Here is a 115343-nt window from a genome sequence, read left to right on the forward strand (position 1 = left end):
GATCGGTGGCCTGGATGCAGCGGCGAACGAGCCGGGCAAGGTGTTCCATGCGGGCACCGCGCTCAAGGATGGCCAAGTCGTCACGGCAGGCGGCCGCGTGTTGTGCGCCACGGCACTGGGTGAGAGCGTCGGCGCCGCCCAACGGCAGGCCTATGCGCTGGCAGCCAAGATCGACTGGTCGGGCTGCTTCTATCGTCGTGACATCGGCTACCGGGCCATTGCTCGCGAAAACGGCGAGTAAACGGTGAACGTCGAGGGCGTGACGCCCTCGACACACGTTTCACGGCGCACACGGCTATAATCAGGCATTCATCTACGAAGGGATTTCGCCTTGCGCTGGCTCAGGACTGCCATAGGATTCACCGCGGGCCTGCTGGCCCTGCTCTGTATGCTCGGTGCTCACGCAGAGTCGGCGGGCGGCTGGTCGATGCTGATGGACGAGGATGGCCGGCTGCAGTTGGGCGACGTGCGCTCCGAACGCTTCCAGAACCAGTTCTCCCCCGTGCAACTGCGCCAGGTCAACGCCGCCGGACCTAACGGCGCGCTGTGGCTGCACTACCGCCTGCCGCCGAGCGACCAGGAATTGTTGCTGCGGATTTTCTGCCCCGATCTCAAGGCGCTGGATTTCTACGTGCTCGATGCCGACGCGCTCATCAGACGCGCCTCCTCGGACACCGATGTCAATACTGAAGCCCCGCTGGCCAGCAGTGATCATCTGCTGACCCTGCCGGTGAGCCAGAAGCCTCTGGACGTCTATCTGCGCATCGCTTCGGAACACCAGATTCGTCCCAGCATCGTGCTGCAATCGTCTTCCGCGGCTGCCGCCGACCAACGTGAGCCATTGCTGTTCGGTCTGCTGTTGGGCTGTGTCGCCATGCTCATCCTGCACAACCTGATGTGCTTCGCCCATCGGCGCTCCAGCAGCAGCCTGTGGCTGGCCTGCTCCCAGGCATGCCTGCTGGCATCGGCGCTGATCCTGTTCAACTTCACCGGACCCTGGGTTTCGCTCTGGCCGGGGGCGCGCACGCCGGCTGCCTACAGTGCGCTGCTGCTGGCATCGGTGACCGGGCTGCTGTTCTGCCTGCGCTTCTTTGCCGTGCGCCAACACCAGCGCTCCAACACCATCATCAAGGCCGAAGTGGCGCTGATTGCCCTTTGCGGGTTGCTGCTGCTGTTCGTCGACGGCCTGCCATTCAACTTCTTCGCCTACGGCCTGCTGGCTCTGACCAGCCTGACCATGCTGATGATCGGCGCCTGGCACTGGCTGCAAGGCTACCGCCCGGCACGCACGTTCTGCCTGGGTCTGCTGGTGTGCAACCTGGGCTGCCTGGTGGTCCTGCCAGCGCTTCTCGGCCTGACCCGCACACCTTCGCAATGGCTGATCTTTACCTTGCTCGGATTCGCCATGGTCGGCGGAGTGATCCTCAATGCCGCCCTGACCCAGCGTCTGCGCAGCATCAGTGAGGATCGCTACAGCGCCAGCCGGCAACTGGCGGCCAGCACAGCCGAGATCAACGCCAAGGCAGAATTTCTGGCCAAGCTCAGCCACGAGATTCGTACACCCATGAACGGCGTACTGGGCATGACCGAGCTGTTGCTGGGCACGCCGCTGTCGGTCAAGCAACGCGACTATGTACAGACTATCCACAGTGCCGGCAACGAGCTGCTCGGTCTGATCAACGAGATCCTGGATATTTCCAAGATCGAATCCGGACAGATCGAGCTCGACGATGTGCAGTTCGACCTGCACGCGTTGATCGAAGACTGCCTGAACATCTTCCGCGCCAAGGCTGAGCAGCAGAACATCGAACTGATCAGCTTCACCCAGCCGCAGGTGCCGCGGGTCATCAGCGGTGACCCTACCCGCCTGCGCCAAGCGCTGCTGAGCCTGTTGGACAACGCCCTGAAGAAGACCGACCAGGGTGAGATCCTGCTGGTAGTGGCGCTCGACCAGCGCAGTGCCACACCCCGCCTGCGCATCGCCGTACAGGACAGCGGCGAACCGATGCCGAGCGCCGAACGCGAAGCGCTGCTGCACACCGAGCTGCGCAGCACCAACCTGCTCGACGGCAACCGCCTGAGCGGGCATCTGGGGCTGGTGATCGCCCGTCAACTGGTGCTGTTGATGAAGGGGGATTTCGGCATCAAGAGCGGCAGCGAGCATGGCAGTACCCTGTGGCTGACCCTGCCGCTGGATCCGCAGCGACTCGAACAGCCCTGCTCGGACCTCGATCTGCCGCTCAAGAACGCACGGGTGCTGGTGGTCGACGACAACGAAACCTGCCGTAAGGTGCTCGTGCAGCAGTGCAGCGCCTGGGGCCTGAACGTCAGCTCGGTGCCGTCAGGCAAGGAAGCCTTGGCCCTGCTGCGCACCAAGGCGCATTTGCGTGACTATTTCGATGTGGTCCTGCTGGACCAGAATATGCCTGGCATGACCGGCATGCAGCTGGCCGCGAAGATCAAGGAAGATCCAAGCCTGAACCACGATATTCTGCTAATCATGCTCACTGGCATCAGCAACGCGCCGAGCAAGATCGTCGCGCGCAATGCCGGGATCAAACGCATCCTGGCCAAGCCCGTGGCCGGCTATACGCTCAAGACCACCCTGGCCGACGAGCTCAGCCATCGCGGTGACATCGAGGCACCGCCGCCTGCCGCCGCTCACCTGCCGCCGATCGACCTGCCCAGCGACTTTCGCATCCTGGTCGCCGAGGACAACAACATTTCCACCAAGGTGATCCGCGGCATGCTCGGCAAGCTCAACCTGCATCCGGACACCGCCAGCAATGGCGAGGAAGCCTTGCGAGCGATGAAGGCCCAGCGCTACGACCTGGTGCTGATGGACTGTGAAATGCCGATCCTCGATGGCTTTTCTGCCACCCGTCAGCTGCGTGCGTGGGAAATGGGCAACCAGCGCGTGCGTACGCCGGTGGTGGCGCTGACCGCACACATCCTCAGCGAGCACAAGGATCAGGCGCGCCAGGCCGGCATGGACGGACATATGGCCAAGCCGATCGAAATGTCGCAGCTGCGCGAATTGGTCGAGCACTGGGCGGCCCAGCGCGAGGCCATCGTGCCGCCTTTGAAAACCCTCTGATCCTGCACCTGCCCCTGTAGCAGCGGCGCGAGCCGCGTCAGCTGTATACGCGGTGTGTCAGGCAGTGCGCGGTATGGCCGGACGCGGCTTGCGCCGCTGCTACAGGGGTGGGTCGTTCGGCGGCAGTGTGCGCGGTGTGTCAGGGAATGCGCAGGGTGGCAGCGGTTGATGTTCGTTTGCAGATCAGGGTTTGCTGCCGTACCAGCGTGGGGTGTAGACCCAGGTGCCGCCTGCGGCCTTGGCGAAGGTGCAGGTGGTGGAGGAACCCACCAGGACCATGGTGCGCATGTCCACCTGCTCGGGGGTCAACTCGCCCAGGGTGATGACGCGCAGGGTCTGGCCGGGCCGGCCGATGTCTCGCCCCAGAACGATGGGGGTAGTAGGGGCGCGATGCTGGCGAACGATGTCCAGGGCCTTGCCCAATTGCCATGGGCGCGAGCGGGAAATCGGGTTGTAGAACGCCAGGGCCAAGTCGGCCTCGCAGGCCAGGTCCAGACGCTTCTCGATGATGGCCCACGGCTTGAGGTTGTCGGACAGCGACAGCACGCAGAAATCGTGGCCCAGCGGCGCGCCGGCCTGTGCTGCGGTGGCCAGGGAGGCCGAAACGCCCGGCAGCATCTCCAGTTCCACTGCATGCCAGCGCGGATCGGTGGATTCGTGCAGCGCCTCCAGCACGGCGGCCGCCATGGCGAACACGCCAGGGTCACCGGACGAGACCACCACCACCGAGCGGCCCTGGGCCGCCAACTCGAACGCATGGCGGGCACGTTGCATTTCTTCGCGGTTGTCGGTGCAGTGCAGCACCTGATCGGCGCGGAACGGACCGGCCATGCGCACGTAGGTCTCGTACCCCAGCACGTCATTGGCACGCGCCAGCTCCGCTTTGACCGCCGGGACCATGAGGTCGGCAGCGCCGGGGCCCAGGCCGATCACCGCCAGACGTCCGCGCGGCAGGCCGATGCTGGCAATGTCCAACGGCTGATCGGCCACGGCGATCGCCACGTGCTTGCCGATCGCGATGGGGGACGACTGCGGCACTGCTTGGAGGGCCAGTTGTGCCAGCGAGCCTTGCGCCGCGGCAAAGCGCAGCGGCACGGCCAACGCTACCGCGGCTTCATGCAGTACCGGATCAGCCATGTCGCGCTCGTTCGCCAACAGGCACGCCAGCGATGGCAGGGCAATGCCGCTGCGCTGCAGCGCGTCACGCACGGACTCGGCCAGTTCGGGCTGCGCCGCACTCACCGCGACCAGCACGTTACGTGGATGGATGAGCAGCTCGTTGGCCGAGGGCTGCCGCGCCTCGCTGCCGACATGGATGGTCAGCCGCGCCTGGGCATCCTCGGGCAGGCGCGCATCGGCCAGCCACGGCGCTGCGCCTTCGACACGCACGGCTTCACCGGCCAGCAGGTCGGAAACGAAGCGCTTGCCCAGCTCCAGATCGGCCAGGGCGTAGCCACTGGGCGGATTGAGCAGGCAGGTGCCGAAGCGCAATTCGCCGCTGGTGGTGATCGCGGCGGCGATGCCCAGCCCTGCCGCGATTTCACGGGCCAACACATTGACCCCGGCCAGGCCTCCCAACAGCGGCACGACGGCGCTGCCGTCCTCGGCCACGGCCAGCACCGGAGGCTCGGCGCCCTTCTCCAGCAGGACCGGCGCCAGGCTGCGGATGACGATACCTGCCGCGCACAGGGCGATGATCGGCGTGTCTTGCTGATACAGCTGACGCAAGGTGGCACCGAAGTCCTGGTAGCTGCGGTCGACATCGGTCACGCGCTCGGCCAGGCCGTGGATCAGCGCCTGTGGATAGCATTGCTGCAGGCGCCGCGCGGTGGCCAGTGCGCCACTGCCGAGAATCACGATTGCTGGAGCGTTCATCAGCCTTGCCACCTCTCACCCGGAACGATGATCAAGGAAAAATACGGCGACGAGGTCGGATCGACTTCGGCCAGGGGGACGATCTTCTGATTGGCCATGGTCGCGCGCTCGACGTACAGCGCGCGCTCGGCCAAGCCGAGTTCGGCCAGCACCTGGCGAACCTTGGGAAAGTTGCGGCCCAGCTTCATGATGACTGCGGCGTCGGCGTCGGCCAGACGACGCTTGAGGTCATCCGCCGGGAGCACGCCCGACAGCACCGAAAGGCTCTGATTGCGGTACACCAGCGGCGCACCCAGCACCGAGGCGCCGCCGAGCATCGAGCAGACGCCGGGAATCACCTGGGCTTCATAGCGCTCGGCGAGCCGATCGTGCAGGTACATGTAGGAGCCGTAGAAGAACGGATCGCCTTCGCAGATTACTGCCACGTCGCGGCCGGCATCCAGGTGCGCGGCGACGTCCAGGCTGGCGGCGTCGTAGAAATCGCTGATCACCTGTTCATAGGACAGGGGCGCGGGCAATGCCTCGGTGGTGACCGGGTAGACCAGCGGCAGCAAGGTCTGCTGCGCCTGCAGATGGCCTTCGATGATGCCGAAGGCGTTGCCCTTCTTGCCCTTGGCGACGAAATAGGCCACCACGGGCGCCTCGCGCAACAGGCGCAGCGCTTTCACGGTGATCAGTTCGGGATCGCCCGGGCCTACGCCCAGTCCCAGCAGACGGCCACGCGGTTGCATCACTCCACCTCCGTGGCCAATGCATTGACCGCTGCGGCCGCCATGGCGCTACCGCCCTTGCGACCTTCGACGATGACGAACGGCACGCCACGGCTGTCGGCCGCGAGCATGGCCTTGGACTCGGCAGCGCCGACGAAGCCGACCGGAAAGCCCAGGATCAGAGCGGGCTTGGGCGCGCCGGCATCAATCATGTCAAGCAGGTGGAACAGCGCGGTCGGCGCGTTGCCGATGACCACCACCGAGCCGGCCAGATGGGGCCGCCACAGCTCCAGCGCTGCCGCCGAACGGGTATTGCCCAGGGCCTGGGCCAGGGCGGGCACGCTGTCGTCCTTGAGGGTGCAGATCACTGGGTTGTTGGCGGGCAGGCGGGCGCGGGTGATGCCTTCGGCGACCATGCGCGCGTCGCACAGGATGGGTGCACCGGCGGCCAGAGCATCGCGTCCGGCCTTGCCGGCACCGGGGGAGAAACGCAGGTCCTGGACGACATCGACCATGCCGCAGGCGTGAATGACCCGCACGGCGAGTTTTTCCAGGTCGGCGGGGATCTGGTCCAGCTTCGCTTCGGCACGAATGATGGCGAAGGAGTTGCGATAGATCTCCTGACCATCGCGGATGTAGTCAATCATGGGTGTCGCTCCGTGAGCGGTCGCGCAGCAGGGCAGCGGCCGCATCCAGTGAAAGATGGCGCGCGAGCAGGGTCCCGAATCCGGGTACCCCGGCTGCGCGTAGATACAGGTCGTAGTGGCCGGCGCTACTGGCCAGCAGGGTCGCCGGAGCGACATGGGCGGCGGCGCATGAGCGAGAACAGCCACTCAGATGGACGCTCAGCGGCGCTTGATCGGGCAACAGGGCGGCCAGGCGAACGGCGTCAGCCTTGGTGTCGGCCAGGCCCTTGGCACAGCCGCTGGCGCCCGTGCAGGCGATCATGGCGGCGAGGGGCTGCTGCGGACCGGTGATGAAACCCAACTCGGTCAAGGCTCGGAGCACTGGCTCGGGCTCGCGTAGACCCGGCAACAGCAGGCCTTGCCAGGGGGTCACGCGCAGGGTGCCGTTGCCGTGGTCGCGAGCGAGCTGGGCGGCGCCGCGCAGCATGGCTGGGGTCAGACGTCCCAGGGGGGCCAGGGTGCTGATGAAGCTCAGGCCCGATTGGCGCTGTGGCTGGATGCCCAGTTTGAAGGTGGCCAGCGGCTTGTCCAGTGATGCAGGGCAAACAGGCAGACCCAGGGTGCTGAGGAATGCTTGAGTGGTGTCAGTAGTGGCCTCTTCGCGGGCAGAGCCCGCTCCCACAAGATCCGCGGCGCTGCTGCTGATGCCGCTGTGTTGATGACGGGGCGGGTGGCTGAGCCCTTTGCCTGCGAAAAAGGCATCCTCATCGGCGAGCAGATCACGCATGCGCGTGTGCTCCGGTCGCGCCCGTTCGAGGAACTGCTCCAGTACTGCCACCACCAGGGTATGGCCCTGGTCGAAGGGCACCGCGCCCACGGCAGCGTCGCTCCCGGGGCAGCCGGCCAGGCCGAACGCCCACAGGCACTGCCCGTCTCGCTCGAAGGCCGACAGCCACAGGTCATGGTGGTGATCGAGCATCGCCAGGCGCTCGCCGCCCTGCAGTTGCACGGCGAACTTGGCCGACAACGCATGAAAGCGCGGCTCGGTTTCCAGGCTGTGGATGATCTTCGCGGCTAGAGGGCGTGTATCCGCCACCTGTTGAGGGTCGATGCCTGCCGTGGGGCTGAGCATGACGTTGCGCACATCGTCACCGGCCGCCTCTCGCGGGCCCAGACCGGCCTGCAGCAGATGCTCGATCAGGGCCTGCCGCTGCTCACCGATGCCACGGATCTGCAGGTTGGCGCGGTTGGTCGCCTCGATCGTGCCATGAGCATGGCGCTCGGCCGCTTCGGCTACGGCATCGGCCTGGTCGGCGCGCAACTCGCCACCGGCCAGCTTGATGCGGCAGATGCCCCCGTCCAACGCCTGAACGATACGCAGCAACCCCGGACACGCCGAGGGGCGGACAACGTTCGAGGTCTTGTTCAAAGGGGCACCGGGCACGCGCGAAAAACCACTGGAAAGGGTAAGGCGCGGTATTATGCCTGCTTTGGCCGAAGGCATGAAAAGTCTGCCCGTCGGAATAGTTTTGTATGAGGGATATTCATGTCGGCCTGGCTGACCCTGGTAGGTATCGGTGAAGACGGTTTTGCGGGCCTGGGCAAACAGGCACGGCGCGCGCTGTTGAGCGCCCGGCGCATCGTCGGCAGCCCGCGCCAGCTCGAATTACTGCCGCGCTGCATCGTCGGCATCCGGGTTGCCTGGCCTAGCCCGTTCAGCCTCGACGCCGTGCTGGCCGAACCCGGCGAGGCGGTCTGCGTACTGGCCAGTGGTGACCCGATGCTCTACGGCGTGGGCGCCAGTCTGGCGCGACAGATTCCAGCCGAGCAGATGCACGTGCTGCCCTCGCCGTCTTCCTATTCGCTGGCCGCCGCGCGCCTGGGCTGGGCGCTGCAGGACGTGGTCACCCTCTCGGTAGTGGCGCGCCCGGTAGCGGCGGTGGCTGCGCACCTGTACAGCGGCCAGCGCCTACTGGTCCTGAGCAACGATGGCAAGAGCCCGCAGGCCGTGGCCCAGCTGCTGCGCGAGCGCGGCTTCGGCCTCAGCCGCGTAACCGTGCTGGAACACCTGGGGGGGCCCAAGGAACGGCGCATCGACGGTAGTGCCGCCGATGATTTTCCCGAGATCGCCGCGCTGAACCTCATCGCCATCGACTGCCAGGCCAGCCCGGACGCCCCGCGTCTGTCCCCGCTGGCCGGCCTGCCCGACACTGCCTTTCGCCACGACGGCCAACTGACCAAGCGCGACGTTCGCGCGGTGACCCTGGCGCGCCTGGCGCCCCGACCGGGAGAGCTGCTGTGGGACGTGGGCGCCGGCTGTGGCTCGATCGGCATCGAATGGATGCGCGCGCACCCCAGCTGCCGCGCCATCGCGGTCGAGTCCGACGAAGGCCGACAGGCCTTTATCGAACACAACCGCGATGCCTTGGGTGTGCCCGGCCTGCAACTGGTGCGCGGGCGGGCGCCGGGCGCGCTGGCCGGTTTGCCCGCACCCGACGCGATCTTCGTCGGCGGCGGCGTGACCCGCGAGAACGTGCTGGCCGATTGCTGGGCAGCGCTCAAACCCGGCGGTCGTCTGGTGGCCAACGCGGTCACCCTGCAGAGTGAGCTGGCCCTGGTGCAATGGCGCGAGCGCTACGGTGGCGACCTGACCCGGCTGCACATTGCCCAGGCGGCCCCGCTGGGCGAGTTCGACACCTGGCGCCAGGCATTGCCGATCACCCTGCTCGACACGGTCAAGCCCCTCGATGCGTGAAGAAACGGCGGAGCAACCGGCCCCGTTGCGCAGCGGCCTGACCACCGGCAGCTGCGCCACGGCGACCAGTCTGGCGGCTGCGCGGCTGTTGCTGGGCGGTGGCGCCAGCGATGCGGTGCATATCATGCTGCCCAAGGGCAAGCAGGTATCGATGCGCCTGGAGTTCTGTCGGCTGAATGCCGACGGTGCCGAAGCCGGTACCCTCAAGGACGGCGGCGACGATCCGGATGTCACCCACGGCGCGCTGCTGTACACCCAGGTGCGTTTGCTTGATGCGCCCGGCATCCACTTCGTGGCGGGCGAGGGCGTGGGGACCGTCACCCGGCCAGGCCTGGTGCTGGCCGTGGGTGAACCGGCGATCAATCCGGTTCCACGGCGAATGATCGACGAACACCTGACGCGCCTGGCCGAAGAGCACGGGTACGGCGGTGGCTTCGAGGTCACCGTCAACGTCGAGAACGGCGCTAGCCTGGCGCTCAAGACCATGAACCCACGCTTGGGCATCCTCGGCGGGCTGTCGATCCTGGGCACCAGCGGTATCGTGCGGCCATTTTCGTGCGCGGCCTATATCGCCTCCATCCATCAGGGCATCGATGTGGCGACCACCAACGGCTATCGGCACATTGCCGCCTGCACCGGCAATGCCAGCGAGGACACCATGCGCCAGGTCTACGCGCTGCCCGAGATTGCCTTGATCGAGATGGGCGACTTCGTCGGCGCAGTGCTCAAACACGTACGCAAGGTACCCTTGGAAAAACTCAGCCTGTGCGGCGGCTTTGGCAAGATCAGCAAGCTGGCGGCCGGGCACATGGACCTGCACAGTCGCCATTCGAGCATCGACCTGCCGCAACTGGCGGGCTGGGCCAACGACATCGGCGCCGATGCGGATCTGCAGGCGCGTATCCGCGCGGCCAATACCAGCCAGCAAGCCTTGGCCCTGGCCCATGCCGAAGGTGTGAAGCTGGGCGATGAAGTCTGTCGTCATGCCTGGCGGTTCGCCCGCAGCGTGGTGCAGGATCGCGTTCAGGTAGAGGTGTTCGCCATCGACCGTCAGGGCGGGATCGTCGGGCAGGCGGGGGTCGCTCCATGAAGCGCATTCTGCTGCTAGGTGGCGTGACCGAAGCCTTGGCGATCGCTCGGACCTTGAGCCCGGAGCACGTCTACAGCCTGGCCGGCGTGGGTCGCGTGCCCACCGACCTGCGCTGTCAGGTGCGCGTCGGCGGGTATGGCGGGGCCGAAGGGCTGACGACGTATATCCGCAGCGAAGGTATTACGCTGCTGGTTGACGCGACTCACCCCTATGCAGCCCAGATCAGCGCCAATGCGGCCAAGGCGGCCGGCCTAGCGGGCATCGAGTGCTGGGCGTTGCGACGTCCGGCCTGGCAGCCTCAGACGGGTGACGACTGGAGAGAAGTGACCGACTGGGCTGAACTGGTGCAAGCGCTGGCGCCGTTCCAGCGACCGCTGTTCACCCTGGGTCGCGAGCCGCTGGAACACCTGCAGGAGATTCCACCCCATCAGCATTGGACCTTGCGAGCGCTGGACCCCTATCCCGGCACGGCACGTTGCGAGGTGATCGGCGCCCGCGGCCCCTTCCGCCTGGAAGACGAACGCGCCTTGTTCGCCCAGCGCCGTATCGATGTGCTGATCAGCAAGAACAGCGGCAGCGGTGCGACCGAGCCCAAGCTGCAGGTGGCAAGAGAGTTGGAGCTTCCGGTGCTGGTGCTCAAGCGCCCGCCCCTGCCGCAGGTGGATCGCACCTTCACGGATGCAGCAACGCTGCTGGCGCAGATGAATCAATACGCCCAGTAACGCACCAGATTTACTGCGTTGGCCGCCGACGCGGCTTGCACCGCTGCTACAATGGCGGCTTTCGTACCGGGGTGTCTGCGATGAAAAGGTTCTGGTCTGCCTGTGTGCTCATGCTGCTCGCTGCCGCCGCGCAGGGCGACGCCCGCCAATACAAGGCCGGTGACCTGCTGATCGTCGAACCCTGGGCACAGGAACTGCCGCCCAACGCGCCCACCGTCGCGGTGTATTTCGAATTGCGCAACCGCGGACTGGACGACGACACCCTGACCAGCGTCGACACGCCGATCGCCGGTGACGCGCAACTGCATCAGCACATCAACCAGGACGGTATGATGAAGATGCAGCAGGTTCAGGGCGTGACCATTCCGGCCAGCGGCCACGCAGTGTTCGCGCCCATGGCATTTCACGTGATGCTGCTGGACCTCAAGCTGAGCAGTCCCTTGCAGGCGGGCCAGCATTTCCCGCTGACCCTGCATTTCGCCAAGGCGGGGGATTTCGTGGTCGAGGTGCAGGTGCTCACCCAGGCGCCGGTGCAGGACGATGCCGACGAGCATGCGCATTGAGCCGATGAGCGACCTGAGCGCCAGGCGCTCTTCTTCCCGGCCTTCTGCCCAGGCCCGCGCCAGCTGGATCAGCCTCTTTGCAGTGCTGATGATGTTCATCGGGCCGTTGATTTCCCAGTCGATGCCGATGGACCACCAGCGGTCCGCCATGGCCATGGACGGCGCCATGTCTGCCATGCAGCACGAGGCCCATGGCGAGCACCACGGTAGCGCCACGGCTGGGGGTGAACTGCATGCCCTAATGGAGAAATGCGGTTATTGCAGCCTGTTCTTCCATTGCCCGGCGCTGCCACAGACGCTGGGTATCGCGGGTGCAACTTCGCAGCGCCCGCAGAGTGTCTTCGTTGCCCGGCCTCGCCAGGGGCATGCGACCCATGCGGTGTTCCCCGGCGCACGTACGCGTGCGCCGCCCTCAATGGTGTGATCGTCGAATCCCAATGACTGTGAACTGATGCGGTGTCTGCGCAGACCTATTCGCGGGTAGAGGACTTGCCGTCCGCCCCGCTCCCACAGGTCGGCATTGGCAGTGCATTGGTCAACGTTGAGCACAACGATACCGTTGGAACACCTTTCACCTATGAAAACCTCCTTCTACAACCTTGCCTGGCGCTGGCATTTCTACGCCGGGCTGTTCGTCGCACCGTTCATGATCCTGCTGGCGCTGACCGGGATCATCTACCTGTTCAAGCCGCAACTGGACCCGTGGATGTACCGCGATCTGCTGGTGGTGCCGGTGGCCGAACAGCGCCTGAGTGCCGACGAACTGCTGTTGCGCACGCACAATGCTTACCCGCGGGGCATCATCGGCCAGTACCTGCCGCCCAGCGCCGCCGAACGCAGCGCCCAGTTCGTAGTGCATACCGATGGCCATGAGCTGAACGTATTCCTCAATCCCTACACCGGCGAGCTGCTGGGCGAGCAGGACGCCAAGTGGAACCTGCAGGCCGTGGCGAGGACCCTGCATGGCGAACTGATGATCGGCACCGTGGGTGACCGGCTGATCGAGCTGGCTGCCGGCTGGGGCATCCTGCTGGTGATCTCCGGCCTGTACCTGTGGTGGCCGCGCGGCCATGCCGCCAGCGGTGTGCTCTGGCCACGCTGGCGCAGCCGGGGCCGGGCGCTGTGGCGCGACCTCCACGCGGCGGTCGGTTTCTGGGGCGCAGCGTTGTTGCTGATCATGTTGCTCAGCGGCATGACCTGGACCGGGTTCTGGGGCAAGCAGTACGCCCAGGTGTGGAACCGCTTCCCTGACGCCATGTGGAACGCCATGCCCAAGTCCGACGAGCAGGCCGGCCAGCTCAACCAGGCCCACCGCCAGACCGTGCCCTGGGCCATGGAAAACACGCCCATGCCCGAGTCCACCGGGGCACATGCCGAGCACATGGGCCATGGCGGGCACATGCACGCCCCGGCAGCGCCGTTGGTCAGCCTGCAGAGCGTGGTCGACACGGCCGCGCGGTTGCAGGTGGAGTCCGGCTACAGCATCACCCTGCCGAGCACGGCGAGCGGCGTGTTCACTGTGGCGGTCTTCGCTGACGATCCGCGCAACGACGCGACCCTGCACATCGATCAGTACAGCGGCGAGGTGCTGGCCGACGTGCGCTGGGAGCACTACGGTTTGGTCGCGCGCGCCACTGAAACCGGGGTGATGCTGCACGAGGGCAAGATGTTCGGGCCGGTCAATCAGATCATCGTGCTGCTGGTTTGCCTGATGATCCTGCTCAGTTCGGTCAGTGGCCTGGTGATCTGGTGGAAGCGCCGGCCCCAGGGCAAGCTCGGTGTACCGCCGCTGCGCCACGATCTGCCGCGATGGAAGGTGGGGGTCGGGGTGATGATCGCGATTGGCGTGGCGTTTCCGTTGGTGGGTGTGTCGCTGTTGCTGATCTGGGCGGTGGATCGGATGGTGGTCCGGCTGCGGCCGCCGATCGAAGCGATCTGAGTCATCCTGCTGTATCAGCGGTGCTGCCGGACGCGGCTTGCACCGCTGCTACAGGGAATCGAAGTGCACCTGCAACGGCAGCGCAAGCCGCGTCAGCGATGCACACGGTTTCTGTAGCAGCGGGGCAAGCCGCGTCAGCGGGCAACGCGGTTCGTGGTTCGGCTGAGATGAAATCCGGCGCACCAATACCATCCACTGAAACGCACCACCGTTCGGATCGAGCACCAATGCGGTGCGGCCGATATTCGTCTCAGCCCTCCCTCGCCCCCTATCCCGCACCGGCGCGCGCTTCGGCACACCCCTTGCAAAGCTCCGCTGAGAAGTCCCCATCTGCCTCACTAAAAAAACATTCGTACATGGAGATTGCACAATGAAGCGTCGCAGCTTGATCAAGGCGTTCACCCTTTCCGCATCGATCGCTGCCATGGGCTTGTCCTGGACGATTCAGGCTGCCGAGACCATCAAGGTCGGCATCCTGCATTCGCTGTCTGGCACCATGGCGATCTCGGAGACTTCTTTGAAAGACATGGCCCTGATGACCATCGACCAGATCAACGCCAAGGGCGGCGTGAATGGCAAGATGCTCGAGGCCGTGGTGGTGGACCCGGCGTCCAACTGGCCGTTGTTCGCCGAGAAGGCACGCCAGCTGATCACCCAGGACAAGGTGGCGGTGGTGTTCGGCTGCTGGACGTCGGTGTCGCGCAAGTCGGTGCTGCCGGTCTTCGAAGAGCTCAATGGCCTGCTGTTCTACCCCGTGCAGTACGAGGGTGAAGAGATGTCGCCGAACGTCTTCTACACCGGCGCGGCGCCCAACCAGCAGGCGATCCCGGCGGTCGAGTACCTGATGAGCGAAGACGGCGGCGCGGCCAAGCGCTACTTCCTGCTGGGCACCGACTACGTCTACCCACGCACCACCAACAAGATTCTGCGCGCCTTCCTGCACTCCAAGGGCGTGGCCGACAAGGACATCGAAGAGGTCTACACCCCGTTCGGTCACTCGGACTACCAGACCATCGTTGCCAACATCAAGAAATTCTCGGCCGGTGGCAAGACTGCCGTCATCTCCACCGTCAACGGCGACTCCAACGTGCCGTTCTACAAGGAACTGGCCAACCAGGGCCTGAAGGCCACCGACGTCCCGGTCGTGGCGTTCTCGGTCGGCGAAGAAGAACTGCGCGGCATCGATACCAAGCCGCTGGTGGGCAACCTGGCAGCGTGGAACTACTTCCAGTCGGTAGAGAACAAGGAGAACACCCAGTTCGTCGCCGACTGGAAAGCCTACGCCAAGGCCAAGAACCTGCCGAACGCCGCCACCGTGGTCACCAACGATCCGATGGAAGCGACCTACGTGGGCATCAACATGTGGGCCCAGGCCGCCAACCAGGCCAAGTCCACCGACGTGGACAAGGTACGTGAAGCCATGGCCGGGCAGACCTTCGCCGCGCCGTCAGGCTACACCCTGACCATGGACAAGACCAACCACCACCTGCACAAACCGGTAATGATCGGCGAGATCGAGGACAACGGTCAGTTCAACGTGGTGTGGCAGACCAAGGAGCCGATCCGTGCCCAGCCGTGGAGCCCTTACATTCCGGGTAACGACAAGAAGCCGGATCACGCCGTGAAGAGCAACTGATCCAACCAGCCTCCCAAAGCCGTCGTGTAAGCGGACTGCTGTAGGAGCGGTCATCGGCCGCGAAGGGGCACCGTGGTGTGCATGACAGACCTTGGTGGCCCTTCGCGGCCGATGACCGCTCCTACAAAGGGCCGCAAGGTTTCTGTGGGGCGGTCTGCGGCCGCCATTGCCGTCAATTCAAAGGACTTGCCATGTCCCTCATCAAATTCCTCGTCACTGTCGTCCTGCTGCTGCCACTGATGGCCAGCGCCAACGACGCCAGTGATTTCACCGGCGCCTCGTCTGCCGAGCAGGTCCGCCTGCTGGAAGCCTGGGCCGCACAGCCGGACCCGGCACGGCTCGAACTGCTCGACGCCTTGCAGGAAGGCCGGGTTGCCGCCGACGCCGAGAAAAAACCGTTCATCGAAACCAATGGCCAGATGACTCCCGCCGACGGCACCGCCGCGGCCGTGGAACCGGTGCGCAAGCTGCGCCTGAACAACCGCCTGCGCGGCCTGGTGGAAACCGCCCTCGCCAGCCACCAACTGCTGAGCGGAAACGCCCAGGTTCGCCTCGCCGCTGCGCAGCAACTGCAACGCTCGGCACAGCCCAACCAATTGGCCTTGCTCGATCGCCAAACCACTGGGGAACAGGACGAAACGGTGAAGACCGCCCTGACCCTGGCCCTGGCCAACCTGCAACTGGTCGCTCCCGAGCCCGCCGTGCGATTGGCTGCGGTGCGTCTGCTGGGCGAAACCGGTGAGCCCCTGGCGCGCACCCGTCTGGAAAACCTGCTGGCGCCGGGCGTGGAAGCCGACCCGGGCGTGCGCACCGCCGCCGAGACCAGCCTGGCTCAGGTGAAGCGCAAGCTGATGATCGGCGACATCCTTGGCCAGGCCTTCAGCGGCATGTCCCTGGGCTCGATCCTGCTGCTGGCCGCTCTGGGCCTGGCAATCACCTTCGGCCTGCTCGGTGTGATCAACATGGCCCACGGCGAAATGCTGATGCTCGGCGCCTACTCGACCTACGTGGTGCAGATGCTGATCCAGCGCATCGCCCCCGGCGCCATCGAGTACTACCCGTTGATCGCCCTGCCCGTGGCGTTCTTCGTCACCGCAGGCGTCGGCATGATTCTGGAACGCACGGTGATTCGTCATTTGTACGGTCGCCCGCTGGAAACCCTGCTGGCGACCTGGGGCATCAGCCTGATGCTGATCCAGACGATTCGCCTGATCTTCGGCGCGCAGAACGTGGAAGTGGCCAACCCCGCCTGGCTCTCGGGCGGCTGGCAGGTGCTGCCCAACCTGGTGCTGCCGTACAACCGCATCGTCATCATCGCCTTCGCGCTGTTCGTGGTGGTCCTGACCTGGCTGCTGCTGAACAAGACCCGCCTGGGCCTGAACGTGCGCGCCGTCACTCAGAACCGCAACATGGCCGCCTGCTGCGGGGTGCCCACCGGTCGTGTCGACATGCTCGCCTTCGGTCTGGGCTCGGGCATCGCCGGCCTGGGTGGCGTAGCCCTGAGCCAGATCGGCAACGTCGGCCCGGACCTGGGCCAGAGCTACATCATCGACTCGTTTCTGGTGGTGGTACTGGGCGGCGTCGGCCAACTGGCCGGTAGCGTGTCCGCCGCGTTCGGCCTGGGCATCGCCAACAAGATCCTGGAACCGCAGATCGGTGCGGTGCTGGGCAAGATCCTCATCCTCGCGCTGATCATTCTGTTCATCCAGAAACGTCCGCAAGGCCTCTTCGCACTGAAAGGACGGGTGATCGACTGATGAATCAGCCATTGATGCTCACTGCCGCGCAGAAAGCCGGCCCGAAAGTGACCCTCGCCATCGGCGTCGTGGTCCTGGCGATCCTCATCGCCCTGCCGCTGCTGTCGCTGCTGCCGGCCAGCAACGGCTTGCAGGTCTCGGCCTACACCCTGACCCTGGTCGGCAAGATTCTCTGCTACGCCATCGTCGCTCTGGCCCTGGACCTGGTCTGGGGCTACGCCGGCCTGTTGTCCCTGGGCCACGGCCTGTTCTTCGCCCTGGGCGGCTACGCCATGGGCATGTACCTGATGCGCGAGGCGGCCGGGGATGGCCTGCCGGCCTTCATGACGTTTCTGTCGTGGACCGAGCTGCCCTGGTTCTGGGTCGGTACCGAACACTTCCTCTGGGCCCTGTGCCTGGCGGTACTGGCGCCGGGCGTGCTGGCCCTGGTGTTCGGTTTCTTCGCCTTCCGCTCGCGGATCAAGGGCGTCTATTTTTCGATCATGACCCAGGCCCTGACCTTCGCCGGCATGCTGCTATTCTTTCGCAACGAAACCGGCTTCGGCGGCAACAACGGCTTCACCAACTTCCGCAGCATCCTGGGCTTCAGCATCACCTCGCAAGGCACTCGCGCCGTGCTGTTCCTGCTCACCGTGGCGTTGCTGGTGCTGAGCCTGTACCTGGGCTGGCGCCTGGCCCGCAGCAAGTTCGGCCGGGTGCTGACCGCGCTGCGCGACGCCGAAAACCGGCTGATGTTCTGCGGTTACGATCCACGCGGATTCAAGCTGTTCGTCTGGGTGCTCAGCGCCGTGCTCTGCGGTCTGGCCGGCGCGCTGTACGTGCCGCAGGTGGGGATCATCAACCCCAGCGAGATGTCGCCGACCAACTCCATCGAAGCCGCCGTGTGGGTGGCTCTGGGCGGGCGCGGCACGCTGATCGGACCGCTGCTGGGCGCCGGCATCGTCAATGGCATGAAGAGCTGGTTCACCGTGGCGTTTCCCGAATACTGGCTGTTCTTCCTCGGCGCATTGTTCATCATCGTCACCTTGTACCTGCCCAAGGGTGTGATCGGCCTGTTGAAGAAGAGAGGTGAACAATGAGAATCACCGCTACCGGCGAGTTCATGCTCGAACCGATCCTCGACCCCAACAGCGACGCCGGCACCAGCCGCGATGCGATCGGCCTGGGCCAGGCCAGCGGTCCGGGGCTGAACACCCGACACGGGACGATTCTGACCCTGGAAGACATCAGCGTCAGCTTCGACGGGTTCAAGGCGCTCAACGATCTCAACCTGTACATCGGCGTCGGCGAGCTGCGCTGCATCATCGGCCCCAACGGTGCCGGCAAGACCACCCTGATGGACGTGATCACCGGCAAGACCCGACCCACAACGGGCAAGGCCTGGTTCGGCGAAACCCTGGACCTGACCCACATGAGCGAGGTGCAGATCGCCCAGGCCGGCATCGGTCGCAAGTTCCAGAAGCCGACGGTGTTCGAAGCCTTGAGCGTGTTCGAAAACCTGGAGCTGGCGCAGAAGACCGACAAGTCGGTCTGGGCCAGCCTGCGCGCGCGGCTGACCGGCGAGCAGCGCGACCGCATCGCCGAAGTGCTGGAAACCATTCGCCTGAGCGCGTCGGTCGATCGCCCGGCCGGTCTGTTGTCCCACGGCCAGAAGCAGTTTCTGGAGATCGGCATGCTGCTGGTGCAAGACCCGCAATTACTGCTGCTCGACGAACCGGTGGCAGGGATGACCGACGCCGAAACCGAGTTCACCGCCGAGCTGTTCAAGACCCTGGCCGGCAAGCATTCATTGATGGTGGTGGAGCATGACATGGGGTTCGTCGGCTCGATTGCCGACCATGTCACCGTGCTGCATCAGGGCAGCGTGTTGGCTGAAGGTTCGCTCGAGGCGGTGCAGGCCGATGAGCGAGTGATCGAGGTTTATCTGGGGCGTTGAGGTCCGTTCGCGGCCGCTGACCGCTCCTACGATAATCGACTGTAGGAGCGGTCAGCGGCCGCGAAGAGGCCCACTCAGACACTGCAACAACAAGGACAAGACCCATGCTCCAAGTCGACCAGCTTCACCAATACTACGGCGGCAGCCATATCCTGCGCGGCCTGTCGTTCGATGTGAACATAGGCGAAGTGACCTGTCTGCTCGGGCGCAACGGCGTGGGCAAGACCACCTTGCTCAAGTGCCTGATGGGCCTGATCCCGGCCAAGCAAGGCAGCGTGGCCTGGGAAGGCAAGCCGATCACCGCGTTCAAGCCACATCAACGGGTACACGCAGGCATCGCCTATGTACCCCAGGGCCGCGAGATCTTCGGCCGCCTGACGGTCGAGGAAAACCTGCTGATGGGGCTTTCGCGCTTTCCCGGCAGCGAAGCGCGCGAGGTGCCGGCGTTCATCTACGAACTGTTTCCGGTGCTGCTGCAGATGAAGCATCGCCGTGGTGGCGACCTGTCCGGTGGTCAACAGCAACAGTTGGCAATCGGCCGCGCCTTGGCGAGCCGACCGCGCCTGCTGATTCTCGACGAGCCCACCGAAGGCATCCAGCCTTCGGTGATCAAGGAGATCGGCGCCGTGATCAAGCAGCTCGCTGCGCGTGGGGACATGGCCATATTGCTGGTCGAACAGTTCTATGACTTCGCCGCCGAGCTGGCCGATCAGTACCTAGTCATGTCGCGCGGTGAGATCGTCCAGCAGGGTCGTGGTGAAAACATGGAAACCGAGGGTGTGCGTGGCCTGGTAACCATTTAATCTTTGCCGCGACCCGAAAAAGAATGAAGGCCATGAATCTACCTGTCACTTCCCTGCCTTACACGCCCAGCTGGCACGCCCGGCTGGAGTTGGGCTACGCACGGTTCGGCGACAGCACGCGACCGACCCTGCGCCGCCACCTGGGTCCGTTGCGGGTGCAGAAGCATCTGTACGCCGAAGGGCCCGAGGTGTGCCAGCACATCATCGTGCATCCGCCGGGGGGTATCGCCGGCGGCGATCGGCTGGACATCAGCGCACAGGTTCACGCTAACGCCTGGGCGCAATTGACCACGCCGGGCGCGGCAAAGTGGTACCGAGCGCTCAGTCCGGCCTATCAAAGCACCGAGCTGCAGGTGGCCGCTGGCGCTACCCTTGAATGGCTGCCTCAGGAAACCATCGTCTACAGTGCCGCCCAGGCCGAACTGGATACCCGTATCCATCTGCAGGGCGATGCCCGGCTGTTCTATTGGGATATCGTGGCCGTGGGTCGTCCGGCGGCCGCCGAGCGCTTCGACCAGGGGCATTTCCAGTCACGCCTGGAGATCCGCCGCGACGGCGAGCTGATCTGGCACGAGCGCCAGCGCATCGTCGGCGACGACGGCCTGCTCGAATCGGCCGTGGGCCTGGGCGGCAAACCGGTGTTCGCCACCTTGCTGGTGACCGGCGAGATCGACCCGGCCCTGCTCGAACGCTGCCGTGCGCTGGCGACCCGCGTGCGCGGCGACCTGAGCCAGTTGCCGGGGCTGCTGGTTGCGCGCTGCCTGGCCGACGAGGCGCTGCATGCGCGCGACTGGCTGATCCAGCTGTGGACGCTGCTGCGCCCGGCCCTGCTGGGCCGCGAAGCCCTGGCGCCACGGATCTGGAGCACTTGAATGATGTTGCCGGCCCTTTCGCGGCCGCTGACCGCTCCTACAGGCGATGCGCCGGGCACCTGTTCACAGCACCCGTCCGCGCCCACAGACGATCTGCCGGGCACTTCCTGTAGGAGCGGCCAGTGGCCGCGAAGAGTCCCTCACTGCCAATCAAAATTCTGAAGGAACCCCCATGGACCTGACACCTCGCGAAAAAGACAAGATGCTGATCTTCACCGCCGGCCTGGTCGCCGAACGCCGTCTGGCCCGTGGCCTCAAGCTGAATTATCCGGAGGCCATGGCGCTGATCTCCGCCGCCCTGCTCGAAGGCGCCCGCGACGGCCAGACGGTCGCCCAACTGATGCATTACGGAACCACCCTGCTCAGTCGCGAACAGGTCATGGAGGGCATCCCCGAAATGATCCCGGAGATCCAGGTGGAAGCCACGTTTCCCGACGGCACCAAGCTGGTCACCGTTCATCAACCTATCGCCTGAGGCACGCGCATGATTCGTGACGCCACCGAGCGCGACCTGCCAGGGATCTGCGCGATCTACAACGATGCGGTGCTCAACACCACCGCGATCTGGAACGAGCAGCCGGTCGACCTGGCCAACCGCCAGGCCTGGTTCGAAGCGCGCAAGGCGCAAAACTACCCAATCCTGGTCGCCGAGGAGCACGGCGAGGTCAGCGGCTACGCGTCGTTCGGCGACTGGCGCCCGTTCGAAGGCTTTCGCTACAGCGTCGAGCACTCGGTCTATGTGCGCAACGACCAGCGCGGCAAAGGCCTGGGCGCGCGCCTGATGCAGGTGCTGATCGAGCGTGCCCGCGAGCGTGGCAAATACGTCATGGTGGCCGCCATCGAAAGCGGCAACCAGGCATCGGTTCATCTGCATGAGCGTCTGGGCTTCGTCACCACAGGGCAAATGCCGCAGGTGGGCATCAAGTTCGGCCGCTGGCTGGACCTGACCTTCATGCAACTGGCCCTCAACCCCGGCGCCGAGCCGCCACAGGAGTCGGCTTGAACCGCCGTCCTTCATCACTTCGAGGAGCTCTCCCATGATTCCCGGCCAATACCAGATCCAGCCTGGCGACATCGAACTCAATGTCGGGCGGCGTACCTTGAGCCTGACCGTGGCAAACAGTGGCGATCGACCGATTCAGGTGGGGTCGCACTATCACTTTTTCGAGACCAACGATGCGCTGCACTTCGACCGTGCCGCCAGCCGGGGCATGCGCCTGAACATTCCTGCGGGAACCGCAGTGCGCTTCGAACCGGGCCAGAGCCGCGAAGTGGAACTGGTGGACCTGGCTGGGCTGCGCCGCGTGTACGGCTTCGCCGGTCGCATCATGGGTGAGCTCTGAACACGCCCCTCTTGTAGGAGCGGTCCTGGGCCGCGAAAGGGGCGACGCGATCTACCTGATACACCGCAGCGGGCCATTCGCGGCCGATGACCGCTCCTACAGGGGCCACACACAATTGAATTGCAGGGCATAGCGATGAAGATTTCCAGAGAAGCCTACGCCGACATGTTCGGCCCCACCGTCGGTGACAAAGTCCGCTTGGCCGACACCGACCTGTGGATCGAAGTGGAAAAGGACTTCACCACCTACGGCGAAGAAGTCAAATTCGGTGGCGGCAAGGTCATCCGCGATGGCATGGGCCAAGGCCAGTTGCTGGCCGCCGAAGTGGTCGACACGCTGATCACCAATGCCCTGATCATCGATCACTGGGGCATCGTCAAGGCCGACGTCGGCCTCAAGGACGGGCGCATCGCGGCGATCGGCAAGGCCGGCAACCCCGACATCCAGCCCGATGTGACCATCGCCATCGGCGCCAGCACCGAAGTGATCGCCGGTGAAGGCATGATCCTGACCGCCGGCGGCATCGACACCCACATTCACTTCATCTGCCCGCAGCAGATCGAAGAGGCGCTGATGAGCGGCGTCACCACCATGATCGGCGGCGGCACCGGACCGGCCACCGGCACCAACGCGACCACTTGCACCTCTGGCCCCTGGCACATGGCGCGCATGCTCCAGGCTGCCGATGCCTTCGCCATGAACATCGGTTTCACCGGCAAGGGCAACGCCAGCCTGCCCGAGCCGCTGATAGAGCAGGTCAAGGCCGGGGCCATCGGCCTCAAGCTGCACGAAGACTGGGGCACCACGCCTGCAGCCATCGACAATTGCCTGAGCGTGGCCGACCAGTACGACGTGCAGGTCGCCATCCATACCGACACCCTCAACGAGTCGGGCTTCGTTGAGACCACCCTCGCCGCCTTCAAGGGCCGCACCATCCATACCTACCACACCGAAGGCGCCGGCGGCGGCCACGCCCCGGACATCATCAAGGCCTGCGGCTTCGCCAACGTGTTGCCCAGCTCGACCAACCCGACCCGCCCGTTCACCCGCAACACCATCGACGAGCACCTGGACATGCTCATGGTCTGCCATCACCTGGACCCCAGCATCGCCGAGGACGTGGCCTTCGCCGAAAGCCGCATTCGCCGCGAGACCATTGCCGCCGAAGACATCCTCCACGACCTCGGCGCGTTCTCCATGATCAGCTCCGACAGCCAGGCCATGGGCCGCGTCGGCGAAGTGATCACGCGCACCTGGCAGACCGCCGACAAGATGAAGAAACAACGCGGCCCGCTGCCCGAAGACGCCGAGGGCAACGACAACTTCCGCGCCAAACGCTACATCGCCAAGTACACCATCAACCCGGCCATCACCCATGGCATCAGCCACGAAGTGGGCTCGGTCGAAATCGGCAAATGGGCGGACCTGGTGCTCTGGCGCCCGGCCTTCTTCGGCGTCAAGCCGACCTTGATCCTCAAGGGAGGCGCCATCGCCGCCAGCCTCATGGGCGATGCCAATGCCTCGATCCCCACGCCGCAGCCGGTGCACTACCGCCCCATGTTCGCCAGCTTCGACGGCTCGCGCCACGCCACCAGCCTGACTTTCATCAGCCAAGCGGCGCTGGACGCCGGAGTGCCTGAGCGCCTAGGCCTGAAGAAGCAGATCGCCGTGGTCAAGGGCTGCCGCTCGGTACAGAAGACCGACCTGATCCATAACGCTTACCTGCCCGACATCGATGTCGACCCCCAGACGTATCAGGTCAAGGCCGATGGGGTGTTGCTCTGGTGCGAGCCGGCCGACGTGTTGCCCATGGCCCAGCGCTATTTCCTGTTCTGAGGCAGCTTGAGCGGTCTAACTATGTAGGTCTTCACCACGCCCCGGTTTTCCTAAGGTGTCGCTCCACTCAACGAGGAGCGACACATGACCACCACACCCCCTATTGCGACCCCTGTCCCAACCCCCCTTACGGCGGCGAACGTGAGAGCTATTGCCGAACGCTATTACCAACACTTTCCGGACGTACGCGAGTCGGCACGTGATTGGGGCATCAAGCTGCTGAAGTTCCATACTCATCTTGACCTGGATCCGGACCAAGTCTATTGGCACGACTTCGACAACGCCCAGACCAGTAGCCTGGCCTATACCGGCCAGCAGCACAACGGCAAGCCGAAGGAAACGCTCACGGTCACCGAGCTGGTGCTGCGGCGCTTCAGGACCTTCTACCAGATCAACTTCGACCTGCTCGATCAGATGTCGGGCTTCTACACCGTCAAGGGTGCGGGAATCTACAACGAGACCAACGAGGTACCGCTGGCGCCTTCGAAGATCATGAAGGAGTTCTGGGCGACCGATTTTTCCAGTCACTATCAGCGGCGCCTGAATGCCTTCCTGCGCGACTACGCCGACGACGGCCGGGTGTTGATCAAGATCCTGTTCTTCAGCTTCACCTGGAACGCCTACAACACAGGCGCATTGAGCAACAAACAGCTCAAACTGGTGTTCGATGCGTTCGCCGGGCCGATCGCCATACCACCTACGCTGGATGACCTGCAACGCCTGCATACTCAGCGCACCCTGTCGTCGGTCAAAAGTTTCACCCTGGGCGACCTGACCTCGTTCGACATCCTGCGCATCACCACCGCCGAAGGGCCGGAAATTCTGTACATGCCAGCGGGCTGGTTCAGAACCTTTCACAACGAGCAGCAGCTGTACGAGTGGATCGCCGAAACTGCCGCCGAAGAACATGGCCGCGAGCGTCTGATCGGCCATTTCAATACCGCCGGAGAGTCCACGGTACCACCCCGCAAACTGCTGCTCGCCACCCTCGAGCGCATTCGCACGACGCCTTGGCAATCAGGTCAGCGGTTGCTCAACGGCGTCAGCAAAGTGATCGACAAGGACGTGTTCACGTTCCTCTTCGACACGGTGCGCGAACGTCTCAAGCTCGATGCCAAAGAGCTTCTGGCCTCCAACCACGAACTGCGCAAGGAACTGTTCCTGATCGACCTGGAAGCCTTCATGCGCATCGTCACCCCGCTGGCTCCGGCGGATACGGGCGTCGCGCTGGTGGCGGTGGCAGCCGGTTCGATTGCCTTCGGCACGCACCTGGCCAAGGCCGTACACGGCGAGACCCGAGCGGCCCGTCAGGCCGCGTTCACAGCGGCGATACTGGATGCGTTGAACATTCTGCTGGATATGCCCATGTTGCGCGGGGTAGGCGACGATGCCATAGCCGAATTGGGAAGCTTCGAGGAACTGGGTGCTGCACTTGAACTGGATGAAGCAGATCTGGCCCAGATCGACCGCATCGTTACCGGCAACTCGCAGTTGGATGCGGTTGCTACCCAGGAAGACCTGACCGGTCTGACCGAGGGCACAGGCATCTACCAAGGCATTTACACTACCGTTGAAGGCAACCACTACCTGCGCATGGACGGCAAGGTGTTTCAGGCCCTGCACATCGAAGCCCTGGACCGATGGGTGATCGTCGACCCCATTGCGCCACAGCAGATCATCGGAAGCTGGCCTGTGCAGAAGGACTGGATGGGCCGCTGGGAGCTGTTCACCCTGACCGCCCCCCAAGATCAGACGGCCGCAACGGATGCACTGGCGGCGTTCGATACCGACCCCGGTTTTCGCGACATCACCACCATGCTCATCAGTCCCAACGCGCATCAGTTGATGACCGGACCCATCGACAGCGTTCTGCGCACCGCGCGCTCACAGCTGATCGAGCTTCGACAGACCCTGGGCAGCCAGGCCGAAGCGTTTTTCCAGGGTTCACTGCCTCAGATCAGCCCTAGATTGCCAGCGATCACCGTTACCATGACGCCAAAAGAGTTCCTGACGCAGGTGTTCGCCATCAACAACGGTCTGGTGATCAATGAGGGGACCAACGCCGTGGGCAGCTGCCAGCTGTTGATCAAGTACATGTCAACGCTCAAAGCGCAGCAGGTCAAGACGCTGTATGTCCAGGGATTGCTCAAGGATCTGCACCAGACGGCGCTGGACGAGTTCGAGAAAACCGGCACGTTCTCCCGCGAGCTGGAAAAGCAACTGCGTACCCTGCACACCCGCGGTACCACGCTGGACACGGGGCGCTACACCCTTCGTCAGGTGCTGGTGGAGGCCCGTCGCCAGGGCATCAGTGTGAAAGCGCTGGACTGCGCGGCGAGCTCGTCCACCGACGGGCTGCAAACCCCCTCGGCGCATCTGGGCCAACGCATGCGCGTGTACTACGCGTACAAGCGCATCGAAGCGCTACAGAGCGGCAAGCCTGATGAAAAGTGGCTGGCCTTGACCGATCAATTGCTGGCCAACCACCACAATCGCACCCCGGGGCTGGCCAACATCATGGGTACGCCGAGCCTGCGGGTCACGTGGGTGGACTTCGATCAGCCCCTGCGTTTCGCCGCAGATACGGGCGAGGTGCTCTCGCCGGGCTTGATCCCCATCCGTGGCGATATCAGCCTCAAGCTGCCGTTGCCTGGCAAACCCACCGACAGCGAGACCCGGGTTCGCTGACCACCCCGACTCGCGCCAGGCCTGAACGGATGCTCGATCAGCGCCCCCAGTCCTGCCGCGGGTCGAAGTCGGCATGCTGTGCCAAGGCCTGCCACGCGGCCTTGGTGCTCTCGTCGGCTGCCGGGGGCATGACCACCTTGATCTGCGCGAACAGGTCACCGCGCCCGCCCTGCTTGTTCTTCAGGCCCATGCCCTTGACCCGCAGGCGCTGACCGTTCTGGCTGTCCGGGCGGATCGTCAGGTTGATCCGGCCGGTCAAAGTGGGCACGGCGACCTTGGTGCCCAACGCTACTTCCCACGGCGCCAACGGCACCTGAATCACCAGGTCGCCGGCATCCACCTCGAACAATGGATGGGCTGCCAGACGCAAGGTCAGGAACAGATCGCCGCTGGCACCGCCGGCGACGCCCGGCGCGCCCTGGCCCTTGAGGCGAATGCGTTCGCCGTCGGCAACGCCTGCGGGAATCTTCACATTGAGGTTCTTGACCACATCGGTCAGGCGCTGACCGCCGGCGTTGTATTGCGGCACCTTGAAGCTGATCTTCTTCGACTCGTCGGCCAGGGTTTCTTCAAGCGAAATCGACAGCTCCATCTCCACGTCCTGCCCGTTGCGCGCCGGGCTGCGCTGCTGCCCACCCCGCCCGAACGGATTGCCACCGGCCGCACCGCGACCACCGCCGCTGTTGCCGAAGATGGTGCTGAAGAAATCCGAGAAATCGCCCGCGCTTTCCTCATGGAAACCACCGCCGCCACGCCCCTGCCAGCCCGGCGGCCCCTGGAACGGGCGACCGTGCTGGCCGTATTTGCGCAGCTCGTCGTATTCGGCGCGCTTGTCGGCATTGCTCAGCGCTTCGTAGGCCTCGCTGGCTTCCTTGAACTTGTCCTCGGCGTCCTTTTCCTTGCTGACGTCGGGGTGGTATTTACGCGCAAGCTTGCGGTAGGCGGTCTTGATCGCCTTCTCGTCCGCCGTCGGCTCGACGCCCAGAATCTTGTAGTAGTCTTTGAAATCCATCTAAGCATCACCATCAATGAGCGAATGCGCGCCGCCCGCGCCTATTGGTCGGACTCGGCAACGCATGGGAAGTTTATCGGCTGCAGGCCACTGGATGTGAACAGTGAGTTGTACAGCCCGGTCGATGGCTAGAAGGTTGGGGCCGCCGGCGCACTTTCAAGACAGCCGCGGCTCTTGATTCTGTACGCAACTGGCATACACTGCGCGGCCGTTTTTTGAACAGACCCGCCTTGCCATGAAAAACGCATCCCCGGCCCGCGCCTGCGGCATCGACTTCGGCACTTCCAACTCCACTGTCGGCTGGCATCGCCCGGGCAGCGAGACGCTGATCGTGCTGGAAGAGGGCAAGATCACCCTGCCTTCGGTGATCTTCTTCAACTTCGAAGAGCGACGTCCGGTTTACGGTCGCCTGGCCCTGCATGAATACCTGGAGGGCTATGAAGGCCGTCTGATGCGTTCGCTCAAGAGCCTGCTGGGCTCCAAGCTGATCAAGCACGACACCAGCGTGCTGGGCACGGCGATGCCGTTCAAGGACTTGCTCGGGCTGTTCATCGGCGAGCTCAAGCAGCGTGCCGAGGCCAACGCCGGTCGTGCGTTCGATCAGGTCGTGCTGGGCCGTCCGGTGCATTTCGTCGACGACGACGCGGCCGCCGACCAGGAAGCCGAAGACACCCTGGCCGAGGTGGCGAAAAAGGTCGGCTTCAAGGACGTGTCGTTCCAGTTCGAGCCCATTGCAGCCGCCTTCGATTACGAGTCCACCATCGAACGTGAAGAACTGGTGCTGATCGTCGACATTGGCGGTGGTACGTCCGACTTTTCCCTGGTGCGCCTGGCGCCCGAGCGCCGTGGGCTGGACGACCGTGCCGAGGACATCCTGGCCACCGGTGGCGTGCACATCGGCGGGACCGACTTCGACAAGCAGCTCAGCCTGCAAGGCGTCATGCCGTTGTTCGGCTACGGCAGCCGGATGAAGAGCGGCGCCTTCATGCCGACCAGCCACCATATGAACCTGGCCACCTGGCACACCATCAACTCGGTGTACCTGCAGAAGTCGCAACTGGCCCTTGGCAGCATGCGCTATGACATCCAGGACACCGACGGTATCGACCGCCTGTTCAAGCTGATCGAGCAGAAAGCCGGACACTGGCTGGCCATGGAAGTGGAAGAGACCAAGATCCAGCTGACCGAGGCGGCCAGTCGCCACGTGCCGCTGGACCGGATCGAGTCGGGCTTGAGCGTGGAGCTGACCCGGGCGTTGTTCGAGGCCGCCATCGACAACCTGCTCGAGCGCGTGCGCGGCAGTGTCGGCGAATTGCTGATCAAGGCGGGCGTAGGCGTGGAGCAGGTCGACACGGTGTTCTTCACCGGCGGTTCGAGCGGCATCCCGGCGCTGCGCAACAGCGTTGCGGCAATGCTGCCCAATGCGCGGCATGTGGAAGGCAACATTTTTGGCAGCATCGGCAGCGGCCTGGCCATCGAGGCGCGCAAGCGCTACGGCACCGAGTAAGGCAGGCTAGGCCTCTTCGCGGGCAGAGCCCGCTCCCACAATATCTGTGGGGGGGGCGGGCATTGTGGGAGCGGGGCGGGCGGCGAGCCCTCTGCCCGCGAAGAGGCCAGTAAGTTTTACACCAACTGAGCCTGCTTCAGCTCACTCTTCAGATACGCATAGTAGATCGGCCCCGCCACCACCCCGGGCAGCCCGAAGGCTGCCTCGAAGATCAGCATCGCCAGCAGCAGCTCCCACGACTTGGCACTGATCTGCCCACCGACGATCCGCGCGTTGAGGAAGTACTCGACCTTGTGGATGAGTATCAGATAACCCAGCGCCGCCATGGCCACCCAGATCGACAGCGACAGCCCGACGATGGTGATCAAGGTGTTCGAGATCAGGTTGCCGATCACCGGCAACAGCCCGAGCAGAAAGGTCAGCACGATGAGGGTCTTGGTCAGCGGCAGCTTGATCCCACATAACGGCAGTACCACGGCCAGGAAAATGGCCGTGAAGAAGGTGTTCAGCAGGGAAATCTTGATCTGCGCGAAGACGATGTTGCGAAAGGCCCGCACCAGCAACGCCAGACGGTCGAACAGCGCCGCCGCCAGGGGCTTGCGCTGGTCGGGATCGGGAATCGCCTGCAGCGCGATGATGGCGCCCAACACCATGCCGATCAGCAAGGTCACGAACATGTGCGCGGCATCCTTGCCGACCAGTTGCAGATCGCTCAGGTGCTTGCTCAGCCAGCCGCTGATGGCCACGCGAAATTCGGCGGCGCTGGCCGGCAGGTAGGCGTCGATGAAGGGCGGCAACTGGCCGCGCGCACGATCGACCACGCCCATGAACTTGTTCAGCGAAGCACCCGGGTTTTCCGCTTCGTGCAGGACGAAGCTGATGACGCCGGCGAACAGCAGCGCCAGGCTGCTGACCACCAGAGTGCCCAGCAGCGCCACCGCCACCCACCGCGCACGACGCCCGGCGATCAATCGCTCCAGCTGCGGAGTCAGCATGTTGACCAGTTCGAACACCAGCAAGCCCGCCAACAGGCTGGGCAGCAGGCGCATCGGCAAGACCAGCAAAAGGCCGCCAAACACCAGAATCCAGCTGGCGATCAGCACTTGACGCGAAGAGAACATGGGCATAAAGCCTCAGAAGCGAGCGATTCGAAAGGACAGGCAGTCTGCCAGCGTTGCGAGCGAAGGGCCAGTAGACGAACGCATGCGCGGCCCCGGCTAAATTGCGTCATTTGTTTTCCAGCGTGGGCTGCCCGCGGACGGCCTGGCCAGCCAGTCGACGGGCGAAAAATTTCAGAACTATCGTCTCCTCACCATGCTCCAAACCAGCACGGGGCCACTCTCGGCCCATCGAAGGAGCGACTCCCCATGTACAAGCAATCCTTGGCTGCACTGTGTGTCATCGCCTCGCTGGCCGGCTGTTCGTCGAATACCACCGTGCAGAACCCGGTGGACTTCGTGACCTATCGCGACGCACCGCTGGTCAAGCAGGTCGAGAAAGGCATGACCATGCAGCAGGTTCTGGCCATCGGCGGCACACCGTCGACCGTCGTTGCAGGCACCGCCAACTCAGCCTATGGCACTTGCAACAACTACATCCTCAACCGTGAAGGCCATCAACAGCCTTACTACGTCAGCTTCGACAGCTCAGGCCGTGTCGCGACCAAAGGCTTCATGACCTGCGAGCAGCGCAAGCTGAACGAAACCGCGCCGTAAACCTGCTTCAGGCGGCTGACGAAAGGCCCTCCCCAGGCCATTTGTAATAAAACTTTTCGTCGCCGCCGCCACTCACATTCCTGTAGCGACATTCATGCAATGACGCATCTGCACCGATCCCGCCGGGTTCCGAGTTCGGAACAACAGAGCGCGACGGCTCAAACCGTATAGCTGGAGATAGACATGCTGAACCTCGAAACTTCCCAACTGACATCCGTACAAGACCTGCGTGCCCGCGCACGTCAGAACGTCGATCAAGGCGCCGTCACCGAAGGCTACAACGCCGACCGCGAAGAGATCATCAAACTGCTCAACGGCTCGCTGGCCACCGAACTGGTGTGCGTGCTGCGCTACAAGCGCCACTACTTCATGGCCAGTGGCCTGAAGGCCAGCATTGCGGCCGATGAATTCCTCGAGCACGCCGAGCAGGAAGCCGAACACGCCGACAAGTTGGCCGAGCGCATCGTGCAACTGGGCGGCGAGCCGGAATTCAACCCGGACCTGCTGAGCAAGAACTCCCACGCTCAATACGTGGCAGGCAACACGCTCAAGGAAATGGTCTACGAAGATCTGGTGGCCGAGCGGATCGCTATCGACAGCTACCGCGAAATCATCCAGTACATCGGTGACAAGGACCCTACCACTCGCCGCATCTTCGAAGACATCCTGGCCCAGGAAGAAGAACACGCCGACGACATGGCCGACATTTACAACGCGCTGTAATCGTAAGTCGCAGGTCCCAAGCCAGAACTCAGGTTCTGGCTTTTTTATGCCCGGTCATTTTGCCTGCACCCTGTAGGAGCGGTCCGTGGCCGCGAAACACGCGACGCAGTGCAACTGACACACCGCAGCGTCTGATTCGCGGCCGATGACCGCTCCTACGGGAATCGGCTCAGGATCCAGGTACCGTCTTCGGTGCCTTGCCCGCCTTCATCTGCTGCAGCAGCGGCGTGCACTGGTTCGGCTCACCACCGCTGGGTGCTACCAGCGCCAGCAGGCCTGCCGCAGGCCCGATGGTCGCGCCAAGGGCGACCATGCCAGCCCCGCGCAACAGCAACGGTACCGCCTGCACGCCGGCATTGGGCTTGGCGAACGGGCCGCGCACGTACAGCGGCGAGCGCAGCGACAGCAGGCGGAAACCCTTGGACTCCGGCGAGATCTTCAGGTCCAGTTGTTCCTGCCTGAAATTCACCGTGCCATCGATATAGATGATCGCGTTCTCGGTATCGAAGACGAACAGATCGGTGCTGGCCAGCCCGTTCTTGATGCCCAGGGACGCGGCCGCGCAGTTGATGTCGACTTCCTTGTCACCGAAGATCTTGCCGACCAGGTAGTTGCCGACGTTCAGCCCGGCAATCTCCATCAGGTCGCGGCTCACCGCGCCATCATTGACGAGCATTTTCAGATTGCCATTGGCCGTCCCCAGCAGCGCCGCCACCGAATTGCCGGTGCCGGCAATGTCGGCGTCGCCGTTGAGCTGACCGAAGCTGGTGCGCATGGGTTCGAACGAGGGGAACAGTTGCTTGAGCTGAAAGCCGCGCGCGGTCAATTTGGCCCGACCCTGCAACGGCGTGGTCCGGCCGTTCAGCGAGATCTGTGCGTCGAGCTTGCCGCCGGCCACGCCGAAGCGCAGCGGTTCCAGGCGCAGGTTGCCGTCGTCCAGCACGACATGGGTGTACAGGTCAGTGAACGGCAGGTCTTCGCTGTGGACGATCTTGCGCCCGGTGAATTCGACGTCGGCGTCCATGGCGCGCCAGCGGTCGGTCTTGAACTCTTCCACCGGCAGGACCTTGCCGGCCGGTTGCTTGCTCGCTCCGCCGCGGGCCTTCTGCTCGGCATTGGAGTCGGCACCGATCAACGGCTTGAGGTCGGCGAACAACAACTGGTTCGACACCAGCGCGCCGCTCAGCTTTGGCCGAGGCTGGCTGGCGACGAAGCCCAGGTTGCCATGGATGTCGCTGTTGCCGATCTTGCCGTTGAAATCCTCATAGCGAAACGACGCGCCGCCAGGCTCGTGCAGCTTGACCAACAAGTGCCCATCGGTTTCGTACGCGGGAGAATCCGGCAGGGTCACGCCGGTCAGTGGGTAGAGATTGCCCAGGCTGCTGCCACTCAGGCGCAGGCGCAAATCCAGCGCGCCCAGGTTGCGCGGATCGGTCAGAGTGCCGGCAACCGCAGCGCGGGTGTCGGCGATACGCACATCGACCTGCACGGGAAACGGCCGAGTAGCGTCCTGCAGCGCCAATAGCCCGCCGATCTTGCCCGAGCCCGAGAGCGGCAGGTCCTTGTAGCGACCATCGACCTTGAAGCCGAACGCGTAGTCCTGCGCACTGGCACCTTGGTCGGCGACTTTCTTGGCCGCACCGCTGCCGACGATGTCGCTGAACGGAATGGGTTTACCCAATGGGTCGATCAACACCTTGACCGAAGTCTTGAGCGTCTGGTCGTCGAACGCCACCACGCCCTTGTCGAAGCCGATGGAGCCAATGTCCATGACCCATTTGGACGGCTCGGCGTCGGGGTCCTTTTCATCGAACTGGAAGGTCCAGTTGGCGCGACCATCGGCCAGACGTTGCAGAGAGACATCGGGACCGGTCAGGTCGATACGCGGTATGACCACGCGCTGGGCTAGCAGCGGCAGCGGCGCAAGACGAAATTCGACCTTCTGCAGGCTGGCCATCTGAGGTTTCGACGACCAATCGGGGTTGCCCAGGGTGATGTCCTGGGCGACGAAACGCGGCCACGGCACCCAGGCACGCCAGCCACCTTCATCCTCTTCACGCTGCCAATGCACGGCGAGGTCACCATTGATGGCAAAAGGACGATGCAGGGCTTCGGAAACCTTTTCGTTGATTGTGGGTTTGATTCGATTCCAATCGAAGGTGGCGATCACCACTACCACTATCAGCAGCAGGACCAACAGGCTGCCCAGGGTCCAGGCGACGATTTTACGTGGGCGCGTCATTGCGGGCTCCTTGAGACTGCGTGCTCCCGCGAGCACAGGGGGTACTACCAACAAGGGTAGGACTGATAAACGCCTTGAGGGTTTAGTTTTTGGGTTTTTCGAGCCCGGACGCGGCTTGCGCCGCTGCTACGGGGATCGCGGTATGCCCCTGTAGCAGCGGCGCAAGCCGCGTCGGCGGTGCATGGGATCCGCCCGATAAAACGCGTCCAATCCGAAATACGCATGCGTCATTCACTATCAACGTTACCGATGGTGACGCCCGACAACGGTGCCCAAGCCCGCGAAAATCCCCGCGCTGGTGCACTGAAACCCTCGATCTAGAGCCCTCGCGGCAAAACATCATTTTCGTTGATTGTTACCATTGCCTTTATGAACTTTTCTATCGAATTTCAAAGAGTAGCATTGGCTCTGTACCCAATTTCTGCCCTCCCAAGGAGCGCCTACATCATGAAACGCCAATTGCTGCTTTCCCTGACCCTGTCCGTCCTCGCTGCCAACGCTTTCGCCATGCCAGCTGCGGATCAAAGTGTTTCCGCCGAGCTTCGCTCCAGCGCTGCCAGCTACAGCCAGCCCTACCTGGCCGAAGATGGCTCGGACCGTACCCCACAAGGCACTGTCGCTGAGAACGGTTCSGAYCGCACCCCTCAGGCCACCTTCGCTGAAGACGGTTCGGATCGCACCCCACAAGGCACCTTCGCCGAGAAYGGTTCCGATCGCACCCCTCAGGCCACCTTCGCTGAAGACGGYTCGGATCGCACCCCAMAAGGCACCTTCGCCGAGAATGGCTCGCAGCGCCTGCTCGATCGTCAAGACCAAGCCAACGCATGAGCCTGGTGTTCGAGGTCTCCGACAAAGCCCGGTTTCTCCAGACCGGGCTTTCCGATCCAGCCTGACCTGTCGTTGATGCAACCCCTCGCCCCGCCTTCCTGGTTCGACGCCCAGCCTGTCAATTTGCTAGAGTCCTTCGCTGCCCTTGCATAGAAGCACCGTCGATGTTGCCGCGCGCCGAACAGAAACAGCAGACCCGCCTTGCCCTCCTCGAAGCCACACGCCAATTGATGGCGGCCGGCCGAGGCTTCGGCAGTATCAGCCTGCGCGAAGTCGCCAAGGCTGCCGGTATCGTACCGACCGGCTTCTATCGCCATTTCGACGACATGGACCAGCTCGGTCTGGCCCTGGTCAACGACGTCGACGCCACGTTCCGCGCCACTCTGCGCCTGGTTCGTCACCATGAAATCGTGGTCGGCGGGCTCACCGCAGCCTCGGTGCGCATCTTTCTCGATGGCGTAGCCGCCAACCGCCCGCAGTTCCTGTTCCTCGCCCGCGAGCAATACGGCGGTTCCCTGCCCGTGCGCCAGGCCATCGCCACCCTGCGCGCAGGCATCAGCGCGGACCTGGCGACCGACTTGGGCTCCATGCCCAAATGGCAGCACCTGGACAGCGCCTCGCTGCAGGTCATGGCCGACCTGGTGGTCAAGGCCGTGTTCGCCACGTTGCCGGAACTGATCGATCCACCGGCACCCGACCTGCCGGCTCACCTGACGCCCGAAGCGAAGATCAGCCAGCAACTGCGCTTCATCTTCATCGGCGCCAAGTACTGGAAAGGGCTCACCCAGTAACCTTCGCGCCCTATACTGGTGCTGGCATATTTTCAAGGCACTGAAGTGGTGCGCGAAACCGCCCCTTTTTCTGGCAACAGCCAAGCGCTGGCGTTGATCCACGGGTTGGCAAGACACTTGCTCAGCATTGGCTACTGCCTTCAAAAGGACGCCACCAATGCTGGTTATTCACCGCCGAATCGCGCCTGCGGACCAATGGGCTGCCGAGCTGCACCTGAACTTCGAGGCCCGCAGCAAAAGTCGCCTGCGCTGTTTCAGTGCCGAGGGTGAAGATGTCGGGCTGTTTCTCGAACGCGGCCAGCCTCCCTTGCATGACGGCGAATGCCTGCAGGCCGAAGACGGTCGAGTGGTGCGGGTGTGCGCCCGTCCCGAGGAACTGCTGCACGTCACCTGCGCAAGCGCCTTCGAACTGACCCGCGCCGCCTACCACCTGGGCAATCGCCACGTCGCCCTGCAAGTCGGTGACGGCTGGCTGCGTCTGCTTGACGACTACGTGCTCAAGGCCATGCTTGAACAGCTCGGCGCACAGACCCAGACCCTGCTCGCCCCTTTTCAACCCGAGCACGGTGCCTACGGCGGTGGTCACCACCATTCGCGCCACGGCGAAGAAGGCTTCAACTACGCGCCCAAACTGCATCAGTTCGGCGTGCGCACGTGAACAACGCCTGGGCCCTGCTGCGCCTGGCCAGCCCACAGTTGCCGATCGGTGGCTACAGCTATTCGCAGGGCCTGGAAATGGCCGTGGAAAACGGCACGGTCAACGATGCACAGAGCGCCCACCACTGGATCGCCGACCAACTGCTGCTCAACCTGGCGCGCTTCGAAGCGCCCCTGCTGCTCGCTCATTGCATGGCCGCAGCGCAAGACGACTGGGGGCAGCTGCTGGAACTGAGCGCCGAACACCGCGCGAGCCGGGAGACCCGCGAGCTGCAACTGGAGAGTCGGCAGATGGGCTATTCGCTCAAGCAACTCCTGCTCGGGCTTGCCGAACTGGATATCCCAGCGCGCCGCTACCTGGCTCAGATCGAAGAACCTCACCTGGCCCTGGGCTGGGCGCTGGCCGCACGGGCCTGGAACATCCCGGCGCAAGACGCGCTGGCCGCCTGGCTGTGGAGCTGGCTGGAGAACCAGCTGGCGGTGCTCATGAAGACCTTGCCCCTGGGCCAGCAGGCCGCCCAGCGCCTCACCACTCAACTGCTACCGACCCTGCAGCTGGCCCAGCGCAATGCCACCGAACTGGATCCTCAACACTACGGCAGTGCCGCCTTCGGCCTGTCCCTGGCGAGCATGGCCCACGAACGCCAGTACAGCCGCCTGTTCCGTTCCTAGGAGAATAATCATGAATACCCAACCCCTGCGTGTCGGTATCGGAGGCCCGGTAGGCTCCGGCAAGACTGCGCTGACCCTGGCCCTGTGCCTGGCCCTGCGCGAGCGCTACAACCTGGCGGTGGTCACCAACGACATCTATACCCGTGAAGATGCCGATTTTCTGGTACGCAATCAGGCGCTCGCCCCCGAGCGCATCATCGGCGTGGAAACCGGTGGCTGCCCGCACACCGCCATTCGCGAAGACGCTTCCATCAACCTGGAAGCGGTGGATCAGCTCAATCGGCGTTTTCCGGGCCTGGACCTGATCCTCGTGGAATCGGGTGGCGACAACCTGTCCGCCACGTTCAGCCCGGAGCTTTCGGACCTGACGATCTACGTGATCGATGTGTCCGCCGGCGACAAGCTGCCGCGCAAGGGCGGCCCCGGCATCTGCAAGTCCGACCTGCTGGTGATCAACAAGATCGACCTGGCACCGCTGGTGGGCGCATCACTGGAGATGATGGACGGCGACACCCGGCGCATGCGCGGCGAAAAGCCGTTCGTCTTCAGCAATCAGAAGACCGGCCAGGGCCTGGAGCAGATCATTGCCTTCATTGAGCGCCAGGGCTTGCTCGACGCCGCCTGAGCCGTTGCCATCCTTGCTTTAATTGCAGTGAACACGACGATAAGGAAAACATCCACATGACATTCAAGACGCTCTTCACCTGTGCAGCCCTGCTGCTGACTCCAGCTGTCGCCTTCGCCCATCCGGGCCATGGCGACAACGGCCTGCTGGCCGGCATCGGCCACCCCCTGGGCGGCCTCGATCATTTGCTGGCCATGCTCGCCGTAGGCCTTTGGGCGGCGCAGCAACAAGGTGCAGCGCGCTGGGCGTTGCCGTGCACCTTCGTCAGCACCATGCTCATCGGTGGTCTGCTGGGCTTTGGGGGCCTGCAACTGCCCGCGCTGGAAAGCGGCATTGCCGCATCGGTGCTGGCGCTGGGTCTGGCCGTGGCGCTGGCGGTGCGGCCACCGCTGGTCCTGGCCGTGGTCGCCACGGCGCTGTTCGCCCTGTTTCACGGCGTGGCCCATGGCCTGGAGCTGCCGGACATGTCCAGTCCCGTCGCCTATGCGGCCGGCTTCGTCGCCGCCACCGCTGCACTGCATGCGGCCGGCTATGCCGTAGTGCGGTTCCTGCCCAAGGCCGCGGCGCCGCTGGTGCGCGTGGCCGGTGCGCTGTCGGCATTGACCGGCGCATGGTTGCTGGCCGGCTGATTGCGGCACGCCCCCCTGTCTGGGGGGCCTTGCTTTAGGAGCCGTGACCGACACCTGCTACCATGTCGCGCAAAACGCCTCCGATGATCCTGCCAATGCCTGACCCATCGCTGCACGCCGCCCTGGCGGCCACTCAAGCGCACTTTCGCGAAACCGTCCTGCCATTGTGGCAAGGCGCCGGCTTCAACACCCAACTGGGCCTGCCGTTCGAAGCGGTGAACGCCACTGGCCAGCCGTTGCCGGCGCAGCGCTATCGCGCCATGGCGTGCGCTCGTCAGCTGTATGTGTTTTCCAGTCTGATCGACCAGCCCGGTGCCCGCGAACACGCCGCCACCCTGTTCCGCTCACTGCAACGGCATTTCCACGATGCCGAGCACGGCGGCTGGTTCTACAGCATCGACGCGCAAGGTGCACCGCTGGATCGGCGCAAGGACCTGTACACCCACGCCTTCATCGTCTTCGCCTGTGCCCACTACTGGGAAAAGGTGCGCGAGCCGCTGGTGGAGTCGGTGCTCAACGCCGCCCTGGAAGTGATCGCCACCCGGTTTTCCACAGGTGACGGCCTCTATGAAGCCCTGCTCGGCGAAGACTGGAACGATCAGGGCGCAGGCCCTTTGCAGAACCCCTTGATGCACCTGGCAGAAGCCTTCCTGGCCACCCTGGCCGTGCGTGACGATAAGCCTACCCAGGCGGCGCTGCTGGCCCTGTGCGAAGCCATGCAGGCGCGTTTCGTGGAACCCGAACACGGCATCATGCTGGAGAAGCCGCGCGGTGCTGTGGATAACTGGTTCGAACCGGGCCACCAGTTCGAGTGGCTGTTTCTCGTGCAGACCTCACCGCTGCTGCGCGGCAGCGCCCTGCACCGCTCCCTGCAGCGCGCCTTCGCTTATGCACAACGCACCGGCGTGCAGGATGGGGTGGTGATGGCGATGCTCAAGCTCGACGGCGAGGTCCTCGACGCCACTCAACGCATCTGGGCGCAGGCCGAGTACCTGCGGGCCCTGACGCTGCAGCCCGATGCCGATGTCGGCGCGCAGTTGCAGGTCTTGCGCGAGCGCTTCCTGCACGGCGCCGGCTGGCACGAGTGCCGCGATGGCGAGGGGATGGTCAGCCGTACCGACATGCCATCGACCACCCCCTACCACCTGCTGACCTGCTACCAGGGGCTGCAGGCGTTCGTCTGATCCCCGGCCCGATCAGGCCTTGCCGGGACGCTCGACTGCAAAGCCGGCCCACGATTGCGTGACCGGCATGACTTCCAGGCTGTTGATGTTGATGTGGGGCGGCTGGGTCAGAATCCAGTAGATGGTTTCGGCGATGTCCTGCGGCTGGATCGGGTTGGCGCCTGCATAGGTGGCATCGTAGCGCGCCTGGTCACCGCCGAAGCGCACCAGCGAGAATTCGCTTTCGCACATGCCCGGTTCCAGGTTGGTAACACGCACGCCGGTACCTTGCAGGTCACAGCGCAGGTTCAACGAGAACTGCCCGACAAAAGCTTTGGTGCCCCCGTACACGTGGCTGCCGGGATAGGGGTAATTGCCGGCCACAGAGCCCAGGTTGACGATCGTTGCACCCTTGCCGTGGGCGATCAGGCGCGGCAGCAGCAGCCGCGTGGCGTAGATCAGGCCTTTGATGTTGGTATCGACCATGGTGTCCCAATCGTCTAGGTCGCACTTGGGCGCAGGGTCTGCGCCCAATGCCAGACCTGCGTTGTTGACCAGCCCACTGATGCTGGCGAACTCCTCGGGCAACCCGGCAATCGCCGCCTCCATGGCCTTGCGGTCACGGACGTCGAGCACCAGCGGGAGCACGCGCGTCTTCGCCGACAGCTCTTCGCTCAACGCGGTCAGACGCTCTTCGCGGCGGCCGGTCAGAATCAACGACCAGCCGGCCTCGGCGAAACGCCGCGCGCAGGCTTCGCCGAATCCGGACGTGGCGCCAGTGATGAATACCGTGGAAGTCATGCGGTTCTCCTGAGGGTGTGGCTGCGGCGCATGGGCGCGTCAGGCTCAAGCCGGGGCCACCGAGAATGGGGCTTTGCAGAATGCCCGGCCAACAGGCCGTATGCAACTGATCAATAATCGACCATCTGCGCCAAACCCGCAGGGTTAAAGGCTCGCGGACAGTTACCAGCATGTTATCCACAAGCGGTTCCACAGAGACTCGGGGCAATTATCGTTGTCGGGACTGCCTTACTCCGAAGGCCGAACAGGCGCCGTTAGAACTTTTTGGCTTGACCAGCAAGGGCTATTGCGCATGCCTGCTTCGCCCAAGGTAGGCAGGGGAAATACGACCGAAGGCGCAACGCCAGTGAATACGCCCCTTTTCGAGGTATTTCCAAGGCTTGTTCACAGAGTTATCCACAGGATGTTGTGCTGCTGTCACTCTGGTTGGCACGGTGGATACAACAGTTGACAAAGCCGCCTATCGATCCCTATGAAACCCCTGTGCGTTTTTTGATCAGAAGCCTGCAAGCCTCGATTTCCGTGGGCTGCAGCGTGATACCACCAAGTTGTCCACAACCGGTTCCACAGCAATTGGGGACAAGCGCGGATTGTGGCATTCTGATGACCAACAGTGGTTTTATGTCGCAGGCGCGCGCTGCGCCGGATTTGTTTTCCACAATTGCGCAAACTCACGAAAAACGCCCCGGACGGGGCGTTCTGCGGCGCTGGAGCTCGGTATCAGTGGCCGCCCAGGTAGGCGTTGCGCACCTCATCGTTGCTAAGCAGCTCACGGCCCGTTCCGGTCAGACGGATCTCGCCATTGACCATTACATAGGCACGGTCCGAAAGCCTGAGTGCGTGGTTGGCATTCTGCTCGACCAGGAAGATGGTCATCCCGCTCTGCGCCAGTTCGCGCAGGGTCGAGAAGATCTGCTTGACCACGATCGGGGCCAAACCCAACGACGGCTCGTCGAGCAACAACAGCTTGGGCCGACTCATCAATGCCCGGGCGATGGCAAGCATCTGCTGCTCACCACCGGACATGGTCATGGCGCGCTGGTTGCGCCGCTCCTTGAGCCTGGGAAACAGCTCGAACATGCGCTGCATGTCTTCGCTCGAGTGCTTGTCGCCGATGGGGATGGTACCCATCATCAGGTTCTCTTCCACCGACATGTCGGGAAAGACCCGGCGGCCTTCCGGCGACTGGGCGATGCCGTTGGAGGCAATGTAGTGGGACGACTTCTGGGTGATGTCGGTGCCACGGTAGATGATCTGCCCCGCACTGGCGCGCGGCTGACCGAAAATCGACATCAACAGCGTCGACTTGCCCGCACCGTTGGAACCGATCAGGCTCACCGTCTCGCCCTCGTCGATGTGCAGCGAGACCTTCTTCAGCGCCTGGATCGGACCGTAGTGAACGTCGATCTCCTTCAATTCGAGGATGGGCGTACTCATACCAGCTCCTCCTCTTCGGCGCCCAGATAGGCCGCGATGACCTTGGGGTCGCTGCGGATCTCTTCCGGTTTGCCCTTGGCGATCACGTTGCCGTGGTCCAGCACCACGATGTCGTCGGAAATGCTCATTACCATGCCCATGTCGTGCTCGATCAGCACCACCGTCATATCGTGTTCGTCACGCAGCAGGCGGATCATGCCGCTCAGTGCTTCGGTTTCCTGGGGGTTGAGGCCCGCCGCCGGTTCGTCCAGGCAGATCACCTGGGGCCGGGTGCACATCGCCCGGGCAATCTCCAGGCGTCGTTGCTGGCCATAGGAAAGCTCGCCGGCCAGGCGGTTGGCGCAGTTCACCAGGTCCACCACTTCCAGCCAGTAGAACGCGGTCTTGATGGCGTCCTCTTCGGCCTTGCGGTAGCCCTTGGTATTCAGGATGCCCGCCAGCATGTTGCGGTTGACCCACATGTGCTGGGCCACCAGCAGGTTTTCCATCACCGACATTTCCTTGAACAGGCGAATGTTCTGGAAGGTACGGGCCAGGCCTGCGCGGTTCACCAGGTGGGTACCGCCGAACATCTTGTACCAGACGCGGCTGGCGAAGCTGCGCGGCGAGACGAAGTCCGCGGCCTGGAACGGCTCGCCCAGCAGCTTGATGACGTTGGTCTTCTGGCCGCGGGCATTGAGTTCGATACGTCCGCCAGTGGCTTTGTAGAACCCGGTCAGGCAGTTGAACACCGTGGTCTTGCCGGCACCGTTGGGGCCGATCAGGGCGAAGATCGAATTGCGCCTGACCTGCAGGCTGACATCGCTCAAGGCCTTGATGCCGCCGAAATGCATCATCAGCTTCTCGACCGACAGAATGACTTCGTTACTCATGGCGTAGTCCCCTTGGCATCGATCAATGCACCTTTCACCGGCTTGATGCCGGTACGGCTGATACGGATCAAACCCCGTGGCCGCCAGATCATCATCAGCACCATCAATACGCCAAACAGCAATACCCGGTACTCGGAGAAACTGCGCAGCAGCTCCGGCGCCACGGTCAGCACGAAGGCGGCAATCACCACGCCAACGGTCGAGCCCATGCCACCGAGCACCACGATGGCCAGGATCAACGCCGACTCGAAGAAGGTGAACGAGGTGGGGTTGACGAAGCCCTGATAACTGGCGAAGAACACCCCGGCCAGACCTGCGGTGGAGGCACCGATGGTGAACGCCGAAAGCTTGACCAGCACGTGGTTCAGGCCCATCGAGCGGCAGGCGATCTCGTCTTCGCGCAGCGCTTCCCAGGCACGCCCTACCGGCATGCGCGTGAGTCGATGCTTGATGTACAGAACGGCCAGTACCACCAGGAACAGCACCGCATAGATGAACACGAATTTCAGGTCGGGGTTGTATTCGAAACCGAAGTACTCATGGATCGGCACCCCGCCGTCACGGGCGCGACGGCCGAACTCCAGACCGAAGAAGGTGGGCGACGGCACCGGAACGCCGTTCGGCCCGCCGGTGAACGACAACCAGTTGTTGAGCACCAGGCGAATGATCTCGCCGAAGCCCAGGGTCACGATGGCCAGGTAGTCCCCGTGCATGCGCAACACCGGGAAACCCAGGATGCACCCCGCCAGCGCCGCGGCGATTGCGGCCAGCGGCAGCGCCGACCAGAAGCCCAGCCCCAGGTACTGGTAGCCCAGCGCCAGGCCGTAGGCGCCAATGGCGTAGAACGCCACGTAGCCCAGGTCGAGCAGACCGGCCAGGCCGACCACGATGTTCAGGCCCAGGCCGAGCAGTACATAGATCAGCCCGAGAATGACCACGGTGAGGATGTACTTGTTGGCGAAGATCGGGAACACGATGGCAATCACGATCAGCGCCGGAATGATGAAGCGCAGCCGCGACTTGTAGTCCGGCGGCAGCACGTGCACACCGGAGCCCGAGCTCTCGAAGCTCTGGGAGATGGCCAGCCCGCGAGGCGTCTGCAGGAACAGACTGAGCAGGAAGCGCCCGGCCATCACCGCCGCCACCAGCCACGCCACGCGTGCCGGTTGCAGGTTGAAGCTGTAGCCGTCGAGCACGATGCCGACGATGGGGCCGAACACGATCAGCGCCAGCAAGCCGGCAATGACCATGTCGACCAGGCTTTTCTTGATATCGACAGGTTTGGCAGTAGGTGCGGACATACTTATACCTTCGCCACGAGTGGGCGACCCAGCAGGCCTTGGGGACGGAAGATCAGGATCAGCACCAGCAGGCCGAAACTGAACACATCCTTGTAGTCGGAGTTGATCAAACCGGAGAACTGCGATTCGGCAACCCCCAGGATCAGGCCACCGAGCATCGCACCGGGCAACGAACCGATACCGCCCAGTACCGCTGCGGTGAACGCCTTGATGCCGATGATGAAGCCGGCATAGAAGTCGAACGTGCCGTAGTTCATGGTGATCAACACACCGGCCAGGGCCGCCATGGCAGCGCCGATGATGAACACGTAGGAGATCACCCGGTCGGTGTTGATGCCCAGGATGGAGGCCATCTTGCGGTCCTGCTGGGTCGCGCGGCACATGCGCCCCAGCTTGGTGAACTTGATGATGTAGGTCAGCACGCCCATGCCCACGAAGGCGGCGATGAGGATGAAGATCTTGGTGTAGGTGATCTGTACGAAACCAGTACCCACTTCGAAGCGCCAGGCGCCTTCGAGCAGCGTCGGTACGCCTTGTTGACGAGCCCCCTGGCTGATCTGCGCGTAGTTCTGCAGGATCAGCGATATACCGATGGCGCTGATCAGCGGCGCCAGGCGGGTCGAGTTGCGCAGCGGCTTGTAGGCCACGCGCTCGATCACGAAACCGTACACACCGGTCACCACGATGGTGAACACCAGCGTACCGAGAATCAGGAACGGAAAGGATTCGAGGCCGAAGAACGACAGCACGGCCAGGCCGATGGCCGCCAGGTAGGCGCTGATCATGTACACGTCGCCATGGGCGAAGTTGATCATGCCGATGATGCCGTAGACCATGGTGTAGCCAATGGCGATCAAGCCGTACACCGACCCGAGGGTCAGTCCGTTGATCATTTGTTGCAGGAAGATACCGTCCATCATGCACTCTCACGAACGTCTGGAACCGCGCACCGCGCGGGGTGCGGGCAACCCTGAAGGCGCCCGCCACCCGTCAGGCGGTATGGAGGGAAACAGGGGCCACCGCAGGGGCGGCCCCGGCTGGCGTGCGCCAGCGCAAACGTCCTACTTCTGCTGCTCCAGCTGCTTGTACTTGCCTTCGGCGTTCCACTGGTAGACCACGTAGTCGGAGACTTTCAGGTCGCCCTTGGTGTCCCAGGCCTTCTCGCCCATGACGGTCTTGACCGGGTTGGCCTTGAGCCACTTGGCAGCGTCCTCGCCCTTGTTCGACTTGGCGCCGTTGAAGCCTGCGGCCAGCGTCTGCAGCGAGGCGTAGGCGTACAGGGTGTAGCCTTCAGGCTCGTAGCCGGACTTGCGGAACTCGTCGACTACGGCCTTGCTGTCGGGCAGCGCGCGCGGATCGGCGCCGAAGGTCATGTACACACCGTCGACGTATTGCGCGCCGCCGGCGGTGGTGACCAGTTCGTCGGTGACGATGCCGTCATCGGACATGAACCTGACGTCCTTGAGGCCTTGCTCGCGCATCTGCCGAACCAGAGGACCGGCTTCGGGATGCAGGCCGCCGAAATACACCACATCGGCGCCGGTGGAGCGGATCTTGGTGACCAGGGCGCTGAAATCCTTCTCGCCGCGGGTCAGGCCTTCTTCCAGCACCGGTTTGACACCCCGTGCGGTCAACTGCTTGGCAGTCGCGTCAGCCAGGCCTTTACCGTAGGTGTCCTTGTCGTTGATGACGGCGACTTTCTTGCCCTTGAGCACGTCGACGATGTAGTTGCCGGCGACGACGCCCTGCTGGTCGTCACGACCGCACATGCGCAGGATTGTGTCCAGGCCGCGCTCGGTCACCTGTGGGTTGGTCGAACCGGGCGTGATCATGACGATACCGCCATCGGCGTAGATTTCCGACGCCGGAATGGTGGAAGACGAGCAGAAGTGACCGACAACGCCGATCACACCATCCTGCTCCAGCTTGTTGGCCACCGCCACCGCCTGCTTGGGCTCGCAGGCATCATCGCCGGCCACCAGCACGATCTTCTCCCCATTCACGCCACCGGCCTTGTTGATGGCGTCCGCTGCCGCTTGTGCACCCTTCATGTACTGCTCGCCGAACGATGCGTTGGCACCGGTCATTGGCCCTGCTACACCGATCTTGACGTCGGCTTGAACAATCGACGAAGCGCCCAGCGCAGTTGCCACTGCGAGAGCCAGAAAACCTTTCCTGTAGAACGTCTGCGACATGAGTGGTGCTCCTGAATTTTTTTGGTTGGCACTACAACTTCAGCGCCAAGCTCCGAGCAAGCGCCGTGCCAGCGCATTTACCCGCACTGAACAGTTTTTGCTTTTCCAGGGATCGCGCAGCGCCGGGACCATTTTCTACAGGTCGTGCAACCCTCTGGCACGGGCTCGGTGATACCCATAAACAGCAGCGGTACAACCCGAGCGTGCCATCATTGCAACCAGCCGTTGTGCGCGTGGGCAACCATGCTGTAACAGCCGACGTAACCGAAGTGCACACTGTCGGTGCATTACTGCTACACCGCGCACCACAGGGTGCTCCTGCCATCTCCGGACCAGGCGACGTTGTACCTGCCCCAGGAGCCATTCGACAGGCACTGGCAGCAGGCCGCGCCGGACATCGCACGGTCGCATCCACCCCTGTCCCAAAAAGCTGGCAGAATGTGCTCTTACTGTGCGCCACCGCTGTTCCAAATGAGGCACGCGGTTCTGGAGACCCTGATGAGCGAGAGCGTATTCGCCGATCGCATCGTGCAAAACCTGCTCGACACCGATCTGTACAAGTTGAGCATGATGCAGGCTGTGCTCCACAACTATCCCAACGTCGATGTCGAGTGGGAGTTTCGTTGTCGCAACGGGGAAGACCTGCGGCCCTACCTGAATGACATTCGCGAACAGCTCGAACAGCTGTCCGAATTGAGCCTGGGCCCGGATCAGTTGAGCTTTCTGGAAGGCATCAATTTCATGAAGCCGGACTTTCTGCGCTTCCTGGGCCTGTTCCGCTTCAATCTGCGCTACCTGAGCATCGGCATCGAGAACGATCAGCTGTTCATCCGCCTGCGCGGGCCGTGGCTGCATGTGATCCTGTTCGAAGTGCCGTTGCTGGCGACGGTGAGCGAGGTGCGCAACCGCATTCGCTATCCCGATGTGCTGCTCAGCCAGCCGCGGGAAAAGCTCTACCGCAAGTTCGAATGGCTGCAGGCCAATGCCAGCAGCGAAGAATTGGCGGAGTTGCAGGTGGCCGACTTCGGCACCCGTCGGCGTTTCTCCTACAAGGTGCAGGAGGAAGTGGTCACGGTGCTCAAGCACGAGTTTCCGGGGCGTTTCGTCGGCACCAGCAACATGCACCTGGCCCGCCAGCTAGACCTCAAGCCGCTGGGGACCATGGCCCATGAGTGGATCATGGCCCATCAGCAGCTGGGGCCGCGGCTGATCGACAGTCAGATCGCCGCACTCGATTGCTGGGTCCGTGAATACCGCGGTCTGTTGGGCATCGCCCTCACCGACTGCATCACCATGGACGCGTTTCTCGGGGATTTCGACCTGTACTTCGCCAAGCTCTTCGATGGCCTGCGTCACGATTCGGGCGACCCGGTGGTGTGGGCGGAAAAAGCCATTGCCCACTACCGCAAGCTGGGCATCGACCCGATGACCAAGACCCTGGTGTTTTCCGATGGGCTGAACCTGCCCAAGTCGCTGGAGATATTTCGCGCCCTGCGCGGGCGCATCAATGTGAGCTTCGGCATTGGCACCAATCTGACCTGCGACATCCCGGGCGTGGAGCCGATGAACATCGTGCTGAAGATGACCGACTGCAACGGCCAGCCAGTGGCGAAGATTTCCGACGAAGCCGCCAAGACCCAATGCCGCGACCCCAATTTCGTCGCCTACCTGCGCCACGTGTTCAAGGTGCCCGACGCACCAGGAACCACCCCCCTGTAGCAGCGGCGCGAGCCGCGTCAAGGACGACGCGGTAGATCACGCTGATTCAGATGCCGTCGACGCGGCCCGCGCCGCTGCTACAGGGATTGCGCAGGCGTCAGGCATTGCCTCAATCGACCAGGGTCACCGCCCCTTTCATCATGGCCAAATGACCTGGGAACGAGCAGAAGAACAGGTACTTCTGTTCGGCCGACAGCTTCGATACATCGAACGACACCGAGTCCTTCTCCCCGGCACCAATGACCTTGGTGTACGCGATCACGCGCTCGTCGCCTTTCTTCAGGTAGCTGTTGTCAATACCGGCACTCATGCCGTCCATGGCGATGCCGCGTGCATCCTCTTCCTTGCTCAACACCCAGTTATGCCCCATGACTTCCTTGGGCAGGCTGCCGGAGTGGGTCAGGTTGACCGTGAAGGTCTTGCAGCTCTTGCTGATCTCGATGGCCTTGGTGCCGAAGGTCATCTGGTCGGTCGAATCGACGGTGGTCGAACACTCGGCCGCCAGCAACTGACCACTGGCCAACGCGAGCACCGATACCGCTACAGCTTTTGCGAACATGTGAGTCTCCAGGCAGGGGGAAAGGCTACGGCGGCCATCATTTCATGATTGACCGCGCACTGCAGCTATCTGCCAGCAGTCAGACATTCGCTGTAAACATTCGGCTCATGCCATCGGCAGGACGGTTACACGCACTTCGGGATCGTGCCCGCCGCCGCCCAGAATCACCCCGCGCAGCGGCGACACATCGCTGAAATCACGGCCCCAGGCCAGGGTGATGTGTTCCAGACCCGGCTGGACATTGTTGGTCGGGTCGAAGTCGACCCAACCCAACACCGGACAGAACACCGACACCCAGGCGTGCGAGGCATCTGCACCGATCATCCGCGGTTGCCCTGGCGGCGGCTGGGTCAGCAGGTAGCCGCTGACGTAACGCGCTGCCAGGCCGCGCGAGCGCAGGCAGGCCAGCATCAGGTGCGCGAAGTCCTGACACACGCCACGGCGGTTTTCCAGGACCTCGACCAGCGGGGTTGCCACCTGGGTGGCCGTGGCATCGAAGGTGAACTCGCCGAAGATCTTCTGCATCAACGCCTGCGCGCCCTCCAGCATCGGCCGGCCAGGCGGAAAGCAGCTCGCGGAGAAGGCCACGAAGCTCTTCTTCAGGCGCACGTAAGGGGATTCGAAGCGGTAGCGACAGGCTTGCAGTACATCCGCCCCCACGGCCCGGCCGCTGTAGCACAGGGCATCACGGGTGAGCTCCCAGCTCGGCGAGAGGGCAAACTCCAGCGGCGTGCGCGGCAGCACCTCGACATGCAGCCGGGCCCCAACCTTGAGCTCGTCATGGGGACGTTCGAAGGCCAACCGCGTCAGCGGGTTGCCGAACACGTCGAGTTCGTCGGTGCGCCGGGTCGGCTCGGGACTGATCGCCAGCGTCTGCTGGTGACAGCGCTGCCAGGCACAGGGCCTGGGCCACAGGTGCGCCAGCTGCTTGGCCAGCGAAACCGGACTGTCGTAGCAGTAACGGGTGTCGTGGACGATCTGGTAATGCGCGCTCATCACACCGACACCGTTTGCTGGCTGACATCATCGACATGGACGAAATGGCGCAACGCCAGACGGTCCGAGACCTGCACGCTGACGCTGGCGATGTCCTCCAGCAAACCGCGCAGGCCATCGAGCACGTCGCGCACGCTGGCCTCACCGAACAGTGCGTTTTCCAGAGTGCCCAGATCGAAGCGGGTCACGCGCTCGATGAGCGGCTCCAGGGCGCGATCCACCGGCATGTCGAATTCGACGCTCAGGCGGCGTACGGCACGCGCCACCAGCTTGAGCTGGAACAGCACGGCATGGGGGTTCTGTGCGTCGAGCAGGAGCAGATCGAGCACCGGGATCAACTGCGGCACGGCCAGGTAGCGCGAGCGATAGGTAATGCTGCTGTTGCCCAGTTCGAGCAGCCAGTCCAGGCCCGCCTGATCGTCCACCGCATCGCCGGCGATGAACGCCGACAGGCCGTTGCTGAGGAACTGCAGGCGTTCGATGCGCCGTCCGATCATCAGGAAACGCCAGCCTTCGTCACGGGTCATGTCATCCAGGGCGAAGCCGGACAACGCGGCCAGGTTCATCACCAGCCGGTTGAGAAAATCGAACAGTTCACCCAGGTCCGGCACTTCGGCGTCCAGGGCCAGAGACTCGCGCTGCAGCTCGCCCAGCGCCTGCCAGTTTTCTCGCGACAGCTTGCCGCGCACCTGAAACGCCGCCCACTGCAGACGCTGCAGGTTGGCGCGCAGGCTGAACGCCCAGTCTTCACCGCGCAGCGCCATCAACAGGCGCTCGCGCAGGTCGCCCTCTTCGGGCAGCAGGTTGAGCTTCTCGGCCAGGTCGACCGCAGCCTGCAACGCCTGGGGATCGTCGCCATCCAGGTAGCGGCCAAGAATGATCCGCAGCAGTCGCGCGTTACCGTCGCAACGCTCACAGTAACGACCGAACCAGAACAGGTTTTCCACCACCCGCGACGGCAGGTAGGGATCCATGCGCACCAGGTCGTGCGCACCGATGGTCCGCTGCGCGCGCCACTGCTCGCCGACCGGGGCGTGCTCGCCCAGCACCCAGGTGTCCTTGCTGGCACCGCCATGCTGCATCGACACCACGTCGGCATCGGCGTCCGTCGCCACGCGGGTCAGGCCGCCCGGCAAGACGCGGTAGCCGTCGTCGGCGGCGACAGCGAACACGCGCATGCCGATCGCCCGCGGTTGCAGGTCGTTGCCCTGGCAATGCCAGACCGGCGCCTGGGACAGCTGGGCCATTTCCTGAGCCACGTAGGCATAGGGCCGCGCCTGAATGCGCTCGGTCAACGCCTGGCGCTGCGCCTCGTTCAGATCCCGGCCGAACACCGGGCCAAAATTCTGCGAGGGAAACGCTGGCTTGATCACCAACTCGTCGAGTCGCTCGAGGGCCTGTGCCAGCACTGGTGGCTCGCCGCACCACCAGGTGGCGATCGAAGGCAGGATCAAGCGTTCACCGAACAGGCGCTCGCAGATCCTTGGCAGAAAGCCCAGCAATCCGGGCGATTCGAGCACACCGCTGCCCAAGGCATTGGCCACCATCACATTGCCCTGGCGCACCGCGTCCAGCAGACCGGGCACGCCCAGGGCCGAGTCGGTGCGCAATTCCAGTGGATCGCAGAAATCGTCGTCCAGCCGCCGCATGATCGCGTGCACCCGGCGCAGGCCGCTCAAGGTCTTCAGGTACACCGTGGCTTCGCGCACGGTCAGGTCACTGCCCTCGACCAGCGGATAGCCCAGCTGCCGCGCCAGGTACAGATGCTCGAAGTAGCTCTCGTTGAAACGCCCCGGTGTCAGCAGCACCACCAGGGGTGCTTCGTGGCCGCTGGGTGCCAGGCGGCTCATGGTGTCCTGCACGGTCCGGAAGAAACCGGCCATGTGCTCGACCTTGAGGTCGCGATACAGCTCGGGGAAGGTGCGCGACAGGCTCATGCGGTTTTCCAGCGCATAGCCGGCGCCGGAAGGCGCCTGGGTGCGGTCGGCGGTGACCCACCAGCGTCCATCGGGCGTGCGAGCCAGGTCCGCGGCATACAGGTGCAGGAACGTACCCAGCGGGGGCTGCACGCCTTGGCACGGCCACAGGTAGTTGTTGTGCCCGAAGATCAGCTCGGCGGGCAACAGGCCCTCGGCGATAAGCGTCTGCGGACCGTAGACGTCGGCCAGCACGGCATTGAGCAGGCGTGCCCGCTGGGCGATGCCGGCGGCCACCTGACGCCACTCGTGGGCAGGAATGATGTGCGGCAGCAGGTCCAGCTCCCACGGCCGATCAGCACCCTTGGGGTCGGCATAGACGTTGTAAGTGACGCCGTTTTCCTGAATCTGCCGCGTCAACGAGGCCTGGCGCTGCGACAACTGGCCCGGGGCGCTGCGTTGCAGCTGCTCGAACATGCGCCGCCAGTGCGGCCGCACGCCGCCATCGGCTTCGAGCATTTCATGATAGGACCCGCCGGACAGCGAGTATCGGTCAAGCAGGTCGGACATGGCGAAGCTCGGAAGCAGCGTTTAAAGGAACGATTATCGCAGCCTGAACGGTGCACGGATACCGCCCAGGGGTCGCACTTCACCTTATGGGCGGCGGCGCATGTCCAGGGTCATCGGCCAGTCATCGTCGACCTTGAGCGGTGGCGGCACCAGTGGGCCAGGGCTATGGCCAATACGGAAGAAACGCGCCAGGCGCCTGCTCTGCGCTTCGTTGGCATTCACCGGAAGGCTTTGGTAATTGCGGCCACCAGGATGAGCCGCGTGGTATTGGCACCCGCCCAGCGAGCGCTGCGTCCAGGTATCGACGATGTCGAAGGTCAGGGGCACATCGGGCTGGCCAGTGGCATGCTCGTCATGAACGGGCTGCCATGCGCGGTAGCGCACTCCGGCAACGAACTCGCCTGCACGCCCGGTCGCGGTCAGCGGCAAGGGACGACCATTGACGGCCAGTCGGTAACGATCCGACAGCCAGCCATTGACCCGCACCTGCAGACGTTCCAGCGCGCCACTGGCACTGCCGCGCGCAGGGCCGGACTCCAGCGCGTGGCGCAATTCCAGTTCGATGCCGGCCACCGCGTAGTCACCGATCGTGGGAAAGCGAAATGCCTGTTGCGCAGCGAACCACCCGCTGTCTATCCCGTAGTCTGCCGCGTTGAGATCGTCGATCACCTCGGCGAAATCGCGCTCGATGAAATACGGCAGCATGAAGCGGTCGTGCAGGTGCGTACCCCAGCGGGTCAACCGGACCGGTGCGTAGGGCGTGCGCCAGAAACGGGCCACCAGGCAGCGCAGCAGTAATTGCAAAGCCAGGTTCATGCGCGCATGGGGCGGCATTTCAAGCCCCTGCAGCCGCAGCAGTCCTTGGCGTTCGCTGGGGCCCTCACCCTCCAATCTGACGATGCAGAACTGTGCACGGCGGGGGTCGCCGGCGACATCTACCAGCAGAGGGCGCAAAAGGCGGTCGATCAACCCTGGCGGGCAGGGCGTACCGGGTTCGGGCAACTGCGCCAGGGCGATTTCCAGCTCGTACAGTGCATCGCCACGGGTCTCGTCCACTCGCGGGATTGGCCAATCCGAGCCGCTGAACAGATAGGTCAGCGCCGGGTGGTCATGCCAGTAGCCGATCAGGCTGCGCAGCAGGTCGGGCCGACGCAGGAACGGTGAATCCTCTGCAGTCTCGCCACCGAGCAGGAGCGCATTGTCCGCACCGGTCCCCACTTGCCGGCCGTCGACCCTGAACCGCTGGGTCTCCAGGCCGCTCTGCCGGGCCTGCTCATACAAGTGATCGATCTGCTCGACCGACTGCGCCCAACTCGTCGACGACGGCAGGTCGACCTTGAACACGCCTGGCGTCGAAGCGCTTTCGAACCGGCTTGGAGGCGGATCGTTTTTCGCGTCCAACTGCCCGTCACCCGCGCCCTGGATGGCCACGAAGGTCGGCTCGCTACCGATGCTCAGGCGCACATCCAGCGCTTGCAGATCGGCATCGAGCCGCTGCCCCAACGCCTGCATGTCCGCCCATTGCAGCTCGCTGACTGGCCAAGTGACACGCGGCGTCTGCCAGATGCGCTGCACCGACATCCGGTGCGAAAACGTCACCTCGCACGGCTCCACTCGCCCGCTGATGGGCGCCGCCGACGAGGGCTCGGGGCTGCACGCCAAAGGAATATGGCCCTCGCCTGCGAACAGGCCGGAGGTGGCGTCCAGACCAATCCAGCCAGCACCAGGCAGGTACACCTCGCACCAGGCATGCAGGTCGGTGAAGTCGACCTCGGTCCCGGAGGGGCCGTCCAGCGCCTGCTCGTCGGCCACCAACTGGATCAGGTAGCCGGACACGAAGCGCGCCGCAATCCCCAACCGGCGCATCAGCTGCACCAGCAGCCAAGCAGAGTCACGGCACGACCCCGCGCCGGTCATCAGGGTGTGCTCGGGCGTCTGCACGCCTGGCTCCATGCGCAGCAGGTAGCGAATGTCCTGACTGAGCTGCTGATTGAGCCTGACCAGGAAGTCGATACTGGGGATTGGCGTGCGGTCGATGCCGTTCAGGTACGCTTCGAACCGGGGCGTCAGGGCCAGGGTTTCCAGGTAGGGGGCCAGCTCGTGCTGCTCTTCATGGGTGTAGGCAAAGGGGATGCGCTGCGCGTGCGGTTCGAGAAAGAAATCGAAGGGATTGAACACCGCGATCTCGGCAACCAGATCCACCTCGATGCGCAACTGCGTAGCCTTTTCCGGAAACACCAGACGGGCCAGGTAGTTGCCCTGCGGGTCCTGTTGCCAATTGATGAAATGCTGCGCTGGCAAGACCTTCAGTGCATAGGAAAGCACGCGCGTACGGCTGTGCGGCGCCGGGCGCAGACGCACCACTTGAGGGCCGATCTCGATTTCACGGTCATAGCGGTAATGGGTGACGTGGTTCAGTGCGACATGAATCGACACGGCGTGCCTCCTGCGAGCCTGGAACGTGAGCAGCGCAAGACTCATGCCATACGGCCACAGCGGCCTTGGAGCGAGTCTGCGATGAAGGCTGGCTGCAAAAGAGTGCCGGGGCCTGGGCGCTGTATCAGCGTCGCATACATTGAGCGTGCCGTCTTGCGGTAAACATGTATCGCGGCGCTGCGCTCCAGCGCCATTACTTTGCGGGCCCACCTCTTCAGAGACACCCGTATGACAATCGACGAACGCACCACCGAACACGAACCACTGCCGACCCCTGAAGCTGCTCGGCAAGAACCGCAGTTCGATACCCGCGACACCTGGCAGGCCTACCAACGAGAACATTACAAATGGCGAACCGGGCTGAGCACCGTCAACGACGCCGATATCCCCGCCGACGAGGGCGAACCGCCTGCGCCAGGCTTTGCCGATATCGTTCTGGAAGTGGCGCTCGGCATCCTCGGCTCGGGGCCTGGCGGTCAAGTGGGGCGAGTAACGACGCGGCCTGCGGCATCTCGCCCGCCATTGAGGCCCACCTCCCTGCGACCGACCCTCACACCCAAACCACCGGCCACGGCGATCAAACCGTCAGCGACGAGCAGCGGATTCAAGACCAGCCAAAAACTGGCGAGTGCAATTGCCCGCCTGCGCAACGGCGCGCGCCTTCGGGCCAATGGCGACCTTGCCAATCAGGCCATCGCCAACCGTGCACCTCGCGAGCCTCATGCTGGAGCAACCGAGCTGTCGTTTCTCGAAGGCCTGTTGCAGCAGCGCGCCAACAGCAACGCCAGAGGTCCCGGCCAACTGCACTCAGTGGCTGAAATCCAGGCCCTGGACTTCGAAGTGCCGCAGCGGGTCTACCGTGGTCACATCGGCAACACCATTGAAAGCGCCGCAGTCAACGGGCTGGAGCGCGCGCCCGGCGGCAACCTGCAGGGCGATGACTATCTTGCGGCGATCATCATGCACACCGCTCGCCAGGGTGGGAGCAATGGAGAGGTGCTGTCGCTGAGCGCGCAGCGGGCCATCGCCAGTAAATTCGCCAAGGGCCGTGGTGCTCCTGTGTTCGAAATAGACACCACCCAGGACCCGACAGCCTTTCGCACCATCAACGATATTCTGCTGGCCGACTCGCAGCGGCTGATAGAAGCCAGAAAGGTGACACGCGCCACGGTGCTCAAGGCCATCGACAACATAGCCGTGCACCGCGAGTTCGAGGTTTTCTACGTACACGGGGACATTCCAGCCGGCTTCCTGGTGCCGTGAGAACGCCTTTCGGCGATCTCACCCGGCATCCAGGGCCATCCGCTATCTCAGCGTGGTAGCACCGGCTGGCGCGTAGGCTTCTTCTTGCCCTTGCCGGGCTTGGCTGCCTGCTGACGGTCCTTGGCGGCCTGCTTGCTGCGGGCTTCGGCGGCGGCCTTGGCCTGCTCGCGCTTGTCCCACGGCTTGGAGCCATCGCTGGCGCGCGGCGGCAAACCGGTGTGCTGGGTCAGGATGCGCGTTTCCTTGGCCACCTTGTGGCTGCCCGCAGGCGTGGAGTTCTTGCGCCGTGCGCTCTGGTAGGTGTCGGTGGCCGGCTGGTGCAACGGAATCAGCTGGTTTTTCCCCGGCCCGATCAGGTCGGCACGGCCCATGCGCTCCAGCGCCTCGCGCAGCATCGGCCAGCCCTTGGGATCGTGATAGCGCAGGAACGCCTTGTGCAGACGGCGCTGCTCCTCGCTCTTGACGATGGTCAGGTTGTCGCTCTTGTAGGTGACCTTGCGCAGCGGGTTCTTGCCCGAGTGGTACATGGCAGTCGCCGACGCCATTGGCGAGGGGTAGAACGCCTGCACCTGGTCGGCGCGGAAACCGTTGCCCTTGAGCCACAGCGCCAGGTTCATCATGTCTTCATCGGTGGTGCCCGGGTGGGCAGCGATGAAGTACGGGATCAGGTACTGCTCCTTGCCCGCCTCTTTCGAGAACTTCTCGAACATGCGCTTGAACCGATCATAAGAGCCGATGCCCGGCTTCATCATCTGGTTCAGCGGACCTTCCTCGGTATGCTCCGGGGCGATCTTCAGGTAGCCGCCGACATGGTGCGTCACCAGCTCCTTCACGTACTCCGGCGACTCGACAGCCAGGTCATAGCGCAGGCCCGAGGCGATGAGGATCTTCTTCACGCCCGGCAGTGCCCGCGCGCTGCGGTACAGCTGGATCAAGGATGAGTGATCGGTATTGAGGTTCGGGCAGATACCCGGGAACACACACGACGGCTTGCGGCACGCGGATTCGATCTCCGGGCTCTTGCAGGCGATGCGGTACATGTTCGCGGTCGGCCCGCCCAGGTCGGAGATCACCCCGGTGAAGCCCGGCACCTTGTCGCGGATCTCTTCGATCTCGCGAATGATCGATTCTTCGGAACGGTTCTGGATGATCCGCCCTTCGTGCTCGGTGATCGAGCAGAAGGTACAGCCACCGAAGCAGCCACGCATGATGTTCACCGAGAAGCGAATCATGTCGTAGGCCGGGATCTTCTGATTGCCGTACGCCGGGTGCGGGACCCGGGCATAGGGCATGCCGAACACGTAGTCCATTTCCTCGGTGGTCATGGGAATGGGCGGCGGGTTGAACCACACGTCCACTTCGCCATGACGCTGCACCAGTGCGCGGGCATTACCAGGATTGGTTTCCAAATGCAGCACGCGGTTGGCGTGGGCATACAGCACGGCATCGCCACGCACTTTCTCGAAGGACGGCAGACGGATGACGGTCTTGTCCCGCGTCATCCGTGGGCTGGCGAGGATCTGCACCACCTTGGCTTCGTTGGGGTCCTCGACATTGCCCTTTTCCTGCTCGATAGCGCAGGCCTGGGTGTCCTGGGTGTTCACGTACGGGTTGATGATCTTGTCGACCTTGCCCGGCCGGTCGATACGGGTCGAGTCGACTTCGTACCAATCCTTGGGCGTATCGCGGCGAATGAACGCGGTGCCGCGGATATCGGTGATCTCTTCGATCTTCTGGCCATAGGACAGCCGCTGGGCCACTTCGACGATGGCGCGTTCGGCGTTGCCGTACAGCAGAATGTCGGCGCAGGCGTCGATCAGGATCGAATGACGGACCTTGTCCTGCCAGTAGTCGTAGTGCGCAATCCGGCGCAGCGACGCCTCGATCCCACCCAGCACGATCGGCACGTGCTTGTAGGCTTCCTTGCATCGCTGGCTGTACACCAGGCTGGCGCGATCAGGGCGCGAGCCGGCCAGGCCGCCGGGCGTGTAGGCGTCGTCGGAACGCACCTTCTTGTCGGCGGTGTAGCGGTTGATCATCGAGTCCATGTTGCCGGCCGCGACACCGAAGAACAGGTTCGGCTCGCCCAGCTTCATGAAGTCATCCTTGGACTGCCAGTTCGGCTGGGCAATGATGCCCACGCGAAACCCCTGGGCTTCCAGCAGCCGGCCGATAATGGCCATGCCGAACGACGGATGGTCGACATAGGCATCACCGGTGACGATGATGATGTCGCACGAATCCCAGCCAAGCTGATCCATCTCCTCCCTGCTCATGGGCAGGAACGGCGCTGGGCCGAAGCATTCGGCCCAGTACTTGGGATAGTCAAAAAGCGGCTTGGCTGCTTGCATGTCGATGACCGTATGAAAAATCGCGGGCGCGGAATATAGCACAAAAAATAACCAATTCCGATGGCTTTAGTCGGAAATAGGCGGCGAAGATATTTATCCGGTAGACCTGATCAACCGCAGTGACCCTTTCGCGGGCAGAGCCCGCTCCCACAAGAAGCGGCGCTGCACGCGGCTCCTGTGGGAGCGGGCTCTACCCGCGAAGGGGCGCTGTACGCAGCTCCTGTGGGAGCGGGTTCTACCCGCGAAGGGGCCGTACCTGCAGAATCACTACTCGTCGTCGTCGAAGTTGTAGCTGCCCGGCGCAAGGTTCTCGAAGCGGGTGTACTTGCCGATGAACGCCAGGCGAATGAAACCGATCGGACCGTTACGCTGCTTGCCGATGATGATTTCGGCAATGCCCTTGTGCTCGGTCTCCGGGTGATACACCTCGTCACGGTAGACGAACATGATCACATCGGCGTCCTGCTCGATCGCCCCGGATTCACGCAAGTCGGAGTTCACCGGACGCTTGTTCGGCCGCTGCTCGAGCGAGCGGTTGAGCTGCGACAGCGCCACCACCGGGCAATTGAATTCCTTGGCCAGGGCTTTCAACGAGCGCGAGATCTCGGAAATCTCGTTGGTACGGTTGTCACCGCTGGAGCCGGGGATCTGCATCAACTGCAGGTAGTCGATCATGATCAGGCCGATCTCGCCGTGCTCACGCACCAGGCGGCGTGTCCGCGCACGCATTTCCGACGGGCTGATGCCCGCCGTATCGTCGATGAACAGCTTGCGATCGTTGAGCAGGTTGACTGCCGACGTCAGCCGCGGCCAATCGTCGTCGTCCAGGCGGCCCGAACGCACCTTGGTCTGGTCGATGCGCCCCAGCGAAGAGAGCATACGCATGATCAGCGAATCGCCCGGCATTTCCAGCGAGTACACCAGTACGGCCTTTTCGCTGCGCAGCACGGCGTTTTCCACCAGATTCATGGCGAAGGTGGTCTTGCCCATGGACGGACGGCCGGCGACGATGATCAGGTCGGCCGGTTGCAGGCCGCTGGTCTTCTCGTCGAGGTCGGTATAGCCGGTGGACAGGCCGGTAATGGCCGCATCGGTATTGAACAGCGTGTCGATGCGGTCGATGGCCTTGGTCAAAAGGTCGTTGACACTGACCGGCCCGCCGGTCTTGGGCCGTGCCTCGGCGATCTGGAAGATCTGCCGCTCGGCCTCGTCGAGAATCTCGGCCGCGTTGCGTCCCTGCGGATTGAATGCGCTGTCGGCAATCTCGGTGCTGATGCTGATCAACTGGCGCAAGGTGGCACGCTCGCGCACGATCTGCGCGTACGCCTTGATGTTGGCCACCGACGGCGTGTTCTTGGCCAGCTCGCCAAGGTAGCCCAGGCCACCGACCTGAGTACCCTGCCCTTCCTTGTCGAGCTGTTCGTGCAGGGTCACCACGTCGAACGGAGTGTTCTGATCGGCCAGCTTGGCGATAGCGCGGAAGATCAGGCGGTGGTCATGACGATAGAAGTCGCCGTCCGAAACCTGATCGAGCACGCGCTCCCAGGCGTTGTTGTCCAGCATCAGGCCACCGAGCACGGCCTGTTCGGCCTCGATGGAATGCGGGGGCACCTTGAGGGCAGCGGTTTGCAGGTCGTATTGCTCGGGAGCGGATATCTCGTTCATGGCCACTTGGAATTCGGGTTGCAGAAAAACAGCTTCTTCAAAAAGACAAAGGGCACGGCCTGTAAACAGGTCGTGCCCGATGTTAAACCGCCTGGCACCCGAGGTGCCAGCCGACTTATGCAGCTACTACGACAACGCGTACGGTAGCTTCAACGTCGCTGTGCAGGTGCACGGCTACGTCGTATTCGCCAACGTTACGGATGGTGCCGTTCGGCAGACGCACTTCAGCTTTGGCCACTTCGACGCCGGAGGCGGTCAGGGCGTCAGCGATGTCGTGGGTGCCGATCGAACCGAACAGCTTGCCTTCGTCGCCAGCGGTGGCAGTGATGGTCACTTCCAGCTCAGCCAGTTGGGCAGCGCGAGTTTCGGCCGAAGCCTTCTTGTCGGCAGCTGCTTTTTCCAGCTCGGCGCGACGCTCTTCGAACGCAGCCAGGTTGGCAGCGGTCGCAGCGGTAGCCTTGCCGAATGGCAGCAGGAAGTTACGGCCGTAACCGGCCTTAACATTTACCTTATCGCCCAGGTTGCCCAGGTTGGCGACTTTTTCCAGCAGGATCAGTTCCATTTGGTATAAACCTCTTAACTTTTAACCTTCACCGTTCGCGGAATCGCTATCGGTGCCTTTCGGCCCGATTCGGCCGCGAAAATCAATCAGGCTGTCGACAATGGCCAGGACCACGAGCAACGGATAGATCAGCTGCATGAACAGCACGAGCGTGACGTACATCCCTACGAGCCAGAACTTGCCCAGCTTGCCCGCCTTGACCAGCCCATGCATCAGGGCCAGCCCGGCGAACACCAGCGGTACGCTGCACAGCGGCGTCAACATGGCCATCTGAGGTCCGAAGTTCGGACCAATGAGCATGCACGCCAGCAGCAGGACCGCTGCCCAGAGTGGAATACGTATGGCGCGAAACTCGCTGCCGAAACCACCCGGGTTGTACAACGCCGCCTGCCAGTAACGCCCCAGCATCAGGGCTGCCACGCTGACGACTTGCAACAGGGCCGCTATCAGTCCGTTGAGTACCGGTGCAATGAGGTTGCCGAGGTTTGCCCGCTCTTCCACCGACATCTGCTGGTAGAGACCACCGAGCATCTGCGGCAGGCGTTCGTTCAACGCCTGCGCCAACGCTTCGATGGGTTCGCGAAACACCACACCCAACAACACTCCGTACACCAGCCCCAGCGCTATGCTGGCCAGCAGCACGCGATTCCAGGCCCACCCCGCGCGCAACAGCGCCGCGAGCCCCAGCGCGCCCAGCAACACCATCAAGGTGCGCGGTTCGCCGAAATACCACCAGGCCAGAGCCGGCAGCAGAGCCCAGACGAGAACGCCAAAAGCGTCACTCATGCCGCGCCGCAGGTACACCAGGCACGCTGCGGCAGCACTCAACCAGAACAACAGCGGCAATGCCGCACATCCGACCACAACCAGTGTGGCCTGCATGCGACCGCGCATGATGAAATCAGCCAGGGCACGCATGCGTATCTATCCTTTTACTACTTGTCGACAACCCGGTCTCAGCGGCCGTGGCTGTCGGTGTAGGCCAGCAGGGCCAGGAAGCGGGCGCGCTTGATAGCGACGGCCAGCTGACGCTGATAACGAGCCTTGGTACCGGTGATACGGCTTGGAACGATCTTGCCGGTTTCGGATACGTAGGCTTTCAGAGTGTTGAGATCTTTGTAGTCGATCTCCTTCACATCTTCAGCGGTGAAGCGGCAAAATTTACGACGACGGAAGAAACGTGCCATGTAATGGGCTCCTCAAAAGGTCCGTGGATTACTCGTCAGCGTTATCGCTGGCGTCGCTGTTGTCGCTGTCATCGCCATCGGCGTTGTCAGAGTGCTCAGGACGGTCACGACGCTCACGGCGCTCGCTGCGGTTTTCTTCTGCCTTGAGCATCTCGGACTGGTCGGTGACGGCTTCGTCGCGACGGATGACAAGGTTACGGATCACGGCATCGTTGTAGCGGAAGTTGTCTTCCAGCTCGGCCAGGGCCTTGCCGGTGCACTCAACGTTCAGCATCACGTAGTGAGCCTTGTGAACGTTGTTGATGGCGTAGGCCAGTTGACGACGGCCCCAATCTTCCAGACGGTGGATCTTGCCGCCGTCTTCTTCGATCAGCTTGGTGTAACGCTCAACCATGCCGCCGACTTGCTCGCTCTGATCCGGGTGGACCAGAAAGATGATTTCGTAATGACGCATGAATGCTCCTTACGGGTTGTAGCCTGCCGCCAGAGCGGTCAGACAAGGAGTGAATGACACTGTGTGTCTTGCTGGGTGGTGCGCCGGTAAATGCGCACAAGTGCGCCAGCCATCACGGCAAGGGGCGCAATTGTAGAGAAGGGGTTGGGGGGAAGCAAGAGGATTGGTGAATATTTGAACAGCGGCGGCAATGTCTCTGCCACCGCATTCGCGGGCGGAGCGCTCGCCGCCCGCCACACCTATCGGTCATATTTGTGGGAGCGGGCTCTGCCCGCGAAGGGGCCAGCTCGGCCGGATCACTTCTTTTTGGCGTTACGCTGCCGAACCGCCTCGAACAGGCACACACCGGTCGCGACCGACACGTTCAGGCTGCTCACGCTGCCGGCCATCGGCAGTTTCACCAGGTAGTCACAGTGCTCGCGGGTCAGGCGGCGCATGCCCTTGCCCTCAGCCCCCATGATCAGGATGGTAGGCCCGGTCAGGTCCTGCTGGTAGATCTCGACTTCCGCCTCGCCAGCGGTGCCCACGACCCACAGGCCACGCTGCTGGAGCTTTTCCAGAGTACGTGCCAGGTTGGTCACCGCCACCAGCGGAATCACTTCCGCCGCGCCGCAGGCCACCTTGCGCACGGCCGGCGTGAGGGTGGCGGACTTGTCCTTGGGCACGATCACGGCCAGCGCTCCGGCCGCATCGGCGGTGCGCAGGCAGGCCCCCAGATTGTGCGGATCGGTCACGCCGTCCAGCACCAGCAACAGGGGCGGGCCGTCGGTGCGGTCGAGCAACTCATCGAGCATCGCCTCGCCCCACACCTGGCTGGGGCTTACTTCCGCCACGACGCCCTGATGCACGCCTTCGACCCAGGCATCCAGCTCACGACGCTCGGCCTGGCCCACCGAAATGCGATTCTGCGTGGCCAGTTCGACCAAGGTCTGTACCCGCGGCTCGCTGCGGCCATCGGACAACCAGATCTGCTTGACCCGTTTCGGGTGATGACGCAACAACGCTTCCACGGCGTGCACGCCGTAGATCTTTTCCAGCTGACTCATGACTTGGCCTTGGGTTTGCGGCTGCCCGACTTAGACGGACCCTTACGATGCTTGCTCGGTTTGGAATCGCCTCCAGCACTGCTGCCAGCGCTGCTGCGGCTGTTGCTGGCCTTGGCCGACCCGCCCTTGGCTGCGTCGGCCAGCAAAGCCTTCTTCATTTCCCGGCTCTTGCGCACTTCGGCATTCTTGGCCGCGGCGTCCGATGCCCGGTAGACCTCGTCGCTTTCGGCCTTGCGCTTGCTCGGTGCCGAGCTGCGCTTGGCCGAAGCAGCTGGCTTCTCGGCAACGGTTTTTTCCACGGCAGGCGTGGTCGGGTAGCTTTTAGGCTTGCCCGCTGGCGCATCGGCCTTGCGGTTCTTGCGACCGATCGGCTGATTGAGCGTCGCTTCGCCAATGCCGAAATCGATCTTGCGCTCGTCCAGGTCGACCCGCATGACCTGCACTTCGACCGTGTCGCCCAAGCGGAAATTGCGCCCGGTGCGCTCGCCGGCCAGGCGATGGTGGATCGGATCGAAATGGTAGTAGTCGCCCGGCAGCGCGGTGACGTGCACCAGGCCTTCGACGAAGATATCGGTCAGCTCGACGAACAGGCCGAAACCGGTCACTGCCGTGATCACGCCGGGGAAGGTTTCGCCAACGCGATCCTTCATGAACTCGCACTTGAGCCAGTTGACCACGTCACGGGTGGCTTCGTCGGCCCGACGCTCGCTCATCGAGCACTCTTCGCCCAACTGCTCCAGCGCGGCTTCGTCGTACGGATAGATACGCGCCTTGGGAATGGTCGGGGCACCGGCGCGCTTGACGTGCGGGGTGTCCTGCTTGGAGTGGATCACGCTGCGGATCGCCCGGTGCGTGAGCAGGTCGGGATAGCGACGGATCGGCGAAGTAAAGTGGGTGTACGCCTCGTAATTCAGGCCGAAGTGGCCATGGTTGTCGGCGCTGTACACCGCCTGGCTCAGGGAGCGCAGCATCACGGTCTGGATCACGTGGAAATCCGGGCGACCCTGGATGGTTTCCAGCAGCGCACGGTAATCCTTGGGCGACGGACCGTCCTTGCCCTTGTTCAGCGACAGGCCAAGCTCGCCGAGGAAGGCACGCAGCTTTTCCAGACGCTCCGGCGGCGGACCGTCGTGGACGCGATACAGAGCCGGAATCTCGTGCTTCTTGAGAAACTCGGCGGTGGCCACGTTGGCCGCCAGCATGCATTCCTCGATCAGCTTGTGGGCGTCGTTGCGCACCGTCGGCTTGATCTCGGCGATCTTGCGCTCGGAGCCGAAGACGATGCGGGTTTCCTGGGTCTCGAAATCGATGGCGCCACGCACATGACGAGCCGACAGCAATACCTTGTACAGCGCATACAGCTGCTTGAGATGGGGCAGCACTTCGCCGAACTCACCGCGCAGGGCCTTGGCCTCGCTGGTACGCGAGTGCTCGAGCATGGTGCTGACCTTGTTGTAGGTCAGGCGCGCGTGAGAGTGGATCACCGCTTCATAGAAGCTGTAGTCGGTCATCTCGCCGGTCTTGGAGATGGTCATCTCGCAGACCATGGCCAGGCGGTCGACCTTGGGGTTCAGCGAGCACAGACCGTTGGACAGCTGCTCGGGCAGCATCGGGATCACGCGCTCGGGGAAGTACACCGAGTTGCCACGTACCTGCGCCTCGGCATCCAGTGCCGAACCCAGTTTCACGTAGCTGGAAACGTCGGCGATGGCGACGTACAGGGTCCAGCCGCCATTGAACAGGCGCAGCTTGCTCTTGGCTTCGCAATAGACGGCATCGTCGAAGTCGCGGGCGTCTTCGCCGTCGATGGTGACGAACGGCAGGTGGCGCAGGTCGATGCGCTTTTCCTTGTCCTTGTCTTCCACCTGAGGCTTGAGCTTGGCGGCTTCCTTGAGCACGGCCTCGGGCCATACATGGGGAATGTCGTAGGTGCGCAGGGCTACATCGATTTCCATGCCCGGGGCCATGTAGTTGCCCAGCACTTCGACGATGTCACCCTGGGGCTGGAACCGTGCGGTGGGCCAGTGGGTGATCTTCACCCCGACGAACTGGCCGATCTTCGCAGCGCCGTGGCGGCCGGGGGTGATCAGCACTTCCTGCTGCACCTTGGGGTTGTCCGGGGTCACGAAACCAATGCCGCCTTCTTCGAAGTAGCGACCAACGATGGTTTCATGGGCACGGGACACCACTTCGACGATCACGCCTTCGCGGCGGCCGCGACGGTCCAGGCCGGAAACACGGGCCAGGGCACGGTCGCCATCGAACACCAGCCGCATCTGCGCCGGGCTCATGAACAGGTCGTCGCTGCCATCGTCGGGAATCAGGAAGCCAAAACCGTCGCGGTGACCGCTGATGCGGCCGGCGATCAGGTCGAGCTTGTCCACCGGGGCATAGGTGCCGCGGCGGGTGTAGATCAATTGCGCATCGCGCTCCATGGCTCGCAGACGGCGGCGCAAGGCTTCCAGCTGGTCCTCGGTGGTGAGGCCGAACTCGTCCACCAGCTCCTCGCGGCTGGCGGGGGAGCCGCGCTCGTCGAGGTGCTTGAGGATCAGCTCGCGGCTGGGAATGGGGTTTTCGTATTTTTCCGCTTCACGAGCGGCCTCGGGATCGAGGGTCTGCCAATCGGCCATTAGAGAGAATTCACCTTGTCTATATAGGCGTTAGTTTGGCATACGCGTATTGAAACGGGAAATTTCAGGCGCTGCCTGCCAGTTAAAAGCCCTGCCCCGAGGTCGAAAACAGTGTCCGGGACGCCACTGCAGAATTTTAGTCGATTTTTCTTGCCAAAGGGGTTTACAGCACAAAGAGCGCTCCGTATAGTGCGCGCCATCGACAACGCACAGCGTTGCAGATGCTGCCCAGATGGTGAAATTGGTAGACACGCCAGCTTCAGGTGCTGGTGACCTTACGGTCGTGGAAGTTCGAGTCTTCTTCTGGGCACCAATTCAGGACACGAGATTACAACAATCTTGCGTCACTCACAAAAACCCGCGAAAGCGGGTTTTTGCGTTTCAGGCCTCCGCGCCCCCCTGCACGATGATTTGAATTAACAAAATCAAAACAGGGGTTTACAGATCAAAAAGGCCGCCGTATAGTGCGCCCCATCAACGGCGTACAACGCTGCTGATGCTGCCCAGATGGTGAAATTGGTAGACACGCCAGCTTCAGGTGCTGGTGACCTTACGGTCGTGGAAGTTCGAGTCTTCTTCTGGGCACCAATTCTGTTTTCGGGTTTCGAAAATCCGTCCTCTCTCTCCGTATCCACGACGCACCCTTCGCGGCCGATGACCGCTCCTACGGTGGGCGCGAACGGCGCACGAGCACCTGAGAACCCATATCGTTTACAATTGTTTCAAGATTCCGCTGCCCTGCCGTAAGGAAGTAGTCCATGACGTCTCGAAACCCCCGGTCCCTGCTGCGTGCACTGGCTGCATGCCTGCTGAGCACCGCCCTGGCCGCTCCATTGGCGCAGGCCGCCGACAAGGTCGAGCTGACCCTCTACAACGGTCAGCACAAGGAAATCGGCGAAGCCATCGCCAAGGCCTACGAGGCCAAGACCGGCATTCACGTCAATGTCCGCAAGGGCAGCAGCAATCAACTTGCCAGCCAGGTGATGGAGGAAGGCGAACGCTCTCCAGCAGACCTGATCTACACCGAAGAATCCCCGCCCCTGAACAACCTGGGCGAAAAAGGCTTCCTGGCCAAGACCGACGACAGCACCCTGAACATGCTTCCGCCCGAGTACGTCGCCAAGGACGGCTCATGGATAGGCGTGACCGCTCGCGTACGGGTAGTGGCCTACAACCCAAAGCTGATCGACGAAAAGGACCTGCCTGAAACGGTGCTCGAATTCGCCGAGCCGCAATGGCAGGGCAAGGTCGGCTTCGTACCGACCAGTGGCGCCTTTCAGGAGCAGGCCGTCGCCATCATCAAGCTGCACGGGCGTGAAGCCGCCGAGGAATGGCTGACCGGCCTGCGCGCCTTCGGCAAGACCTACACCAACAACATGGTCGCCCTCAAGGCAGTGGAAAACGGCGAAATCGCCACCGTGCTGGTGAACAACTACTACTGGTTCGCACTGCAGCGCGAGAAAGGCCAACTCGACTCCAAGCTGCACTACTTCAGCAACGGTGACGCCGGCGGCCTCATCACCATTTCCTCGGCTGCGGTCCTCAAGTCCAGCAAGCACCCACGCGAGGCCCAGGCACTGCTCGCCTACATGGCCAGCGAAGAGGGTCAGCGCGTGATCACCCAGACTACCGCTGAATACCCGCTGCACAAAGGCATGGTCTCGGACCGTGGCCTCAAGCCATTCGACGAATTGCAGGCACCTGCCATCACCCCGGCGGACATCGGCAATGCCGAGGACGCCCTGGACATGGAACGGGACGTCGGCCTGAATTGATCACACCCCCTGTCAGTGCCACGGGGCAGCGCAAGCGCCCCTCGATCTGGGTGCTCGCGCCCGTCCTGCTGCTGGTCGGACTGAGCCTGCTGCCCCTGCTCTACGTCGGCCTCAAAGCGTGGCAGGCCGGCTTGCACGAAGCGATCAGGTTGCTCTGGCGCCCCTACGTTCTGCGTTTGCTGGGCAACACCCTGATGTTGATGGCTGGGGTGACCGCGGCCTGCGTGGTGATCGGTGTGAGCCTGGCCTGGCTGCTGGAGCGCAGCGACCTGGCCGGTCGGCGGCTTTGGGGCGTGATCCTGTGCCTGCCGTTCGCGGTCCCCGCCTTCGTCAGCGGCTTCACCTGGGTTTCGTTGAGCTCCGGATTCGAGGGGTTGGGCGGCGCCATCCTGGTCATGACGCTGTCGAAATACCCGTTGGTGTTTCTTCCGGTCGCGGCGACGCTGCGCAATCTGGATACCTCGCTGGAAGAGTCAGCCCGTACGCTGGGGCAGAACCGCACCGGTGTGTTCTTCAAGGTGACCCTGCCGCTGCTGTGGCCTTCGGTGCTGGGCGGCGCACTGCTGATCGCGCTTCACATGCTGGTGGAGTTCGGCGCGCTGTCGATCATGGGATTGCAGACCTTCACCACAGCGATCTACCAACAGTTCGAGCTTGAGTTCAGCAATACCAATGCGGCAATGCTGTCGGCGCTGCTGCTGGTTCTGTGCCTGTTGCTGCTGTGGCTGGAGCTGAGGGTGCGGGGTACCGCGCGCCACATCCGTACCGGTCAAGGCGCAGCCCGCCGGGCAACACCGTTGCGGCTGGGGCCCTGGCGTGTAGTGGCGCAGCTGTATTGCCTGCTGCTGGTGGTCGTCGGCAGTGGCGTGCCGCTGGGCATGCTGGGGTATTGGCTGGTGAAAGGCTCGTCGGCCGCCTTTCCGGTGGCGGCCATTGGCGAGGCGTTGCTGACCTCGCTGTCATTGGCACTGGGTGGCGCAGCGTTGTGCCTGGCGCTGGCATTGCCTGTCGGTTTGCTGGTCGTGCGCCATCGCGGCCGCCTGGCGATCTGGGCGGAGCGTTTGCCGTACCTGCTGCACGCACTGCCCGGACTGGTGATCGCCTTGACCCTGGTGTATTTCGCCCTGCACTACGTTCCGGCGATGTACCAAACCACAGGTTTGCTGTTGCTGGCCTACGCACTGCTGTTCCTGCCCCTGGCGCAGGCACCGGTGCGTAATGCTCTGAACAAGGCTGCGCCCCAACTGGAAGAAGCCGCGCGCACGCTGGGTGCTACGCCCTTTACTGCCTTCTGCCGGGTGACGTTGCCCATCATCTTCCCGGCCATGGCGGCGGCATTCGCGCTGGTGTTCCTGGACGGCATGAAGGAGCTCACCGCCACGCTGGTTCTGGCCCCCACCGGCATGACGACCCTGGCAACCGAAGTGTGGTCACACACCTCGAACATGGAGTTCGCCGCTGCCGCGCCTTACGCAGCATTGCTGATCCTGATCTCCGGAGTACCGGTGTACCTGCTCACGACTCGCATGTACCTGAGCCACACACGTTAGGCCCTCCTGTAGGAGCGGTCCGTGGCCGCGAAAAGGGCAACGCGGTTCGTCAGGTAGACCGCAATGCGCCTTTCGCGGCCTATGACCGCTCCTACAGGCGGGCATCTAGGCGCGGAACTGGCCCAGGCTGGCTTTCAACTGGGCCGCGAGCTTGTCCAGTTCTCGGCTGCTGGCCGTGGTCTGCTGCACGGCGAAAGCCGCTTTCTCTGCCTGCGCATGAATCACCTGCACCCTCCCCTTCACGGCCTGCGCGCCGCGCGCCTGCTGCTCGGCGGCCTGGGTCGCCAGGCCGATCGCCGCATGTACCTGCTCCACTGAAGCCTGCACCGCCTGCTGCAGCCGCGCGCTGTCGCGCAGCACCGCCAGACCTTCGTCCGCCTGACGTCCGGCCTGGCCGATGGCCGCCACTGCCTCGCGCGCGCCGGCCTGCAAAGCGCCGATATGGGCTTGAATGTCGCCGGTCGAACTTTGCGTCTTGCTCGCCAGCGCACGCACCTCGTCGGCCACTACAGCGAATCCACGTCCGGTTTCACCGGCTCGCGCCGCTTCGATGGCGGCATTGAGCGCCAGCAGATTGGTCTGCTCGGCGATCCCGTGGATCACCGTCAACACCACCTCGATCTGCTGACTCTGCTCGGCCAGTCGTTCGATCACCTTGGAACCGCTCTGCACCTGCCCGGCCAACGCCTCGATCAAGCCGCCGACCTGTTGCGAGGCCCGAGTGTTGTCGTCCGTGGCCTGACGGATCTCCACCACTTGTTGCAAGGCCGACTGCATCGCCTGACTCTCGGCCTGGGCCTCGTCGGCCATTTGCAACAGGTCCTGCAGGCTCTGCGCCACTTCATCGCGCTGCAATTGGGCGGCATCGTCGGCCCCCGCATTGCGTTGAGCCATGCTGCCGATTTCAACCCCGGTCTTGTGCGCCACCTCACCCGCTTCGCGAACGATGGGCTGCAGCTTGTCGACGAAACGGTTGACGGCTGCCGCCATGTCGCCGATCTCGTCGCGGCTGTGAATCGCCACCCGCTTGGTCAGGTCGCCTTCCCCCGCAGCCAGGTCATCCAGCGCGCCGACCAGCAGGCGCAGGCGATGCACCACACGACGGCCCAGCACGGCGGCCAGCACCACCAGCATGGCCAGCCCTACCAGGGCCAGGCACAGCCCGATGCGCCAGCGCAACTGAGCCGCAGCGTCCTGCACTGTGCTGTGGGTATTGGCCTGCATGGTCGCTGCCGCCGATTCCGCCGACTGCAGACGGGCCTGCAGGGCCTTGGCGCTTTCGGTCGAGGCGCCTTGCAGACTTTCGCCCACCAGTTGCCCGGCACTGGCAATCAGCGCAGCAAAACGCTTGTCCAGTTCGGCCACCTGCGCTTCGACGCCCGTGCGCGAAACGGCCATCAATACACGACCGATCTCCACGCCGTTGGGATTGATCGAGGCTTCGACATAGATCACCCCAGGATCATTCCTGGCCGCATCGAGCACCTTGTCCAAAGCACGCTCACCGGCTCCCTTGGCCATCAGCGCCTGGTTGATCGGGTTGTCGCGATTCAGGTAACGGGTCAGGTGCTCGCCCTGCGCGTCGTTGTAGATCACGAACAGCACATTGGGATTGCGCTGAGCGCGGCGGGCGAACTCGGACAGCGTCGGTACATCGTTGTCCCACATGGCCCGCGGCGCGACCGAGGCCAGCAGCTCGGCCATGTCGGTGGCCGAATCCTGCAGGTCCTTGTCCAGGGTCGCTCGAATCTGCGCCTGTTCCTGGGTCAGGCGCGCCGACAAACCGGCACTCAGGCGCTGACGCGTGTTGGCGGAAAGACTTTCCAGCCCGGAGGACACCTCCGCACTGGCGCTTTGCAGTTCCCCTGTCAGCCGCTGGCTGTCCTGGGCCATGCGCTGATCCAGGTCGGCTTCAAGTGCAGTGACGGTGCTTCGGGTCAGCGCAATGGCGGCCAGCACCTGCACCAAAAGAGCGATACCCAAGGCAATGAAAACCGGACGCAGCAAGCGGCTGCGCAGAAGAGAAAGGACAGCGGACATGTGGATCCCCTTTTTATTGACGCCATCGTAATACTGGCACCTGATTCGGAATCACACAGCAAACGCCGTGCCGGACGACCGACCTGTCCCTGAAACGACAAAAGGCCCCGAAGGGCCTTTTGCTGTGGTGCACGAACCGCGATCAGCCGAACGGATGACGCAGCACGATAGTCTCGTTGCGATCAGGACCGGTCGAGATGATATCGATCGGTGCGCCGATCAGCGCTTCGACACGCTTGATGTAGGCACGGGCGTTGGCCGGGAGTTCTTCCAGGGTTTTGGCACCCACGGTCGACTCGGTCCAGCCCGGCACTTCTTCGTACACCGGCTGCAGGCCGACGTAGCTGTCAGCGTCGGTAGGGGCAACGTCCTTGCCTTCTGCGTCTTTGTAACCGATGCAGATATTGATGGTTTCCAGACCATCGAGCACGTCCAGCTTGGTCAGGCAGATGCCCGAAATGCTGTTCACATCGATCGCGCGGCGCAGAATGACCGCGTCGAACCAGCCACAGCGACGGGCACGACCGGTGGTCGCGCCAAATTCATGGCCCTGTTTGGCCAGGTGCGCGCCGACTTCGTCGAACAGCTCGGTCGGGAACGGACCCGAACCTACACGGGTGGTATAGGCCTTGGTAATGCCCAGGATGTAGTCCAGGAACATGGGGCCTACGCCGGAGCCGGTCGCCACGCCACCTGCGGTGGTGTTGGAGCTGGTCACGTAGGGGTAGGTGCCGTGGTCGATGTCCAGCAACGAACCCTGGGCGCCTTCGAACATGATGTCTTTGCCAGCGCGACGCAGTTCGTGCAGCTCGGCCGTCACGTCCAGCATCAGCGGCTTGAGCAGCTCAGCGTATTCCTTGCACTCGGCCAAGGTCTTTTCGAACTCGATGGCCGGCTCTTTGTAGTAACCGACCAGCATGAAGTTGTGGTAATCCACCAGTTCACGCAGCTTGTCTTCGAAGCGCGGCATGTTGAGCAGGTCGCCCACGCGCAGGCCGCGACGTGCAACCTTGTCTTCGTACGCCGGACCGATGCCACGACCGGTGGTGCCGATCTTCAGCTCGCCACGGGCCTTTTCACGGGCCTGATCCAGCGCCACGTGGAAGGACAGGATCAACGGGCAGGACGGGCTGATACGCAGGCGCTCGCGCACCGGTACGCCCTTCTCTTCCAGCTTGGTGATCTCGCGCATCAGAGCGTCGGGTGCAACGACCACGCCGTTGCCGATCAGGCACTGCACGCCTTCGCGCAGCACGCCCGAAGGAATCAGGTGCAGGACGGTTTTCTCGCCGTCGATCACCAGTGTGTGGCCAGCGTTGTGACCGCCTTGATAGCGCACTACCGCGGCAGCATGTTCGGTCAGCAGATCAACGATCTTGCCTTTGCCCTCATCACCCCATTGGGTGCCCAGGACTACGACATTCTTACCCATAACACTTGTCCTCATTCGCGCAAACTTGGTGCCGGCAGCGGCCGGCAGGAATACTCAAGAGGCCAGTGGCAGCACTTGCCATTGCCCGTTCTGCTGAATCAATTGACGGTCGCAATCTGCCTCGCCAGCAGCCTCGATCGTCTGGCCCGGCAGGGCCTGGACCACGCGCTGGCCCTCGCGGCGCAGCTGGCAGACCGCCTGCCACAGTGCTGCATCAGTGCTATCGGGCATCCAGACGCCACCGCACGGCAGTTCGATTCGAGCCTGGCCCAAGGTGACCAGGGACTTGAGGTCCGTGGAAAATCCGGTAGCCGGGCGAGCGCGGCCGAAATCCGCGCCGATGTCGTCGTAGCGGCCGCCCTGAGCGATGGACTGGCCCATGCCTGGAACGAACACGGCAAACACCACGCCGGTGTGATAGTGATAACCGCGCAGTTCGCCCAAGTCGAAGTACAGCGGCAATTGCGGAAAACGCAACGCCAGGCGCTCGGCGATCGTCAGCAGGTCGTCCAGCGCGGTCAGCACCGCCGCCGGGGCGTTGGCCAGGCGTACCTTGGCCTGGGCCAGCACTTCCCGTCCGCCACACAGCCCGACCAGAGCTCGCAGCATCTCGGCCAGATCGGCCTGCAGTCCTTCGGTCAGGGTGATCACTTCGTCGATGGCCTTGCGCTGCAGGGCATCGAACAGCTGTTGCTCGACATCCCCCGACAGGCCCGCCGCGCGAGCCAGGCCACGGTAGATACCGACATGCCCCAGATCCATGTGCACATCTGGCACATCGGCCATTTCGAGCATGGTCAGCATCAGGCTGATGACTTCCACGTCGCTGCTGGGGCTGGCATCGCCATACAGCTCTGCACCCAACTGGATAGGGCTGCGCGAGCTGGACAGGGCGCGAGGCTGCGCATGCAGGACGCTGCCGGCATAGCACAGACGGTTCGGCCCTTCACGACGCAAGGTATGCGCATCGATACGCGCCACCTGGGGCGTGATATCGGCACGGAAACCCATCTGCCGACCCGATTGCGGGTCGATCACCTTGAAAGTGCGCAGGTCAAGGTCCTGGCCGGCGCCGGTCAGCAGCGACTCGAGGTATTCGATATGCGGAGTCACGACGAACTCGTAACCCCAGCTCTGGAACAGGTCCAACACCTGGCGCCGCGCGACTTCGATGCGCGCAGCCTCAGGCGGCAGTACTTCTTCGATGCCATCTGGCAGCAGCCAGCGGTCTACCGTTGCCATTACGCCTTTCCCCTATGATCCGGGTGGCCTGCCGTCAGGCTAGCCTTGAGTGAAGCAGAAATCGCCCACCGCAAGCACGTCGCGGGGCAATGTCCTCATGAACCGGGCCTATGAATCGGCCAATCGATCTTGCAGACGCAAAAAAGCCGGGAATTTCCCGGCTGCCGCATCATACACACGTTTTGCCGATCGTTCACCCCGCCGAACGGTTAAACCGCCCGGCGGAGAAAGCCGATCAGGGCTTGTACTTCTCCATGAAGCGGAAGAAATCGCTCTTGGAGTCGAGCACCATCACGTCGCTCTTGTTGGCGAAGCTCTGGCGGTAAGCCTGCAGGCTGCGGAAGAAGGAGTAGAACTCCTGATCCTGACCATAGGCCTGGGCATAGATGGCTGCGGCCTGGGCGTCACCGTCACCACGCGCTTCCTCGGACTCGCGATAGGCTTCGGCCAGCAGAACGCGACGCTGACGATCGGCATCGGCACGGATACCTTCCGCCAGCTCGTTACCCTTAGCACGATGCTCGCGCGCCTCGCGCTCACGCTCGGTGCTCATGCGCTCGAACACGCTGCGGTTGACTTCCTTGGGCAGGTCGATGGCCTTGACGCGCACGTCAATGACTTCGATACCCAGCTCCTTGTCGGCCATGCGGTTGAGTGAGGTGGTGATGTCGGACATCAACGCATCCCGCTCACCCGACACTACTTCATGCAGCGTGCGCTTGCCGAACTGGTCACGCAGACCCGATTCGAGACGACGCGACAGACGCTCGTCGGCGATCTGCTTCATGCCGGAAGTGGCGGTGTAGTAGCGCTCGGCATCCTTCACACGCCATTTGGCATAGGCATCGACCATCACCGCTTTCTTCTCCAGGGTCAGAAACCGCTGGGTCGGCGCGTCGAGGGTCATCAGCCGCGCATCGAACTTGCGCACCTGGTTGACGTACGGCAGCTTCACATGCAGGCCAGGCTGGACATCGGCCTGAACCACGCGACCGAATTGCAGCAGAACCGCACGTTCGGTTTGCGCCACGATGTAGAAGCAGTTCCATGCTGCCACCGCCAGAACGACGGCGACGATCAGGGCGATCACAGATTTATTGCCCATCAGCGACTCTCCCTTGAACGCATTTCACGCTGTTGCTGCTGCAGGTCGGCCGCGGCGCGTGCGCCGGCGGCGTCGCTCGCCGATGACGGCGTGCTGGCGGCAGGCGTGCTGCTGTTGTTGCGGTCACCACCGACCATCTTGTCCAGCGGCAGGTAGATCAGGTTGTTCTGACCTTCCTTGCTGGCCACCAGCACCTTGCTGGTGTTGCTGTAGACGTCCTGCATGGTTTCCAGGTACAGACGCTGGCGGGTCACGTCGGGCGCCTTGCGGTACTCGGTGACCAGCTTGGTGAAGCGATCGGCCTCACCCTTGGCACGCGAAACCACTTCGTCGCGGTAGCCGTTGGCATCTTCGATGATGCGCTGGGCCTGACCGCGAGCCTCGGGAATCACGCCATTGGCATAGCCTTCGGCCTGGTTGCGCGAGCGCTGCTCGTCTTCACGGGCACGGATCACGTCGTCGAAGGCTTCCTGCACTTCACGCGGGGCTGCCGCGCTCTGTACGTTGACCTGGGTGACGGTGATACCGGTCTGGTAGGTGTCGAGGAACCGCTGCAGGCGCTCCTTGATCTCGCCAGCCATCTGCTCGCGGCCTTCGGTCAGCACCTGGTCCATGGCGGTGGAACCCACCACATGGCGCAGCGCACTGTCGGTGGCGTGCTGCAGGCTGATTTCAGGCTGGTCGACGCGCAGGACGAAATCCTGCAGGTTGGTGATCTTGTACTGCACGGTCAGCGGCACCTCGACGATGTTCTCGTCTTCGGTGAGCATCTGGCCCTGCTTGGTATACGAACGCTCGCGCGTGACGTTTTCCAGGTACTTGCGGTCGATCGGCGGGAAGTAGATGTTCAGACCCGGACCCACGGTTTCGTAGTACTTGCCGAAGCGCAGTACAACGGCCTGTTCCTGCTCGTCCACCACATACACCGCGCTGTACAGCCAGATAGCGCCGAGCACGGCAAGGCCGATGCCCAACAGGCCGAGACCACCGCCCTTGGACGTGCCTCCCCCGTCGCCACCACCACCTGTGCGTTTCTTTCCACCACCGAACAGACCGTTCAGGCTGTCCTGCAGTTTGCGGAAGGCCTCGTCGAGATCCGGTGGCCCCTTGCGGTCGCCTCCACGGCGTTTTCCACCCCAAGGATCTTGATTGTTCGAGTTGCCACCCGGCTCATTCCAAGCCATAGCGCTCTCCATCTGATAAAGCAAAGACGCACCCACGGCGCGCCGACCAATGCTACAGAATGCCCGACACGACAGCACAGCTGCCACGTCAGGCTTTTATTGCAAAGTGTGTTGCTCGATGAATTCAGCGGGCTCCATGCCTTCGCGACTGACCAGGCGATTGAGTTCCGCACGTGGCAGGCGGATTGCCAGCAGACTGCCACCTTGCTCATCATGCGCTTCGCTTTGCACCGCGCCCAGCGAAAACAGCTGGGCACGCAGACGGCCCAGTTTCTGGCCCAGCTGCAACGTCCCGACGAACAGGTCCTCGCCCAGCAGCTCGGCGACCGCCTGCTTGACCAGCTCGAGACCGCGACCGTCGCGCGCCGATACCCAGACCCGGACCGGCTTGCCGTCCGCATCGCGCTGTATCTGCGGCTCGACGTTTTCGAGCAGATCGAGTTTGTTATACACCTCGAGGATCGGCAATCCTTGTGCGCCGATCTCGGTGAGCACCGCCATGACCTGCTCGATCTGCGCCATGCGCTCGGGCTCATGGGCGTCGATCACGTGCAGCAGCAGGTCGGAGTTGCTCGACTCTTCGAGGGTTGCGCGAAACGCTTCGACCAGCTTGTGCGGCAGGTGGCGTATGAAGCCCACCGTGTCGGCCAGAATCACCGGCCCCAGATCGTTCAACTCGAGCCGGCGCAAGGTCGGATCGAGCGTGGCGAACAACTGGTCGGCTGCGTACACCTCGGAACGAGTGATCGCGTTGAACAAGGTCGACTTGCCGGCGTTGGTGTAACCCACCAGGGACACCGAGGGGATATCGGCACGCCGACGCCCCCGCCGAGCCTGCTCGCGCTGGCTGCGGACCTTCTCCAGGCGTTGCTTGATCTGGCGCAGGCGTACACGCAGCAGGCGCCGGTCGGTTTCCAGCTGGGTTTCCCCGGGACCGCGCAGGCCGATACCGCCACCCTGGCGCTCGAGGTGAGTCCAACCGCGAACCAGCCGCGTGCTCATGTGCTCGAGCTGGGCCAGTTCGACCTGCAGCTTGCCTTCATGGGTACGGGCGCGTTGCGCAAAGATGTCCAGGATCAGACCGGTACGGTCCAGCACGCGGCACTCGAAGATCTTCTCGAGGTTGCGTTCCTGGCTGGGTGTGAGGGTGTGATTGAAGATCACCAGATCCGCGTGTTCGGTCTTGACCTGATCACGCAGTTCCTCGACCTTGCCGCTGCCGATCAGAAATTTGGCACTGGGCCGATGACGGGCGACATTGACGAATGCGACAGTTTCGGCGCCGGCCGAGATGGCCAGCTCCTGAAACTCCTGCGGGTCTTCGCGCGCCTCAGGGTCCTGACCATCCAGATGAACGAGGATCGCTCGTTCACCACCACCGTGGCGCTCAAAGAACAAGGCAGACTCCTATCAAGCGTTACCTGGGTCGGTGTCGCCCTGCTCGGATTCGGTCGCGCTTGGCAGACGAATCGGACGCACCGGTACAACTGTGGAAATCGCGTGTTTGTAGACCATCTGGCTGACAGTGTTCTTCAGCAGGATGACGAACTGGTCGAACGATTCGATCTGGCCCTGCAACTTGATACCGTTCACCAGATAGATCGAGACGCCGACCTTCTCTTTACGCAAGGTGTTCAAGTAAGGGTCTTGTAGCGAATGCCCTTTTGACATGTGCCGCACTCCTTTAAGGATCAATAGTGGAAAAGCTGTAAAAAGATGAAGGCTTTGACCGTCAGACCCCAAGGATAGACGGCAATTGCGGGACTCAGCTCAATATGGAGGCCGAGCCCAGGTATTTCAAGGTGCGAGGCAGATTGTCGCCCGCCAGGCTGTCGAGCCAGTGCAGATCGGCCCAACCGCGCAACCAGGTGAACTGCCGTTTGGCCAATTGGCGAGTGGCGATGATGCCGCGTTCGCGCATCTGCACCTCGGTCAGCTTGCCATCCAGATGATCCCAGACTTGCCGATAGCCCACCGCTCGTATAGACGCGAGCCCAGCATGCAAGTCACTTCGAGCACGCAAGGCAGTGACCTCCTGGACGAAGCCTTGTTCCAGCATTTGTTCGAAACGCATGGCAATTCGCTCATGCAGCACCGAGCGATCGGCGGGCGCGATGGCCAGGTTGGCCACAGTATAGGGCAATTGCCCGCTTGCCAATGCGCCTGGTTCGGTACTTTGCGCAGATTGTCGCGCGCGCAGCTCGGTCATGCTCGAACCACTTACGCGGTAAACCTCCAGCGCCCGGATCAGGCGTTGCGGATCGTTGGGATGAATGCGCGCGGCGGACACCGGATCGACCGCCGCGAGCTGGTCGTGCAATGCCTGCCAGCCTTCGCGGGCGGCCTGCGCTTCCAGGTCGGCGCGCACCTGGGCGTCGGCGCCGGGCATGTCCGCCAGCCCTTCGAGCAACGCCTTGAAATACAGCATGGTGCCGCCGACCAGCAGCGGGATATTGCCGCGCGCGGTGATCTGCGCCATGGCTTGCAGGGCGTCGCGCCGGAAATCGGCGGCGCTGTAGCTTTGCGCCGGGTCGAGGATATCGATCAAAGCATGCGGGTGGGCCTTGAGTACCGCGGGCGACGGCTTGGCGGTGCCGATGTCCATGCCGCGGTAGACCAGCGCCGAGTCGACGCTGATCAGCTCGCAGGGCAACACCTTGCTCAGCTCGATGGCCAGGTCGGTCTTGCCGGCGGCGGTAGGTCCCATGAGGAAGATCGCCGGAGGTAGGCCACTCATCGATCAACGCCCGCGCAGGAAGAGTTTGTCCAGATCGTCCAGGCCCATCTGGGTCCAGGTCGGTCGGCCATGATTGCACTGGCCGCTGCGCTCGGTGTTTTCCATGTCACGCAACAGGGCATTCATCTCCGGCAGGGCCAGGCGCCGGTTGGCGCGAATCGCCCCGTGGCAGGCCATCGTACCCAGCAATTCGTTCAAGTGTGCCTGGATACGGTCACTGGTGCCGTACTCCATGAGGTCGGCGAGCACATCGCTGACCAGGCGATTGGCTTCGGCCTGCTTGAGCAGCGCCGGAATCTGGCGGATGGCCACGGTTTCCGGCCCCAGACGCTGCAACTCGAAGCCCAGGCGCTGGAACCAGGCCGCGTGTTCTTCGGCGCAGTCCGCTTCGCGTTGGCTCATGGCCAGCGACTCGGGCACCAGCAGCGGCTGCCCGCTCAGTCCCTCACTGGCCATGGCGATCTTCAGGCGCTCGTACATGATCCGCTCATGGGCCGCATGCATGTCCACCAGCACCAGCCCTTGTGCGTTTTCGGCCAGGATGTAGATGCCCTTGAGCTGCGCCAGGGCATAACCCAACGGGGGAATGTCACCCTGGCTCTGCGGCAGGCTGGGGATCGGTGCGGTGCTGCTGCCTGCGGTCGGCAACGGCGCGAAGAATTCCCGGTAGGCGCTTTGCGCCTCGGCCACCGGCAAGGCTGCAGTCGGCCGCGGCGTGTACGAGTAACCGCCACCGGAACCACCGTTCGACTGCGGTGCGGTCATGGGCGGCTGCAGCAGGTTCGCCGACAGGCCCATTTCACCCTGAGGACCGAACTCGCCGGCCTGCGCGCCACTGGGTCGCGGCGCCTGCGACTGCGTTGGCGCGGTTGCCAACTGGTCTTCGGGACGCACGTCGGCCAGGGCACGGTGCAATGTGCCGTAGAGGAAGTCATGCACCATGCGCCCGTCGCGAAAGCGCACTTCATGCTTGGTCGGGTGCACGTTGACGTCGACGACCGCCGGATCCACTTCCAGGAACAGAACGAAGGTCGGGTGACGGCCATTGAACAGCACGTCGCGGTAGGCTTGGCGCACCGCATGAGCGACCAGCTTGTCGCGTACCGCTCGACCGTTGACGAAGAAATATTGCAGGTCGGCCTGACTCCGGGAAAACGTCGGCAAACCGACCCAGCCCCACAGACGCAGGCCATTGCGCTCGACCTCGATCGGCATCGCCTGTTCGAGAAACGCCGGGCCACAAACCGCAGCGACCCTTCGGGCGCGGGCAGTTTCGTCATGCGCTTCGTGCAGGCCGAGGATGCTCTTGCCGTTGTGTCGCAGGTGGAAGCCGACGTCGAAGCGCGCCAGCGCCAGGCGTTTGATGACCTCCTGCAGGTGGTCGAACTCGGTCTTCTCGGTCTTGAGAAACTTGCGTCGCGCCGGGGTATTGAAGAACAGGTCGCGGACCTCGACCGAGGTGCCTACCGGGTGCGCGGCAGGCTGCACGCGGGCATCCATGTCGCGACCCTCGGTTTCGACCTGCCAGGCCTGGTCGGCAGTGGCCGTGCGCGAGGTCAGGGTCAGACGGGCCACCGAACTGATCGAGGCCAGCGCTTCCCCACGGAAGCCCAGGCTCATCACCCGTTCCAGATCCTCAAGGTCGCGGATCTTGCTGGTCGCATGGCGTGCCAGCGCCAGGGGCAGGTCGTCGGCGGAGATACCGCTGCCGTCGTCGCGCACGCGCAGCAGCTTGACGCCACCCTGTTCGACCTCGATGTCGACGCGGCGAGCGCCCGAGTCCAGGCTGTTTTCCAGCAGTTCCTTGATCACCGAGGCAGGACGTTCGACCACCTCGCCGGCGGCGATCTGGTTGGCGAGCCGCGGGCTGAGCAGCTCGATACGGGCCGATTCAGTCATTACTGGGACGCCAGGGCAGTGCTGGGAATGGTGACTTCCTGGCCAATTTTCAGTTCGTCGGTCTTCAGGTCGTTGGCGCTGCGCAGGGTGGCAATGCCCAGGTCGTAGCGCGCGGCCAGCATGGCCAGCGTTTCGCCGGGACGCACTACGTGGGTGCTGGGGCCCCGTGCGATCTTGCCGGTGTCACGCAGCCAGGCCATGTAGGTCCCGGGCGGCGGGTTCTGCTGGAAGAACTGCTTCACACCGGTACGAATGGAGCGCGCCAGAGCCTGCTGGTGACCCGAGCTCTGCAGCTTGTTGGCTTCGTTGGAGTTTGAGATGAACCCGGTTTCCACCAGGATCGAAGGGATGTCCGGCGATTTCAGCACCATGAACCCGGCCTGCTCGACACGACGCTTGTGCAGTGGCGTCACCTGGCCGATGTTGCTCAACACTTTCTGGCCCACGTTGAGGCTGGAGGTCAGCGAAGCGGTCATCGACAGGTCCAGCAGTACACCGGCCAGCATGCGGTCCTTGTCGTCCAGGCTGACGTTGCCAGCACCGCCGATCAAGTCGGAACGGTTTTCGGTATCGGCCAGCCAGCGCGCGGTTTCCGAGGTGGCGCCGCGCTCGGACAGCGCAAACACCGAGGCACCGAAGGCGGCCGAGGACGGCGCGGCGTCGGCGTGAATGGAAACGAACAGGTCGGCGCCCTTCTTGCGGGCAATTTCGGTACGTCCGCGCAACGGAATGAAGTAGTCGCCGGTTCGCGTCAGCTCGGCACGAAAGCCTTGTTCGGCGTTGATCTGGCGTTGCAGTTCCTTGGCGATCTGCAACACCACGTCCTTCTCGTGCTGGCCTCGCGGGCCCGAAGCACCGGGGTCTTCGCCGCCATGACCGGCATCGATGGCGATGACGATATCGCGCTTGCCGCTGGGCACTGGCGTCAGTTTGATAGCTGGGCGCGTTGGCGTGACTGGCACCGCCGGTGTGGTGGCCACGACCGGCTGAGGCGGCGCTGGTTCGGCATCGGCGGCCGAGTCGAACAGGTCGACCACCAGCCGGTTGCCGTATTGCTGGTTGGGCGCCAGGGTGAAGCTTTTGGGGGTGACGGCCTTTTTCAGGTCCACCACCACACGCAAATCGTTGGGCGTGCGCTGGGCCGAACGCACGCTGGTGACGGGCGAGTCGCCTGGAGCGACGCTGAGCGGGGCGGACGCAGTGGCGCCATTGATGTCGATCACCAGCCGGTCGGGCGATGTGAGCGTGAACACGCTGTGCTGGACCGGGCCGGTGAGGTCGAAGACCAGCCGGGTATTGTCCGGCGCTCGCCACAAGCGCACGCTCTTGACTTGTGTAGCGGCCACGGCATTGACGACAAAACCCGTCAACATCAGACCAACGACCGCGACCAGCGCGCGAATGCGCATACCTAACCCCATCAAATTATTTGGATTTCTGTGCCACAGCGGCACACCAGGACACGCCGCGCGGGCCCTGTGGCGATAACTTCAACAGCCTTCCGGCCGCTTGCGGGCTTATGGTAATGGTCAGGTCAGGCTTTGGCAAAAAGCCCGCACCCTGCTGGGGCCACTCGATCAGGCACAAGGCGTCCTCTTCAAAGTAGTCGCGGATGCCCAGATACTCCAATTCCTCAGGATCAACAAGGCGATACAGGTCGAAGTGAAAGGCTTTTATAGTTCCGATTTCGTAAGGCTCGACCAGGGTGAAGGTCGGACTCTTGACCGCCCCGACGTGCCCGAGGCCGCGGATCAAGCCCCTGGAAAAGGTGGTCTTGCCAGCGCCCAGATCACCTTCCAGAAAGATCAGTCCATGGCCTTGAGTGACCTCTGCCATGCGTGCACCGAACGCAACCATCGCGTCCTCGCCTTCAATGAAAATCTCTACTTCTGACACGGGTAATGCTCCTCGAGCAACTGACGAATGGCAGGGATCAGATCGCTAGCAGCCAGGCCGCGACCGCCCTCGCCCGACCGTTCTCCGGCACAGGCGTGCAGCCATACGCCCAGACACGCCGCATCGAAGCCGTCCAGACCCTGGGCACGTAGCGCGCCGATCAACCCGGCGAGGACATCGCCCAGCCCGCCGGTGGCCATGGCCGGGTGACCGTGCTCGCAGATCGCCAGGCGACCATCGGGCGCCGCGATCAGGCTGCCAGCACCCTTGAGTACACACACCGCCGCGTATTGCCGGGCCAGGCGCCGGGCTGCCGCTGGACGATCTGCCTGCACCTGCTGGGTAGAAATGCCCAGCAGCCGCGCCGCTTCGCCAGGGTGCGGGGTCAGTACCGCATCGGCGGGCAGCGTGACGGCGCCCTGGGCCAACTGGTTCAGCGCATCGGCGTCCCACACCTGGGGATTGTCCTGGCTAGCTGCGACCGACAGCAGGCTGCGGCCCCAACTGGCCTGGCCCAGGCCGGGCCCGACCACCAGCACACTAGCGGCCTCGGCCATTGGCAGGAGCTGATTGGCCGAGGCGATATCGGCCACCATCACTTCCGGCAGGCGCGCCAGCGCCGGCGCTACGTGCTCGCCGCGGGTGGCCAGCGAGACCATGCCGGCCCCGCTGCGCAGGGCACTCTGGGCGCTGAGCAGTGCCGCGCCGCCGGTGCCGTGGTCGCCGCCGATCACCAGCACACGGCCGTACATGCCCTTGTGCGCATCCATCGGCCGCGCCGACAGGACCGGCAAGGTGGCCGGGGTGAGCGGCACGGCGGCCGCTGGCTGACTGTGCACTACGTCGGGTATTTGCGTGTCTGGCGGCATGCTTGAACCTTTGCTGTCGATGTCTGGCAGAATTATACCCACCTCCGCACCGGTTTCCTCGCTCGCATGTCTGCTCTCACCATCGACCTTCCCGCCCTGGCGCTCTCCATCAAGCAATGGGGGCGCGAACTGGGTTTCCAGCAAGTCGGCATCGCCGGCCTGGACCTGGCCGAGCATGAACAACACCTGCAACGTTGGCTGGAAGCTGGCTACCATGGCGAAATGGACTACATGGCCGCCCACGGCAGCAAGCGTTCACATCCCGAGCAACTGGTGCCCGGCACCTTGCGCGTCGTTTCGCTGCGCATGGACTACCTGCCTGGCGACACGCACATGGCGCAACGCCTGGCCGAGCCGGAAAAAGCCTATGTCTCGCGCTATGCCCTGGGTCGCGATTACCACAAGCTGATCCGCAAACGGGTGCAGCACCTGGCCGAGCGCATCCAGCAGGACATCGGCCCGTTCGGCTTTCGCGCCTTCGTCGACAGTGCGCCGGTGCTGGAGAAAGCCATCGCGCAGGAGGCGGGGCTGGGCTGGATCGGCAAGAACACCTTGGTCCTCAACCGCAAGGCGGGCAGCTACTTCTTCCTCGCCGAACTGTTCGTCGACCTGCCGTTGCCGGTCGATGAGGCGCACGCCAGCGAACACTGCGGACGCTGCACGGCCTGCCTGGAGATCTGCCCCACCGCTGCCTTCGTCGGGCCCTATGTGCTGGACGCCCGTCGCTGCATTTCCTACCTGACCATCGAGCTCAAGGGCCCCATTCCCACGGAGTTGCGGCCGCTGATCGGCAACCGCGTGTTCGGTTGTGACGACTGCCAGATCGTCTGCCCCTGGAACCGCTTCGCCCGCCCCTCGGGCGAAGGCGATTTCCAGCCGCGGCACCAGTTGGACAACGCCGAGCTGGCCCAGCTGTTTCTGTGGGATGAAGAGCGCTTCCTGAGCAGCACCGAGGGCTCGCCTCTGCGTCGCGCCGGTTACGAGCGTTTCCTGCGCAACCTGGCAGTGGGGTTGGGCAACGCGCCATCGAGCATTCCGGTACTCGAAGCCCTGAAGACGCGCCGCGAACACCCCAGCGAGCTGGTCCGCGAACACGTCGAATGGGCCCTGGCGGCCCATGCTCAACGGTCGTCGTAGACGAACTTGGGCATTTCCCAGTGGAAACGGATCGCCAACAGGCGCAGCAGGAAGCCACCGAACAAGGTGATCGACAGCGCCTGAATCGGCACCAGTTCCAGGTAGGTGCAGCCCAGAAAGCACCAGGCCGAGGCGAATGAAACGCTGGCATACAGCTCACGGCGGAACACCAGGGGAATGTCATTGCAAAGGATGTCACGCAGGATACCGCCGAACACCCCGGTGATCATGCCGCTGATGGACGCCACCAGATAATCGTGACCCAGCTCCAGCGCGGTCATGGTGCCGATCAGCGTGAACGCCACCAGCCCCAGCGCATCGAGCACCAGAAACAGCGAGCGCAAGCGGCGCATGAGCGGCGCGATGAAGATCGTCACCAACGCCGCGACACTGGTCAGCACCAGATATTCGGGGTGCTTGACCCACGTCAGTGGATAGTGCCCCAGCAACACATCGCGCATCGAGCCGCCACCCAATGCGGTCACACAGGCGATCAGCACGACACCGAACCAGTCCATCCCGCGCCGCCCTGCAGAAAGGGCACCGGTCATGGCTTCAGCGGTGATGGCGATGAGGTAGAGGGTCAGCAGCATGGGAACCGGAACGTCAGGACAAATGAGGGTTGATCCACGCATCGCCCGCCATGAATGCGGACTGCGCGATGGTGCAGCATGATACCGGGCACGACCCGACGCTGTCCGCTTCATGAATGCCGGGAATGAAGGGCCGGCGTGTCATTTCTGATTGGCTGAACTGCATTCGGCGTTCAAGCGTTCGAACATGCCCTGCGCATACAGCAACCGAATCCCGTCGGGCGTGGACTCCAGCAACCGGCGCTCACCCGTCTTGCGTTGTATATCGAGGGTGTAGCCCTCGCCTTCGGGGAAACGGCGGACTACATCGGCCAATGCATGCTCGGCAGCGGCATGCTCGATATCGAACTGGCACCAGTACACTCGGTGCAATTGAACGATGACGCGAAAGTGCTGCATGGTTTCTATTCTCCTGAAGGGGGACCCAGCACTCGGCTGGCCCAGTTCTCGATCTGGCCCGTTGCCAGGCGTCGCTCCACCAGTGCGCGCCAGGAAGGTACGAGCGGCAACTGCGCGAATTGGCTCAATTCATCGAAGTCCAGCGAGCGCTCGTACAACAGCGCGATGACTTTGCGCAGTGGCCATCGAGGGATTGGGCGATCCTGAAGCACGATGGGGTCGCCTGCCTGCAGGACACCGCTTTCGAGCACCCGGTAATACCAGCCGGTCATCGCACTGGCTTGCATGCGCAAGGCCATATCGCTGACTTCGAAGCGATCGTTGAGCTTCCAGCAAGGCTGCCGGGTCTGGCTGACTTCCAGCAGCACGCTGCCACATCGAAAGATGTCGCCCAAGCACACCTGGGTTTCGTCTACACCGACAGTCGACAGGTTCTCGCCGAACGCACCTGGCTGTGCCAGGCGTGGATGCTCGCCTATGAGCCGTGTCCATGCGTGGTAGTGCTCGAACGGATAATGGTGAATGGCTTTGTCGGAGCCGCCGTGAATGCGGCGATCCCCCTGCTCATCGCCCATGATTCCCAGTGTTCCCACCTCAACCGGCCCGGGGAGCGGGACCTTGTCGATGCCGGTGAAACTGCCTGGGCGCGTGAAGGGGCGCGACGTGCCGGCGAGCACGTGCCGCAATTCGATGGTGGGCAGCTCCTCACTCATCGCAGCCGTGCCAGCCAGTCGGTCAGGATCACGCTGGCTACCTGTGCGCCTGTGCAGCCTAGTGCCTGCGCCTGGGCACGCAGTTCGCGGGGGTCGATACGCTGCTGATGCAGCTCGTTGGCATGGCCGACGAGCCATGCTTCGAGCATCTGCGGTGCCACCTCGAGATGAAATTGCAGGGCCAGGACCTGATTGCCCAGGCTGAACGCCTGATGGGGACAGGCGTCGGTGGCGGCGAGCGCCACGGCCTGAGCGGGGATGTCGAACTGATCGCCGTGCCAGTGCAACACGGGGGTTCCCTGTGCCAAGGGCGCGAGGACAGAGTTGCGTCCGGCGTCGGTCAACGTGATGGGGCCGAAACCGATTTCCTTGTGGCCCATGGCAGCGACGCCCGCACCCAGGGCGCGGGCGATCAGCTGTGCGCCCAGGCAGATACCCAACAAAGGTTTGCCGCTGTCCAGGCGTTGGCGAATGAGTTCGAGCTCGTCCAGCAGAAATGGGTACAGCGCCTCATCGAACGCGCCGATGGGCCCGCCCAGAATGATCAACAAGTCTGCCGATTTCACATCGAGAGACGCCAGCGGGTGCAGTGGCGCGTCTATCATTTCGATTTCATACCCCTCGGCTTCCAGCACCGAGGCCAGACTGCCCAGGTCTTCGAAGGCAAGATGCCGCACTACCAACGCACTTTTCATTTATGTACCAATACAATAATATGAATGTATGAATACATTATTGACGAATGCGTCCACTGCCGTCGAGATCGCGGAGGCCATTGAGCGGCAGATACGCCAAGGTGATTTGCTTCAAAACGCTTCGCTGCCTTCGGTGCGCGACCTGGCCGTGCAGCTCAAGGTCAGCCCCAATACCGTTGCGGCGGCCTACAGAAGGCTGCGCGACAGCGGCACCGTGGTGACCGACGGGCGTCGCGGGACTCGGGTCAGCGCGCCGGCTTCTGAAATTGTCGAGTACGGCTTCGTGCTTCCCGAAGGACTGTACGACATGGCCAGCGGCAACCTCGATGCCACGCTGCTGCCAGCGCCCGATCCCGAATGGCTGCTGCGCAACGTCACCCAAAGTGGTTTCGACCCGTTCGGCGATGACCCGCAGTTGTCGAGCCTGGCCCGCGAATGGCTCGACAGCCAGCAACTGCCCAGCGAGCACGTAGGTGTGTATTGCGGCGCGCTGGATGCGGTCGAGAGAGCGCTTCGTGCACGCTGCCGCCCGGGCGCCACGGTGCTGATCGAAGACCCGTGCTGGCCGCCGTTGCGCGACCTGCTGATCGGGCTGCAGCTCAAGCCAGGGGGATTGAGCATGGACGAGCATGGCGCGCTGGCCCCGGCGCCGGAGGTGCTGCGTGGCGCGGCGGCCGTGGTACTGACGCCCCGCGCACAGAACCCGACCGGCTGCTCGTTCGATACCCCGCGCTGGCGGCAATGGTCAGCGGTCCTGCAGGACGCACCGCACACCCTGCTGGTGATCGACGATCATTGGGGACCGTTGAGCCAGGCCCCGGCCATCGACCTGCAACCGCTGCCGCAGCATTGGCTCTATGTGCTGTCGACCAGCAAATTCATCGGGCCCGACCTGCGCGTCTCGATTGCGGGCGCCAGCGCGTCCTTGCATAGCGAGATGCAACGCCAGCAGCGGGTCGGGCCGCGCTGGGTCAGCCTGCTGCTGCAGCGACTGACCGCCCATCTGTGGAGCACGATGTTGCAGGCGGGCCGCTTGACGGAAGTGGGTGCAGCCTATCGAAGCCGTCGACAATCGCTGGTCGAGGCACTCGAACTCATGGGTGTGAGCCTGTCCAGCTCAGGCGAAGGCCTGCACCTGTGGCTACCGGTCATTGACGAAACATCGACGGTGCAGGCCCTGGCCTCCGCAGGCTGGGCAGTCCAGGCAGGCAGTCCGTTTCGATTGCAGAGTGGGCCGGCGGTGCGCGTCAGTGTCGGTAATCTGGCCGAGGCCGATATCGCGCGACTGGCTGCCGATATCGCCAGTGCATTGCAGGCAGCGCGGCGTCGGGTGTATTGAGGGAGGTTGGCTCGAGGGCCTCTTCGCGGGCAGAGCCCGCTCCCACAAAGGGCTTGTCATGGGCTGAGAACCCGCTCCCATACCGGCCTCTTCGCGGGCAGAGGGATCGCTGCCCGCTTCGTTTCCGCTGCAGGGTTTTCCGGCGTCAGAACTTGATGAAGTGCTTGCGGTAGTGCTGCAGTTCGGCGATCGATTCGCGGATGTCGTCCAGGGCCAGGTGGGTGCTGCCCTTCTTGAAGCTGTCCTTGACCTCGGGGGCCCAGCGCGCGGCCAGTTCCTTGAGGGTCGAGACGTCCAGGTTGCGGTAGTGGAAGTAGTTTTCCAGCTCACGCATGTGGCGGTAGAGGAAGCGGCGATCCTGGCAGATGCTGTTGCCGCAGATCGGCGACTTGCCCTTGGGCACCCATTGCTCGAGGAAGGCAATGGTCTGCGCCTGCGCATCGGCCATGCTGACGGTGCTCTCGCGGACCCGCTGGGTCAGGCCCGAGCCGCCGTGCTGGCGGGTGTTCCACTCGTCCATGCCGGCTAGGATCTCGTCGCTCTGGTGGATGGCGATGACCGGGCCTTCGGCCAGGGTATTGAGGTCGCTGTCGGTGACGATGGTGGCCATTTCGATGATGACATCATGATCCGGGTCCAGGCCGGTCATTTCCAGGTCGATCCAGATCAGGTTCTGTGGGTTCTGCATTGGGGGTCTCCTCGGCGTAGCTGCGCAGTCTAGCGTAGCCGGGCGTGCTAGTATCCCGCCTTCGTTCACGCTTGAACTCATTTACACGGAACACACATGGCCAAACGCCAACTGAACCGCCGCCAGAACTGGCGCATCGAAAAAATCCAGGGCGAGCGCGCCGCACGCGCCGCCAAGCGCGAGTCCCAGGCCCTGGAGACCCTCGAAGGCGGCGATCTGGGCCCAGAGCAGACGGGTCTGGTCATCGCCCACTTCGGTGTTCAGGTGGAAGTCGAGGCACTGGAAGGCGAGCACGCCGGTCAGGTCTGCCGTTGCTATCTTAGGGCCAACCTGCCCTCGCTGGTCACCGGCGACAAGGTGGTCTGGCGCGCCGGCAACCAAGGCATCGGGGTCATCGTCGCGCAGCTGCCGCGCAGCACCGAACTGTGCCGTCCCGACAGCCGCGGGCAGCTCAAGCCGGTCGCGGCCAACGTCGATCTGATCGTCATCGTGTTCGCGCCCATGCCCGAACCCCATGCCAACCTGATCGACCGCTACCTGGTGGCCGCCGAACACGCCGGCATCCATCCCCTGTTGCTGCTGAACAAGGCCGACCTGATCGACGAGCAGAACGCGCCCGCGCTCAACGCGCTGCTGGCGGTCTATCGGCAGTTGGGTTATCCGTTGCTGGAAGTATCGGCGCATCAAGGCGATGGCATGCAGCAGTTGCAGGCACGTCTGGACGGCCATATCAGCGTGTTCGTCGGTCAGTCGGGGGTGGGCAAGTCGTCGTTGGTCAACAGCCTGCTGCCCGAAGTGCAGGCGCGGGTGGGTGCGCTGTCGGAATGGTCCGGCCAGGGCACGCACACCACCACTACCGCGCGCTTGTTTCACTTCCCGGGCGGCGGCGAATTGATCGACTCACCCGGTATCCGCGAATTCGGCCTGGGCCACGTCAGCCGGGCGGATGTCGAGGCCGGCTTCATCGAGTTCGCCGACCTGCTGGGCACCTGCCGTTTCCGCGACTGCAAGCACGACCGCGAACCGGGTTGCGCCCTGCTCGGGGCGTTGGAAGATGGCCGGGTGCAGCAACAGCGCATGAACAGCTACCGCTCGATCATCGCCAGCCTGACCCAGGACACCTACTGACCGGTCGTGTCCTGCGGCCCCAGCGCCTGGACGATGTAGTCCACGAAGGCGCGCAGTTTCGGCGAACGGTAGCGCGCCTGTGGATAAAGCAGGTGCATGGGTCTGCCGGGCAGTGCGTATCGAGCCAGCACCTGGACCAGCTTGCCCTCTTCCAGGTCGCGGCGCACCAGCACATCAGGGAGCATGACCAGGCCCATGCCCGCCAGGGCGGCCTGACGCAGTCCCGCGCTGCTGTTGGTGACCAGTCGCCCTTGCACCTCGACGCCAATCGATCCATCCGGCCCCTGCATGGACCAGCGTTTCTGCGTCCCGCGCCACTCATCGCCCGGGTTGTACATGAATTGCAGGCACTCATGCGCAGTCAACTCCTCGGGATCGCAAGGCGTGCCATGGCGACGCAAGTAGTCCGGGGACGCACAGATACTCAATCGATAGTCGTCCAGCGGACGGGCGATCAAGGTCGAGGGTTCGAGATTGCCCAGCCGTAGTGCGGCGTCGAACTGACCGTCGAGCATGTCGTGTACCTGGTCACTGAGGCTGAGACTGACACTGATCTGTGGATAACGCTGGAGAAATCCCGCCAGTGCAGGGGTCAGGCACTCGGCGCCGAAGGTCGGTGGCGCAGTGATGCGTAACAGTCCCTGCGCGGTGCCTTGGGCGCGTTCGGCCCAGCGCTCCGAATCGGCGACCAGCCCCAGCACCTCAAGACAACGCTGATAGTAGGCCTGCCCGGCGTCGGTCACCTGCTGGCGGCGCGTGGTGCGCAGCAACAGGCTCACACCCAGACGCCGCTCCAGTGCCTGCAAGTGGTTGCTGACCATGGTCGTGGACAGATCGCACGCCTTGGCCGCTGCAGTCATGGTGCCCAGCTCCACCACTTTTACGTACACCTGCATCGCCTGGAACAGGTCCATTATCAACTCCGGGTGAAAGGTGCATCCAGCTTAACGCCATTTATCCACCTGGGGTTGAAAGGAATACTGCGCATTCATTTTACCGCCGAGACTTCCATGATGAGCGCAAGCCACCTGATGCCCACCTATCAACCGTTGCCGCTGACGTTCAGCCATGGTCGCGGCACTCGCCTGTGGGATATCGCCGGTCGCGAGTACCTCGATGCGCTGGCCGGGGTGGCGGTGACCAACGTGGGGCATAGCCATCCGGAGGTGGTGGCCGCCATCGTCGAGCAGGCCGGGCTGTTGCTGCACACCTCCAACCTGTACGCCATCGACTGGCAACAGCGGCTGGGCGCGAAGCTGGCCGAGAAGTCCGGGCTCGCCTTGGCGTTCTTCAACAATTCCGGCGCGGAGGCGAACGAGACCGCGTTGAAGCTGGCCCGTCTGCACGGCCATAGCCGCGGTATCGCCAAGCCCCTGGTGGTGGTCATGGACAACGCCTTTCACGGCCGCACCCTGGCCACCCTGGCGGCCAGTGACGGCGCGCACCTGAGCGCCGGCCTGGGCCAACTGCCTGGAGACTGCATCAGGATTCCCTTCGGCGACCTGGATGCGCTGGCCACTGTCACCCAGGCGTTCGGCCAGCGCATCGCGGCGGTGCTGCTCGAGCCGATCCAGGGCGAAAGCGGTGTGCACGTCGCCTCGACATCCTACCTGCGGGCCCTGCGCGAGCATTGCGACAGCCACGGCTGGTTGTTGATGCTCGATGAGATTCAGACCGGCATCGGCCGCACTGGTCAGTGGTTTGCCTACCAGCATGCCGACATCCAGCCCGATGTGGTCACTCTGGCCAAGGCCTTGGCCAATGGCATTCCGATCGGTGCCTGTCTGGCCACCGCGACCGTGGGCCGCCTGTTCCAGCCCGGAGGCCATGGCAGCACCTTTGGCGGCAACCCCCTGGCGTGCCGGGTCGGTTGTACGGTGCTCGACATCATCGAGCGCGAGCAACTGCTGGATAACGCCGCGCGCCAGGGGCACGCGCTGCTCGAACAGCTGCGTAGCGAAGTGGGAAGCATGCCTGCCGTCAAAGCCGTCCGGGGCCTGGGCCTGATGATCGGTGTGGAGCTGGACCGGCCCTGCCGCGAACTGATGCAGCGGGCCGCAGAAGAGCATGGCCTGCTGATCAACGTGACCCGGGGCACCACCATTCGGCTGCTGCCACCCCTGACCCTGAACCGTGCCGAAGTGGAGCGCATCGTCGGCACCGTGCGTGCGCTGGTGCAGAAGCTATAGGCTTCGTCTGTAAGGATAATTACCGGCAGCAGTAGGGCTTGTCTCTTTTCGATGACATCCCTTGCCGCTTAAACGGCATTGAACAATCTTTCAGCCTTCAACACCCACGATGAAGGCTTTCCATGTCCCACCTGCCCGTTGCTTGCCTGCGACTTGCTCAATTCATTGCCGGCGGACCTGGGCGATGAGCGTGTTCATTGGCTATCGACATGCCGATCTGCCCCAGGCCTTGCGGGTCAGGAAATACTTGCGCAGGGCCGGGATCGAGGTGGGCATGGACGTGATGGACTTCGATTCGTTGACCACGCTGCACGTCACCGAAACGCTCACTGCGCACATCCGCGACTGCACCCATGTGATCCTGATGATCTCGCACTGCAGCGCGCGGCGCTGGTGGATACCGTTCTGCATTGGCGAGGTCACCTCGTGGGACCGGCGCCTGTGCCTGTATCGGCTGGGCGATCAGCCACTGCCCGAATACCTGGCGCATTGGCCGACCCTGACGCGCCCGCAGCAATTGGACTTCCTCATCGAGGCCTATCACCGCGAAGCGGCCATGCGCCTGCCGGCCGGCCAGCGCGAGACGCCGCTGCCGGTGCAAGCGCGAGATATCCACAGGGGCCTGCGCGAACGCATTGGCCGGGGTTTCTAACGGCTTTTCGTCTCAGGGCGCAGGCTTGCCCGGCTCGACGAGCTTGGCCGAGCCGTCTTCGAACAGGTTCAGGCGCTGCCGCAGTTCGCGCGGCTGCACCGGTGCGCTGGGGTCGCCGATCGAAGCGCCTGGTGGCGCAGCACCGGGTGCCGTACCGGGCTTGGGCGCTTCCAATGCCGGCTGATCACCTTCGATGTCGCGCTGGGCCTTTTTGGTCAGCACCACGATGTCGATGCGGCGATTGATGGAGTTCAGCGGATCCTTGCGGTCGAACAGCGACGATGAACCATAGCCGACCACGCGAGCGATCTGATCCTCCGGATAGCTGCCCGCCACCAGGGCCCGACGCGCGGCATTGGCGCGGTTGGAGGAGAGCTCCCAGTTGCCGAAGCCGCCCGCCGCACTGCCGGCGTAGGGCTTGGCATCGGTATGGCCGCTGATACTGATCTTGTTCGGCACCGCCTTGATGGTGTCGGCCATGGCCAGCAGGATGTCCTCGAAATAAGGCTTGAGCCGCGCACTGCCCAAGTCGAACATCGGCCGGTTCTCGGCATCGGTGATCTGGATACGCAAGCCGTCCTGCGTGATTTCGAAAAGGATCTGGTCCTTGAATTTCTGCAGCTGGGGATTTTCGTCGACCTTGTTCTGCAGCTCCTGCAACAGCAGTTCCAGGCGTTCCTTTTCAACCTGTTCGGCTATTTGCTGGGCCTGTTCGGCTTCCACCTGATTCGAGGTTTCCGGCTTGGGCGGCGAGACCTCGACGTCCGGATTCAGGGTTTTCTCGGGCGAGAGCTGCGGAGAGCCGCCCAGGTCGATGACATAGGGCGTGCCGCTTTCGGAGAAGCCGATCGGGTCCTTGAAGTAACCGGCAATGGCGATCTTCTGCTCGGGTGTGGCGTTGGACAACAGCCAGAGCACCAGGAAAAACGCCATCATCGCCGTCGCGAAGTCGGCGAAAGCGATCTTCCAGGCGCCACCGTGGTGGCCGCCGCCAAAGCGCTTGACCCGCTTGACGATGATAGGCTGGTTGTTTTCCATGACTCAGCGACCGCGTACGGCTTGTTCGAGTTCGGCGAAGCTTGGGCGGTGCGCCGGGTACAGCACCTTGCGCCCGAACTCCACGGCCAGCGACGGCGGCATGCCAGACGCCGAAGCCACCAGCGACGCCTTGATGGCTTCGTAGACGTTCAGCTCTTCCTTGGCATCGTGGCCCAGGCAGGTCGCCAGCGGGCCGAAGAAACCGTAGGCCGCCAGGATCCCCAGGAAGGTACCGACCAGTGCAGCGCCGACGTGACCACCGATCGCCGCCTTGTCGCCGTCACCCAGCGACGCCATGGTCACCACGATGCCCAATACCGCCGCAACGATACCGAAACCGGGCAGCGCATCGGCGATACCGGTCACAGCGTGGGACGGATGCTCGAGCTCTTCCTTCATGCTCAGCAGCTCCATGTCGAACAGGCCTTCGAGTTCGTGCGGCGCCATGTTGCCCGACGACATGATGCGCAGGTAATCGCAGATGAACGCGATCATCTGCTCGTCCTTGAGGATGGTGGGGTACTTGGCGAAGATCGGGCTGGCGGCGACGTCTTCGATGTCGGCCTCGATGGACATCATGCCCTCGCGACGACTCTTGTTGAGAATCTCGAACAGCAGGCTCAGCACTTCCAGATAGTAGGCATGGCTGAAGCGCGACTTGAACATCTTCAAAGACTTCTTCAGCACGATCATGGTGGTGCTGCCGGGGTTGGCCTGCAGAAACGCGCCCAAGGCCGCACCGCCGATGATCATGACCTCGAAGGGTTGGACCAGGGCGGCCAATTGACCATGTGAAAGAACGTATCCGCCCAGCACGCTCGCGAACACGACAATGATGCCAATGATTTTAGCCATGGATAAAAAACACTTCAGAAGTCGGGTTCAAGGACGAAAAAGGTGGTGTGGAATCTGTTGTTCTCCTTATCGGCAGAACTGCGCCAGACTATAGGCAGCGGTTTTCAAAAGCCAGTTTGGTCCGTTCGTGTAGTCGGCCTGCATTCAGGCATGCATCAGGATAAGCATAGTGTCCAACGCCAAGCCCCAAACTCTAGACACCTGGCTCGCACTGCTCGACGGCGTGCGTCTGCCCATTCCCAAGCTGTACCACGACAAGGTTCGCGCTGCGATCAAGGATCGACGCCGTTCGCTGCGCGACATCGCCGACCTGATGCAACACAGTCCGGCGCTGGTCCTGAGCGTGATGCGCGAGGCCAACCGGCATGCCAGCAACAGCCTGGCGGAGCCGGCGGAAAGCCTTGAAGTGGCACTGAACCGGCTGGGCCTGTCGCGGGCCGAAGAGTTGCTGATGCGCCTGCCGGCCCAGGAGCCGCAGCAGATGCCCCTGACCTTGCGCCAACTGCAGATGATCAGCCAGCATGCCAGCCAGCAGGCCAATGGTCTGTTCGCCGCAAGGCTGGCGCGGCTGTGGCAGGAAATCCACTGGGGCAGCCTGCTGTTTCTTTCGCCGCTGTGGCCGTTGGCGGCGACCTACCCCGAGCTGCTCGATGAATGGCAGCGGCGCGTCACCGGTGAAGGCGAAGCGGCGGCCAAGGTCGAGCAGGAGCTGTTCGGTGTGCCGTTGCTGGTGCTGTGTCAGGCACTGGCGCAGAAATGGCGCCTGCCCGCCTGGGTGCTGCATGGCTATCGGCTGCTGCTGGCGGAACGTCGGGCGCTGGTGCAAGCGCTGCACATTGCCCGCGACAATCAGCATCGCTTGCGCCAGCAACAGCAGTTGGACGACGAGCCGGCGTTGCGGCGCTGGTTGAACCAGCCCGCCAACACCATTCTGATGGCCAACGGCCTGGCCCTGGCTGCGCAACAGGGCTGGTTCACACCCCACCTGCAGCGCTGGCAGTACCTGAGCTGCCTGTACCTGCAAGTGCCGCTGGAACAGGTTCAGCAGCAGGTCCATCAACACGCGGTGCACAGTGCGCGGGTGCACTGCGCCGCCGACCTGTGGCATCCGGCACGCAACCTGCTGTGGCCGCCACCACACAAGGGTCCGGCGCCCGACACCGATCCAGCCCCGGCACCGAGCGAAGAGGCGCTGGCGCACTGGCGGCAACTGTGTACGCAACTGCTGACCACGCCGACCCCGTTCAACAATGCCTTGCACCTGACCACTTGCGCGCGCGATGCCCTGCTGGCATGCGGCATGCAGCGCGTGCTGCTGCTGATGGTCGACCGCAATCACGGCAGCCTGCGCGTGCACCAGAGCGCCGGGCTGCCCAAGGAAGTCGCGGCGCTGAGCCTGGGCATCGAGCACAACGGCCTGCTGCAGCGACTGCTCGCGCAACCGACCCAACTGCGCATGGGCACCGCCAACAGCGCGCAGTTGCAGGCCCTGTTGCCGGCGACCCTGCGCGCGCTGTTCCGCGGTGAGCACCTGCTGCTGCGCTCGCTGGGTGTCGATGGGCGAGTGCATACACTGCTGGTGGCCGACCAGGGCGGGCGCCCGTTCTCCGAGATCAGCGTGCAGGGCTTCGGCAAGAGCGCGCAGTGCATCGAGCGCGCCCTGGACACCTTTACCAACCGCAGCCGCTGAGGCTTGCGCTACAATCGCCGTTCCGTTTCGTCTGGAGACCCGAATGCCTGACTTTTCCGGCCTGCCCCTGGTGATCGAGCCCGATGAGCTGAACGCCCGGCTCGATGCCGCCAACCTGATCGTGGTCGACTTGACCAGCGCAGCACGCTACGCGTCCGGGCACATTCGCGGGGCGCATTTCGTCGATCCCAAGCGTACCCAGCTGGGCCAGCCGCCGGCGCCGGGGCTGCTGCCTGGATTGTCGTCCCTGGAACAGCTGTTCGGCGAGCTGGGGCATACGCCCCAGGCGACATACGTGGTCTACGACGACGAAGGCGGCGGCTGGGCCGGACGCTTCATCTGGCTGCTCGACGTCATCGGCCATGAACGCTATCACTACCTCGACGGCGGCATCCTGGCCTGGGAGGCCGCCGGCCTGCCGCTGAGCCAGGATACACCGACCAGCGCAGGCGGCCCGGTAGCGCTCACCCTGCACCACGAGCCCATCGCCACCCGCGAGTATCTGCAGAGCCGTCTGGGCGCCGCCGACCTGGCCATCTGGGATGCCCGCGGCCCGCTGGAATACACCGGTGAAAAGGTGCTGGCAGCCAAGGCAGGGCACATTCCCGGCGCAATCAACCTGGAGTGGACCGCGGCCATGGATCCGGCGCGTCAGTTGCGCATTCGCAGCGACGTCGCACCGCTGCTCGATGGCCTGGGTATCACCGCCGACAAGGAAATCATCACGCACTGCCAGACACATCACCGCTCTGGTTTCACCTATCTGGTGGCCAAGGCGCTGGGCTATCCACGCGTCAAGGGCTATGCCGGTTCCTGGGGCGAATGGGGCAACCACCCCGACACCCCTATCGAAGTTTAAGGACACTCAATGAAAGATCGCTTGTTCATCATCAGTCAGTACCTGCTGCCCCATCACCTGCTCTCGCGCCTGGCCGGCTGTGTGGCCGAATGTCGTTCGCGCTGGTTCAAGGATGCGTTCACCCGCTGGTTCGCCAAGCGCTACGATGTCGACATGTCCCTGGCCGAGGTCGAGGACCTGAGCGCCTACGAGAATTTCAACGCGTTCTTCACCCGCGCCCTGAAACCCGACGCACGCCCACTGGACCCAACGCCCGGTGCGATCCTCTCCCCAGCCGACGGAGCCGTCAGTCAGCTGGGTACCATCGAACACGGCCGCATCTTCCAGGCCAAGGGCCACAGCTTCAGCGTGCTCGAACTGCTGGGCGGCGATCCTGCCAACGCAGCGCCCTTCATGGGGGGCAAGTTCGCCACCATCTACCTGTCGCCACGTGACTACCATCGAGTGCACATGCCGCTGGCCGGCACCCTGCGCGAAATGATCTACGTGCCAGGGCGTATCTTCTCGGTCAACCAGACCACCGCCGAGAACGTCCCCGAGCTGTTCGCGCGCAACGAGCGCGTGGTGTGCATCTTCGACACCGAGCGCGGGCCGATGGCCATGGTGCTGGTGGGCGCGATGATCGTCGCCTCGATCGAAACCGTCTGGGCCGGTCTGGTAACGCCGCCCAAGCGCGAACTCAAGACCTTTCGCTACGACGAGGCGGCACGGGCGCCGATCCATCTGGAAAAAGGCGCCGAGATGGGCCGTTTCAAACTGGGTTCGACCGTGGTCATGCTGTTCGGCCCGGAACAGGTCGAGTGGGCTCACCACCTGGCCAACCTGTCACCCGTGAACATGGGGCAAGGCCTGGGGCGCGCGGCCATTGCGCAGGACGTGGCGCCAGCGACACCTGCAACTGTTGTCTGATATCTGAGCCGCTTGCGGCTGGCACGGCGCAGCCTTGGCGACATCGAGGCTGCGACCGTTATCCAATGCTGTTAGAGTCTTCGCATACGGCCAAATGAATGGCCTGTCTTTCGTCATCGTTCACGCTGTCGCACGATGACCTGAGTCGAACCAGGAAACGACCGATGTCGCCACGCCCCCATCTGTTGTTGCGCGCTCCGACGCCATCGCAGTTGAGCCTGACCTTCTGCGAAGCGACCCCGCGCGACCTCAAACGCTGGATTGCCACGCTGCCCAAGGCCAATCTGGGGGAAACTGCCCGGTTGCTGTACCAGGGCCTGGGCGAGCTCAACCAACTGCTCACGCCCAGCGACAATCGCCTGCAACTGCTCGAGCTGCTCAGGCCCGAGGTCTATTTCGTCTGCAAGCATCTGGAACGACACTTCCTCAACCAGTCCATCGTGCTCGACGAACGGTCGCGCAAGGTCGCCAACCTGTGCCAGGCCCTGCAGAACCATCTGGCGATCGGTTACAAGCAGATCGTGCTGCGTATTTCCGCAACCGCTACCAAGGATCGTGTTGCCAAGGAGCGGGCCATCCTTCTGGCCACCGCTGCACAGCGTGCCCTGCACTGCCTGAACGGGCCTGTGTTGCGCGCCAGTCTGCTGTACTGTCCGGTGCCCGATGGGGTGTGGCTGGAGTTGCACCAGTTGTATCAGGCAGCCCTGGCGCATCAGTTGCAGAATCTTTCCATCAACGATCCGTTGATTCCTCCAGGCCGTAGCTCGACCGTTCAGCAAAGCTACGCGGCCTCGTTGCTGCTGGGCAGCTCTCGCTGCAACCAGATGCGTCAACAGGCGATCCTGCGTCTGGCCGAAGTGCTGGATGCGTGGAGCCCACTGGTCCGTGTGCAGCCGGCCAGCCTGGCTTCGAGCCTGTTCGCCATAGCGCCCGGTGAAGACAGCGGGCCCCGCTACAAGACCCTGTATGGCGACGACCAACTGCCGCACCTGATCGGGCTCGACCCGAGCGACCTGGTTCAGGCCATCAAGGCCTACCTGGACTTGCCGGTCGAGCAGCGCGCGCAGTCGCGCCTGATCCCCAGCAACTTCAGTATCGATCTGCTCCAGCACGTAGCCGCGGCCTGGGGCGATGTGGCGGAACGCACTTTTACCCGAACGCCCGGCCAAGGCAACCTGAGTCTGTGCATTGGCATGAGCGCGCTGCATTACTACATTGGCGGCGAGCGCTCCTTCAGCGAGATCCTCAAGCGCCCTGGCCCTTCGCAGAGCGCACAGTTCGTACCAGGCGCTGCCACGCAATCGTGGAGCAGGCCGACCGAGGGCGATCGCCACGGCGACTACGAGGAGATCCAGTACGACCTGCCGCGCGGCGACGGCAGCAGCGCTGGCAGTGCCTCCAATCACGATCAGCACTTCCCGACCTATGCCCTGCAGATCGTCAATCACAGCCCCGGTGGCTACTGCCTGGCGTGGCCCAAGGAGGTTCCGCCGCAACTGCAGGCCGGTGAGATGGTCGGCATCCAGGACACTCAGGCCCAGGGCTGGAGCGTGGCCGTGGTGCGCTGGATTCGGCAGGTGCGCAGTGGCGGCACGCAGATGGGCATCGAGCTGGTGGCACCGCACGCCCAGCCGTGCGGCCTGCAATTGGTGCGCGTCAGCGAGCAGAACAGCCAGTTCCTGCGCGGCCTGCTGCTACCGGAGATACGCGCCATCGACATTCCTGCCTCCCTGCTCGCCCCGCGCATGCCTTTTCAGGAAGGCAACAAGGTCATCATCAACAACCAGGGTGAGGAACAGCCTGCGGGCCTGGGCACGCGAATGGCCGGCACCGGCAGTTTCAATCAGTTCGAATACCACCTGCTGGAAGTGGCCAAACCAACGTCGACCGGTGCCGAAGATGTTGCGCCCGAAGAAGACTTCGCTTCGCTCTGGAAAGATCTGTAGACGAATCGCTGCTCAGTCGCGGCGACCGAGCAGGTACAGCACCGCATCCAGCCCCAGCACACTGATGGCCTGACGCGCCGACTGGCGGACCAGCGGCTTGGCACGGAACGCCACGCCCAGCCCTGCAATGGCCAGCATGGCCAGGTCGTTGGCCCCGTCACCCACTGCGATGGTTTCCCTTAAGTCGATACCGTGCTCACGGGCCAACTGCTGCAGCAGGTCGGCTTTGCGTTGGGCGTCGACGATAGGCTCGACCGCCACTCCGGTGCATTTACCGTCGACCACCTGCAGTTCGTTGGCGAAGACATAAGTGATGCCCAGACGCTTCTGCAACTGCTTGGCGAAATAGGTGAAGCCGCCGGACAGAATGGCGGTTTTCACCCCCATGCGATTGAGTTCGGCGAACAGGCGCTCCGCGCCTTCGCTCAGGCGCAGTTGCGCACCGATGTCATCGAGTACCGCAACGTCGAGGCCGTCGAGCAACGCCAGGCGGGCCTTGAAGCTGGCGCGAAAATCGATATCGCCGCGCATGGCCTGTTCGGTGATCGCCGCGACACGCTCGCCGATGCCGGCCGCCTTGGCCAGTTCGTCGATCACCTCGGCTTCGATCAGTGTCGAATCCATGTCGAACACAGCCAGGCGCGGATGGCGGCGCTGTGCCGACTCGGGCTGGTAGACGATGTCCAGACCCAGCGCGGCGCTGAGTTCGAGTACTTGGGCACGCAATGGCAGTGGCTGCTCCAACGGGCCATGCAGGCACAGCTCGAAACAGGCATTGCCACCCGTGGCCGCTGACAGGCGCTCCAGGCTCGAAAGCGACAAGCCATGCTCGGCCAGCAGCGTGATCACCTGCCGCAGCGCCGGGTAGCCGACCTGGCGCCCCATCACGCTGACCACGTGGTCTGCCGGCTCAGCGTGCTGGGCGGTGCTGAAGGTGGTCTCGGCGGTCAGGGCGTCGCCCAGTGCATCGACGATGCCCGACTGCTCCTGAGCGGTGATGTTGATCAGGACGATTTCGCGCAAGAGGCACCCCGTTTCATGAAAAAAAACGCATTCTAACCACTTTCAGTGACCATCGGGCACAGGCAGCGCTTTGCCGCTCGGAGGGCGGTCGTTATACTGCGCGCCAACTTCACGGACAAAGAGCCGCGCTCAGTGAACCGGCCTACGCCAGTCAAAACCGACAACTTCTTCCTGCTGATCTTCCGAGCCGTGCGCCACCGTCGAGTGCCGCTGGCTTTGCGCATCGCGTTCACCAACATCGTGCTGGTTGCCATCGCCTTGGTGATCTACGCCTGCGTGATGGGTCTGCAGTTCAAGCAGGCCATGCACGAGCAAGCCGATGCGGTGGGCCAGAGCCTGACCACGCAGACGGCCACGTCCGCCACCGAGCTGCTGGTGTCCAACGACATCCTCAGCCTCAACGTGCTGCTCAACAACCTGGTGAAAAACCCACTGGTGGCACACGCGGCGATCTTCAGCCCGGACAACCGCATCCTTGCCGAAGCCGGCCAGCGCCCCAAAAGTGGCCTGCTTGGGCAAAGCCAGGGGCTGTACGAGACCAAGATCAACTTCCAGGACGCCCTGGCCGGACAGCTTCGCATCAGCCTGGACATGAATCAGTTCCAGCAGCCGCTGACCATCAGCCTGCAGAGCATGGGCGTGCTGGCCGGGATCCTGCTGGTGCTTGCGTTGGCGCTGAGCCTGCGCCTGGGTCGCTACATCTCGACGCCGCTGCTGCAGTTGCGGGTCTGGCTGCGCAACCCCGACGAGTACACGCCGGCGACCCAGCGCACCGACGAGATCGGCGATCTGGCGCGCCAGCTGCACGCGCAGTTGGCTCCAGAGCCCCGTGAGCCCGAAGTCGAACCCGACGACATCGACGAAGACGATGAGCCGCAGCCAGCCTTGCCCGTGCGCACCGCCAGCAAGCCCGGCCCATTCCCGCCGTTGGCCGCAAAGCCAGCGAAACCGGTCATGCGTCAGATCCAGGCCGACGAGGACGAGGAAGACTTCGGCGACGATCCGTTCGCGGATCTGCGCGAAACTCCGGTGGCGGTGATCAAACAACCCGTCACTGCCGTGGCCAAGGTGCACACCGACAGCGCCGTGCTGGCGGTGCAGCTGGGTGCTCAGGAACAACTGCGGCGCCTGCCCAAGGCTCGCCTGGCAGAGTTGCTGGAGCGCTACCACGACTGCCTGCAGCAGGCCGCCTCGCTCTATGAGAGCGAAGTGCACATGCTCCAGGATGGCAGCACCTTGATGCTGTTCCACAGCGAAACCAGCGGCGATGACTACCTGACCAATGCGATCTGCTGTGGCGAACTGTTGCGCGCCCTGGGTCATGCCTTGCAGATCCAGGTCGCCGACAGCGGTATCACCCTGCAATTGCAGTTGGGTCTGGTGCTCAGCGACGAGGTCCATGGCCTGAACTCCATCGACCTGCTGCTGACCGAATCGGCGCAGGATGCACTGGCGCTCTCGCAGCACAGCCGCAACCTGTTGCTGGTGGTACGCGAGATCGGCGAAGACCCGCTGATCCGCCAGCGCGCGCGCATCCGCTCGATCGCCAGCCCCGAAGGCGCCTGCTGCGTCGAACGCCTGCTGGAGCCCTACCCGTCGCTGCTGGAACGGCAGTTGGCACGCATCGGCTGACTGGCTGATCACTGCGCAACAAAAAAAGCCCGCACTGGATGCGGGCTTTTTGTTGGGTGTCGCTCTAGAAGCGGAACACTTCCAGGTCGGTACGGATGGGGGTAGCCAGCGGAATCTGTGGTTTTTCTTCTTCCCGGCGCACCTGCGCCGGCGCTGGCTTGCGCTCTTCGATCAGTGCGGGCTGGTTGGCCAGCGGTTTGAGCGCCGCGGTCAACTGTGCAGCCAGACGCTGCAACAGCACCCCTTGCGCCTGGACTTGAGCGGCGGTGCCGCCGTCGTGCTTTTCTTCGAGGTGAACGATGCGGTTGTCGCGCACTTGTCCGCGACGGTCCAGGACGCGCCACTGGGCATCCAGGATCGCAGGCTGTCGGCTGCCTGAATCGAGCCGGGTGATCGACAGCAGCACCTGAGCATCGGGCGTGAAGTTGGCGGGCGTAGGCGCCAGTACCACGCGCTGGCTGTCCAGGCGCCAGGCCATCTGGCGCAGCAGCAGTTGGTCGATGTCGGCGGAAAGGCTGCCGGCCCAGCGGCCATCGGTGGACGCTCTCAGGCTACCGTCGGCCTGGCGCTGCAGCAGCGTTTCGCGCTGCAGGTAGTCGGCCACCGACACCGGCCCCAGCAGCACGGCCATGCCGCGGCTTTCCTTGGGCAGGCCGGGGTTGCCGCTGTCGAGCTGGTACAAGGCCACGGGTTGATGCGTGCTGCATCCGGCCAGTCCCAGCACGCCGCCGAGCAATAAAATCACGGGAAGACGCAACAGTTTCATCATTTCATCCAGGCGGCTGCCACACGGCAACCGCAGCAATACTTGACCGAGTCGTCTGGGCGCTGCCGCTTGGCGGCGCCGCGAAAGGGCCTATCATCCGTGAATCCGCGCCCTGACTCCAGTGCTTGCGTCGAACGGCAGCCATGCCGCCGTCCGCACGCGGTTGGCAGTCAGGGGTTTTCCACGACCAGAGCGTCGACGCGCTGGAAACCGCGAGGCAGCTTGTTGCCGCGGCGGCCACGCTCGCCACGGTAGTGCTCCAGGTCGTCGGGCTTGAGCGACAGCGTGCGTTTGCCCGCCTGCAGAACCAGGGTCGAGCCTTCGGCAACGACCGCTAGATCGGTGACGAATTCTTCACGGCTGGCCACTCGATCACCGGGAATGCCGATGATCTTGTTGCCCTTGCCCTTGCCCAACTGCGGCAGGTCGCTGATCTTGAACACCAGCAGGCGTCCTTCGGTGGTCACGGCGGCCAGCCAGTTCTGCTCACGGTCCGGCACGGCGCGGGGGTTGATCACCTTGGCGCCCTTGGGCAGGCTGAGCAGCGCCTTGCCGGCCTTGTTCTTGGCTTGCAGGTCTTCGCCCTTGACCACGAAACCGTAGCCGGCGTCCGACGCGATGACATACAGCGCGTCGTCGTCGGGCAGCATCACGCATTCGAACGTCGCACCCGGTGGCGGCGTCAGGCGGCCTGTCAGCGGCTCGCCCTGGCCACGGGCCGAGGGCAGCGTATGGGCAGCCACCGAGTAGCTGCGCCCGGTGGAGTCGATGAACACCGCGAACTGATTCGAGCGCCCGGTGGCTGCCGTCTTGTAGCCGTCACCGGCCTTGTAGGACAGCCCGGTGGCATCGATGTCGTGACCTTTGCCACAGCGCACCCAGCCCTTCTCGGACAGCACTACCGTCACTGGCTCGGTGGGCATCAGCTCGTTTTCCGACAGCGCACGGGCTTCGCTGCGCGCCACGATCGGCGAGCGGCGAGCGTCGCCATAGGTTTCGGCGTCCTTGATCAGCTCGGCACGCACCAGTTTCTTCAGCTTGGCCTCGCTGCCCAAAAGGGCCTGCAGCTTGGCGCGTTCCTTGGCCAGTTCTTCCTGTTCGCCACGGATCTTCATTTCTTCCAGACGCGCGAGCTGGCGCAGGCGCGTATCGAGAATGTAGTCGGCCTGGATCTCGGTCAGCGCGAAACGCTCGATCAGGCGTGCCTTGGGATGGTCCTCTGTGCGGATGATGTGGATCACTTCGTCCAGGTTGAGGAAGGCAATCAGCAAGCCGTCCAACAGGTGCAGGCGGCGCTCAACCTTGTCCAGGCGGAACTGCAGGCGGCGGCGCACGGTGTTGACGCGGAACTCCAGCCACTCGACCAGCAACGCGCGCAGGTTCTTCAGCTGCGGGCGGCCGTCGAGGCCGATGATGTTGACGTTGACCCGGTAGGTCGACTCCAGATCCGTGGTGGCGAACAGATGCTGCATCAGTTCGTCGACTTCTACCCGATTGGAGCGTGGAATGATGACGATGCGGCACGGGTGCTCGTGGTCGGATTCGTCACGCAGGTCGGCCACCATCGGCAGCTTCTTGGCCTGCATCTGCGCAGCGATCTGCTCCAGCACCTTGGCACCGGACACCTGGTGCGGCAGAGCGGTGACGACCACGTCGCCGTCTTCCAGACGATACACCGCGCGCATGCGCACCGAACCGCGGCCGGTCTGGTAGATCTTCAGCAGTTCGGCACGCGGCGTGATGATTTCCGCTTCGGTCGGGTAATCCGGACCCTGGATGTGCTCGCACAGCTGCTCGACCGTGGCCTTGGGCTCGTCGAGCAGGCGGACGCAGGCGCTGGCCACTTCGCGCAGGTTGTGCGGCGGCACGTCGGTGGCCATGCCCACGGCAATGCCGGTGGTGCCGTTGAGCAGGATGTTGGGCAAGCGCGCTGGCAGCACCGCAGGCTCGTCCAGGGTGCCGTCGAAGTTCGGCACCCAGTCCGCAGTGCCCTGGCCCAGCTCGGTGAGCAGCACTTCGGAATAGCGCGACAGGCGCGCTTCGGTGTAGCGCATGGCAGCGAAGGACTTGGGATCGTCCGGCGCCCCCCAGTTGCCCTGGCCATCGACCAGGGTGTAGCGATAGCTGAACGGCTGCGCCATCAACACCATGGCCTCGTAGCAGGCCGAGTCGCCATGGGGATGGAATTTGCCGAGCACGTCACCCACGGTGCGCGCGGATTTCTTGTGCTTGGCGTCGGCGTCGAGCCCCAACTCGCTCATGGCATAGACGATGCGTCGCTGGACCGGCTTGAGGCCATCGCCGATGTGCGGCAAGGCGCGGTCCATGATCACGTACATGGAGTAGTTGAGGTAGGCCTGTTCGGTGAAGTCAGCCAGGGACCGGCGTTCTACGCCGTCGAGACTGAGATCGAGGGAGTCGCTCATGCAAGCCTCATCGTTTCGTGGTCTGGCGCAGCAGCAAGTTGCCGCCGCGCTGAGTGAATTCAAGTTGTTTCAGAGCGCTCATGCCCAGCAGCACCTGGTTGCCTTCGAAGCCCGGCACCACGAGGGCGCGGACATTGCTCAGGCGGATGTCGCCCAGCTGCAGGCTGGCGATCTCGGTGCGGTAGCCTTGGGTCTTGCCGTTGGCGGTGGTGAGCAGCACCGGCGCCCCGCGCGTCAATTCAAGCTTGCGCGCCACGGCTTCGGGCATCGCCACATCGGTGGCGCCGGTGTCGAGCATGAACTGCACCGGCTGGCCGTTGATGAAGCCGCCACTGACGAAGTGTCCCTGGCCATTGCCGGCCAGCTGCACTTCCACATAGCCGTCGCCGTGCTGGGACACCGGCACGGCATTGGGATTTTCCCGACGCTGTTCCCAGTCGCCGAAGAACTGCGTGGCCAGGTACAACGCCGCGGCCCAGGCCAGCAGCATCAGCAGTTTGCCCGCCCGCTTGCCGGGTGCCGCCTGGCTCATGGTGCCGCACTCCAGCCACCGGCCGGGGCCGCGAAGCGCCAGACCACCGGACGGCGTTCGCCATCGGCGCGGGCCCATTGGTTGTTGTCGGTGCCGATCCAGGCGCCGTCGGCTTCCACGCTCAGCGCTTCGGTCAGGCCGTAGGGCGCATCATAGCGGCGCGCGGGCAACAGGGCTTCGGCGGCGAACGACCAGCAACGTTCCCGCTTCGCCGTATCGGCGTCTCGGCGGCAGATGCGGTAGGCATTGCGTTCCAGGGTGAACAGCTTGCCGTCGAAGTAGGCCAGGTCAGCGAAGTCGCGCGGCATGGTCCTGGTGCGAGGCACCTGCACCGGCAGCGTTTCCGCACCGCCTTCGGCGAGCAGCACGCAACGCCCCTCGCAGCTCCAGCTCACCGGCCGCTTGCGAACAGCCAACAGACCGCGCTGCTGACGTTCGGCGGCCAGCCACAGGCGGTCGCCGGCCGGGTTGACGGTCAGCCCTTCGAACAGGGCATTGAAGTGCAACAGCAAGTGGCTGGCGCGCGCCTGACTGACCAGCGTCGGATCCAGAGGCAACCATTTCGGCTCGCCTGACACGGGAATCTGCAAGACCGCGACGTGGGCTTCGCTGACCAGGTATTGGTTGCCTTGGGCATCACAGCTGATGCCTTCGAAATCCAGATCGCCGCCGCGCACGAAAGACGCGGCCCAACTGCTCATGCGCAGACGAGCGGGCAGCCCGCTGGGCGGGACCGGCGGTGCCTTGAACGTCACCGCCCTGGCCTGCCAGACGGGCGTCGAGGTATCGAGGCGATAGACCGTCCCGTCTTCGCGGTCGGACACGGCCCACAACGCCTTGCCGCACAGCGCCAGACCGGACAGATTGCCCGTGGGCATGCCATCGACCGCATGCTCGCCGATCAGGGTCAACTCGGGCACAGCGGGCTGCGCCGACGCCTCGGCCAGCGTCGGCAGGGCCAGGGCGAACAGGGCTGTCAGCAGCGCTGCGATCAAGCCAGCACCTCGGCCAGATTGCCCTTGGACTCGAGCCATGCCTTGCGGTCACCCGCACGTTTCTTGGCCAACAGCATGTCCATGATCTCGGTGGTGCCGGCGAAGTCGTCCAGGGTCAGTTGCACCAGGCGACGGGTGTTGGGGTCCATGGTGGTTTCGCGCAGCTGCGGTGGGTTCATCTCCCCCAGGCCCTTGAAGCGCGTGACCTGCGGCTTGCCGCGTTTCTTTTCGGCGACCAGGCGGTCGAGGATGCCATCGCGCTCGGCTTCGTCCAGGGCATAGAAGATCTCCTTGCCCAGGTCGATGCGGTACAGCGGCGGCATGGCGACATAGACGTGCCCGGCGTCCACCAGGGGACGGAAGTGCTGGACGAACAGCGCGCAGAGCAGGGTCGCGATGTGCAGGCCGTCGGAGTCGGCGTCGGCGAGGATGCACACCTTGCCGTAGCGCAGCTGGCTGATATCAGCGGCACCGGGATCGACCCCGATGGCTACGGCGATGTTGTGCACTTCCTGGCTGGCCAGGACCTCGCTGCCGTCCACTTCCCAGGTGTTGAGGATCTTGCCGCGCAACGGCAGGATCGCCTGGAATTCCTTGTCCCGCGCCTGTTTGGCCGAGCCACCTGCCGAGTCACCTTCGACCAGGAACAGCTCGGAGCGGGCCGGGTCCTGGCCGGCACAGTCGGCCAGCTTGCCGGGCAATGCCGGGCCTTGGGTGATGCGCTTGCGCTCGACTTTCTTGCTCGCCTTGAGGCGGCGCCCGGCGTTGCTGATCGCCAGCTCGGCCAGCTGCATGCCCAATTCAGGATGCGCGTTGAGCCACAGGCTGAAGGCGTCCTTGACCACGCCGGACACGAACGCTGCTGCCTCGCGCGAAGACAACCGCTCCTTGGTCTGGCCGGAGAACTGCGCATCCTGCATCTTCATCGACAGGACGAAGGCGATGCGCTCCCAGATGTCTTCGGGCGCCAGCTTCAGCCCGCGAGGCAGCAGGTTGCGGAACTCGCAGAACTCGCGCATGGCATCGAGCAAGCCCTGGCGCAGGCCGTTGACGTGGGTACCGCCCTGGGCCGTCGGAATCAGGTTGACGTAGCTTTCCTGAACGCTGTCGCCGCCTTCGGGCAACCACAGCAGCGCCCAGTCCACGGCTTCCTTGTTGCCCGCCAGGCTGCCGCAGAACGGCTCGTCCGGCAGACGGGCGAACTCGGTGACCGCATCGATCAGGTACGAACGCAGGCCGTCTTCATAATGCCACTCGACCTTCTCGCCGCTGCCCTTGTCCTCGAAGCTGACCAGCAGGCCGGGACAGAGCACCGCCTTGGCCTTGAGCACATGCTTGAGGCGGCTGACGGAAAACTTGGGCGAATCGAAGTATTTCGGGTCCGGAGCGAAGTACACGCTGGTGCCGGTGTTGCGCTTGCCGACCGTACCGATGACTTCCAGATCGGTGGCCTTGAAGCCATCGGCGAAGGTCATCTGATACTCGTTGCCGTCGCGCTTGACCCTGACCCGCACCTGATTGGACAGGGCGTTGACCACGGAGATACCGACCCCGTGCAGGCCGCCGGAGAACTGGTAGTTCTTGTTGGAGAACTTGCCGCCAGCGTGCAGTTTGGTGAGGATCAGCTCGACGCCGCTGACGCCTTCCTCCGGGTGAATGTCCACAGGCATGCCGCGGCCGTCGTCGGACACTTCCAGGGAGTGATCGGCGTGCAGGATGACCTGGATCGACCGTGCGTGGCCCGCCAGGGCTTCGTCGACACTGTTGTCGATGACTTCCTGGGCCAGGTGGTTGGGCCGACTGGTGTCGGTGTACATGCCCGGGCGCTTGCGCACCGGGTCGAGGCCCGAGAGGACTTCGATGGCGTCTGCGTTATAGGAGCTAGCGCTGGGATTGGCCATGGGGTCTCGTCGTCAGTCGTTCGTGAAATGAGTGGTCAAAGCTGGGCAAGGTCGATGCCATCCAGGCGCTCGCCGTCGATGCCGGCGAATGCCAGCAGCGCCGGCAACTTCTGCGCAAAGCCCTGGAAGCCGTGGTCGCCGCCGTTTTCGATGTGCACGCTGCAAGCTTGGTAGAAGGCCGCCGCTTGGCGATAGTCGAGGGTCTCGTCGCCGGTCTGCAGCCACACCTGAAGCCGCTCGCGGTCCGCAGGGGCCGGCACTTCCAGCTCGGCCAGTGCCGTGACGTGGTCGTGGGTCAGCTGCCAGCGCTCGCCCGTGTAATGGTTGGTCTGTTCGCCCAGGTAGCCATCGAACAGGCGGTGCGGGTTGACCACCGGGTTGATCAGCACTGCCTTGAGGCCAAAGCGCTGGGCCAGGTGTGTCGCATAGTAGCCGCCCAGTGAGCTTCCCACCAGCAAGGGTGCGTCGAGCTGCGCCAGTGCCGCTTCGAGTTGGGCGATGGCCTGGCGCGGATGGTGGTGCAAGGCGGGCGCGCGCAGTTGATCAGCCAGGCCGATGCGTTGCATCAGCGCGCTCAACTGGCGGGCTTTCTGCGAATCCGGCGAGCTGTTCAGACCATGAATGTAGAGGATCGAACCGGGCATGGGGGCCTCCGGGCATAGAGATGGCGCGCAGTTTACCTTGTCGGGGATGCTGTTGGGGTGTTGGTGCGTCGGTATATGGGCGGTGCGGCCTTCGTGAACAGAAGGCTTGCCGCCCGCTCCGCTCCGGCAAGCCACAATCCTGGCACGAAATTTTGTGGGAGCGGGCTCTGCCCGCGAAGGTCGCGCTACCGCCCCTGAATCAATAACCCGCAGCGTCCAGATCCGGGGTGAAGCTGAAGTCCGCCAGGCGCGAGACGCCGGTTTCGATCTGTCCGTCCGGCATCAGGCGAAGCCAGCGGTAGCCCGGGGCGCGGTCATCCAGGGCGAAGTCCTCGCTGCGCGGCAGGAACTGGATGCAGGTCGAGGGCGATGCCAACAGGCGCACGCCATGAGCCTGCCGGTCGATCTCCTGATGCACGTGCCCCCAGAGCACACCCCGCACTTGCGCAAAGCGGGCAAGCAGTTCGAACAGGGCATGCCGATTGCGCAGGCCGATGGGCTCCATCCAGGAACTGTCGATGGACACTGGATGATGGTGCAGACACACCAGGTGATGCTTGTGCGGTGCCTCGGCAAGCGACCGTTCGAGCAGCTGCAACTGCTCGTCGGCCAGATGACCCGCCGCCGAACCTGCGATGGCGGAATCGAGCAGCGTCACTCGCCAGGCACCGATGTCCACCACCGGCTCCAGCCACTGCGTACCCCGCGCGGCCTGCTGCATGACCGCCGGTTCGTCGTGATTGCCGGGCAGCCAGCGCATCGGCGCGGCAATTCCCGCTGTGGCCTGGGCAAACGCCTGGTAGGAAGCCAGCGTGCCGTCCTGAGACAGGTCGCCAGTGGCGACCAGCAAATCGATGTGCGGCTGTTCCAATTGCACCTGGCTGACGACCTGCGCCAGGCTCTGCCGGGTATTGAGGCCGAACATGGCTCCGTCGGCTTCGGCCACCAGGTGGCTGTCGGACAGCTGCACGAGCAGCACCGGGGCATCGACAGCGCGATCAGATGGGCTGGACAAGGCCGTCTCCAGGCAGGGGTTGATCGAGGAATTATGCGCAGCCTGGATGACGAGGGCAATGCAGGGTCCAGCGCCCGGGGCCGGTCGGCGCTCAGCGCACCGCTTCGTACTCGTGGCCGCAGGCCAGGCAGTGGCTGAGCCATTCGCCGAGGAAGAGGTTGAGCTGGGCCTTTTCGTCGGGTTGGTGCATGGCCTCGTTGGGATAGGGATAGACGCTGCGGAAACGACGGGCATGCTCGGCGCTGATGACCTCGGCCATGCGCGCATCGTGGTACACCTGCACTTCCATCTGCGGCACGGGCAGCCAGGGCAGGCTGTGTTCCTGGCGCACGCGCAGGGTGGTGGTGTACGGACAGGCCAGCAACACCTCGAGGGTCAGCACGCCGAGCATCTGGTCGGCCTGGGTCATGGCGATGCGGCGCGACAACTGCTGGCTGCGCATGTCCGGCAACAGCCGCATGAGTCGCGCATAATTGGCCTCGCAGGCGGCCTGCAAGCCGACCAGGTCGACGCGGTAGCGCTCGCGCAACGGACTCACGACCAAAGCCCCCTGACTTCGTCGCGGTTCAGCGCCAGCCATTGAATGGCGATGATCGCTGCCGCGTTGATGATCCGACCATCGCGCACGGCCTGCAGGGCATCGTCGAACGCCCAGACCTTGACGCGGATGTCCTCGCCCTCCTCCTCCAGCCCATGCAGGCCGCCCGCGCCTTCGCTGCTGCAGCGGCCCAGGTACAGATGCACGTATTCATCGCTGCCGCCGGGCGAGGGGAAGTACTTGGTGACTGGCCACAGCGCTTCGATCTGCAGCCCCGCTTCCTCGTCGGCTTCGCGATGGGCGACTTCCTCGGGCTGCTCGTCCTTGTCGATCAACCCGGCGACCATTTCGATCAGCCAGGGGTTGTCGACCTTGCCCACCGCACCGACCCGGAACTGCTCGATCAGGACCACTTCGTCGCGAACGGCATCGTAGGGCAACACGCACACGGCGTCGTGGCGCACGAACAGTTCGCGGCTGATCTGTTTGCTCATGCCACCGTTGAACAGCTCGTGGCGCAGGAACAGTTTGTCCAGTCTGTAGAAGCCCTGGAAGCAACGTTCGGTCTTGTCGATCTCGACCGCCTTGGGGGTGGATCGGGATGAATCTGGCATGGAAAAACCTCGTACTCGTGCGTGCAGCATGGGGCCATCCTAACCGCGATGCGCCCGTATTGCAGCCCCCTTCGAAGGTAAGCCGCAAGCCTCGGGATAGGCGGTTGGGCGAGCAGGCATTAAGATTGCGCTACGTGCGAACCGACGGTTCGACCGGCAGTCCAAGCACGACAATTCAATCATCCGCCAAGGACCATCATGTCGTTTCTCAAGTTCACCTCCGTGGCCTGCGTCGCCTTGACCCTGGGTGCCTGCGCCAGTGTCTTCCAAACCAACTACCGGGCGCCGCTGGAGACCAAGCGCGAGGCTTTCGAGCACATCAAGCCCGGCTGCGACAATCAGGACTGCCCACTGGTGAACATCGACGTGGTGCATTTTCCCGACGAGCCCGGCCTGGATGCAGCCATCGACAAACGCTTGCGCGAGATGACCGTCAACACGCCCGACGCCCGCGTACCGGCGACCCTTAAGGCCTATGAAGATCAATTCATGCGCGAGGCCCAGCCGCGCTACAGCAGCTACCTGCAAGCCAAGGTACGCGAGCAGCATGACGGTATCGTGGTGGTCGAGCTGTCCAGCTACGTCATGACCGGTGGCGCCCACGGCATGCCGGGGCGCGGCTTCATCAACTGGTCACGTCGCGAGCATCGCGAACTGACCCTGAAGGACATGCTGGTACCGGGTCAGGAACGCGCGTTTTGGCAGGCTGCCGAAGAAGCCCACCGTGGCTGGCTGGTCGCCAGCAAGCTGGACAAGGATGCCGACTTCATTCGTCAGTGGCCTTTCCAGCAGACGCCGAACATTGCCTTGACCTATGGGGGCGTGGTGCTCAAGTACAACGTGTACAGCATCGCCCCCTACGCCATGGGCCACCCGGAAGTGAAGATCGCCTACCCGCGCCTCAATGGCGTGATCAAGCCCGAGCTGTTCCCGGGTCGCGGTTGAGCACGCGCTCGATCAGGTAGTACAGCAACCCGGCCACCAGCAGCGCGGGCAGGGTTGCTCCGATCTGTGGGTACAGATTGGCCAGCAGGTGATACAGGGACACACCGCCCAGCCACGCCAGCAGTGCGCCCCAGCGTACAGCCCGTGGCTCGAGCTGGATGGCGCGTTTGCGCAGCACGAAGTGGTCCATCAGGACTACGCCGAACAGCGGCGCGAAGACAGAGCCGATCAGCAGCAGGAAGTTCTGGTACTGCGCCAGCGGTGCCAGGCAGGCGATCAGCGTGCAGGTGATACCGATGGCCAGGGCCAGGTGCTCCACCTTCAAGCCTGACAACAGGCTGGTCGATACCGCAGCCGAATGGATGTCGGCGAAGGCGTTCTCCGACTCGTCCAGCAGAATCAGCAGCAGCGGTATGCCCAGGCCAGCACCGGCCAGCGCCAACAGCAGCGCATTGACTTCACCACTGGGCGCGAACGCCAAAGTGTAGGCGACGCCCAGGCTCATCAACCAGAAATTGCCGATGAAGAAGCCCACGGCAGTGCCGCCGAACACGTTGCGAGCGCGCTTGCCGAATCGCGAGTAGTCGGCAATCAGCGGCAGCCACGACAGGGGCACGGCAATCGCGATGTCAAAGCCGGTGGCCAGGTCCATGGAGCCGTCGCCCGCAGTGTTCCACAGAGCTGCCAGGTCGGCCTTGGCGAACAGGTTCCAGGTCAGCCAAAGGCATGCCGCCAGTAGCAGCCATATGCCCCATTTGCGCAGCACCTTGCGCACGAAGGTCAGCGGCCCACTGACCGCCAGCAGCGTGACCAACGCGCCGAACAGCAGCGTCCACAACCACGGATTGCTGCCCAGGCTGCCTTCGCCGAAGGCGCGGGTGCCCAGCAGGCTGGCGGCATCGCGCATGACGATGATCTCGAACGAGCCCCAGCCGACCAGTTGCAGCAGGTTGAGCAGCGCCGGCACGCTGCCGGCACCATGGCCCAGGGTCAGGCGCAGGGCGGCCATGGCCGACAGCCCGGTGTCGCTGCCGATCACGCCGACGCTAGCGAGCAGCAGCACACCCACCAGGGTCCCGAGAAAAATGGCGCCCAGCGCACCGGCAAGGCCCAGGCCGGGCGCCAGCAAGGCGCCGGTCTGCAGCACCATGAGGCCGACGCCCAGGGAAAACCACAGGGAGAACAGATCACGTCCGCCCAGCACGCGCTGGGCGGTGGAGACCGCGATATCGGGGGAGTAGGAGGTTTTCAATGGATGGGCTCGAATGGGAAGGAGTCGGGGTTGTCGGAGCATTGGTGGGGTGTCAGGTCAGACGCGGTGCGGGTTTCGCGGCCGATGACCGCTCCTACGGAGAAATCGCAGGAGCGGTCATCGGCCGCGAACGCCGCACCACTGAAGGTCCTGATCAGACTTTCTGGTACAGCTGGCTGCCTTCCTGCTTGAAGCGCTGGGCCTGTTCGCGCATTCCTTCTTCCACGCTCAGGTCGACGGCCTCGATCTTCTGGTTGGCCGCATACTCGCGCACTTCCTGAGTGATCTTCATGGAGCAGAACTTCGGCCCGCACATCGAGCAGAAGTGCGCGACCTTGGCCGAGTCCTTGGGCAGGGTTTCGTCGTGGTAGGCGCGCGCGGTGTCCGGGTCCAGCCCGAGGTTGAACTGGTCTTCCCAGCGAAACTCGAAACGCGCCTTGCTCAAGGCGTTGTCGCGGATCTGCGCGCCGGGGTGCCCCTTGGCCAGGTCGGCGGCGTGCGCGGCGATCTTGTAGGTAATGATGCCGGTCTTCACGTCATCCTTGTTCGGCAGGCCCAGGTGCTCCTTGGGCGTCACGTAGCAAAGCATTGCGCAACCGAACCAGCCGATCATCGCCGCACCGATGCCCGAGGTGATGTGGTCGTAACCCGGAGCAATGTCGGTGGTCAGCGGGCCGAGGGTGTAGAACGGCGCTTCGTCGCAGCATTCCAGCTGCTTGTCCATGTTCTCCTTGATCAGCTGCATCGGCACGTGCCCCGGACCTTCGATCATGCATTGGACGTCGTGCTTCCAGGCGATCTTGGTCAGCTCGCCGAGGGTTTCCAGCTCCCCGAACTGAGCTTCGTCGTTGGCGTCGGCGATTGAGCCCGGACGCAGGCCGTCGCCCAGGGAGAAGCTGACGTCGTAGGCCTTCATGATTTCGCAGATCTCGTCGAAGTGCGTGTACAGGAAGTTTTCCTTGTGGTGCGCCAGGCACCACTTGGCCATGATCGATCCGCCGCGGCTGACGATGCCGGTGACCCGCTTGGCCGTCAGCGGCACGTAGCGCAACAGAACCCCGGCATGGATGGTGAAGTAGTCCACGCCCTGCTCGGCCTGCTCGATGAGGGTGTCGCGGAACAGCTCCCAGGTCAGGTCTTCGGCCACGCCGCCGACTTTTTCCAGGGCCTGATAGATGGGTACGGTACCGATCGGTACGGGCGAGTTGCGGATGATCCACTCGCGGGTTTCGTGGATGTGCTTGCCGGTGGACAGGTCCATCACCGTGTCCGAGCCCCAGCGGATGCCCCAGGTGAGCTTGGCCACTTCCTCCTCGATGGAGGAACCCAGGGCGCTGTTGCCGATGTTGCCGTTGATCTTCACCAGGAAGTTGCGGCCGATGATCATCGGTTCGAGTTCGGTGTGGTTGATGTTGGCCGGAATGATCGCGCGGCCACGGGCGATTTCTTCACGCACGAACTCGGCGGTGATCTCCTTGGGAATGCTGGCGCCGAAGCTGTGGCCCTTGTGCTGATCCTTGAGCAGGCCGGCAGCGCGGGCCTCGGCCAGCTTCATGTTCTCGCGGATGGCGACGTATTCCATTTCGGCGGTGATGATGCCCTGACGCGCGTAGTGCATCTGGCTGACGTTGGCGCCGGCCTTGGCCCGGCGCGGGTTGCGCACGTGAGCGAAGCGCAGTTTGGTCAGTTCGTCGTCGCTCAGGCGCTGCTGGCCGAAGCGAGAACTCAG

At 63.7% G+C, this 115343-nt stretch carries 99 protein-coding genes, 2 tRNA genes and 2 pseudogenes (2 of these 103 only partly in view); 46 read left to right on the plus strand and 57 right to left on the minus strand.

The genetic code is table 11. The features are described from left to right. Both purD and ASF66_RS14330 read left to right on the plus strand, forming a co-directional pair. Positions 1-241, plus strand: partial view of a phosphoribosylamine--glycine ligase gene (gene purD, locus ASF66_RS14325; RefSeq protein ID WP_056844341.1) — the final stretch only. The gene continues 1046 nt to the left of window position 1, outside the view; the window shows 241 of its 1287 coding nt (coding positions 1047-1287); its start codon lies beyond the left edge, outside the window; the stop codon is at positions 239-241. 90 nt (positions 242-331) lie between these two features. Beyond that, entirely contained in the window at positions 332-3097 is a 2766-nt protein-coding gene (locus ASF66_RS14330) for a hybrid sensor histidine kinase/response regulator (protein ID WP_056844342.1), read from the plus strand. Between the two features lie 183 nt (positions 3098-3280). Here the strand turns inward: ASF66_RS14330 and cobJ are convergent, their stop codons facing one another. The 4 genes from cobJ to cobG are packed head-to-tail and all read right to left on the minus strand — an operon-like array spanning position 3281 to position 7812. After that, the gene (cobJ, locus tag ASF66_RS14335; protein ID WP_056844343.1) at positions 3281-4972 is read right to left on the minus strand and encodes a precorrin-3B C(17)-methyltransferase; all 1692 of its coding nucleotides are present in this window, start codon (positions 4970-4972) and stop codon (positions 3281-3283) included. Beyond that, positions 4972-5703 carry a precorrin-2 C(20)-methyltransferase gene (locus tag ASF66_RS14340; protein WP_056844344.1) on the minus strand — a complete coding sequence of 244 codons (732 nt, stop codon included), beginning with the start codon at positions 5701-5703 and terminating at the stop codon, positions 4972-4974. The genes cobJ and ASF66_RS14340 overlap by 1 nt, the downstream gene beginning before the upstream one ends. Next, a complete protein-coding gene (locus tag ASF66_RS14345) occupies positions 5703-6329 on the minus strand; it encodes a precorrin-8X methylmutase (RefSeq protein ID WP_049861983.1) in 627 nt (208 codons plus the stop codon). The genes ASF66_RS14340 and ASF66_RS14345 overlap by 1 nt, the downstream gene beginning before the upstream one ends. Continuing rightward, complete coding sequence (gene cobG, locus ASF66_RS14350; RefSeq protein WP_082484681.1) at positions 6322-7812, minus strand: precorrin-3B synthase; 1491 nt, start codon at positions 7810-7812, stop codon at positions 6322-6324. The genes ASF66_RS14345 and cobG overlap by 8 nt, the downstream gene beginning before the upstream one ends. Before the next feature lie 42 nt (positions 7813-7854). Between cobG and ASF66_RS14355 the strand changes: the two genes are divergently transcribed. The 17 genes from ASF66_RS14355 to ASF66_RS14435 all read left to right on the plus strand — a co-directional run bounded on the left by ASF66_RS14355 (position 7855) and on the right by ASF66_RS14435 (position 26248). Beyond that, positions 7855-9063: a bifunctional cobalt-precorrin-7 (C(5))-methyltransferase/cobalt-precorrin-6B (C(15))-methyltransferase gene (locus ASF66_RS14355; RefSeq protein ID WP_056844346.1), complete on the plus strand. Its 1209-nt coding sequence runs from the start codon at positions 7855-7857 to the stop codon at positions 9061-9063. Further along, entirely contained in the window at positions 9056-10153 is a 1098-nt protein-coding gene (locus ASF66_RS14360; protein ID WP_056844347.1) for a cobalt-precorrin-5B (C(1))-methyltransferase, read from the plus strand. The genes ASF66_RS14355 and ASF66_RS14360 overlap by 8 nt, the downstream gene beginning before the upstream one ends. Continuing rightward, positions 10150-10875, plus strand: a complete 726-nt coding sequence (locus tag ASF66_RS14365) for a cobalt-precorrin-6A reductase (protein WP_056844348.1) — start codon at positions 10150-10152, stop codon at positions 10873-10875. The genes ASF66_RS14360 and ASF66_RS14365 overlap by 4 nt, the downstream gene beginning before the upstream one ends. An 80-nt stretch (positions 10876-10955) precedes the next feature. Next, positions 10956-11438, plus strand: a complete 483-nt coding sequence (locus ASF66_RS14370) for a copper chaperone PCu(A)C (RefSeq protein ID WP_152965767.1) — start codon at positions 10956-10958, stop codon at positions 11436-11438. Then, positions 11428-11862 (plus strand): DUF2946 domain-containing protein, encoded by a 435-nt coding sequence (locus ASF66_RS14375; RefSeq protein ID WP_236707111.1) that lies wholly within the window; start codon positions 11428-11430, stop codon positions 11860-11862. Before ASF66_RS14370 ends, ASF66_RS14375 begins: the two co-directional genes overlap by 11 nt. A 153-nt stretch (positions 11863-12015) precedes the next feature. Next, positions 12016-13377, plus strand: a complete 1362-nt coding sequence (locus ASF66_RS14380; protein WP_056844349.1) for a PepSY-associated TM helix domain-containing protein — start codon at positions 12016-12018, stop codon at positions 13375-13377. A 370-nt stretch (positions 13378-13747) separates the two neighbouring features. Then, entirely contained in the window at positions 13748-15013 is a 1266-nt protein-coding gene (urtA, locus tag ASF66_RS14385) for an urea ABC transporter substrate-binding protein (protein ID WP_049861991.1), read from the plus strand. 191 nt (positions 15014-15204) lie between these two features. Beyond that, positions 15205-16770, plus strand: a complete 1566-nt coding sequence (urtB, locus tag ASF66_RS14390) for an urea ABC transporter permease subunit UrtB (protein WP_056844350.1) — start codon at positions 15205-15207, stop codon at positions 16768-16770. After that, complete coding sequence (gene urtC, locus ASF66_RS14395) at positions 16770-17849, plus strand: urea ABC transporter permease subunit UrtC (RefSeq protein WP_043191047.1); 1080 nt, start codon at positions 16770-16772, stop codon at positions 17847-17849. Before urtB ends, urtC begins: the two co-directional genes overlap by 1 nt. Further along, complete coding sequence (urtD, locus tag ASF66_RS14400; RefSeq protein ID WP_056844351.1) at positions 17846-18706, plus strand: urea ABC transporter ATP-binding protein UrtD; 861 nt, start codon at positions 17846-17848, stop codon at positions 18704-18706. Before urtC ends, urtD begins: the two co-directional genes overlap by 4 nt. A gap of 104 nt (positions 18707-18810) precedes the next feature. After that, positions 18811-19509, plus strand: a complete 699-nt coding sequence (urtE, locus tag ASF66_RS14405) for an urea ABC transporter ATP-binding subunit UrtE (RefSeq protein WP_049861994.1) — start codon at positions 18811-18813, stop codon at positions 19507-19509. 32 nt (positions 19510-19541) lie between these two features. Further along, entirely contained in the window at positions 19542-20381 is an 840-nt protein-coding gene (locus tag ASF66_RS14410) for an urease accessory protein UreD (protein ID WP_049861995.1), read from the plus strand. A 172-nt stretch (positions 20382-20553) separates the two neighbouring features. Continuing rightward, the gene (locus ASF66_RS14415; protein WP_049861996.1) at positions 20554-20856 is read left to right on the plus strand and encodes an urease subunit gamma; all 303 of its coding nucleotides are present in this window, start codon (positions 20554-20556) and stop codon (positions 20854-20856) included. A 9-nt stretch (positions 20857-20865) separates the two neighbouring features. Further along, entirely contained in the window at positions 20866-21384 is a 519-nt protein-coding gene (locus tag ASF66_RS14420; protein WP_056844352.1) for a GNAT family N-acetyltransferase, read from the plus strand. Between the two features lie 34 nt (positions 21385-21418). Continuing rightward, positions 21419-21724, plus strand: coding sequence for an urease subunit beta (locus tag ASF66_RS14425; RefSeq protein WP_056844353.1), 306 nt, complete (start codon positions 21419-21421; stop codon positions 21722-21724). A gap of 135 nt (positions 21725-21859) precedes the next feature. After that, a complete protein-coding gene (gene ureC, locus ASF66_RS14430) occupies positions 21860-23560 on the plus strand; it encodes an urease subunit alpha (RefSeq protein WP_049861999.1) in 1701 nt (566 codons plus the stop codon). 141 nt (positions 23561-23701) lie between these two features. After that, on the plus strand, positions 23702-26248 hold the full coding sequence (locus ASF66_RS14435) for a membrane-targeted effector domain-containing toxin (RefSeq protein ID WP_056844354.1): 2547 nt from the start codon (positions 23702-23704) through the stop codon (positions 26246-26248). A gap of 37 nt (positions 26249-26285) precedes the next feature. Here ASF66_RS14435 and ASF66_RS14440 read toward each other — a convergent pair whose 3' ends face one another. Continuing rightward, the gene (locus tag ASF66_RS14440; protein ID WP_049862001.1) at positions 26286-27260 is read right to left on the minus strand and encodes a DnaJ C-terminal domain-containing protein; all 975 of its coding nucleotides are present in this window, start codon (positions 27258-27260) and stop codon (positions 26286-26288) included. A 235-nt stretch (positions 27261-27495) separates the two neighbouring features. Here ASF66_RS14440 and ASF66_RS14445 point away from each other — a divergent pair, with 235 nt between their 5' ends. Next, the gene (locus tag ASF66_RS14445) at positions 27496-28767 is read left to right on the plus strand and encodes an Hsp70 family protein (RefSeq protein ID WP_056844355.1); all 1272 of its coding nucleotides are present in this window, start codon (positions 27496-27498) and stop codon (positions 28765-28767) included. Positions 28768-28883: 116 nt separating this feature from the next. Here the strand turns inward: ASF66_RS14445 and ASF66_RS14450 are convergent, their stop codons facing one another. Beyond that, positions 28884-29894 carry an AI-2E family transporter gene (locus tag ASF66_RS14450; protein WP_049862003.1) on the minus strand — a complete coding sequence of 337 codons (1011 nt, stop codon included), beginning with the start codon at positions 29892-29894 and terminating at the stop codon, positions 28884-28886. Between the two features lie 240 nt (positions 29895-30134). Here ASF66_RS14450 and osmE point away from each other — a divergent pair, with 240 nt between their 5' ends. Continuing rightward, the gene (gene osmE, locus ASF66_RS14455; RefSeq protein ID WP_049862004.1) at positions 30135-30482 is read left to right on the plus strand and encodes an osmotically-inducible lipoprotein OsmE; all 348 of its coding nucleotides are present in this window, start codon (positions 30135-30137) and stop codon (positions 30480-30482) included. 183 nt (positions 30483-30665) lie between these two features. Then, positions 30666-31205 carry a ferritin-like domain-containing protein gene (locus tag ASF66_RS14460; RefSeq protein ID WP_043191077.1) on the plus strand — a complete coding sequence of 180 codons (540 nt, stop codon included), beginning with the start codon at positions 30666-30668 and terminating at the stop codon, positions 31203-31205. A gap of 169 nt (positions 31206-31374) precedes the next feature. On the opposite strand, the gene ASF66_RS14465 is transcribed toward ASF66_RS14460, so the two are convergent. Continuing rightward, on the minus strand, positions 31375-33447 hold the full coding sequence (locus ASF66_RS14465) for an AsmA family protein (RefSeq protein ID WP_056844356.1): 2073 nt from the start codon (positions 33445-33447) through the stop codon (positions 31375-31377). A 447-nt stretch (positions 33448-33894) separates the two neighbouring features. Here ASF66_RS14465 and ASF66_RS14470 point away from each other — a divergent pair, with 447 nt between their 5' ends. The 7 genes from ASF66_RS14470 to ASF66_RS14500 all read left to right on the plus strand — a co-directional run bounded on the left by ASF66_RS14470 (position 33895) and on the right by ASF66_RS14500 (position 38833). Then, complete coding sequence (locus ASF66_RS14470; protein ID WP_056844357.1) at positions 33895-34275, plus strand: hypothetical protein; 381 nt, start codon at positions 33895-33897, stop codon at positions 34273-34275. Between the two features lie 164 nt (positions 34276-34439). Beyond that, positions 34440-35066 (plus strand): TetR family transcriptional regulator, encoded by a 627-nt coding sequence (locus tag ASF66_RS14475; protein ID WP_056844358.1) that lies wholly within the window; start codon positions 34440-34442, stop codon positions 35064-35066. A 157-nt stretch (positions 35067-35223) separates the two neighbouring features. Then, on the plus strand, positions 35224-35724 hold the full coding sequence (gene ureE / locus ASF66_RS14480; protein ID WP_049862008.1) for an urease accessory protein UreE: 501 nt from the start codon (positions 35224-35226) through the stop codon (positions 35722-35724). Beyond that, positions 35721-36395: an urease accessory protein UreF gene (locus tag ASF66_RS14485; protein WP_056844359.1), complete on the plus strand. Its 675-nt coding sequence runs from the start codon at positions 35721-35723 to the stop codon at positions 36393-36395. The genes ureE and ASF66_RS14485 overlap by 4 nt, the downstream gene beginning before the upstream one ends. A 10-nt stretch (positions 36396-36405) precedes the next feature. Then, positions 36406-37020 (plus strand): urease accessory protein UreG, encoded by a 615-nt coding sequence (gene ureG / locus ASF66_RS14490; protein ID WP_049862010.1) that lies wholly within the window; start codon positions 36406-36408, stop codon positions 37018-37020. 56 nt (positions 37021-37076) lie between these two features. After that, entirely contained in the window at positions 37077-37649 is a 573-nt protein-coding gene (locus tag ASF66_RS14495) for a HupE/UreJ family protein (RefSeq protein WP_056844360.1), read from the plus strand. A gap of 95 nt (positions 37650-37744) precedes the next feature. Beyond that, positions 37745-38833 carry an AGE family epimerase/isomerase gene (locus tag ASF66_RS14500; RefSeq protein WP_056844597.1) on the plus strand — a complete coding sequence of 363 codons (1089 nt, stop codon included), beginning with the start codon at positions 37745-37747 and terminating at the stop codon, positions 38831-38833. Positions 38834-38845: 12 nt separating this feature from the next. Here ASF66_RS14500 and ASF66_RS14505 read toward each other — a convergent pair whose 3' ends face one another. The 6 genes from ASF66_RS14505 to ASF66_RS14530 all read right to left on the minus strand — a co-directional run bounded on the left by ASF66_RS14505 (position 38846) and on the right by ASF66_RS14530 (position 45418). Next, the gene (locus tag ASF66_RS14505; RefSeq protein ID WP_049862013.1) at positions 38846-39613 is read right to left on the minus strand and encodes an SDR family oxidoreductase; all 768 of its coding nucleotides are present in this window, start codon (positions 39611-39613) and stop codon (positions 38846-38848) included. 720 nt (positions 39614-40333) lie between these two features. Next, positions 40334-41050 (minus strand): ABC transporter ATP-binding protein, encoded by a 717-nt coding sequence (locus ASF66_RS14510; protein ID WP_049862014.1) that lies wholly within the window; start codon positions 41048-41050, stop codon positions 40334-40336. Continuing rightward, a complete protein-coding gene (locus ASF66_RS14515) occupies positions 41047-41922 on the minus strand; it encodes an ABC transporter ATP-binding protein (protein WP_056844361.1) in 876 nt (291 codons plus the stop codon). The genes ASF66_RS14510 and ASF66_RS14515 overlap by 4 nt, the downstream gene beginning before the upstream one ends. Next, a complete protein-coding gene (livM, locus tag ASF66_RS14520; RefSeq protein ID WP_049862016.1) occupies positions 41919-43223 on the minus strand; it encodes a high-affinity branched-chain amino acid ABC transporter permease LivM in 1305 nt (434 codons plus the stop codon). The genes ASF66_RS14515 and livM overlap by 4 nt, the downstream gene beginning before the upstream one ends. Before the next feature lie 2 nt (positions 43224-43225). After that, positions 43226-44140 carry an ABC transporter permease subunit gene (locus ASF66_RS14525; RefSeq protein WP_049862098.1) on the minus strand — a complete coding sequence of 305 codons (915 nt, stop codon included), beginning with the start codon at positions 44138-44140 and terminating at the stop codon, positions 43226-43228. Positions 44141-44284: 144 nt separating this feature from the next. Further along, positions 44285-45418, minus strand: coding sequence for a branched-chain amino acid ABC transporter substrate-binding protein (locus ASF66_RS14530; protein ID WP_049862017.1), 1134 nt, complete (start codon positions 45416-45418; stop codon positions 44285-44287). Positions 45419-45916: 498 nt separating this feature from the next. On the opposite strand from ASF66_RS14530, the gene pncB reads away from it, so the two are divergent. Then, positions 45917-47137, plus strand: coding sequence for a nicotinate phosphoribosyltransferase (pncB, locus tag ASF66_RS14535; protein ID WP_056844362.1), 1221 nt, complete (start codon positions 45917-45919; stop codon positions 47135-47137). Positions 47138-47246: 109 nt separating this feature from the next. Here the strand turns inward: pncB and azu are convergent, their stop codons facing one another. The 4 genes from azu to ASF66_RS14555 form a co-directional block, all read right to left on the minus strand. Continuing rightward, positions 47247-47696 (minus strand): azurin, encoded by a 450-nt coding sequence (azu, locus tag ASF66_RS14540; protein ID WP_049862019.1) that lies wholly within the window; start codon positions 47694-47696, stop codon positions 47247-47249. Positions 47697-47801: 105 nt separating this feature from the next. Further along, complete coding sequence (locus ASF66_RS14545) at positions 47802-48692, minus strand: transglutaminase family protein (RefSeq protein ID WP_056844363.1); 891 nt, start codon at positions 48690-48692, stop codon at positions 47802-47804. Beyond that, a complete protein-coding gene (locus ASF66_RS14550; protein ID WP_056844364.1) occupies positions 48692-51178 on the minus strand; it encodes a circularly permuted type 2 ATP-grasp protein in 2487 nt (828 codons plus the stop codon). Before ASF66_RS14550 ends, ASF66_RS14545 begins: the two co-directional genes overlap by 1 nt. Before the next feature lie 84 nt (positions 51179-51262). Continuing rightward, positions 51263-53956, minus strand: a complete 2694-nt coding sequence (locus ASF66_RS14555; RefSeq protein ID WP_442962776.1) for a transglutaminase family protein — start codon at positions 53954-53956, stop codon at positions 51263-51265. On the opposite strand from ASF66_RS14555, the gene ASF66_RS14560 reads away from it, so the two are divergent. Continuing rightward, positions 53843-54877: a hypothetical protein gene (locus tag ASF66_RS14560; RefSeq protein ID WP_056844366.1), complete on the plus strand. Its 1035-nt coding sequence runs from the start codon at positions 53843-53845 to the stop codon at positions 54875-54877. The genes ASF66_RS14555 and ASF66_RS14560 overlap by 114 nt on opposite strands. A gap of 47 nt (positions 54878-54924) precedes the next feature. Here ASF66_RS14560 and ASF66_RS14565 read toward each other — a convergent pair whose 3' ends face one another. The 8 genes from ASF66_RS14565 to rnr form a co-directional block, all read right to left on the minus strand. Further along, positions 54925-57228, minus strand: coding sequence for a YgiQ family radical SAM protein (locus ASF66_RS14565; protein ID WP_049862024.1), 2304 nt, complete (start codon positions 57226-57228; stop codon positions 54925-54927). A 267-nt stretch (positions 57229-57495) separates the two neighbouring features. Further along, a complete protein-coding gene (dnaB, locus tag ASF66_RS14570) occupies positions 57496-58893 on the minus strand; it encodes a replicative DNA helicase (protein WP_049862025.1) in 1398 nt (465 codons plus the stop codon). A gap of 115 nt (positions 58894-59008) precedes the next feature. Next, positions 59009-59455 (minus strand): 50S ribosomal protein L9, encoded by a 447-nt coding sequence (rplI, locus tag ASF66_RS14575; RefSeq protein WP_043191123.1) that lies wholly within the window; start codon positions 59453-59455, stop codon positions 59009-59011. 21 nt (positions 59456-59476) lie between these two features. Continuing rightward, entirely contained in the window at positions 59477-60373 is an 897-nt protein-coding gene (locus tag ASF66_RS14580) for a hypothetical protein (RefSeq protein ID WP_056844367.1), read from the minus strand. A 38-nt stretch (positions 60374-60411) separates the two neighbouring features. Continuing rightward, entirely contained in the window at positions 60412-60642 is a 231-nt protein-coding gene (rpsR, locus tag ASF66_RS14585; protein WP_008368574.1) for a 30S ribosomal protein S18, read from the minus strand. A 28-nt stretch (positions 60643-60670) separates the two neighbouring features. Continuing rightward, the gene (rpsF, locus tag ASF66_RS14590) at positions 60671-61096 is read right to left on the minus strand and encodes a 30S ribosomal protein S6 (RefSeq protein ID WP_056844368.1); all 426 of its coding nucleotides are present in this window, start codon (positions 61094-61096) and stop codon (positions 60671-60673) included. A gap of 296 nt (positions 61097-61392) precedes the next feature. Beyond that, positions 61393-62142 (minus strand): 23S rRNA (guanosine(2251)-2'-O)-methyltransferase RlmB, encoded by a 750-nt coding sequence (rlmB, locus tag ASF66_RS14595; RefSeq protein ID WP_049862028.1) that lies wholly within the window; start codon positions 62140-62142, stop codon positions 61393-61395. Then, entirely contained in the window at positions 62139-64772 is a 2634-nt protein-coding gene (gene rnr / locus ASF66_RS14600) for a ribonuclease R (RefSeq protein WP_056844369.1), read from the minus strand. Before rnr ends, rlmB begins: the two co-directional genes overlap by 4 nt. A 226-nt stretch (positions 64773-64998) precedes the next feature. Between rnr and ASF66_RS14605 the strand changes: the two genes are divergently transcribed. The 4 genes from ASF66_RS14605 to ASF66_RS14620 all read left to right on the plus strand — a co-directional run bounded on the left by ASF66_RS14605 (position 64999) and on the right by ASF66_RS14620 (position 68097). Beyond that, positions 64999-65085, plus strand: a tRNA-Leu gene (locus ASF66_RS14605). A 188-nt stretch (positions 65086-65273) separates the two neighbouring features. Continuing rightward, a tRNA-Leu gene (locus tag ASF66_RS14610) sits at positions 65274-65360 on the plus strand. Positions 65361-65530: 170 nt separating this feature from the next. Continuing rightward, positions 65531-66547, plus strand: coding sequence for an iron ABC transporter substrate-binding protein (locus ASF66_RS14615; RefSeq protein ID WP_056844370.1), 1017 nt, complete (start codon positions 65531-65533; stop codon positions 66545-66547). Further along, entirely contained in the window at positions 66544-68097 is a 1554-nt protein-coding gene (locus ASF66_RS14620; RefSeq protein ID WP_156463199.1) for an ABC transporter permease, read from the plus strand. The genes ASF66_RS14615 and ASF66_RS14620 overlap by 4 nt, the downstream gene beginning before the upstream one ends. A 105-nt stretch (positions 68098-68202) precedes the next feature. On the opposite strand, the gene ASF66_RS14625 is transcribed toward ASF66_RS14620, so the two are convergent. The 12 genes and pseudogenes from ASF66_RS14625 to ASF66_RS14680 all read right to left on the minus strand — a co-directional run. Next, positions 68203-70137 carry a methyl-accepting chemotaxis protein gene (locus ASF66_RS14625; protein WP_056844371.1) on the minus strand — a complete coding sequence of 645 codons (1935 nt, stop codon included), beginning with the start codon at positions 70135-70137 and terminating at the stop codon, positions 68203-68205. Positions 70138-70279: 142 nt separating this feature from the next. Then, positions 70280-71569 carry an adenylosuccinate synthase gene (locus ASF66_RS14630; protein ID WP_056844372.1) on the minus strand — a complete coding sequence of 430 codons (1290 nt, stop codon included), beginning with the start codon at positions 71567-71569 and terminating at the stop codon, positions 70280-70282. Positions 71570-71623: 54 nt separating this feature from the next. Then, positions 71624-72811, minus strand: coding sequence for an ATP phosphoribosyltransferase regulatory subunit (locus ASF66_RS14635; RefSeq protein WP_049862033.1), 1188 nt, complete (start codon positions 72809-72811; stop codon positions 71624-71626). A gap of 235 nt (positions 72812-73046) precedes the next feature. Next, positions 73047-73916: a protease modulator HflC gene (gene hflC, locus ASF66_RS14640; RefSeq protein ID WP_049862034.1), complete on the minus strand. Its 870-nt coding sequence runs from the start codon at positions 73914-73916 to the stop codon at positions 73047-73049. Beyond that, positions 73916-75100 carry an FtsH protease activity modulator HflK gene (hflK, locus tag ASF66_RS14645; RefSeq protein ID WP_049862035.1) on the minus strand — a complete coding sequence of 395 codons (1185 nt, stop codon included), beginning with the start codon at positions 75098-75100 and terminating at the stop codon, positions 73916-73918. The genes hflC and hflK overlap by 1 nt, the downstream gene beginning before the upstream one ends. A gap of 96 nt (positions 75101-75196) precedes the next feature. Next, a complete protein-coding gene (gene hflX / locus ASF66_RS14650) occupies positions 75197-76498 on the minus strand; it encodes a ribosome rescue GTPase HflX (RefSeq protein WP_049862036.1) in 1302 nt (433 codons plus the stop codon). A 12-nt stretch (positions 76499-76510) separates the two neighbouring features. Continuing rightward, positions 76511-76771, minus strand: a complete 261-nt coding sequence (hfq, locus tag ASF66_RS14655; protein WP_043191144.1) for an RNA chaperone Hfq — start codon at positions 76769-76771, stop codon at positions 76511-76513. Positions 76772-76865: 94 nt separating this feature from the next. Continuing rightward, on the minus strand, positions 76866-77837 hold the full coding sequence (gene miaA, locus ASF66_RS14660) for a tRNA (adenosine(37)-N6)-dimethylallyltransferase MiaA (RefSeq protein WP_056844373.1): 972 nt from the start codon (positions 77835-77837) through the stop codon (positions 76866-76868). A 3-nt stretch (positions 77838-77840) separates the two neighbouring features. Then, the gene (mutL, locus tag ASF66_RS14665) at positions 77841-79736 is read right to left on the minus strand and encodes a DNA mismatch repair endonuclease MutL (RefSeq protein ID WP_056844374.1); all 1896 of its coding nucleotides are present in this window, start codon (positions 79734-79736) and stop codon (positions 77841-77843) included. After that, positions 79736-81145, minus strand: a complete 1410-nt coding sequence (locus ASF66_RS14670) for an N-acetylmuramoyl-L-alanine amidase (protein ID WP_049862039.1) — start codon at positions 81143-81145, stop codon at positions 79736-79738. The genes mutL and ASF66_RS14670 overlap by 1 nt, the downstream gene beginning before the upstream one ends. A gap of 16 nt (positions 81146-81161) precedes the next feature. Further along, positions 81162-81632, minus strand: a complete 471-nt coding sequence (tsaE, locus tag ASF66_RS14675) for a tRNA (adenosine(37)-N6)-threonylcarbamoyltransferase complex ATPase subunit type 1 TsaE (RefSeq protein WP_049862040.1) — start codon at positions 81630-81632, stop codon at positions 81162-81164. Then, positions 81620-82426: pseudogene (locus ASF66_RS14680) on the minus strand (NAD(P)H-hydrate dehydratase); the annotation flags it as partial. The gene tsaE and the pseudogene ASF66_RS14680, both read right to left, overlap by 13 nt. A gap of 141 nt (positions 82427-82567) precedes the next feature. Here ASF66_RS14680 and queG point away from each other — a divergent pair. Further along, positions 82568-83638, plus strand: coding sequence for a tRNA epoxyqueuosine(34) reductase QueG (gene queG / locus ASF66_RS14685; protein ID WP_049862042.1), 1071 nt, complete (start codon positions 82568-82570; stop codon positions 83636-83638). On the opposite strand, the gene ASF66_RS14690 is transcribed toward queG, so the two are convergent. The 4 genes from ASF66_RS14690 to ASF66_RS14705 form a co-directional block, all read right to left on the minus strand. Further along, positions 83623-84231, minus strand: coding sequence for a trimeric intracellular cation channel family protein (locus ASF66_RS14690; RefSeq protein WP_043191159.1), 609 nt, complete (start codon positions 84229-84231; stop codon positions 83623-83625). The genes queG and ASF66_RS14690 overlap by 16 nt on opposite strands. A 141-nt stretch (positions 84232-84372) precedes the next feature. Continuing rightward, positions 84373-84630, minus strand: a complete 258-nt coding sequence (locus ASF66_RS14695; RefSeq protein ID WP_056844376.1) for a hypothetical protein — start codon at positions 84628-84630, stop codon at positions 84373-84375. 5 nt (positions 84631-84635) lie between these two features. Next, the gene (locus ASF66_RS14700; RefSeq protein ID WP_056844377.1) at positions 84636-85343 is read right to left on the minus strand and encodes an MOSC domain-containing protein; all 708 of its coding nucleotides are present in this window, start codon (positions 85341-85343) and stop codon (positions 84636-84638) included. Further along, positions 85340-86038 carry a glutamine amidotransferase gene (locus tag ASF66_RS14705; RefSeq protein ID WP_056844378.1) on the minus strand — a complete coding sequence of 233 codons (699 nt, stop codon included), beginning with the start codon at positions 86036-86038 and terminating at the stop codon, positions 85340-85342. Before ASF66_RS14705 ends, ASF66_RS14700 begins: the two co-directional genes overlap by 4 nt. A gap of 28 nt (positions 86039-86066) precedes the next feature. On the opposite strand from ASF66_RS14705, the gene ASF66_RS14710 reads away from it, so the two are divergent. After that, on the plus strand, positions 86067-87377 hold the full coding sequence (locus ASF66_RS14710) for an aminotransferase class I/II-fold pyridoxal phosphate-dependent enzyme (protein ID WP_056844379.1): 1311 nt from the start codon (positions 86067-86069) through the stop codon (positions 87375-87377). 145 nt (positions 87378-87522) lie between these two features. On the opposite strand, the gene orn is transcribed toward ASF66_RS14710, so the two are convergent. Then, a complete protein-coding gene (gene orn, locus ASF66_RS14715; RefSeq protein WP_056844380.1) occupies positions 87523-88065 on the minus strand; it encodes an oligoribonuclease in 543 nt (180 codons plus the stop codon). 96 nt (positions 88066-88161) lie between these two features. Here orn and rsgA point away from each other — a divergent pair, with 96 nt between their 5' ends. Next, positions 88162-89193, plus strand: a complete 1032-nt coding sequence (gene rsgA, locus ASF66_RS14720; protein WP_049862050.1) for a small ribosomal subunit biogenesis GTPase RsgA — start codon at positions 88162-88164, stop codon at positions 89191-89193. Here rsgA and ASF66_RS14725 read toward each other — a convergent pair. Further along, a complete protein-coding gene (locus ASF66_RS14725; protein WP_056844381.1) occupies positions 89187-90107 on the minus strand; it encodes a LysR family transcriptional regulator in 921 nt (306 codons plus the stop codon). The genes rsgA and ASF66_RS14725 overlap by 7 nt on opposite strands. Positions 90108-90206: 99 nt before the next feature. On the opposite strand from ASF66_RS14725, the gene ASF66_RS14730 reads away from it, so the two are divergent. Both ASF66_RS14730 and ASF66_RS14735 read left to right on the plus strand, forming a co-directional pair. After that, a complete protein-coding gene (locus ASF66_RS14730) occupies positions 90207-91382 on the plus strand; it encodes an aspartate aminotransferase family protein (protein ID WP_056844599.1) in 1176 nt (391 codons plus the stop codon). Between the two features lie 184 nt (positions 91383-91566). Further along, on the plus strand, positions 91567-92034 hold the full coding sequence (locus ASF66_RS14735; RefSeq protein WP_056844382.1) for a toll/interleukin-1 receptor domain-containing protein: 468 nt from the start codon (positions 91567-91569) through the stop codon (positions 92032-92034). 12 nt (positions 92035-92046) lie between these two features. Here ASF66_RS14735 and motB read toward each other — a convergent pair whose 3' ends face one another. Beyond that, positions 92047-93072, minus strand: coding sequence for a flagellar motor protein MotB (motB, locus tag ASF66_RS14740; protein ID WP_056844383.1), 1026 nt, complete (start codon positions 93070-93072; stop codon positions 92047-92049). A gap of 3 nt (positions 93073-93075) precedes the next feature. Next, positions 93076-93927, minus strand: a complete 852-nt coding sequence (motA, locus tag ASF66_RS14745; protein ID WP_049862054.1) for a flagellar motor stator protein MotA — start codon at positions 93925-93927, stop codon at positions 93076-93078. Between the two features lie 169 nt (positions 93928-94096). Between motA and ASF66_RS14750 the strand changes: the two genes are divergently transcribed. The 4 genes from ASF66_RS14750 to ASF66_RS14765 all read left to right on the plus strand — a co-directional run bounded on the left by ASF66_RS14750 (position 94097) and on the right by ASF66_RS14765 (position 99331). After that, entirely contained in the window at positions 94097-95617 is a 1521-nt protein-coding gene (locus ASF66_RS14750) for an HDOD domain-containing protein (protein WP_236707112.1), read from the plus strand. 43 nt (positions 95618-95660) lie between these two features. Next, positions 95661-96476 (plus strand): rhodanese-like domain-containing protein, encoded by an 816-nt coding sequence (locus tag ASF66_RS14755; protein WP_056844385.1) that lies wholly within the window; start codon positions 95661-95663, stop codon positions 96474-96476. Between the two features lie 9 nt (positions 96477-96485). Further along, positions 96486-97385 carry an archaetidylserine decarboxylase gene (gene asd, locus ASF66_RS14760; RefSeq protein ID WP_056844386.1) on the plus strand — a complete coding sequence of 300 codons (900 nt, stop codon included), beginning with the start codon at positions 96486-96488 and terminating at the stop codon, positions 97383-97385. A 164-nt stretch (positions 97386-97549) separates the two neighbouring features. Beyond that, entirely contained in the window at positions 97550-99331 is a 1782-nt protein-coding gene (locus ASF66_RS14765; protein WP_056844387.1) for a hypothetical protein, read from the plus strand. Between the two features lie 12 nt (positions 99332-99343). On the opposite strand, the pseudogene serB reads toward ASF66_RS14765, so the two are convergent. Continuing rightward, positions 99344-100231: pseudogene (gene serB / locus ASF66_RS14770) on the minus strand (phosphoserine phosphatase SerB); the annotation flags it as partial. Between the two features lie 255 nt (positions 100232-100486). Between serB and ASF66_RS14775 the strand changes: the two are divergent. Beyond that, complete coding sequence (locus ASF66_RS14775; protein ID WP_049862060.1) at positions 100487-101986, plus strand: HAMP domain-containing protein; 1500 nt, start codon at positions 100487-100489, stop codon at positions 101984-101986. A gap of 64 nt (positions 101987-102050) precedes the next feature. Here the strand turns inward: ASF66_RS14775 and ASF66_RS14780 are convergent, their stop codons facing one another. The 9 genes from ASF66_RS14780 to ASF66_RS14820 form a co-directional block, all read right to left on the minus strand. After that, positions 102051-102752, minus strand: a complete 702-nt coding sequence (locus ASF66_RS14780) for a PqiC family protein (RefSeq protein WP_177331303.1) — start codon at positions 102750-102752, stop codon at positions 102051-102053. Between the two features lie 170 nt (positions 102753-102922). Continuing rightward, on the minus strand, positions 102923-105178 hold the full coding sequence (gene parC, locus ASF66_RS14785; RefSeq protein ID WP_056844390.1) for a DNA topoisomerase IV subunit A: 2256 nt from the start codon (positions 105176-105178) through the stop codon (positions 102923-102925). A gap of 7 nt (positions 105179-105185) precedes the next feature. Beyond that, positions 105186-105710, minus strand: coding sequence for a retropepsin-like aspartic protease family protein (locus tag ASF66_RS14790; RefSeq protein WP_043191202.1), 525 nt, complete (start codon positions 105708-105710; stop codon positions 105186-105188). Next, positions 105707-106744 carry an esterase-like activity of phytase family protein gene (locus tag ASF66_RS14795; protein ID WP_082484683.1) on the minus strand — a complete coding sequence of 346 codons (1038 nt, stop codon included), beginning with the start codon at positions 106742-106744 and terminating at the stop codon, positions 105707-105709. Before ASF66_RS14795 ends, ASF66_RS14790 begins: the two co-directional genes overlap by 4 nt. Then, positions 106702-108606: a DNA topoisomerase IV subunit B gene (gene parE / locus ASF66_RS14800; RefSeq protein ID WP_043191207.1), complete on the minus strand. Its 1905-nt coding sequence runs from the start codon at positions 108604-108606 to the stop codon at positions 106702-106704. Before parE ends, ASF66_RS14795 begins: the two co-directional genes overlap by 43 nt. A gap of 35 nt (positions 108607-108641) precedes the next feature. Next, entirely contained in the window at positions 108642-109250 is a 609-nt protein-coding gene (locus ASF66_RS14805) for a YqiA/YcfP family alpha/beta fold hydrolase (protein ID WP_056844392.1), read from the minus strand. Positions 109251-109449: 199 nt separating this feature from the next. Beyond that, entirely contained in the window at positions 109450-110265 is an 816-nt protein-coding gene (gene cpdA, locus ASF66_RS14810; protein WP_056844393.1) for a 3',5'-cyclic-AMP phosphodiesterase, read from the minus strand. A gap of 91 nt (positions 110266-110356) precedes the next feature. Beyond that, positions 110357-110845, minus strand: a complete 489-nt coding sequence (locus tag ASF66_RS14815; protein ID WP_442962777.1) for a DUF1249 domain-containing protein — start codon at positions 110843-110845, stop codon at positions 110357-110359. Then, positions 110800-111417, minus strand: coding sequence for an NUDIX domain-containing protein (locus ASF66_RS14820; RefSeq protein ID WP_049862069.1), 618 nt, complete (start codon positions 111415-111417; stop codon positions 110800-110802). Before ASF66_RS14820 ends, ASF66_RS14815 begins: the two co-directional genes overlap by 46 nt. 198 nt (positions 111418-111615) lie before the next feature. Between ASF66_RS14820 and ASF66_RS14825 the strand changes: the two genes are divergently transcribed. Further along, positions 111616-112362: an RsiV family protein gene (locus ASF66_RS14825; protein WP_049862070.1), complete on the plus strand. Its 747-nt coding sequence runs from the start codon at positions 111616-111618 to the stop codon at positions 112360-112362. Here the strand turns inward: ASF66_RS14825 and cytX are convergent. After that, the gene (cytX, locus tag ASF66_RS14830) at positions 112331-113656 is read right to left on the minus strand and encodes a putative hydroxymethylpyrimidine transporter CytX (RefSeq protein WP_056844394.1); all 1326 of its coding nucleotides are present in this window, start codon (positions 113654-113656) and stop codon (positions 112331-112333) included. The genes ASF66_RS14825 and cytX overlap by 32 nt on opposite strands. Before the next feature lie 112 nt (positions 113657-113768). Beyond that, positions 113769-115343, minus strand: the 3' portion of a protein-coding gene (gene thiC, locus ASF66_RS14835; protein ID WP_056844395.1) for a phosphomethylpyrimidine synthase ThiC. 330 nt of this gene lie beyond the right edge of the window; only the last 1575 of its 1905 coding nucleotides appear in the window; the start codon falls outside the window, past its right edge — the gene reads right to left on this strand; the stop codon is at positions 113769-113771.

The organism is Pseudomonas sp. Leaf129, from assembly GCF_001423465.1.
In the GTDB taxonomy this organism is placed as follows: domain Bacteria; phylum Pseudomonadota; class Gammaproteobacteria; order Pseudomonadales; family Pseudomonadaceae; genus Aquipseudomonas; species Aquipseudomonas coleopterorum.

Excerpts from the sequence above, each read along its gene's own strand:
- rlmB (WP_049862028.1), bottom strand. The coding sequence starts at position 62,142 with ATGAGTCAGCTGGAAAAGATCTACGGCGTGCACGCCGTGGAAGCGTTG.
- urtB (WP_056844350.1), top strand. The coding sequence starts at position 15,205 with ATGTCCCTCATCAAATTCCTCGTCACTGTCGTCCTGCTGCTGCCACTG.
- ASF66_RS14525 (WP_049862098.1), bottom strand. The coding sequence starts at position 44,140 with ATGGACGGTATCTTCCTGCAACAAATGATCAACGGACTGACCCTCGGG.
- cobJ (WP_056844343.1), bottom strand. The coding sequence starts at position 4,972 with ATGAACGCTCCAGCAATCGTGATTCTCGGCAGTGGCGCACTGGCCACC.
- queG (WP_049862042.1), top strand. The coding sequence starts at position 82,568 with ATGTCTGCTCTCACCATCGACCTTCCCGCCCTGGCGCTCTCCATCAAG.
- hflC (WP_049862034.1), bottom strand. The coding sequence starts at position 73,916 with ATGGGCAATAAATCTGTGATCGCCCTGATCGTCGCCGTCGTTCTGGCG.
- ASF66_RS14380 (WP_056844349.1), top strand. The coding sequence starts at position 12,016 with ATGAAAACCTCCTTCTACAACCTTGCCTGGCGCTGGCATTTCTACGCC.
- ASF66_RS14460 (WP_043191077.1), top strand. The coding sequence starts at position 30,666 with ATGCTGAACCTCGAAACTTCCCAACTGACATCCGTACAAGACCTGCGT.
- ASF66_RS14700 (WP_056844377.1), bottom strand. The coding sequence starts at position 85,343 with ATGAGTGAGGAGCTGCCCACCATCGAATTGCGGCACGTGCTCGCCGGC.
- ASF66_RS14445 (WP_056844355.1), top strand. The coding sequence starts at position 27,496 with ATGAAAAACGCATCCCCGGCCCGCGCCTGCGGCATCGACTTCGGCACT.
- urtA (WP_049861991.1), top strand. The coding sequence starts at position 13,748 with ATGAAGCGTCGCAGCTTGATCAAGGCGTTCACCCTTTCCGCATCGATC.
- ASF66_RS14690 (WP_043191159.1), bottom strand. The coding sequence starts at position 84,231 with ATGCTGCTGACCCTCTACCTCATCGCCATCACCGCTGAAGCCATGACC.
- cobG (WP_082484681.1), bottom strand. The coding sequence starts at position 7,812 with ATGCCTTCGGCCAAAGCAGGCATAATACCGCGCCTTACCCTTTCCAGT.
- ureC (WP_049861999.1), top strand. The coding sequence starts at position 21,860 with ATGAAGATTTCCAGAGAAGCCTACGCCGACATGTTCGGCCCCACCGTC.
- ASF66_RS14345 (WP_049861983.1), bottom strand. The coding sequence starts at position 6,329 with ATGATTGACTACATCCGCGATGGTCAGGAGATCTATCGCAACTCCTTC.
- ASF66_RS14630 (WP_056844372.1), bottom strand. The coding sequence starts at position 71,569 with ATGGGTAAGAATGTCGTAGTCCTGGGCACCCAATGGGGTGATGAGGGC.
- ASF66_RS14420 (WP_056844352.1), top strand. The coding sequence starts at position 20,866 with ATGATTCGTGACGCCACCGAGCGCGACCTGCCAGGGATCTGCGCGATC.
- mutL (WP_056844374.1), bottom strand. The coding sequence starts at position 79,736 with ATGACTGAATCGGCCCGTATCGAGCTGCTCAGCCCGCGGCTCGCCAAC.
- urtE (WP_049861994.1), top strand. The coding sequence starts at position 18,811 with ATGCTCCAAGTCGACCAGCTTCACCAATACTACGGCGGCAGCCATATC.
- azu (WP_049862019.1), bottom strand. The coding sequence starts at position 47,696 with ATGTTCGCAAAAGCTGTAGCGGTATCGGTGCTCGCGTTGGCCAGTGGT.
- urtC (WP_043191047.1), top strand. The coding sequence starts at position 16,770 with ATGAATCAGCCATTGATGCTCACTGCCGCGCAGAAAGCCGGCCCGAAA.
- pncB (WP_056844362.1), top strand. The coding sequence starts at position 45,917 with ATGAGCGAGAGCGTATTCGCCGATCGCATCGTGCAAAACCTGCTCGAC.
- ASF66_RS14705 (WP_056844378.1), bottom strand. The coding sequence starts at position 86,038 with ATGAAAAGTGCGTTGGTAGTGCGGCATCTTGCCTTCGAAGACCTGGGC.
- ASF66_RS14415 (WP_049861996.1), top strand. The coding sequence starts at position 20,554 with ATGGACCTGACACCTCGCGAAAAAGACAAGATGCTGATCTTCACCGCC.
- ureE (WP_049862008.1), top strand. The coding sequence starts at position 35,224 with ATGCTGGTTATTCACCGCCGAATCGCGCCTGCGGACCAATGGGCTGCC.
- rsgA (WP_049862050.1), top strand. The coding sequence starts at position 88,162 with ATGGCCAAACGCCAACTGAACCGCCGCCAGAACTGGCGCATCGAAAAA.
- ASF66_RS14735 (WP_056844382.1), top strand. The coding sequence starts at position 91,567 with ATGAGCGTGTTCATTGGCTATCGACATGCCGATCTGCCCCAGGCCTTG.
- ASF66_RS14410 (WP_049861995.1), top strand. The coding sequence starts at position 19,542 with ATGAATCTACCTGTCACTTCCCTGCCTTACACGCCCAGCTGGCACGCC.
- ASF66_RS14695 (WP_056844376.1), bottom strand. The coding sequence starts at position 84,630 with ATGCAGCACTTTCGCGTCATCGTTCAATTGCACCGAGTGTACTGGTGC.
- ASF66_RS14515 (WP_056844361.1), bottom strand. The coding sequence starts at position 41,922 with ATGAGTAACGAAGTCATTCTGTCGGTCGAGAAGCTGATGATGCATTTC.
- ASF66_RS14825 (WP_049862070.1), top strand. The coding sequence starts at position 111,616 with ATGTCGTTTCTCAAGTTCACCTCCGTGGCCTGCGTCGCCTTGACCCTG.
- ASF66_RS14755 (WP_056844385.1), top strand. The coding sequence starts at position 95,661 with ATGCCTGACTTTTCCGGCCTGCCCCTGGTGATCGAGCCCGATGAGCTG.
- ASF66_RS14725 (WP_056844381.1), bottom strand. The coding sequence starts at position 90,107 with ATGGACCTGTTCCAGGCGATGCAGGTGTACGTAAAAGTGGTGGAGCTG.
- ASF66_RS14580 (WP_056844367.1), bottom strand. The coding sequence starts at position 60,373 with ATGCGTGCCCTGGCTGATTTCATCATGCGCGGTCGCATGCAGGCCACA.
- ASF66_RS14555 (WP_442962776.1), bottom strand. The coding sequence starts at position 53,956 with ATGTTCTCGTTGGTAGGCCTGCCAGGTGTCGCGGGTATCGAACTGCGG.
- rplI (WP_043191123.1), bottom strand. The coding sequence starts at position 59,455 with ATGGAACTGATCCTGCTGGAAAAAGTCGCCAACCTGGGCAACCTGGGC.
- asd (WP_056844386.1), top strand. The coding sequence starts at position 96,486 with ATGAAAGATCGCTTGTTCATCATCAGTCAGTACCTGCTGCCCCATCAC.
- orn (WP_056844380.1), bottom strand. The coding sequence starts at position 88,065 with ATGCAGAACCCACAGAACCTGATCTGGATCGACCTGGAAATGACCGGC.
- ASF66_RS14565 (WP_049862024.1), bottom strand. The coding sequence starts at position 57,228 with ATGCAAGCAGCCAAGCCGCTTTTTGACTATCCCAAGTACTGGGCCGAA.
- ASF66_RS14530 (WP_049862017.1), bottom strand. The coding sequence starts at position 45,418 with ATGTCGCAGACGTTCTACAGGAAAGGTTTTCTGGCTCTCGCAGTGGCA.
- ASF66_RS14545 (WP_056844363.1), bottom strand. The coding sequence starts at position 48,692 with ATGAGCGCGCATTACCAGATCGTCCACGACACCCGTTACTGCTACGAC.
- hflK (WP_049862035.1), bottom strand. The coding sequence starts at position 75,100 with ATGGCTTGGAATGAGCCGGGTGGCAACTCGAACAATCAAGATCCTTGG.
- dnaB (WP_049862025.1), bottom strand. The coding sequence starts at position 58,893 with ATGAACGAGATATCCGCTCCCGAGCAATACGACCTGCAAACCGCTGCC.
- ASF66_RS14820 (WP_049862069.1), bottom strand. The coding sequence starts at position 111,417 with ATGCCAGATTCATCCCGATCCACCCCCAAGGCGGTCGAGATCGACAAG.
- cytX (WP_056844394.1), bottom strand. The coding sequence starts at position 113,656 with ATGCTCCGACAACCCCGACTCCTTCCCATTCGAGCCCATCCATTGAAA.
- ASF66_RS14365 (WP_056844348.1), top strand. The coding sequence starts at position 10,150 with ATGAAGCGCATTCTGCTGCTAGGTGGCGTGACCGAAGCCTTGGCGATC.
- rpsF (WP_056844368.1), bottom strand. The coding sequence starts at position 61,096 with ATGCGTCATTACGAAATCATCTTTCTGGTCCACCCGGATCAGAGCGAG.
- ASF66_RS14475 (WP_056844358.1), top strand. The coding sequence starts at position 34,440 with ATGTTGCCGCGCGCCGAACAGAAACAGCAGACCCGCCTTGCCCTCCTC.
- parE (WP_043191207.1), bottom strand. The coding sequence starts at position 108,606 with ATGGCCAATCCCAGCGCTAGCTCCTATAACGCAGACGCCATCGAAGTC.
- ASF66_RS14765 (WP_056844387.1), top strand. The coding sequence starts at position 97,550 with ATGTCGCCACGCCCCCATCTGTTGTTGCGCGCTCCGACGCCATCGCAG.
- ASF66_RS14440 (WP_049862001.1), bottom strand. The coding sequence starts at position 27,260 with ATGGATTTCAAAGACTACTACAAGATTCTGGGCGTCGAGCCGACGGCG.
- ASF66_RS14730 (WP_056844599.1), top strand. The coding sequence starts at position 90,207 with ATGAGCGCAAGCCACCTGATGCCCACCTATCAACCGTTGCCGCTGACG.
- ASF66_RS14710 (WP_056844379.1), top strand. The coding sequence starts at position 86,067 with ATGAATACATTATTGACGAATGCGTCCACTGCCGTCGAGATCGCGGAG.
- ASF66_RS14815 (WP_442962777.1), bottom strand. The coding sequence starts at position 110,845 with ATGGCTGGCGCTGAACCGCGACGAAGTCAGGGGGCTTTGGTCGTGAGT.
- ASF66_RS14500 (WP_056844597.1), top strand. The coding sequence starts at position 37,745 with ATGCCTGACCCATCGCTGCACGCCGCCCTGGCGGCCACTCAAGCGCAC.
- ASF66_RS14450 (WP_049862003.1), bottom strand. The coding sequence starts at position 29,894 with ATGCCCATGTTCTCTTCGCGTCAAGTGCTGATCGCCAGCTGGATTCTG.
- ASF66_RS14670 (WP_049862039.1), bottom strand. The coding sequence starts at position 81,145 with ATGCGCATTCGCGCGCTGGTCGCGGTCGTTGGTCTGATGTTGACGGGT.
- motA (WP_049862054.1), bottom strand. The coding sequence starts at position 93,927 with ATGGCTAAAATCATTGGCATCATTGTCGTGTTCGCGAGCGTGCTGGGC.
- osmE (WP_049862004.1), top strand. The coding sequence starts at position 30,135 with ATGTACAAGCAATCCTTGGCTGCACTGTGTGTCATCGCCTCGCTGGCC.
- ASF66_RS14510 (WP_049862014.1), bottom strand. The coding sequence starts at position 41,050 with ATGAGTACGCCCATCCTCGAATTGAAGGAGATCGACGTTCACTACGGT.
- ASF66_RS14465 (WP_056844356.1), bottom strand. The coding sequence starts at position 33,447 with ATGACGCGCCCACGTAAAATCGTCGCCTGGACCCTGGGCAGCCTGTTG.
- ASF66_RS14495 (WP_056844360.1), top strand. The coding sequence starts at position 37,077 with ATGACATTCAAGACGCTCTTCACCTGTGCAGCCCTGCTGCTGACTCCA.
- ASF66_RS14560 (WP_056844366.1), top strand. The coding sequence starts at position 53,843 with ATGACAATCGACGAACGCACCACCGAACACGAACCACTGCCGACCCCT.
- ASF66_RS14370 (WP_152965767.1), top strand. The coding sequence starts at position 10,956 with ATGAAAAGGTTCTGGTCTGCCTGTGTGCTCATGCTGCTCGCTGCCGCC.
- ASF66_RS14355 (WP_056844346.1), top strand. The coding sequence starts at position 7,855 with ATGTCGGCCTGGCTGACCCTGGTAGGTATCGGTGAAGACGGTTTTGCG.
- ASF66_RS14425 (WP_056844353.1), top strand. The coding sequence starts at position 21,419 with ATGATTCCCGGCCAATACCAGATCCAGCCTGGCGACATCGAACTCAAT.
- miaA (WP_056844373.1), bottom strand. The coding sequence starts at position 77,837 with ATGAGTGGCCTACCTCCGGCGATCTTCCTCATGGGACCTACCGCCGCC.
- ASF66_RS14635 (WP_049862033.1), bottom strand. The coding sequence starts at position 72,811 with ATGGCAACGGTAGACCGCTGGCTGCTGCCAGATGGCATCGAAGAAGTA.
- ASF66_RS14550 (WP_056844364.1), bottom strand. The coding sequence starts at position 51,178 with ATGTCCGACCTGCTTGACCGATACTCGCTGTCCGGCGGGTCCTATCAT.
- rnr (WP_056844369.1), bottom strand. The coding sequence starts at position 64,772 with ATGGCCGATTGGCAGACCCTCGATCCCGAGGCCGCTCGTGAAGCGGAA.
- ASF66_RS14505 (WP_049862013.1), bottom strand. The coding sequence starts at position 39,613 with ATGACTTCCACGGTATTCATCACTGGCGCCACGTCCGGATTCGGCGAA.
- ASF66_RS14795 (WP_082484683.1), bottom strand. The coding sequence starts at position 106,744 with ATGGCTCGAGTCCAAGGGCAATCTGGCCGAGGTGCTGGCTTGATCGCA.
- rpsR (WP_008368574.1), bottom strand. The coding sequence starts at position 60,642 with ATGGCACGTTTCTTCCGTCGTCGTAAATTTTGCCGCTTCACCGCTGAA.
- livM (WP_049862016.1), bottom strand. The coding sequence starts at position 43,223 with ATGTCCGCACCTACTGCCAAACCTGTCGATATCAAGAAAAGCCTGGTC.
- urtD (WP_056844351.1), top strand. The coding sequence starts at position 17,846 with ATGAGAATCACCGCTACCGGCGAGTTCATGCTCGAACCGATCCTCGAC.
- parC (WP_056844390.1), bottom strand. The coding sequence starts at position 105,178 with ATGAGCGACTCCCTCGATCTCAGTCTCGACGGCGTAGAACGCCGGTCC.
- ASF66_RS14780 (WP_177331303.1), bottom strand. The coding sequence starts at position 102,752 with ATGAAACTGTTGCGTCTTCCCGTGATTTTATTGCTCGGCGGCGTGCTG.
- ASF66_RS14805 (WP_056844392.1), bottom strand. The coding sequence starts at position 109,250 with ATGCCCGGTTCGATCCTCTACATTCATGGTCTGAACAGCTCGCCGGAT.
- ASF66_RS14790 (WP_043191202.1), bottom strand. The coding sequence starts at position 105,710 with ATGAGCCAGGCGGCACCCGGCAAGCGGGCGGGCAAACTGCTGATGCTG.
- ASF66_RS14625 (WP_056844371.1), bottom strand. The coding sequence starts at position 70,137 with ATGTCCGCTGTCCTTTCTCTTCTGCGCAGCCGCTTGCTGCGTCCGGTT.
- ASF66_RS14615 (WP_056844370.1), top strand. The coding sequence starts at position 65,531 with ATGACGTCTCGAAACCCCCGGTCCCTGCTGCGTGCACTGGCTGCATGC.
- ASF66_RS14375 (WP_236707111.1), top strand. The coding sequence starts at position 11,428 with ATGCGCATTGAGCCGATGAGCGACCTGAGCGCCAGGCGCTCTTCTTCC.
- motB (WP_056844383.1), bottom strand. The coding sequence starts at position 93,072 with ATGGAAAACAACCAGCCTATCATCGTCAAGCGGGTCAAGCGCTTTGGC.
- ureG (WP_049862010.1), top strand. The coding sequence starts at position 36,406 with ATGAATACCCAACCCCTGCGTGTCGGTATCGGAGGCCCGGTAGGCTCC.
- ASF66_RS14360 (WP_056844347.1), top strand. The coding sequence starts at position 9,056 with ATGCGTGAAGAAACGGCGGAGCAACCGGCCCCGTTGCGCAGCGGCCTG.
- ASF66_RS14340 (WP_056844344.1), bottom strand. The coding sequence starts at position 5,703 with ATGCAACCGCGTGGCCGTCTGCTGGGACTGGGCGTAGGCCCGGGCGAT.
- hfq (WP_043191144.1), bottom strand. The coding sequence starts at position 76,771 with ATGTCAAAAGGGCATTCGCTACAAGACCCTTACTTGAACACCTTGCGT.